The organism is Streptosporangium canum (assembly GCF_900113865.1).
Taxonomy (GTDB): Bacteria; Actinomycetota; Actinomycetes; order Streptosporangiales; family Streptosporangiaceae; genus Streptosporangium; species Streptosporangium canum.
Window position 1 is genome coordinate 180,477 of sequence record NZ_FOQY01000011.1, and the last position, 84,681, is coordinate 265,157.

The following is an 84,681-nucleotide window of genomic DNA, read 5'->3' on the forward strand; positions in this document are numbered from 1 at the left end:
AGATGAACGGCTCCGGCCGGATGGACCGGTCGATCTCCGCCGGGGGCCTGGCCTCCATCGTCGGCAGGGCCGAGGTCGCCCGATCGGTGCTGGGACCCGACCGCGACTTCGCGATCGACCTGCACGGCCGCGCCACCGCGGCCAACGCGCGGCGGATCGTCGCCGCGGTGGCCGGGTTGCACCCCCTGTTCGTCGAGGAGCCGCTGGCCCCGGAATACCTGCACCGGCTCGGCGAGCTGACCGGGGCCACCGAGGTGCCGATCGCGCTCGGCGAGCGGCTCTACTCCCGTTCCGACTTCCTGCCCGCGCTGACGTCCGGTCTCGCCGTCGCCCAGCCCGATCTCTCCCACGCGGGAGGCATCTCGGAGGTCAGGCGGATCGCCACGCTCGCCGAGACCTTCGACGTGCAGCTCGCGCCGCACTGCCCGCTCGGTCCGATCGCGCTGGCCGCCAGCCTCCAGATCGCCTTCGCCACCCCGAACTTCCTCATCCAGGAACAGAGCGCGGGCATCCACTACCACCGGGACGCGGGGCTGCTCGACTACGTCATCGATCCCGCGCCGTTCACCTTCGTCGAAGGGCACGCGCGCCGGACCGCACTCCCGGGCCTCGGGGTGACGGTCGACGAGCACGCGGTACGGCAGGCGGACAAGCGCCCCCACGGGTGGCGCAACCCGCTGTGGCGGCACGATGACGGATCGGTGGCGGAGTGGTGACGGAGGACATGCTGGACGCGGTCAGGCGCAGGCGGCTGCTGGCCATCATCCGCGGGCGGGATCCCGAGGCGGCGGTGCGCACCGCGTGCACGCTCGTCGAGGAGGGGATCGACGTCCTGGAGGTGTCGCTCACCGGCGCGGACGCCCTGGACGTCATCGCGCGGGTGCGCTCGATCCTGGGGTCCGGCGTCGTCCTCGGTGCGGGAACCGTGCTGAGCGAGGCCGACGCGGACGCCGCCGTGGCGGCGGGCGCGGGTTTCGTCGTGACTCCGGCGATGGGCACGGGAGCGGTGCGCGCCGTCGAACGCGGCGTCCCCACGCTGATCGGGGCCATGACGCCCACCGAGGTGTGGAACGCGGCGAGTGCCGGCGCCGCCGCGGTCAAGGTGTTTCCCGCGTCGCTGGGCGGTCCCGGCTATCTCGCGGCGCTGCGCGACCCCTTCCCCGCGGTGCCGCTGGTGCCGGTCGGCGGCGTCCAGGCGGACCAGGTGCGGGCCTTCCTGGAGGCCGGGGCGGTCGCCGTGGGCGTGGGCTCCCCCCTTGTGGGGGACGCACCGCACGGGGGCGACCTGGCCGCGCTCAGGGAACGCGCCCGGCGGTTCCGCGAGGCCGTGGCACCATGATCGACGTCCTGACCTTCGGCGAGGCGATGGCCTCGCTGCACGGCTCCGGGCCGCTCCGCCTGGGCGGCACCCTCGCGCTGTCGGTGGCCGGGGCGGAGACGAACGTCGCCATCGGGCTGGCCCGGCTCGGTCACATCGCCCGCTGGGCGGGCGTGGTCGGCGACGACGAGCTCGGCCGGCTGGTGGTGCGCACCCTGAGGGCCGAGGCGGTCGACGTCAGCGCGGTGCGCGTCGATCCGGGGCACCCCACGGGCCTGCTCATCCAGGAGAGCAGGATCTCCGACATCACCCGCGTCCACTACTACCGGTCGGGGTCGGCGGGGTCGCGGCTGGCTCCCGGCGACGTGACGGCCGCGCTCGCGGACGTGCCGAGGATGCTGCACGTCACCGGCATCACCCCGGCCCTCGGCCCCGGTCCCCGGACCGCCGTCGAGCACGCCGTACGGCGGGCGCGCGAGCTGGGGGTGCGGGTATGCCTGGACGTGAACCACCGCGCCCGGCTGTGGGACACGGCGGAGGCGTCGAACGTCCTCGCCGGGCTGCTGCCGTACGTGGACGTGCTGGTCGCCTCCCACGACGAGCTGCCGATCGTGGCGGCCGGCGGACCCGAGGAGGCACTCCGGGCAGGGGCCGGCGAGGTGGTCGTCAAGCACGGGGCGGAGGGGGCCGAGGCCTGGGCCGGGACCGAGCATGTCAGGGTGCCCGCGCGCCGGGTCCGGGTGGCGAGCACGGTCGGCGCGGGCGACGCGTTCGTGGCCGGTTACCTGTCCGGCCTCCTCGACGGCCTGCCACTCGGGGCGCGGCTCGAACGCGCCGTCACGCTGGGCGCGTTCGCGGTGGCCTCCCACGGCGACTGGCACGGGCTGCCGGCCCGCGACGAGCTCGGACTGCTCACGCTCACCGAGGGAGAGACCGTCCGCTGAGCCGGGACGCTCGCCAAGGCTGATCTCCGTACGGGGTCCCGCCGGCCCGGTGATCGTGCTCCCGCGCGGGACGGCCGGGGAGGACCCCCGGCTGTCGTCGCCGAGGTCTCCTAGCGGATCGTCCACCCGCCGGGGAGCATGAGCGGGCCGTAGGACGGCAGGCCCAGCTCGCCGGCCAGGTGGGCGAGCGGGCCCCAGGCCTCCAGCCGGACACGTGCCATGGCGGCGGTCCTGTCCTCGCTGGAGTCCGCCGGGCGCAGGCGCTCCAGCGGGCTCAGCCTGGGGTAGGCGCGCACCGGGGCGTCGGCGGACAGGCCGGCCTTCCCGCGGGCCAGGGCGAGGGCGTCCTGGAGTCCGCCGAGCTCGTCGACGAGCCCGTGGGCGTGGGCGTCGGCACCGGTCCAGACCCGGCCCTTGGCCAGCTCGTGGGCGCGCTCCCGGGACAGGCCGCGGCCCTCGGCCACCTTGTTCACGAAGTCCTCGTAGACCCGGTCGAGCCAGGCGTTGATCCGCGCCCACTGCGCCTCGGAGAAGGCGTTGGTGGAGGAGAACATCCCCGCGTTGGCGCCCTCGCCGACCGTCTCGGAGGAGACGCCGATCTTCTCCAGCAGCCCGCTGATGACCGCCTTTCCGCCGAACACGCCGATGGAACCGGTGAGCGTGCCAGGCTGGGCCACGATCGCGTCCGCGGCCATCGAGACCATGTAGCCGCCGGAGGCGGCCAGGTCGCCCATCGAGACCACGATCGGCTTGCCCGCCTTGCGGGTGAGCACGACCTCGCGCCAGATGGCGTCGGAGGCCACGTAGGAGCCGCCGGGGCTGTCCACCCGGAAGACGACGGCCTTCACGTGCTCGTCGCGGCGGGCCGCGCGCAGGGCGGCGCAGACGGTGTCGGAGCCCATCGCGCTGCCGCCGCCCAGCGGGCTCCGCCCGCTGCGGCCGAGCCGGATCGCGCCGTTGCCGTGAACCAGCGCGACGGTCTCCTCGCCGGGGCGCGGGAGCTTCTTCGCGATCGGGCCCTTGGCGTAACGGCCCACGTACAGCAGGAGCGCGTCGTCGCCGACGGCCTGCTTGACCTCGTCGTAGACCTCGTCGCGGTAGGCCATCCGGTCCACGAGGCCGGCCTCGACCGCCTCGGCGCCGATGAACGGGCCCTCGTCGATGAGCGCGCGGACCTTGGCGGGCTCCAGCCCGCGCCCCTCGGCGACGCCCGCGACGATCTGCTCGGTGACCGACTCGGTGATCCGGCCCGTCGACTCGCGGTGGGGGTCGGTCATGTGGTCCTGGGTGAAGGTGTTGGCCGCGGTCTTGTACTCGTGCCGCTGGCCCATCTGGTACTCGACGCCGAGCTTGCCGAGCGCCCCCCGCAGGAAGCGCTGCTCCATCGCGACGCCGGTCAGCCCGACGTCGCCCGACGGCTGCAGGTAGACCCGCTCGAAGGCGCTGCCGAGGTAGTAGGGCACCGTGCCGGCGCCGAACTCGCCGAAGGTCTCGGCGAACGCGACGGTCAGCTTGCCCGCCGCCCGGAACTCGGTCACGGCCTGGCGCAGATCCTGCACCATCGCCAGCCCCAGCGGCTGGGTGCCGATCTTGACGATCAGCGCCTTGACCCGGGAGTCCTTCCTGGCGCGCTTCAGCCCGGACAGCACGTCGGTCAGGCTCGTCTTGCGCATGGACAGCAGCGCGCTCAGCGGATCCGACGGCGGCCCGTCGGAGAGTCCCTCGGTGAGGTCGAGTTCAAGGACCAGCGGAGCGGTACGCCGCTGCCGGAACCGGTCGACTGTATCGATGATCACCTTGGTCGCTTCCATGGCTATCACCCTAAGCGACCCATCTCGGGCTTATGCGATACGGCGAGCGTTCACATGCTTTTTCAGTATTGAGGTGTATTCGGCGAGGGTCGCGCCCTTCAGCCGCTGCCTCTCCGCGGCGATGAGGGTGTCCCTGACCGTGGTCGACTTGCTGATCTTCGCGGTGAAGTTGACCCCGCCGTGCGCCCAGTTCAGCCAGGCGGCCAGCAACTCGCTCTCCATCTTGATCTTCTGGGTGAGCTTCGTCTTCCCGGCGGGCTTGAGCACCCGGTAGGCCGTACCCGGCGTGGAGGCGCGGGTGAGTTCGGGGAAGACGCCGCTGGCCTTCGCGACCAGGCGCAGGTAACAGCCGAGCGTCTCGTCCGGCAGCTCTCCCTTGCCCCGGGTCATCTCCGTGGCCCACCCGGCGGCGGTCAGGGTCTTGGTGGCCTTGCCCCGGCTGCACACCGTCGGCGCGGTGGCGGGCGTGGCGGTCACGGTCACCGTGACGGTCACCGTGGGCAGCGGGACCGGGCTGGGCGCGGGCGGGTCCACCGGCTCGGGGGCCGGGGACGGGCCGGAGCTCGGGTTGGGATCGGGGTCGTCGCCGGGGTCGTCCGGTGTGGAGCCGTCCCCGGGGGCGGGGTCCTGGGTGGCGGGGGGCGAGGGCGCGCGGCCGGTGAGCGCGCCGTACAGGTCGAGGCGGGGCGTGGTCACTTCGTCGTAGACGATGGGGCGGCCCGCCGCGGTGAGCTTGCCGACCAGCGCGTCCGGGGTGGCGTCCGCCGACTTCCCGGCCAGCGCCGCCAGCGCGCCCGTGACGTGCGGGGTCGACATCGAGGTCCCGCTGTAGACCGCGGTGCCGCCGTTCGGCACCGCGGAGTCGATCTCGACACCGGGGGCGAAGAGGTCGAGCACGGAGCCGTAGTTGGACCACTCGGGGACGCGGTCGTCGTCACCGGTCGCGCCCACGGTCACCGCGCCGGAGATGCATCCCGGAGCGCCGGCACCGGACATCCCCTCGTTCCCCGCGGCGGCGACGGTCACCACGCCCTTGGCGCGCAGGGTCTCGATCTTCTGCTTCATCGCCCCGATCTCGGGTTCGCCGTCGCACGCCCCCTCGTAGAGGCCGCCACCGAGGCTGAGGTTCACCGCGACGAGGCCGGGGTGGGAGTCCTTCAGCTTGGCGACGTGGTCGAGGGCGAGCAGGATCGTGGACTCGTAGGCGCTCAGGCAGGCCTCTCCGCCTTCGCAGTCGTCGATGCGGCTGAAGACCTGGATCGCCGCGATGTCCGCGCCGGGGGCGACGGCGTGGGCGATGCCCGCCACGTGGGTGCCGTGGTCGCACAGATTGACGGTGCCCTCCACGCACATGGGGGTCTTCGCGTCGGCGGCACCCTGACCGGTCTGCGTGCCGGCCCCGCCGGGGCACAGGGACTTCGCGCCGCCGTCCGTCGCGGAGAAGCAGGCCTCTTCCACCACCTTGCCCGCCAGCGCGGGATGGTCCCGGTCGATCCCGGTGTCGATGACCGCGATCATCTTGCCCTCGCCGGTGGCCCCCTCGGCCTGGGCCTGGTCCGCCCCGATCAGCTTCAGGCCCGAAGCCAGCGAGACGGGGGAGTAGGCGCGGTCCCGGCGGACCGACACCACCCGGGGGTCCTGGGCCAGCGCGGCCAGCGACTCGCTCGTGCCCTCGACCACGATGAACGAGGTGTCCGGCGGCTGGAGGACGACCTCGGCGCCGGGCAGGCTCCGGGCCTCGCCCGCGACCGGTACGGCCTCCGCCGGTGCGGTCACCTCGACGATGACCCGGGCCCCGTCGCCGTCGGCGGCCAGCCCGGGTTCCAGCTTGGGCGCCGGCGGCTGTTCCGCCGGAGCCGGTGTCTCCCCGGTGGGAGCCGGTGTCTCCGTTGCGGTCGCCGGAGGGGGTGGTGGTGGCTCCTCGGCGAGGGCGGGGACGCAAGGGGCGACGGTGAGCACGATCGCCATGGCCACGAGGGCTCGAAGTCGCACACGTCCTCCGGGGAGATCAAACGGGCGATTCGGAGTCTAAACAGCCTTTTGTTCCGAGTGAATACCTTGATCCTGATTCGAAGGATCTTTTCAGAAAACGACTCGACCCCCCGCGGCGTGACGCGCACGGAGGGCCGAGTGTTCGAAATGCTACTTGAGTCCGTTGGAGATCGCGCTGATGAGTTCGCCGTTGGCGGTGTCGCCGCTGGTCTCCCAGAAGAACGCGCCGCCCAGACCCTGGTTCTTGGCGTAGGTCATCTTGCCCGTGATGGTGGCCGGGGTGTCGTAGCCCCACCACTGGCCGTTGCAGAAGCCGTAGGCGGTGCCGCCGACGGTGCCGGTGGCCGGGCACTTGGTCTTGAGGACCTTGTAGTCCTCGTTGCCCTGCTCGTAGGTGCCGGGGGCGGGGCCGGTCGCGGTTCCGCCGGGAGCCGCCTGGGTCACGCCGGTCCAGCCGCGGCCGTAGAAGCCGATGCCGAGCAGGAGCTTGTTGGCCGGGACACCCTTGCTCTTCAGCTTCTGAATGGCGGCGTCGGAGTAGAAGTCGGGCTTGGGAATCGGGGTGTAGGAGGTGAGGGGGGAGTGGGGAGCCGTCGGGCCCTTCGCGTCCCATGCGCCGAAGAAGTCGTAGGTCATCGGCATGAGCCAGTTGAGCTGCGAGATCGCGCCGGCGTAGTCGGCGGCGTCGATCTTGCCGCCGGCGGAGGCGTCGGCGGTGATGGCCGCCGTGACCAGGTTGTTGGCGCCGAACTTGGCGCGCACCGCGGAGATGACGTTCTTGAACGCGTTCGGGCCGCTGGTGTCACAGGTCAGGCCGCAGGCGTTGGGGTACTCCCAGTCGATGTCGATGCCGTCGAAGACATCGGCCCAGCGCGGGTCCTCGACCAGGTTGTAGCAGGAGTCGGCGAACGCGGCCGGGTTGGCCGCGGCCTGGGTGAAGCCGCCGGACCAGGTCCAGCCGCCGAAGGAGAACAGCACCTTGAGGTGCGGGTAGGCCTTCTTCAGCTTGCGGAGCTGGTTGAAGTTGCCGCGCAGCGGCTGGTCCCAGGTGTCGGCCACGCCGTCGACGCTCTGGTCGGCGGTGTAGGCCTTGTCGTAGTCGGCGTAGGAGTCGCCGATCGAGCACCTGCCGCCGGTGGTGTTGCCGAAGGCGTACAGGATGTGCGTCAGCTTCGCCGCCGAACCACTCGTGACCAGGTTCTTCACATGGTAGTTGCGGCCGTAGACGCCCCACTGGGTGAAGTAGCCGACGACCTTCTTGCCCGAGGGGTCGGGGCCGACGGTGGGGGTGACCGTCGGGGTCGGCGTGGGGGTCGGGTCGACGGTGGGGGTGACCGTCGGGGTGGGGGTCGGGTCGGGGGTGCCGGTGCCGTCGCAGGCGGCGCCGTTCAGCTTGCAGTTGAGCACGCCGGACAGTCCGCCGGGCGCGCCGTTGAAACCGAAGCTCACGGACGCGCCGGCCGCCAGGGCGCCGTTCCACGCCTTGTTGACGAAGGTGTAGTGGTTGCCGCTCTTGGTGAGGTCGGCGTCCCACGCCGAGGCGATCGAGTTGCCGGCGGGGAGGTCGAACTCGACCTTCCAACTCGTCAGCGCGCTCGTACCCGCTTTCACCGTGACCTTGCCCTCGAAGCCCGAACCCCAGTCGGAGGCGGTCGAGTACGTGGCGGTGGCCGGAGTGGCGGCTGTGGCGGCGCTCATCCCCACGGGGACGAGCAGCGCCGCCGCTGCGATCAAGGAGCCGATGGTGATTCGTCGCAAGGGTCGCTCCAGGTCAGAGAGTGCCAAGCCCCCGAATTCATAGGAAAGTTTCCTATTAGTTTCCTGAGCGTAGATTCTCGTTCCCGGGCGGTCAATGCCTCACCGACCGATATAAGGCTGATTTAAGGTTCGTCCCACGCGGCCCCCGGACGCCCCCGGACGCCCGCCGGACGCCCCCGGACATGAAACGGGCCGGTCACGTCACGCGTGGCCGGCCCGGATCGGTCAGGAGTTCGGTCGGAAAACTTACTTCGCCTTGTTGACGTAGGCGCTCAGGTACTTGGCGGCGCCGGAGATCTGGGCGGCGGTCGCCCTGGTGTTGAGGCGGTGCTTCTCGGCGACGGCGACCGCGCTCTTGAGTGTGGTGGTGCCGTGGACCTTGGAGGAGCCGTTGTAGACGCCGTGGGCCCAGTTCAGCCAGGCGGCCAGCAGCTCACGGTCCAGGGCGGCCCTGGCGGACTTGCCCTTGAGCACCTTGTAGGCCTTGGCGAGCGAGTTGGAGTCGGTGGCCTCGGGGAAGACCTTGCTGCCGTTCTGGGACAGGCTCAGGTAGCAGATCAGGGTCTTGTCCGTGAACTTGCCGGGCTTCTTGTGGAACTCCGCGGCCCACTGGGCGGCGGTCAGAGCGGTCTTCCCCTTGCCCCGCCCGCACAGGTCCGGCACCGGGATCGGGTTCAGGTTGCTCGGGCTCTTGCCGGTGGCCGTCGGAGTGGGCGTCGGCTTGGGCGTCGCGGTCGGCGTCGGGGTGGCGGTCTGCGTCGGCTTCGTCGTCGGCGTGGCGGTCGGGGTCGAGGTCGGCTTCGTCGTCGGGGTGACCGTCGGGGTGGCGGTCGGGGTCACCGTGGGCGTGCCGCTGGGAGTGGCGCTCGGCGTCGTCGTCGGGGTCGGCGTCGGGGTGGTGGGCGCCGGGTTCAGCGCGGCCCAGAGGTCGATCCGCGGCGTGGTGACCTTGGTCGCGATCCGCTCGTCACCGATGGTCGCGAAGCTGTCATAGGTGATCGGCTTGCCGGTGTTCCGCAGCAGCGTGAGCAGCTCGTCCACCGAGGCGGTCGGCTTCTTCTCCCGGAGCAGGGCGAAGGCGCCCGCGACGTGGGGGGCGGCCATCGACGTGCCGCTGTAGGAGGCGTAGGTGTTGTTGCTCTTCCGCTTCCACCAGTCGCCGCTGGGGACCGAGGAGGTGACACCCACGCCCGGGGCGAACAGTTCGAGCTGCTTGCCCTGGTTGGAGAACGGCGCGACCGCGTCGTTGTCGTCGGTGGCGCCGACGGTGACGACGCTGGAGACGCAGGCGGGCCAGGAGACGGCGCCCGCGGTGTGCTCGTTGCCCGAGGAGACCACGGTCGCCACGCCCTTGGCGCGGAGCGAGGCCGCCTCGGGGAAGGTCTCCTGGCCGTTCGGCAGGCGGTCGCAGTCCGTGGCGGAGCTGCCACCGCCCAGGCTCAGGTTGGCTGCCGCGATCTTGTGTGCGGAGGTCAGCGTCTCGACGTGCGCGACGGCCTGACGGATGTTGGACTGGTAGGCCCCGATGCAGGGAATGTTGTCCCAGCCGCCGCAGGAGGCGGGGTCGTAGATCTTGCTGAACGCCTGGATCGCGATGATGTTCGCGCCCGGCGCGACCCCGTCCGCCGGGGCGCCCGAGGTGAGCTTGCCCGCCGCGATGCCGGCCACGTGGGTGCCGTGGGAGCAGAGGTTGCCGCGCTTCAGCAGGCTGTAGCAGTTGAGCGTCTCGGCGTCCGCCGAGCCCGCCCCGACCTGCTCGGCGCGGTGGTTGGGGCAGAGCGAGAACGCGATGTCGCGGATGTCGGCGGTGGAGAAGCACGCCTCGGCGACGATCCGGTCCTTGAGGAAGGGGTGGTCGAGGTCGATCCCGGTGTCGATGACCGCGACCGTCAGGCCGCTGCCGGTGACGCCTGCGGCGTGGACCTTGTCCGCGCCGATCACCTTGGTGCTCGTCAGCAGCGTGGGGAAGGTGAGGGTGTCGACCTTGACCGACTCGACCTCCGGCTCCTTCTTGAGCTGGGCGACGTCCGCCTTGTCGACGATCGCCACGAGGAAGGACTCCGCGGCCTCTTCCAGGACGACCCTGTCGCCGTCGGTCTTCAGGTCCTTGGCGACATCGTCGACCTGGGAGGCAGCCTTGGTGTCGATGATGACGCGGACCTTGTCCTCGAAGGCCTTGAGGGCCTTCTCGGTCTCGGCCCTGGTGGGCTCGTCGATCTCCGGCGGCGCTTGCAACGTTCCATAGAACGTTCCAGAGGCGGCCGAGGCGGTGCCCGGCGCGATGGCGAATGTGGCGGCGGTCACGGCCAGGACGGCCGTTCCCACCATGAGACGTCGAAGTCTCACTGGTCCTCCGGGGGAGAAAGGCCGCGCCGACGCCGGCGCGGCCATGGTGCGAGCTAGGCGGACCTGACCGGCTTCAGCCGGTCAGGTCTGGGTCGTCGTGGTCTCCGGGCACGACGAACGACGGCCGCGAGCTCTCCCCGACGAAGCTCATGCCGACCATCCCGCCCCCCACCCATCAACCACCCGACAAATGCACATAAGTCGTGACTTGATGTGCACAGTGATCCACCAGCTTAAGGGGAGCTTAAAGAAATTTGTGGGACTTTAGATGATTTGTGAGACAGGAGAGACGATGTTCCGGCGCTGGACATGGAACGGGCCGGTCACGTCACGCGTGACCGGCCCGGATCGGCTGGGAGCTCAGGCGGGCCGCCCTCCGGCTCCCTCCGCGATCTCCGTGACGGTGCCCGCCAGGGCGTTCCCGGCACCGGTCTCCGTGGCGGCGCCTGCCACGGCGCCACCGGCCACGGGCTCATCCAGGTTCTTCTCGCCCGCGGCCTCCTCCGCGATCTCCGTGACCGTCGCGGCCGGGGCGTCCCCGGCCACGGCCTCCACGCTCACGACCTCCGCGACGGGCTTCACCTCGGCGCTCACGCCGGGGTGGCGGAACCAGACGGCGCCCAGCGGCGGGACGCGCAGGCGGGCGGAGTACGGCAGGCCGTGCCGGGGCTCCTCCACCGCCTCCACCGCGCCGAGGTTGCCCACGCCGCTGCCCGCGTAGCTGTAGGAGTCGGTGTTGAGCGCCTCCTCCCACGCGCCGGCGTAGGGCAGGCCGAGGCGGTAGTCCTCGTGCGGCGCGCCGGAGAAGTTGACCACGCAGGCCACGGCCGAGCCGTCCGGGGCGCGGCGCAGGAACGAGAACACGTTGCCCATCGCGTCGTCGGCGTCGATCCAGCGGAAGCCGTCGGGGGAGGCGTCGAGGCTCCAGAGGGCCGGAGTCTCCCGGTAGATCCGGTTGAGGTCGCGGACCAGCCGCTGGACCCCCTTGTGCCCGTCGAAGTCGAGCACCCACCAGTCGAGCCCGCGCTCCTCGGACCACTCCGAGCCCTGGCCGAACTCCCCGCCCATGAACAGCAGTTGCTTGCCCGGGTGGGCCCACATGAACGCGAACAGCGCGCGCAGGTTCGCGAACCGCTGCCACTCGTCGCCGGGCATCTTGCCGAGCAGCGACCCCTTGCCGTGCACCACCTCGTCGTGCGACAGCGGCAGCACGAAGTTCTCCGAGTAGGCGTACATCAGGGAGAACGTCATCTGGTGGTGGTGGTACTGCCGGAAGATCGGCTCGTGCTTGAGGTAGGCGAGGGTGTCGTGCATCCAGCCCATGTTCCACTTGAACCCGAACCCGAGCCCGCCCAGGTGCACCGGCCGGGAGACCCCGGGCCAGGCGGTCGACTCCTCGGCGACGGTGATGATCCCCGGCTGGTCCCGGTAGGAGACCATGTTCATCTCCTTGAGGAACTCCACCGCGTCGAGGTTCTCCCGCCCGCCGTACTCGTTGGGCGTCCACTCGCCCTCGCGCCGCGAGTAGTCGAGGTAGAGCATCGAGGCGACCGCGTCCACCCGCAGCCCGTCGATGTGGAACTCGCGCAGCCAGTAGACCGCGTTGGCGACCAGGAAGTTGCGCACCTCCCGGCGGCCGAAGTCGAAGACGTAGGTCCCCCAGTCGGGGTGCTCGCCCCGCGCCGGGTCGGCGTGCTCGTACAGCGGGGTCCCGTCGAACCTGGCCAGCGCCCAGTCGTCCATCGGGAAGTGCGCGGGCACCCAGTCGACCACCACCCCGATCCCCGCCTCGTGCAGGCGGTCCACCAGATGGCGGAACTCGTCCGGGGTGCCGAACCGGGCGGTCGGCGCGTAGTAGGACGTCACCTGGTAGCCCCAGGAGCCGCCGAACGGGTGCTCGGCCACCGGCATGAACTCGACGTGTGTGAACCCCATGTCCACCACGTAGTCGACCAGCTCGGTGGCGAGCTGCCGGTAGGACAGCCCCGGCCGCCAGGAGCCGAGATGCACCTCGTAGGTGCTCATCGGCGCTTCCAGCGCGTTACGGCTCGCGCGCCGGCGCATCCATTCGTCGTCCTGCCAGCCGTACTCCGACCTGTCGATCACCGACGCGGTCGCGGGCGGGGTCTCGGTGCGCCGGGCCATCGGGTCGGCCTTGGCCCGCCAGACCCCGTCCGCGCCGAGGACCCCGAACTTGTAGCGGTCGCCCTCGCCCAGGCCGGGGATGAAGAGCTCCCAGACTCCGGACCTGCCGAGCGAGCGCATGGGATAGGCGGTGCCGTCCCAGTGGTTGAAGTCCCCGATCACCCGGATCCCGCGCGCGTTCGGCGCCCACACGGCGAAGGCGGTGCCCTCCACGTCCTCGTGCCGCATGACCCGCGCGCCGAGCACCTCCCACAGCCGCTCGTGACGCCCCTCACCGATCAGGTGCAGGTCCACCTCGCCCAGCGTGGGCCAGTGCCGGTAGGGGTCGGCCATCTCGTACGGCTCGGCACCGGTGTAGGTGACCCGGAAGCGGTAGTCGGGCACCTTGTCCAGGCCGGGGATCGTCACCGCGAACACCCCGTGGGCGACGTGCTCCATGTCGTGGAGCCGGCCGTCCACGACGACCTGGACCTTCTCGGCGAGCGGCCGCAGCACCCTGACGGTCACGCCCCCCGCCCCCGGGTGCGCCCCGAGGATCGAGTGCGGGTCGTGGTGTGCCCCACCCGCCAGGCGCTCCAGGTCCAAGTGCGCGTTCATGGATCACTCCCGTAGATCGGTATCCCCTAACCCTGCCCTATGCGGGTGCTTCATCCCATGCCCTTGTCCGCTATCACCATGCGTGTCGTGAAAACGTGCGAAGACGTAAGGAGGAAAAATCCTGATTGGCAGCCCATATCGCTTATAGGAATACTGGCCGTCGGTCTGACTGATCACGCAGAGGACAGTGATGCGTCTCCACCCCCCACCGCCCCGCCCCCTGCGGCCACTGCGGGAGTTCGCCGTCGTGGCGGTGACCGCGCTGGGAGCCGCCGCCCTCGCCGAGATCGTCTGGGTGCTCGCCGGGCCGGGCCTCACCTCGGTGCTGGACAGGATGTCGGAGGGGCCGTCCCTGCGGAGCGTCGAGGACCTGCTCCCGGCCGTGACATTCCTCGTCCGCACCCTCGGGACGAGCGTCGCCGTGGTCTGGCTCTTCCTGATCCGCGCCGTCGCGGCGATCGCCTTCCTGGTCTGGCTCTTCCGGGCCCGCGTGAACGCCGAGTCGCTGACCCCGGTCCCGCACCGCTGGTTCCGGATCCTCATCGTGCTCGGCTGGATCCTGCCGGTGGTCAACTGGTGGATCCCCAAGCAGATCGTGGACGACGTCTGGGCGTCCTCCCGGCCCGGTGGCGTGCGCGGCGAGCACATCGGCAGGGAGGCGCACTCGGAGCTGATCTGGTCCTGGTGGGTCTTGTGGCTCCTCGGGACCTGGGTGCTGCCGCTCGTCGGTGCGCTGCTCCTCGCGGCGGTCGGCCGGAACTCTTCGGACGGCGTGTTCTGGCTCGACGTCTTCACCCTGGTCCCCAGCCTGGCCGCGGCGGTCCTGGAGGGCAAGGTGATCCTGCGGATCACGGAAGCCCAGGAGGGCCGACGCGCCTGGGCCGCCGGGATCTCTCCGCCGTGACGTGTCAACGCGGTCTCCGGTGACGTCTCAGTGGGGGTTCTTGGCCGTGACGTCGCGGGGGGTGATGCGGAAGCCCTGCCAGTGGGTCGGCATGGGGTCGGCGTCCTCGTCGCGAGGGACGTGGTGGTAGCCGACGTTGACCCAGAGCACGGGGTCGGTGAGCCTCTCCCCGTTCACGTAGCGGTCGACGGACCCGGCGCACCTGGGCGCCGGGTTGACGGTCGCCAGGCGCTCGCAGGAGCGGTAGTCGGTGACGTAGACGTCGGCGCGGGTGAAGGCCTCGCCGGCTGGGCCGCGATACTGCGAGCTGTCGGAGTTGTTGAGCTCCCAGGAGACGGGGTGCCCGTCGGCGTTGCGGACCCCGCGGTCGACCACGCGCCACCAGCGCGTCCGGCGGTTGAGGGCCTTGGCCTCCTTGGTGAAGGTCGTGCGCTTGAGCTTGCGCTTGGCCGTACGGGTCCCGGAGAAGTCGTACTGCTCGACGACGTCGCCGGCCTTGCCCTGGATGTCGAAGTCGAGGCGCCAGAAGACGTTGTGGCTGTGGCTCTCCTCGAAGTCCCTGCTGCCCACGCCGATCGGCCAGCCGTGCCCGGCGGTGGTGGTGGACCCGGCCAGCGAGCCGGTCGCGCCCACCCGGGGGGTGATCGCCCCGTCGTCGGAGAAGGCCCATTCGACCAGATAGGTGTACCAGCCCACCTGGAAGGCGGCGAACACCACCAGGTCGTGCCCCTGAGCCGAGGTGCTCGGTTCCTCGTAGCCGGACTTCAGGTAGGCGTGGCCGCGCGGCCGGGTCGTCACGCAGACGGACTGCTCGCGGCGCTCGCCACCGGGGCAGTCGGCGGCCAGCAGGGGGATGGCGCTCTGGCCCAGGGCCCCGATGTCGTGGTAGCGGGGGGTGCCGCTGTCGTAGGGCACGTGGATCTGGGCCAGCGCGGTGCTGCGCAGCACGCTGACCGGGCGGTTGCCCTTCGGGGTGTAGACGACCTTGTTGAGGGTCAGCCCCTCGATGGTGCGCATCTCCCAGCAGAGCTGCCAGCGCGCGCCGTTCGGCAGGGTCCTGTCGATCCGGTACGGCGCGCTGCACGGGGCCGCCGGAGCCCGTACGGCCGGCGCGACGGCCGTGCCCTGTGGCGCCTGGGCGGGCACGGCAGGGATCCGCGCGGCGGGCATGGCGAGCGGACCCTGGGCTGCGGACGCGGTCTGCGCCGGGCCGAGGACACCGGCGAGCATGGCGCAGGAGAGGATCAGGCGCAGGGACACGGTCACCACTCCAGGGTGTGGATCTTCTTGGCGGACAGGTCGACGACGATCCGGCTGGTGTCCAGCCAGGTGCCGCCGGGGAGCCGGACGAACAGCCGCACGCACCGGTGGGTCGCGCACCGGCGCGGCCCGTTCTCCTGGCCGGGAGTGAAGATCAGTCCCCGCAGCCCCAGGTCCGACGCGGAGCGCAACTGCCCGCCGCCCGCCCTGGTGTAGGCCTCGCGCACGCCCGTGCCGTACTGCGGGTCGGCCAGCAGCAGCTCGGCGGCCCTGACCTCCTCCGCCTTGGACGGCGGCGGCTGCACGCCCCGTGTCACGCTCTCCTTCACGACCGTGCCCCGGCCGAGGTCCACGGTCCGCACGATCAGCCTGTCGGTGGCGTAGTCGTAGAGGTAGGCCTCGGCCCGCCGCCGTTCCTCGGCGTCCTTGCCGTCGTCGCGCTCGACGTAGAGCAGGTTGACCCGTCCGGCGGCCATGTGCGCCCGCGAGGTCGCCGAGGCGATGTCGCCCGCCCGTGCGATCTCCGCACCGGTCAGCGGATCCCCCGGCACCGGCTCCCTCGGCGCGGCCTCCGCCGCCTGCGACCCCTGCCCGCCGGGCAGGAGGAGCGCCGCCCCGACCACGACCACCGCCCCCGCTCCCGCGAGCGCCATCACGATCCGCTGCCGCCCCACAAGCACCCTCTTTACCTATTGTTGACCTATGGTCGCGGAGTGTAGTCAAGCTGAAGAGGTCGGGTGGCTCAAAAGTCGTAATGCGGCAATAGTGAGGGGTCCGGTGGGGAGGCGCTCTCCTGGCCTGCCCGTGCGGGTGGCCGCCGCCCCGGGGCCGGGCCCTGGCGGGGCCCGGGACCCGAGGCCGTACGGAGGTCAGGGCGCGTCGGGCAGGAGGTCCCACTCCTCCCAGGAGATGTCCCTGCCGGGCCAGCGCACCGAGGCGTACGGCCACGCCTCGCGCATCCAGGCGCGGACCACCCGTTCCAGCTCCTCCTCCAGGCCCGTGCCCTCCTCATCGGTCCGCACCCAGAACGACACGTCGGCGTCGGCTCCCCGCTTCTCCGGAGGCTCGACGTAGACGCAGCCGAGCATGCGGGAGCCGTCGGGGCTCATCACCGCGTAGTTGAACGACCTGCGGAGCAGGGCCTCCTTCTGGTGCCACGCCAGATCGATCAGGTTGTCCTCCAGCGTCATGTCGTCGAGCGGCCATCCGCCGCTGTACGGGAAGCGCTCCCGCAGCCGGGAGGCACTGCTCATCACGGCGTCGAAGTCACGCACCGCGTCATGAATGGCGATGGGCCGGATGTGAAACCTCTCGTGCTCCACGCCTGCGGGAATCTCATGGGTTCTCGGTAGGAACGGCATGCGGACCAACCTGGTGCGCCTGTCTTGGCATCGGCTGAAGCCCCGCTTGCTTCGCGCCTCGGGGGCGAGCTGAGCCCTCGCTCGCCGTGCTCCGTGCCGGTACGGCCTTCGCGCGGTCTGCGGGTAGTGAAGACCGGGAGAGAGCCGGTTCGGTAATGGCTGTGGTGCGGGATCCGCGGCACCCCGGCGGGGTGGAATCTTGTACGTTGTCGACCTTCTCCTCGGAGAGATCAGATACACATACGGCTTTTCGGTCGACGATGCGCAGGTGACCGAAGAGTGGATATGCGGTTATCCGCAGAAGCGGAGGCGCACGATTTTCCATCGGCGTTTGGACGAATACTCGTACGGCGAGCATTCTCCGTAGTCGATGCGGCAGGTGCAGGAGATCACGGAGTCCAGCAAAGGGGATCATCTTTCCGTGGTGCGCGAAGCAGTCAGCCGGGTGTCGAATGAGTACGACGCCGTCTGGTGCGTCCTGGACACGGAGCTGGATGAGACGCTCACGGCCGCGATGTTGCGCGAGGCGCGGCGTGGCCCGGTCGAAATCGGCCTCTCCACGCCGTGCTTCGAATTCTGGTTGATCCTTCACCACGTCGACTGCGCGAGGCCGTTCCAGTCGGCCGAGGACGCCAAGCGAAAACTGAGAGAGATCGTCCCCTCCTGGAGCGAGAGCAATACCAGGTTCGCCGACTTCGCAGACGGAATCGACGCCGCGTGCCGCAGGGCGCAGAAACTCAGTCCTGACAGCGGGGAGCCGTTGAAGAATCCCTCGACCGGCGTCCGGCAGTTGGTCGCAAGGCTGCAGAGCGGGTCTGAAGCACGCTAGGGCTGTGACCAGAAAGGTTCATCGGCTTCGCCGTCCCCACTCTCCACCTGGTGCCCCGCGCCTTCCAGGACGATCACGGCCTGATGTTTTCTCTGCTGGGGAACCAGAACCAGGTCGGCATGGGAAGTCGAGGCGACGAACACCGGGATCGCGGCTTCTGCCAGCGGCTTGACGAGCGCCGACAGCATCCCGGGAACGTCCAGGTCGTGGGCTGTGGCGCCACCGTAGAAGCCGATCCACCGTTCCCCTGAGTCCAGAGGCCGGACCGTACGGACAACGGTCAACCCTTCAGGCGCGCGGACAAGCACGATCCAGTCGTCCTCGGGCGATGCCGCATGAGATAGGTGCTCGATAATGAACACCGGAGACACGATGCGCAGATGTTGGGGCGTTTGCGGGTTCACGGAGGAGTTTCTACCAGAGACTCTGCGAGCCATGCCCACCTGGTCGGTCGCATCCGGCGAACGTTTCCGGTCACAGCATCAGGCCGGCCCGCCGGCACCGGTGCCCGAACGCCTCGAAAATCATGGGCGGTCATCGTCGGCGCATCCGGACATCCGAGCTCACAGAGCCGACCGGGCACTGCGTGCTCGGATGTCCCAGCGGGCCCAGACGGTCTTGCCAGGGCGGTCGGGGAGCGGGATGACGCCGGAGTCGTCGGCGAGAGCCTCGACGATGGTCAGGCCCCTGCCGTGGACGGCTTCGACGCCGAGGTCGAGATGGCGGGGCTGTTCGGGCCCGTGGTCGGTGACCCGGACGCACAGCTCGTCGGCCCCGGCCCACAGGGAGAGTCTGACCAGGGGCTCGCCGTGGGTGATCGCGTTGGCCAGCAGTTCGCCGGCCACCAGGACCACGTCGTCGGCGAGGCTATGGAGCGCCCAGGCGGTGAGGGTCTCGTTCACCATTCCACGGGCTTTGCCGACGATCGACAGCTCGTGCGGCAGGGTCCAGCAGACGGTCCGCGGATCGTCCGGCGTTGCGGGCATCAGGGCTCCTGGGGGTGACGTCGGGAGATGCGGGGGCGGAGGAGGTGTCCGGTCGGGCCTCGGCGCCACGCGGGTTCACGCCGCCCCCTTCCGGTACGGCTCGCGCCCGCTCCGGAAGGGGGCGCCGCCGTCCCGGTACGGCTCGCGCCCGTTCCGGTGAGGCGCGCTGCCGTTCCGGTGAGGCTCGTGTCCCCCGGACGGGATCCGCGTGCCCGGTGGCCGTCCGCACCAGCGGCAGCCGAGCGGCATCGGTGGCTGGTCAGCGGACCAACGGACCCGGATCGGCCGGGGGGTTCGGCTAGGGTTCTGCATCGGATCGGACCTCCAGTGTCCGGTCAAGGGGCTCGTCCCGGCGTTCCCTGCCGTGGCGGGCCCCGCTCTCGTTTCCGGTGTCTCCGGATCGGGCCCCTGGGTCAGGGACGGCGCGGCCCGGTGTGTCCGGCCGTCGCGTGCAGCGCCTCCCCGCTCGTCCCGGGAGGACTTGCCGAGCGGTGACAGGTCTGTATCCGGCGAATGCGCGAAGTGCCGGCCGGGGTCACGCGTTTCCGATAGCTCGGCGGTCATTTTTCACCTCTTTATCCGGACATAATTGGCGATTTTGGCGAGAGGAGTGGGAGGCTCTTCTCTATATGCATGAGAGGAGCCCTCCGGCGCCGACCTGGACCCTCAAAGCTCTTTCACAGATTGCCCTCGACCGGCTAAGTTGTGCACTGGAAGTCTTGGCACATCACTGCGACAGTTTGTGTCAAAACTGTGTCGCAAGTGTGTCGGAGGAGCATCCCCTCGTCGGACGGAGTAGAAATGTCCGCACCTCTCGGGTTTGACCCGAACGTGAAGCCCCTGGTCTTCTTCGGCACCGAGCTGAGCAATCGCCGAAGAAGAGCTCACCTGTCCCAGGAGCGCCTGGCGGAAATAACTCAGTTCAGCAGAAGCCTGCTGAGCTTCATCGAGAGAGGCGAGCGCACACCCAGCCGCAACTTCGCGCAGCGCTGTGACGACGCCCTGGAGGCGGGCGGAGAGCTCGTCCGCCTGTGGGAACACATCACCCGCGACGCGAGCCCCCAATGGTTCCGGGGCTGGCTGGACGTCGAGCAGAAAGCGCACACCCTGCACACCTGGCAACCGCTTGTCGTGCCAGGTCTCCTCCAGACCGAGGAGTACGCACGGGCGGTCATTCGCGGTGAGCCCGGCATAACCGAGGAGCAGGTGGAGAGGGCCGTCGCCGCCCGTATGGAGCGGCAGGAGATCTTCACCCGCGCCGCGCCGCCACTGCTCCGCGCGATAGTGGACGAAGGCGTTCTGCATCGTCCGATCGGCGGTGGAGAGGTTATGCGTCGTCAGGTCGAACGCCTCGTGGAGGCGATAGAGTCCCCGCGAATCGGCGTCCAGGTTGTCCCTCTGGCGCTGGGAGTGACGACCGGAATTCTCGGCGGTTTCGTGATCGCACAGCTTCCAGGAAGCACGGATACGGTTTACATCGATTCTGCGACTGACGGCCACGTGACAAATCGCCCGGAAGATGTCGAAGCTATACACAGCAGATACGACACCCTGCGAGCCGAGGCGCAACCTCAACCTGCGTCCATCACGTTGATCAGAGAGGCGGAGAAGCTGTGGACCTGAACGACGAGTTGAAGACCGCGGCCTGGCGCAAGGCCACCAAGAGCGGGTCCAACCAAGGAGACTGCCTGGAGGTGGCTCCGCTGTCCGGTGGCCGGGTGGGCCTGCGTGACACCGAGGCCCCCGAGCGGGCGCCCTTCGTGGTGAGCGCGAGCGTCTGGGACGCCTTCATCAACGGCGCCAAGAAGGGCGAGTTCGACTTCTAGCTCCCTCGGGAGTGTAGAGAGCCCCTGGCCATGGCCAGGGGCTCTGCTATCACGCGGGTGATCGTCCTGTCTGCGATCCAGTGCCGTCGGTTGGTCCAACCCGTCAGGCGAGATGTCACGCCGAGGCGCTATTGCATGCGGATCCTGATCCGCATGTCACTCAGTCTGGTCTCGTTGACGGCCATGAACCAGGGGCCGGGTCCCCGCTCCTTGATCTCCCGCTCGATGTCGTCCCATCGACGCGTCAGTAGGCACATGGTGTCCCAGTTGGACAGGTCTTTCTTGCCGGCGATCCAGAACACACGCAACCCGTTCTGGGCGTAGAGCATCGCCTTGGCATGCTTGGTACGGATGCGCTTGTCCCGTGTGATCACTACCAGTTCCCTGGCCGCCACCTTGGGAATCCAGTCGTCGTCCAACGTGCCGAGAGGCACCTCGGGGATGAGCCGATGGTGGGTGTGAATGACGTCCCGGCGGAGGAGGGCCAACGCCCGGCCAACGCCGAGAGAGGTCTCGTCGACGAAAAAGCGCAGGCTCTGCGGGTCTGTGGGGGGCATGACTTTCCAGAGGGTCAGGCGCAGCGGCGCTTCTCGAACAAGACTGCGGCGTGCACCTGTTCAAGTGGCAGCTCGTACAGCTCAGAGATCATCTCTTCGGAATCGCCCGCCCTGATCTGCTCAGCGATCACTTCGGTAGGGACGGACCGGATCGCCGGCTCACCGAATGCCCGTAACGGATCGATTTTGACATCGGGAAGCTCCGGATCGGGGAGCATGCGCACGGCGGTTCCGTTGTCGAACTCCACGGCGTTGACGAAGATCTCGACGGGATCGGCCATGAAGAGCTGGCCGCTGCGGACCACCACGAGCAGAAGCTCCTCTTGCAGGCAGACCTGCTCCTGAACCCACTGGACGAGCTCTTTGCCGTGCGGGGTCACGAAGTTCGCTGACTGAGCGAGGGGATATGGCGATCGGGTCTCGGCCCGTAACTTCGCGATGGCTGGTCGCATGTTGATGATGGGGATGCCCGCGTTGCGATACTCCGCCAGGAGGCGGGTCTCGACGAACTCGCCCCATGTCGCCATTTCCTCACCGGTGTGACACTGCCGGACGACCGGATCATAGGTGCGGCCACTACGGACGTATCCGTCGATCCAGCGTCGCGCGGTGCCCGAACGCAGACCGAGTAGACGATCGACCTGGGGCATCGTATATGTCGGTCGTCCGAGGAGATCAACGACACCGTTCATGTCTCGCATCATCCCATCGATATGCCTTTTGGCAACTCCCACAACTGAAGAACGGGTGAATCAGATCATGAATTTACGCTTCGCGAGGGTGTTCTGTGAATATTCCAGCGGATCAGGGTTTATCGATTGATGCGGCATTGTCCGTTGATATCAAATTTTGACATAAGGATCATATGTGGGAGATAGGCGAAAAATGCGGATCTCATATGAGCTGGCCCGCTCCAGGATTCTTGCAGGTACGGGCGGCCTTCGGTGGGCGCCGGGCCGTCGGCGTTCACCCGGGGTTGGACGGCAGGCGGGTTCCGGTGGCCAGTCGGTGGGCGGTGATCTCGTCGGCCAGGTGCGCGGGCGCGGTCATCGCGTGATCGCTCGGTTCCGGGGAAAATGCCCTTGAGTCTCCAGCGGCTGGAAGGTCGAAGCTGGTCTTGTGAACGACCACACGGAGCTGTTCACCATCGGACAGCTCGCCAGCCGTACCGGAGTGTCGGTGCGTACCGTCCGCTTCTGGTCCGACATGGGGATCGTCGCGCCGACACGTCGCTCGGCCGGTGGCTACCGGCTCTACGACCTGGCGGCGCTGGCGCGCCTGGACCTGGTGCGGACGCTCCGCGAGCTGGGCCTGGACCTGGAGGCGGTCCAGCGGGTCCTGGACCGGCAGGACACCGTCGCCGAGATCGCCGGGGCGCACGCCGATGCCCTGGACGCGGAGATCCGCCTCCTCCGGCTGCGGCGCGCGGTGCTGCGGTCGATCGCCCGACGAGGAAGCACCACCGAGGAGATGAGACTCATGCACAGATTGGCCAGACTGTCCGCGCAGGAGCGGCAGCGCGTCATCGACGACTTCGTCGACCAGGCCTTCGCCGGCCTCGACCCCGACACGCCGGGGGCCCAGATCGCGCAGCGGATGCGCCAGATGCCGGCGGAGCTGCCGGACGATCCCACCGCGGAGCAGGTGGACGCCTGGGTGGAGCTCGCCGAGCTCGTCGGCGACGAGGCGTTCCAGCGGCGGGTGCGCCAGATGGCGGTGGCGGGCGCGGAGCCCGGTGAGCAGCCGCAGCAGTACGACCACGAGTCGGTCCTTGAGCACGGCGGCGGCGCGCTGGCCGCGGGGATCGCCCCGGAATCCGCCGAGGGCGGGGCCGCTCTGCACCGGATCATCGGCGCGGACACCCCCGCCGAGGAGCGCGTCCGGCTGGCCGACGAGCTGGAGAGGTTCACCGACCGGCGGGTGGAGCGGTACTGGCAGCTGATCGGGGCCGTCAACGGCCGGCCGCCGTTCCCGCCCAGCGCCGCGGCGTTCGAGTGGTTCATCGCGGCGCTCCGCGCGCACCGCTGAGCCGACCGGGTGAGGACCTCTCCCCACCGGACGGGAGAGCGGGCCGTCCGCGTCGCCGTGGCTAGGGTGCCGTGCGGGTGAGTACGTCCAGCGGGTTGGCCAGCAGTTCGGAGAAGCCGAGTTCGGCGGCGCCGACCAGGGTGGCGTCGTCCCCCAGCGCCGAGGTGCGCAGCCGTACCCGCTCCCGGGCGACGGGCAGCACGTTGCTGGCTATCCGGGCGCGTACCTGGGGCGCCGCGCCCGGATACATCTCGCGCAGCATTCCACCGAAGATCACTATGCCGGGGTTGAAGAGGTTGATGAGGTTCGCCACCCCGATGCCGAGCCAGTCGCCGACGTGGCGCAGCGCGTCCTGGGCCACGGGATCGCCGCGTTCGGCGTCGTCCACCACGGCCCGTACGGCGTCGCGGCCGGACAGCTCGGCGGGCCGGCGGGCGGCGTCGAGCAGGGCCCGCTCGCCGACCTCCGCCTCCAGGCAGCCGTGTGAGCCGCACCCGCAGGGGCGTCCGTTGTACGGGTTCACCACCATGTGCCCCAGCTCGCACCCGTAGCCGCCATCGCCATCCAGCAGCTTGCCGCCGACGATGATGCCGCCGCCCACGCCGACGTCCCCGTGCAGGTAGATCAGGTTCTGGAAGCCGACGCCCGCTCCGCGCTGCTGTTCGGCCAGCGCGCCGAGGTGTGCCTCGTTGCCCACGGACACCGGCAGGCCGAGCCCCAGCCGGCGGCCGAGTTCGCTGCCGAACGCCTGGTCCACCCAGCCCATGTCGGGCCCGAAGCGCACCATGCCGTCGCCGGGCCGGATCATTCCGCAGTACGACGCGCCGACGCCGACGCACACGGAAGCGGGAGGCGCCGCCCGGTGCAGCCGGCGACCGAACCGGGCGAGCACCTCGACCACGCGGTCGAGGTCGGCCCCGGCGCGCGGCCGGACCGCCTCCCTGCGGTCCAGCGTGATCCCGCCCAGCGTGACCCGGGCGGCGACCAGCCGGTCCACGGCGACATCGAAGGCGAGCACGTACACCCGGTCGGACTCGGGCCGGACCACCAGCGACGGCCGTCCGGCCCGGCCGGTGTCCGCGGGAAGCTCCTCGCGGACCAGGCCCGCCGCGGTGAGCTCGGCTGTCAGGGCCATGATGGTGCTGCGGTTCAGCCTCATCCGCTCGGCCAGCGCCGCGCGGGAGACCGAGCCGCCCAGGTGCACGTGCCGGAGCAGGGTGCCGACATTGAGCCGGCGGATCTCCTCCTGGACCAACCTGACCTCCGGAATCGTCTGGGTTCTCGGCATCGCGGAGACTTCGGGGTGGAGCGTGTCTGAACCGGACGATACTCCGGCAGGCGACGACCGGGTTCCCGGCGGTGCCGAGTCCGGCTCGATCACCGGGGTCCTCGCGCGGAGAAACGACGGAGAAGTGACGGAGAGGCGGCGGATTCGCCGGTCAGCCGCCGAAGGCGGGGTAGCCCGGCAGCGGGGGCGCGTCCCAGGCTCCGGCCACCTCCCGCAGCATCAGCCGCATGGTCTCCGCGAACGCCGGGAACTCCTCCAGCGTGCTCGCCATCTCCCAGCGGTGCCGCAGCAGTTGGCGCCTCGTCGGCACCGGCCGCCGGGTCCGGTGCGCGGGCCCGTCCTCCACCGTGCGCGGCAGTATCCACACCGTCATGTTCACCGTCCAGGCGGCGATCGCCCGGCGGACGCCGGCCTGCCACACCGCGTCGTCGGTCAGCGCCGGATACGCCACGGCGACCTCCGCGCGGTAGGCCCGCTCGATCTCCTCCGCGAGCCCGGCCGGCAGGTCGAAGACGCACCAGCAGGTGGCGAAGGGCATCCGGCAGTACGCGGCCGTCAGGAAGACCGACTGGTAGCACGCGGACTCGAAGTCGAGCAGCCGCAGGCCGTCCGGGGTGAGCAGATTGTTGTCGGGGCAGGTGTCACCCGGGGTGAAGGCCGGGTAGTCGTCCTCACTTATCGCCCCGATCCGGGCCAGCTCCCCGGCCAGCCCCGGCGGCGCCTCGATCCCGGCTCCGGAGAGCAGCCCGAGCAGGTCGGCCATGTTCCGTTCGAGCCACGGATCCTCCTCCCAGGTCGGCGTGCCCCCGCCGTAGGTGGTCCACAGCCGCGCGAGGTCGGCGCGCCGGTGCACCGACTCGGCGGCCAGCCGCCCGAGCCCGCGAGCCCAGGTCAGCAAGCCCTCCGTGGCGGCCTCCGGGTCCTGCCCGAGGAGCACGTCCGCCAGCGTCGGCGCGTTCCCGAGGTCGGTCATCACCAGCAGCGGGACCGAGTCGTCCACGCCCAGCAGTTCCGGACCGGCCAGCCGCAGCGAGAGCCCGGCGGCCTCCGCGGTGAAGCCGCGCAGCGCCTCCGGCTCGGCGCCGTACGCCTTGACGATCACGCTGCCGCCCTCGGCGGTACGGCAGCGCAGAACGGTGCTGCGCAAGCTGCCGCCCAGGTCGGCGGGGTCGGAGAGCTCGACGCCCAGCGCCTTGCTCGCGGCGCGCAGGATCGCTTCGGTGGACATCTCGTCGGGGCGCGGGTCATCGGCGGACAACGAACATCTCCTCGGCGGGGGACCGGATCCGGTGGGGCGTCGGCCTCTCATCTCACCGGCCGGAGCGCCGCCTGTCCACTCGTTTAGGGGCGATTACCCGTCCGGCCGTCACCGGTCCGGAAGATCAGAGGCCAGGCGTCGCGGCGCTCTCCACGGCGGTCGCCTGCGGATAGTCCTTCACCGTGATCTCGTCGTGCAGTCGCGGGCCCCCGCCGCCGAGGCCGGTCAGGGCGCGGGCGATCGGCGTGGGGACATGGTTGATCAGCCGCACTCCCTGGATCAGGCCCCATAGACCCAGACGGGTGTCGGGGATGAGCCGCTTGGCGGCGCCGACGGCGAAGGTGCGGCTGCGCCGTACGTAGTCGCCGATCTCCCGCTCGTAGGCCGGGAACGCCCGCGTGTGGTCGCCGTGGGCCTCGGCCAGCTCGCCGGCCAGGACATAGGCGCCCACGACGGCCAGGCTGGTGCTGCCGCCGACCGCCGGGCCGGGGCAGTAGCCGGCGTCGCCGACCAGGCTCACCCGTCCCCGGGACCAGGTGTCCATGCGCAGCTGGGTGATCGAGTCGAAATAGAACGTCGAGGCGCGGTCCAGCTCCTCGCCCAGCAGCCGGGGCACCTCCCAGCCCAGCCCGGCGAACTGCCGGCGCAGCAGTTCCTTCTGCCGGTCGACGTCCCGGTGGTGGTAGTCGAGCTCGGCGGCGGGGCGGAACAGGAAGACCGCGCGGGCGCCGGACGTTGGAGTGCAGCCCGTCGGCCCCGATCACCAGGTCGAACCTGCGGGCGGGCCCCTGCTCGAAAGTGACGTCGATGCCGTCGGCGTTCTCGTCCATGGCGGCGATGGAGTCGCCGAAGAGGTACTCCACGTCGCGCCGGGTGGCTTCGTAGAGGATCTCGCCGAGATCGTCCCGCATGATCTCGACGTGCCGGTCGGACACGACGCTCATCAGCCTGCCGACCGCCAGTTCGTGGACGCGGGCGCTGTTCCCCGCGCGGAACGACAGCCACTCGGTGCCGGCTCACGCCCTCCCGCGGATCATCGGGAGTGAGGCGTCAGCCGTCGCCCGCTGCCGTGGGCGACGGCTGAGGCCGGTCACTCCCGGCCGGGGAGTCAGTCCTGCGTGCTCCCCTTCCCGAGGTTGCGGAGACCGATGACGATCATCTCGGTGGCGTCCGTCTTGCCGGGGACGCGACCGGTGCTGTCCGGGAAGTTGTTGTCCTGCATGATGAGGATCCGGTTGCCCGGCAAGGGAAGCAGTGCCTCCACGGACTGCAGGGGGAACTTGAAGGGGTTGCCGAGGCCGTAGCCCCCGGCCGGGTCGTGCGAGCCGATGAGGGCGGGGTTGCGCAGGTCCAGCAGGTCGGCGATCTCGGTCTTGACGAGGAAACCGTCGGCGTCGACGTGGCGCCGGTCGATGAGGTAGACGCGCTTGAAGGTGGCGGCCGGGCCCTCGTCGTCCTCCCGCTCGATCAGGACGGCCCGGTTGGCGTCGAGGGACTGCATGTCGGCGATGCGGTGGTCCTCGCCGTCCGTCCGGTACTGCCAGGTACGGCCGGTGTAGCGGTTCGCGCGGGTGTCGAACTCGTGGATCTGGCGCCGGAAGCGGTTGTCGTCGCCCGGCAGGCCTCCCTCCACGGCGGGATAGAGGTAGCGACCGTCGGGGGAGGAGGCGAGGGCCTCGTAGCCGCGGCTGCCCTGCACCGTCGGCGTCTCGCCGTTCGCCAGGTTCGGGCTCTGCGGGGCCTTGAGCGTGGGGTGGGCGACCGGCGCCTGGAGCAGCTTGCCGGTGCGGTCGAAGTGCAGGAGGAACGGGCCGAACTCGTCGCCGATCCACATCGACCCGTCGGGCACCCGGGTCACCGCTTCGACGTCGAAGTCGCCGCCGGTGAGCAGCCGGTCCGCGGTGTTCTCGTTGACGATCGGGAAGGGGATCCTGTGGTCCGGGTCGCGCAGCGAGAGGAAACGGCCCACGTCGATGGTCCCGGCGCCGCCGCGTGCCGTCTCCCAGTGCGGGGTGAAGTGATACAGCCGCAGCAGGAAGTCGACCGAGTTGCCCTTCGTGCCGAACCCGTTGTCCGGCATCGCCCAGTAGGAGCCGTTGCCGGCGGGGAGCACGGAGGAGATGCCCAGGACGACCTGGCTGGGATAGGGCGGGACCATGCCGTTGTTGGGGTCGCTGAAGGCTCCGGTGGCGGGGCCGGGGGCCGGCGTGTAGGCGGGGAGCGTGGCGCGGGCCAGCAGGGTCGCGTCGGCGGGGTCGCCGGCGGGGGACTGGGCCTGAACCGCGGCGAGCGCGGGCGAGCCGGCCAGCGCGATCGCCGCGGCGGCCAGGAGAGCGAGTGGGCGATATCGCATATTTCCACCAAAGGGCTGAATCGGCATCAATGAGAGGTGTGTCGGCTGGATCAAATCGGCCGATCGTTAACTGCCGTCGCGGGCCGGATGGCGGGCAGGCGTAGCGTGGGCGAAATGCCGACGCCGCCCGGGGAGCGGCGCGAGTGGGAGTTGGAGGACCTGATCGAGTGCTGGACGCTGGATGAGGAGGAGTTCGCCCTGCCGGCGAACAAAACCGGGGCCACCCGACTCGGCTTCGCTTTGATGCTCAAGTTCTTCGAGCTGGAAGCACGCTTCCCCCGGCGCGAGGACGTTCCGCGGGCTGCGGTGGACTTCATGGCCGGGCAGGTCAAGGTGGAGGCGGCGCTGATCGAGGACGAGGCTCTGGCTTGGGCTTACGCAACGGGATAACGGCCAAACTCGAGCAGGGAATCAACCTAACCTTCAACAGACCCGCGGACGAGCTGCGCCCGGCTCGGGCGCATCAGCCACACGGCAGCGGCGAGCGTGAGCACCCAGCCGATCACTTCGATGAGCAGGTGATCCGTCGCGTTGGGGACGGATTGCAGCAGGTACACCCGGACGCTGTTGATCGCTCCGTGCGTCAGAACCGCGGGCCAGACACTCCCCGACTGCCAGCGAAGTGCGAGCAACAGCGGCGCCCATGGCAGCATGCCCGCGAAGTAGACAACGATGTCCCAGGGTGGTCGATCACCGATGACGGCGAGGACCGGCAGGTGCCAGACGATCCAGACCAGAGCGCTGACAAGGGCCAGCGGCCAGAATCCCCATGACGCGGCGCGCGTCGCCAGCCAGCCGCGCCAGCCGAACTCTTCGCCGATGGCGAAGACCGACTGCATGAGGAAGACCGGAACGATCCACATGGTCGCCGCGAAGATCTGGTCAAGCGGGTTGAGCTGCCAGATCCCCAATGCCAGTGCGATGGCGGTTTGGATCGCGGCGATCGCGGCGATGAGGCCGATGCCGATGCCGGCCCACTTGGGTGTGCCGCGCCACCTGGTGGCGAACGTCTCTCGGAACGTTCCGGGTCGTCGGGCAAGCCACATGATGATCGCCGCGAGCAGCGGGGTCAGTTGCAGGATCGGAGTGATCAGGTTGTAGAAGTCCGTCGGGACCAGCCGGAAGACCATCGGAACGGACAGCGCGAAACACAGCAGGACGGCGATCGCGAAGAACCACGTGACATCGATAACAGTTGATCTGGCAGAACTGGAGCGCGTGGGGGACGCGGTCATGATGACCTCGTTTCGTGCGGGCGCGAGGATCTAGCTCGATGAGTGATCTTGGTGTGGCGCGGATCGGCCATCTTGAACTCGGGGAGAACCTTGACGACCGGGTCGTCCACGGAGAATCGGTCCGTCAGCAGCATGATCGCCGTCGCCGTCATCGACTTGCTCAAGGACGCGATACGGAACGGCGCCCGGGGCGTCACCGCGTTGTCGTCCCCATCCCGGACGCGGACGATCGTCTCGACGGACGACCCGTCGATCACGGCAGCTGCGACGCCCGGCGTGCCGTAGACGGAGCGGTAGTCGTCGATCAGCTCCTGGTCACCGGCATAGGCCGGGGCTGTCCAGCCGACGAGCATGACGACGCTGAGAGGTGTGAGACGTAGGAAACGCACGATCTCGAAGCTAGGCCGGGCGGAATCGGTCCGGCCTCACCCGAAGGGGTGAACCTGGTATCGCCCGTCAGGATGGAATTCGTGGCGAGCGACGAGCCCGTTCTCGTAGGCGTAGATCACCACGTGCACGCGGTCACGCAGGTCCAGCTTCTGCAGGATGGCCCGGACGTGCGACTTCACCGTGTTCTCGCTCAGCACCAGTGCCGCGAACTTGCCGAACGCCGCGAAGAAGTGGTCGTGGCCCGACTCGGCGCCCGGGGTGAATCCCCGCATCGACCACGCGCGCACGATCTCGTCGGCGAAGTGCGTGTCGGTGGTCGCGTCACGGGCCGAGGCGCCTACCCGCGTATCCCGAACAGGGACCGGGTCACCCGGGTGCGCCGTACCAACAGGTCGTACGCCGCCACGGTCAGGGTGAGCGAGACCGCGACGATCACGAGGTACTTGACCGGGATCGGCGCGTGCCAGCCGACCACGCCGTACGCGACCGCGACGACGATCGGCTGGTGCAGGACGTACAGCGGCAGCGCGGCGGCGGCCAGATAGCCGTACAGCCGGCGCCCCCGGCCCTGTTTCCGGCCCTGGCCGTCCGGCGGGCGCCGCTCGGTGCCCGGTGCCGGGCGGCGGCGGTCGAGAAGCCCCAGGATCGCGACGAGCCAGCACCACCCCGTCGCGCCGTACAGCGTGCGGGCGCCGATCGCGAGCGGGGTCATGTCCGTGAAGGGGTCGCCGCCGAAGACGTTGCCCACGACCAGGAATCCCGGCATGCCGACCAGGAAGAGGACGGTGCCGAGCACGGCGGCCGGTACCGCGTCGCGGCGCATCGCGGTCCGGAACCGCTCGTCCGCCGCGAGCATGAAGCCGTACAGGAAGAAGAGCAGGTACGCCCAGCGGCTCCAGGCGGCGAACCCCTCCTCCAGGCCCGCCAGCGCGCTGACCGCCGCGACCGGGACGGCCGGCAGCAGTATCGCGCCGCGCCGCTCCGCCGTCGTGGCCAGCCGGTCGCGGATCCGGCGGCCGAGGTCGCGGGGGAGCCAGTGGACCAGCGGCGCCAGCAGGAGGGAGAACGCGAGCAGCAGCACCACGAACCACAGGTGCCCGGTCTCGAAATACCTGCCCTGCAGGATGAAGGGGAAGTCGGGCAGGTCCAGGCGCACGTCGAAGAAGCGGGGCAGGAACCGCAGATACGACTCGTGATAACCGGGGTCGGCCCGCAGACGCAGCCACTGCGGCACCGGGATGATCGTGAGGATCGCGAACACCAGCGGCACACCGAGCCGCAGCAGCCGCTCCACCGCGAACCTGGCGGGGCCGCGCCTGCGCAGCGAATGCCACGAGCCCAGGCCGGCGATGAGGAAGAGCATCGGCATCGCCCACACCACGCCGAGGCCGGCGAGGACCGTGGTCACCTCGGTGGTCTCGGCGTTCTTGACGTAGTAGTCGTCGCGCGTGTCGAACACCAGAGCCGAGTGGAAGAACACCAGCCCGACCACCACAAGGGTGCGGATCGCGTCCAGCTCCGGTCGTCGCACCGTCGGGGGTGGTCCGGTGGGCTCGGTCGTCATCGAATCTCCTTGAGCGTGGAGACCCCGGGCTTCAGCCCTGGGGAGGAAGTCGACCCGCCTCCGCTGTCTCGGTCCGACTCCGGTGCCGTCGTGCGCATCGGGACCAGTGTCGGGCCTGTCCGGTACCGGGCGCTACGGAGAAATCATCGAACGGTAAAACTCCGCGATGATGAATTTGAGTCTCCACACCATCGCAGGACGTCAGCGGCCCATCTGGAAGGCGGCCTCCTGCCTCCATCCGGCTCTGGCCTTCGCGCTCGCCCTCAGGAGCGCGCCCGGGTTGCGGGTGGCAAGGGCCGGGCGAGAGGGTTGGCTCGGCAACGGCGGCGGTGCGAGCTTCAAGGGGCAGGTGACGTGATCCGGGTACTGCTGGCGGAGGACATGCACCTCATCAGGGGGGCTCTCGTCGCGCTTCTGGGCCTGGAGCCCGACATGGAGGTGGTCTCCGAGGTCTCCTCGGGTGACGCGGCCGTCTCCGAGGCGCTCCGGCACCGGCCGGACGTCGCCGTGCTCGACATCAACATGCCCGGCGACATCGACGGGCTGGCGGCGGCGGCGGTGCTCGCCGAGCGGCTCCCGGACTGCCGCGTGCTGATCCTGACCTCGCTGGGCCGCCCCGAGATGCTGCGCAGGGCCCTGTCCGCCGAGGTGCGGGGGTTCATGCTCAAGGACGCCCCGCCCGCCGAGCTGGCCGGGGCGATCCGCCGGGTGGCCGGCGGGGAACGGGTGATGGATCCGCAGCTGGCCGCCGCGGCCATCACCGGCAGGCGGAACCCGCTGAGCCCGCGGGAGGTCGAGGTGCTGCGGGTGGCCGCGGAGGGGGCCGAGCCGGCGGAGATCGCGTCCAGGCTCCACCTGACCAAGGGGACCGTCCGCAATTACCTGGGGACGATCGTCACCAAGCTAGACGCCCGCAACCGCCTCGACGCCGTCCGTATCGCCACCGAGGCCGACTGGCTGTAGCACCGACAGCTCGTACCCGCCGCCGGTCGGCGCCGCCTCCAACCGGCCTCCCACGGCCGCCACCCGCTCGGCGAGATTGGTGATCCCCTGGCCGCCTGCCCGTTCCCCGGGCGCCCCCGCCGCTCCGTCGGCCGGTGCGCCGTCATTGCGCACGCGCAGCCGTACCAGGCCGTCGCCGCACGCGACCTCGATGCGGCAGTGGTCCGCCCGGCTGTGCCGCAGGACGTTGGTGACGGCCTCGCGGAGCACGGTGGCCAGCAGCGCGTCGACAGGGCTCGGAACGGGCGCCCGGCGCGAGGCGTCGACGTGGACGGTCACGCCCGCGGCGGTGAGGATCTCGCGGGCCGAGGCGAGTTCGGCGTCCAGGGACAGGCCGGGGTCGTCGTCGCGCGGGATGGCGCGCAGGTCGGCCAGCGCGCGGCGGGCGATCCGCGCGATGTCGGCGAGCTCCCGCTCGGCCCGCTCGGGAGTCCGTACGGCCAGCTCTCCTTTGACCACGATGGCCGACAGGCTGGAGCCGAGGAGGTCGTGCACGTCGCGGGAGATGCGGCGGCGTTCCTTGACGACCGCGATCTCGGCCAGAGCCAGCCGTGCCTCCCGCACCTGGAAGACCAGGCCGGTGTGGAGCGCCAGCCCGTAGAGCATCGCCGCGACCGCCGCCGCGTTGAACGTCCAGTAGAGGTTCTCCACGGGAGCGACACCCCGTAGCAGCAGCGTCGCGCAGACGCCCAGGATGATCGCACCGGACATCGGCCACGCGGCCCATGCCGCGTTTCCGCACATGACGATCAGGACGGACGCGGCGGCGAAGCCGGCCAGCTGTGGATAGGGCCGGTCGGGTGACAGGAGCGGCAGGCAGGCGAGCGCCAGCTGCACCGGCAGCGTCCAGGCGGCGTGCCGGGGCCGTACGCCGGGAGGGCGCGGCAGGGAGTGGTAGAGCTGCAGCCCGACCACCCCGGCGACGGCGAGCAGGGCTCCGGCCAGCACCCAGGCCGGTGGACGCATCTGCCACAGGTAGATCACCGAGACGATCAGGAATCCGGCGTGCGCAGCGACGTGGATGGGCAGCGCGAGCCGTGGCGTCAGATCGCCGCGCGGCAGCTCCACCGCCGCGCCGGGCGTCTCCCGGGCCCGCGCGGCGGCCTCCCGGCCCAGCACGACGATCTCCTCGGTCCTCCCTTTCGCCGCGAGGCCGATGACGGCCGACAGGCTGGAGCCGAGGACGGCGTCCAGATCGCGGGACGCCCGCTCGCGCTCTCCCGCCACGGATTCGGCGGCCGGCTCACCACGGGCGGCGTGCAGCTCGGCGCGCAGGTCGCTGAGCCTGGTCACCCCGAAGACGATCAATCCCTGGGCCAGCGCGTTGCCCATGGCGTTGGCGCAGCTGTAGGCGTCCGAGAGGTTGAGCAGCCCGGCGGCGGCCACGACTCCGGCGAACATCACCCAGCGGATCGGCCCGCCCGCGATCAGGAGCACCGAGGCCGCCAGCAGGCCGGGCGCCCCCGGACCGGCCCAGGGGAAGAGCAGGGCTTGGGCGGCGAGGCTCCACGGGCCGCGCAGCCACTTCAGCCGCGGCAGGCTGTGCACGACCTGCAGGCCGAGCATCGCGACCGCCGCCATGCTCGGCAGCGGATGCGAGGGGTCGAAGGCCACACTCAGCAGGACCACGAGAATGACCGCCACGGCGGGGCATTCTATCGATTTTGTCCGAATTATGTGTTCTGCATATCCCGTTGGTGTGCGTGACACTGGCGACGCGTACGCGCAGGTCGGCACCGTTGTCGTCATGAAGACGAGCATCAGGAAGATCTTCGCCGCGGTGCTCGCCGCGGGTGCGGTGGCCGGATTCCAGGTGCCGGCGGGAGCCGAGCCGATGCCTCGGCCGCGGATCGAGCCGCACGACGTCGAGGCGCTGGTCGACCGGATCGTGCCCGCGCAGCTCGCCAGGGACAGGATCCCCGGCGCGGCGGTGGCCGTGGTCGCCGGCGGGCGGACGGTTCTCGCGAAGGGGTACGGCGTCGCCGACGTCACGACCGGCAGGCCGGTGGACGCGAGCCGTACGGGCTTCTTCACCGGGTCGATGAGCAAGCTGCTCACCACCACCGCCGTTCTGCAACTGGTGGAGCAGGGCAGGCTCGATCTGCGTGCCGACGTCAACCGCTACCTCACCGCCTTCAAGATCAAGGACACCTATCCCGGACGGCCCGTCACCCTTGAGCATCTGCTGACCTACACGGCGGGCTTCGACGACGACATCGTCGGGCTCGCCACGACCGATCCCGGGGGCGTCGCCCCCCTCGGCCGCAGCGTGGCCGAGCGGCAACCGAGACGGGTGCGCCCGCCGGGCACGCGTGTGGCCTACAACAACTACGGTCTGGCGCTGGCCGGCCATCTCGTCGAGATCGCCTCCGGGCAGCCGTTCGCGCACTACGTCGACCAGCGCGTCCTCAAGCCGCTGGGCATGGTCTCCACCACCGTGGCGGTGCCGCATCCGGCCGCGATCGCCGCCGCCCTCGCCCGCGGCCACCGTCCCGCCGGGGACGGTCAGACCGCTGAGGAGGCCCTGTACAGCCCGTGGACCCCCACCGGGACCGGCCCCGCCACCACCGTCGCCGACATGGCCCGGTTCATGCTCGCCCAGCTGCGGGACGACCCCCGGCTCGGCCGGAACGTGGCCCGCCTGATGCAGCGGCAGCACCACACCCAGGACACCCGCATGCCCGGCATGGGCTACACCTTCGAGCAGCGCCCCCGCAACGGCCGGCGGCTGGTCTACAAGGACGGCGACGTGCCCGGCTTCCACAACGTCATGGCGCTGCTGCCCGACGAGGGCGTCGGGATCTACGTCGTCTACAACGGCGACGGGGTGGACACCGTGGCCCCCTGGGACGGCGCCGCCCTCGTCAACCAGATCGTCGACCGCTATCTCCCCGACACGGGGCACCGCACGGACGGCGGTGGTGGTGGTGGTGGTGGCGAGGCGTCCCGGCCCGGCCGCACGGACGGCGGCGGTGGCGGCGGTGGCGAGGAGTCCGGGTTCGCCGGAACGTATCGGTCGGCCCGGACCAGCCAGACCAGTCTCATGAAGGTCGCCGCGCTGTTCGCGGCACCGACCGTGTCGGTCAACGCCGACGGCACCCTGACGACCACCGGGCTGTCGCCGGACCCCGCCCGGCGGACCCAGCACTGGATCCGGATCCAGGCCGGCCTCTTCGCGGAACGCGACGGCCAGGACCGGATCGCCTTCGACGGCAAGGGGGTGCTGAGCACCTCGGCGAACCCGTCGGAGACCCTTGAGAAGCTCGCCTGGTACGACTCCCCGGCACCGCACCTCGGCCTGCTCGGCTCCGGGGCACTGGTGCTGGTGCTCGCCTTCCTCGGGTTCCCGCTCCTGGCGTCCATGCGGGTCCTCAGACGACGCCCCCGGCATGCGCCCGGTGCCCGCGCGGCCCGGTTGCTGGCCTGGATCACCGGGGCGCTCGTCACCGTCTTCCTGACCGGGTTCGCCGCCGTCATGTCCGACCCCGCTGTCGTGCTGCTCGACTCGCCGTGGCCGGCCGCCCTGCGGATCACCGCGACCGTGGCCCTGGTGTCCGCGGTCCTCGTGTCGGCGGCCACCGTCGCCGCCTGGTGGAAGGGCTGGTGGGGGTGGGCCGGACGGCTGTCCTACACGCTGGTCGCGCTGGGCGGGGTGGGGTTCTTCACCGTCGCCGTGTCCTACAACCTCGTCGCCCTGCCGTTCTCCGCCGGCTGACCAGGCGACGGGCTCCCGGCCCGCCCTCGGCCGGTCGCGGGTCCCTTCGCTACCGCTCGACCTGGAAGGCGGCCAGCGGGATGGGGAGCCAGGAGGGGCGGTTGCGGGCCTCGTAGCCGACCTCGTAGACGGCCTTGACCAGCTCCAGGGCGCGCAGCAGGACGGCGTCCTCGGCGTGCAGGCGGCCGCCGCCGGCGGAGTAGCCGGCCAGGAAGGACGAGCGGTTGAGCTCGGCCCATTCGACGGCCCGGGGGCGCAGTTCGTCGGCCTCGGGGTGGTCGGCCAGCAGGTGGCGGGCGGCGTAGTCGAACGAGCGGAGCATGCCGGCCACGTCCCGCAGCGGGGAGGAGAGCGCGCGGCGCTCGGCGAGGGGCTGGCCGGGCTCGCCTTCGAAGTCGAGGACGACCCAGTCGGTGGTCGTGCGCATCACCTGGCCGAGGTGGTAGTCGCCGTGGACCCGCTGCACGGGGATCTCGGAGACCACGTCGGCGACCCGCTGGTAGGCCTCCTCGGCCACCCGCGCGTACCGGCCGAGCTGCGGCACCTCCTCGATCACCCCGGCCAGGCGGCGGCGATGGTCCTCGACCATCTGCTTGACCTCCTGCGACTCCATCACGTCGGTGGGGAACGCGGCGGCCAGCTCGCGGTGGACCTCGGCGGTGGCCACGCCGAGCCGGTAGGCCTCGGAGCTGAAGTCGCCGCCCGCGTCGGAGGCCGAGGCGTCCAGGCAGGCGTACAGGTCGCGGACGCTGGCCAGGGCCAGGGCCCAGCCGTCGTTGGCGGTGGCGAGGAACTCCTGGGTCATCGCCAGGGTGGTGGGCTCGCCGTCGAGGTCGGTCTCGATCCAGCCGTACGGCTGCGCGATGTGGCCGGCGCCGTGCCGGGCCAGGGCGGTGACGATCTCCAGCTCGGGGTTGACCCCGGGGATCAGGCGGCGGAACAGCTTGCAGATGTAGGTCTCGCCGTACACCAGGGAGGTGTTGGACTGCTCCGCGCCGAGCACGAGGCTCCGCAGGGAGGTGTCGATCTCCACCCCCTCCAGGTGGCGGAAGCGGAGCGGGCCGAGGTCGCGGCCCCCGGCCATCCCCGCGAGCAGGGTGCCGGTGAGGTCGGGGTCGTAGACGGCGTCGTAGTAGCCGTCGCCGATCCGGGCGTGGCTGTAGCGCCCGGAGGTGTCCCCGTCGGTGCCGAGCAGGAGCTGGTAGCGGTCGCGCGCTTCGCCCTGGCGCACCGAGATGATCAGATGGTGCAGGCCGGGGGAGAGCTCGACGTCGGAATCGACGCCGAGCTCGTCTATCGGCCGCCCCTTACCGGCGAACCATCGTTGATGGGTTATCCAGCCGGTAAGGAGCTCCGTCAACACGGCTTTACGCCTCCTGGGTTACGGGTGGCAGGGTGAACCAGTAGAACCCATGCCCAGGAAGCGTCAAAAGATACGGAAGTTCGCCAATCGGTGGGAACGGCACCCCACCCATGGTCTCGACGGGCACCGATCCCTCGAACCGGCGCAGGTCCAGCTCCACCGGCTGCGGGAACCGCGACAGGTTGTTGACGCACAGGATGCGGTCGTCGCCGTACTCGCGCACGTAGGCGAGGACGCTCGGGTTGGAGGAGTTCAGCTCGGTGAACGCCCCCAGGCCGAAGACCGGGTGACGCTTGCGGATGTCGATCATCCGCTTGGTCCAGTGCAGCAGCGAGCCGGAGCTCTTCTGCTGCGCCTCGACGTTGATCGCCTGATAGCCGTAGATCGGGTCCATGATGACCGGCAGGTAGAGCCGGGCGGGGTCGCAGTCGGAGAACCCGGCGTTGCGGTCCGGGCTCCACTGCATCGGGGTGCGGACGCCGTCGCGGTCGCCCAGCCAGATGTTGTCGCCCATCCCGATCTCGTCGCCGTAGTAGAGCACCGGGGACCCGGGCAGCGACAGCAGCAGCGCGGTGAACAGCTCGATCTGGTTGCGGTCGTTCTCCAGCAGCGGGGCCAGCCGCCGCCGGATGCCGACGTTGGCCCGCATCCGGGGGTCCTTGGCGTACTCCGAGTACATGTAGTCGCGCTCGTCGTCGGTCACCATCTCAAGCGTGAGCTCGTCGTGGTTGCGCAGGAAGATGCCCCACTGGCAGTTCTCGGGGATCTTCGGCGTCTGGGCCATGATCTCCGAGATCGGGTAGCGGGACTCCCGCCTGACGGCCATGAAGATGCGCGGCATCAGCGGGAAGTGGAAGGCCATGTGGCACTCGTCGCCGCCGGTCGCCGGGTCGCCGAAGTACTCCACCACGTCCGCCGGCCACTGGTTGGCCTCGGCCAGCAGCACCCGGTCGGGGTAGAGGCGGTCGACCTCGGCCCTGACCCGCTTGAGGTATTCGTGGGTCCGGGGCAGGTTCTCGCAGTTCGTGCCGTCCTGCTCGAACAGGTAGGGGATGGCGTCCATCCGGAACCCGTCGATGCCCAGGTCCAGCCAGAACCGCAGCACCTCCAGCATCGCGTCCTGCACGTCCGGGTTCTCGTAGTTGAGATCCGGCTGGTGGGAGAAGAACCTGTGCCAGTAGTACTGACCCCGCACCGGGTCGTGGGACCAGTTGGACGTCTCGGTGTCGATGAAGATGACCCGGGCGTCCTTGTAGAGCTCGTCGGAGTCGCTCCAGACGTAGAAGTCGCCGAACGGGCCCTCGGGGTCGTGGCGGGAGGCCTGGAACCAGGGGTGCTGGTCGCTGGTGTGGTTCATCACCAGGTCGGCGATGACGCGCATGCCCCGCTTGTGGGCTTCGTCCACCAACTTGATGAAATCTCCGAGATCACCGAATTCGGGGAGGATCTTCATGAAGTCCGCGATGTCGTAGCCGCCATCGCGGAGCGGCGATTCGTACAGGGGCAGCAGCCAGAGACAGTCCACGCCGAGCCACTGGAGATAGTCCAGTTTGTCGATGAGGCCGCGGATGTCTCCGGTGCCGTCCCCGTTGGAATCGGCGAATCCCCGGATGAGCACCTCGTAGAAGACGGCGCGCTTGAACCAGTACGGATCGCGCGGCTTCTCCTCGTCGAAGGTGTTCGGGATGGGCTCAGGTAGCTGACTCACCAGTGGACTCCCCGCTGTTCTGCCGGTATCGCGTACCCGGCCGGCTCACCGCTGGTTCGCCGTCGCGGCACGCAAAGTGAAGATGTGTGCTGGGTGGATATGGGGATCGAGGCGCACGTAGTTGTTCTGTCGCCAGCGATACGACTCGCCTGACAGCTCGTCGTCGACGAAGAACTCGGCATGCCAGTCGAGACCCAGAGACGGCATGTCCAGGGAGACCGTCGCCTCATGGGTGTTGTGTGGATCGAGATTCACGACCGTCAGCACCACATCGCCCAGGCCGTGCCGTCGTGTGGCCGTGTCGTAGGCGCCGGGCAGCCGCTTGGAGAAGCAGACCACGTCCGGATGGTCGACGCTATGGAACCGTAGGTTACGCAGTTCCTGGAGCGCCGGGTGTGCTCTTCGGAACAAATTAAGTTGCGTGATGAAGGGCGCGAGGCTACGGCCTTCCCGCTCAGCCTCTACCCAATCACGCGGTTTATACTGATATTTCTCACTATCTAGGTATTCTTCGCTACCCGGTCGAACCGGGACATTCTCCGCAAGTTCATATCCGGCGTATACCCCCCAGGTTGGCATCGCCGTCGCCGCGAGGATGGCTCTGATATAAAATGCCGGGACTCCCCCTTGTTGGAGATATTCGTGGAGAATGTCCGGGGTATTGACGAATACGTTCGGCCGCAGGAAGTGTGACGTCTCGTGGGAGAGCTCGCTCAGGTAGGCCTCGACTTCCGGCCGGGAGTTCTTCCACGTGAAGTAGGTGTAGGACTGGTGGAAGCCGACCTTGGCCAGCGCCTGCATCATCGCCGGGCGGGTGAACGCCTCCGCCAGGAACAGCACGTCCGGGTCGGTGGAGTTGATGTCGGCCAGCAGCCGCTCCCAGAACGCCACCGGCTTGGTGTGCGGGTTGTCCACCCGGAAGATCCGCACGCCGTGGTCCATCCAGAGCCGTACCACCCGCTTGACCTCGGCGTAGATGCCCTCGGGATCCTTGTCGAAGTTCAGCGGATAGATGTCCTGGTACTTCTTCGGCGGGTTCTCCGCGTAGGCGATCGAGCCGTCCGCGCGGATGTTGAACCACTCCGGGTGCTCCTTGACCCACGGGTGGTCGGGCGCGCACTGCAGGGCCAGGTCGAGGGCGACCTCCATGCCGAGCTCGCGGGTCTTGGCCACGAAGGCGTCGAAGTCCTCGAAGGTGCCGAGGTCGGGGTGGATGGCGTCGTGGCCGCCCTCCTCGGAGCCGATGGCCCAGGGAGAGCCGGGGTCGTACGGCTCGGGCGTCAGGGTGTTGTTGCGGCCCTTGCGGAAGCTGTGCCCGATCGGGTGGATCGGCGGCAGGTAGACGACGTCGAAGCCCATCTTCGCGACGGCGGGCAGCCGCTTCGCGGAGGTCGTGAAATTTCCGGACTTGGGGGCAGCGTCCCGTTCGACGATCGCCCCCTCGGAGCGGGGGAAGAACTCATACCAGGAGCCGAACAGCGCCCTGCGCCGGTCGACCCTGACCACGCGCCTGGGCGACCTGGTCACCAGATCCCGGAGCGGGTGCGCGCGCAGCAGCTCCGCCGTCTCCGGCAGCTGGGCCAGGGAGAACCGGGCGCGCGGGTCGAGATCCTCGTCGCGCAGCTTGGCCGCCACCGACAGGAGCGCGGCCCGGTGCCCGCACACGTGGGCCTCCGCGACGGCCTCCCGCTCCGCGGAACCGGCGGGGGCCGTACCGGCGGCCTTGCCCGCCGCCTTGCCGCCCGCCGCCTTGCCTCCCGGCGCCTTCACGGCCGCGGGCCCGCGGCTCAGGCCGCCGCAGTCCGCGGGCCGTACGGCCCTGGCGGCGCGTTCGAAGAGCCGGGCGCCCTCCTCGCACATGAGCTCGGCGTCCATGTCGCGCGGGATCTTGATGCCCGCGTCATGGAGCCAGGTGGCCATGGGATCACTCCACGCCTCGACGCGGAAATGCCAGTCGCCCTCGGTGGGCAGCGTCACCTCGACGCCCCAGCGGTCGGTGCCCGGAGCCAGCTCTCTCATGCGCAGCAGCGGGCCGCGCACGCCGTCCGGGCCGGTGAGCACGGCTCCGGCGGCCACCGCGTCGTGTCCCTCCCGGAACACGGTGGCGGCGATCTCGAAGGTCTCGCCCGCAGCGGCCTTGGCGGGGTAGCGCCCGCAGTCGACCGTGGGGTGGATGTCCTGGATTGGGATTCGTCCGATCATCGCGTCTCAAGGTAGCGACGGCACGCCCGGTACCGCCGGAAAAAAGTCGGCAAAAAAAGATCTTCGTTTTTTCAAACGTCCCCGTGACCGGCCTTGGGGCAGGACTACGTCCCGCCTCCGCGTGGACGGCCGGTTCCGGGAGGCAGAGCATTGCGGCCCATAGATGCGTTGCCCCAATAGTCCATCTTCATGCGTGTCGGCGGAAGACTGCGGGATCTCTTGCTCCCCGGGCGCGTTGCCCGAAGGTGTGATCAACCCGGCTTTGATGTGTTTGGGGTTGATTGATAGCGGTGAGGGGGAGACGCGTGAGTGTTGAGGTCGCCCTCGTGGCGCTGAGTAACTAGGGTCTGGCACCGTGAGAGCAATCCGCAGGTTCACCGTCCGCACCGTCCTTCCTCCGGAGCTGGCCTCCCTCGGCGAGCTTGTCCACAATCTGCGCTGGTCGTGGCATCCCGAGACACTCGACCTCTTCGCCGAGGTCGATCCGGTCGTCTGGGAACGGGTAGGCCACGACCCGGTCGCGCTGCTCGGCGCGGTCGACGCAGGTCGCCTCCGTGAGCTGGCCGCCGACCGCCGCTTCCTCAGAAGGGTCGCCGACGCGGCGGACGACCTCCGTGAATACATGACCGCGCCGAGGTGGTACCAGACCATCCCCGACGCTCCCCGGGCCGTCGCCTACTTCTCGCCCGAGTACGGCATCGCCGCCGCCCTGCCGCAGTACTCCGGCGGCCTGGGCATCCTCGCCGGCGACCATCTCAAGACGGCCAGCGACCTCGGCGTGCCGATCCTGGCGGTCGGCCTGCTTTACCGGCACGGCTACTTCACCCAGTCCCTCTCGCCCGAGGGGTGGCAGCTGGAGCACTACCCGTCCCTCGACCCCGGCGGCCTGCCCCTGGCCCTCCTCAAGGAGGAGGACGGCACGCCGGTGCGGGTCGCGATCAGCCTGCCCGAGCAGCGCGCGCTGCACGCCCAGATCTGGGTGGCCCAGGTGGGCCGGGTCCCGCTGCTGCTGCTCGACTCCGACGTGGCCGAGAACGACACCGCCGCCCGCGACGTCACCGACCGCCTGTACGGCGGAGGCACCGATCACCGGCTGATGCAGGAGCTGCTGCTCGGCGTCGGCGGCGTCCGGGCCATCCGGGCCTACTCCCGGGTCAGCGGCCATCCCGAGCCCGAGGTGTTCCACACCAACGAGGGGCACGCGGGCTTCCTGGGCCTGGAACGCATCCGCGAGCTCACCGAGACCAGGCTCTCCTTCGACGAGGCACTGGAGGCGGTCCGCGCCGGGACGGTCTTCACCACCCACACCCCCGTTCCCGCCGGGATCGACCGCTTCCCGGCCGAGATGATCGCCCGCCAGTTCGGCGGCGACAACGCGTGGCCCACGGTCCCGGTCGACCGCATCCTGGCGCTCGGCGCGGAGGAGGAGCCCGGCAAGTTCAACATGGCCGCGATGGGCATGCGGCTGGCCCAGCGGGTCAACGGCGTCTCGGAGCTGCACGGGGCGGTCAGCCGGGAGATGTTCCAGGGCCTGTGGCCGGGGTTCGACGCCGACGAGGTCCCGATCGGCTCGATCACCAACGGCGTGCACGCGCCCACCTGGGTCGGCCGCGAGATCATGGAGCTGGCGGGCAGGGAGCTGCCCACGCTGGTCGAGCGGGCCCAGGGCTGGGAGGGCGTCAACAAGATCTCCGACGCCGACATCTGGGGGATCCGCGGGCAGCTGCGCGCGCGGCTGGTGGAGGCCGCCCGCGCCCGGCTGCGCCGGTCCTGGCTCGACCGGGGCGCCTCCCGCGCCGAGCTCGGCTGGATCGACGACGCCCTCGACCCCGACGTGCTGACCATCGGGTTCGCCCGCCGGGTCCCCTCCTACAAGCGGCTGACCCTGATGCTGAGCGATCAGGACCGGCTCCGCGAGCTGCTCCTCGACCCGGACAAGCCGGTCCAGATCGTGATCGCGGGCAAGGCGCACCCGGCCGACGAGGGCGGCAAGAAGCTCATCCAGCAGATCGTGAAGTTCGCCGACCGGGAGGACGTGCGGCACCGCATCGTCTTCCTGCCCGACTACGACATGGCCCTGGGCCAGCTCCTCGTGCAGGGCTCCGACGTGTGGATGAACAACCCGATCCGGCCGCTGGAGGCGAGCGGGACCTCGGGCATGAAGGCCGCGCTGAACGGCGGCCTCAACCTGTCCATCCGCGACGGCTGGTGGGACGAGTGGTACGACGGCACCAACGGCTGGGCCATTCCCACCGCCGACGGCGTCACCGACCCCGACCGCCGCGACGAGCTGGAGGCCGGCGCGCTCTACGACCTGATCGAGCACGAGGTGGCCGACAGGTTCTACGACCGCGCCTCCGACGGCCTGCCGCTGCGCTGGCTGGAGATGGTCCGCCACACCCTGACCTCCCTCGGGCCCAAGGTCCTCGCCGGGCGGATGCTCCGCGACTACGTCGTCGACCTCTACACCCCGGCGGCCAGGTCCGCGCGTGCCCTGCTGGCGGACGGATACGAGCCGGCCAAGAGCTTCGCCGCGTGGAAGCTGCGGGTCGGCCAGGCGTGGCCGGGGGTCCGGGTCGAGCACGTGGAGGCATCGAACCTGGGAGACACCCCCGAGGTCGGGGCGGCCCTGGAGCTGCGGGCGACCATCGCCCTGGGCGAGCTGGAGCCCGGAGACATCCGGGTCCAGGCCGCCTACGGACTGGTGGGGATCCACGACGAGCTGGTCGGCCCCGCCTACGCGGACCTGACCCTTGAGGCGGACGGCGACGACGGCAAGGCGGTCTTCAGCGGCAGCATCCCGCTGGACCGCACCGGCTCCTTCGGCTACACCGTCCGGGTCGTCCCCGACCATCCCCTCGTGGCGTCCCCCTCCGAGCTCGGCCTCGTCGCCGTCCCGGAGGAGCCCGCGGGAATGACCAACGGCACTTTGCGCTGAGGTCGCCGGGAACCGGACGACCGCTCGGGCTGGGAGGCCGGTCGGGTGGAGAGCCGGGCTGGGAAGTCGGTCGGATGACCGCTCGGGCTGGGAGGCCGGCCGGACGACCGCTCGGACGACCGTTCGGGCTGGGAGGCCGGCCGGCCCGGGAACCGGCCGGGGGAGTCCGGGGCTTGCGCCCCGGCTCCCCCGGCCTGCTCACGTCCTTGCCCGCGGTCGCCTCAGGCGAGGGAGACCACGACGTCGTCGGCCTTGACGAACATCACGCGGTGGCCGAACTGGATCTGGTAGTACTTCAGCTTCCCTCGTACCACCACGTGCTGGGACGCGTCGAAGGTCACGGCCCTGTAGTACTCGCCCTGGGCGGCGAGGCCGAGGGTGTAGCGCTGGCCCGCGGCGAAGGTGTACTGCAGCGGAGTGATCGCCTGGACCGGCACGTTCGCCGGGTAGGCCTCCGGCTCGGGGTAGGCCCTGCCGTACACCGGCACGGTCGCGAGGCCCGGCTTGGGCGTCACCACCAGGCCGCGGGAGGGGACGGCGGTGGGCTGGGCGGCGGGGTTGTGGAACCAGGCCTTCTGACCGAGGTACCAGATCGCCGTCCAGTCGCCCTGGCGCTCGGCCACGGCGTAGCGCTGGCCGGTGTTGGCGCGGGCGCTGTGGTCGTAGACGCTGTAGAGCGAGTCGCCGGTGGGGTGCTTGCCGATGTCCTTGACCAGCGGGGCGTCCTCACGCGGCTCGGTGCGCAGCCAGACCGACGACGAGCCGTGCGGCGCGCAGTCGGCCGTCGGGTTCTTGCGGTCGCAGCCGTAGTAGTAGGGCTGGTTCTTGGCGTAGTCGGGCAGGATCATCACCGACTGCGCCTTCGGGCCGCCGGAGGCGTGCAGGGGCTTGCCGAGCAGCTCGAAGTAGTGCGCCCAGTCCCAGAAGGGGCCCGGGTCCTCGTGCATCTGCCTGACGGTGGTCGGCAGCGTGCCGGGCACGTTGTCGTGGCCGATGATGTGCGCGCGGTCCAGCGGGACCCCGTGCCGCAGGGCCAGGTAGCGCACCAGCTTGGCCGAGGTGCGGTACATCGCCTCGGTGTACCAGGAGCCGCCCTCGCCGAGGAAGCCCTCGTGCTCCAGCCCGATCGACTTGGCGTTGACGTACCAGTTGCCCGCCTGCCAGCCGACGTCCTTGGTCTTGAGGTGCTGGGCGATGTGGCCGTCGCTGGAACGGAGCGAGTAGTGCCAGCTCGCGGGACGCGCGGGGTCCTGCACCAGGTTCACCGAGGGGCCGAAGTAGCCCTCCATGTCGTGGATGACGATGTAGTCGACCTTCTGGTTCCACGGCCGGTTCGACAGGTCGTGGTTGCCGTAGTCGTCGTCGGGCAGGGCCTGGTAGGGCGCCGGGATCCACTCGCACGAGATCGTGGGCGGACACTCGACGCCGTCGCGGCCGGGCCGGCGCAGGCCGAGCCTCTCCAGCCACTTCTCGAACTTCTGCAGGCCGGGCACCGCCTTCAGCCCGACCTTCTGCCCGTCGTCGGTGACCCGCTCGGCGCCGGCCTGGATCGTGGCGTACACCTCGTCGGCGAAGAACTTCGCGGCCTCCGCCTCGGACGCGCCCGAGTAGCGGGCGACCGCGCCGTACCACTCGGCGGGGTCGGCGCTGAGCGGCGCGCCGAGCTGCTTCTGGTAGTCGGCGAGCAGGGCCGCGCCGCCGCGGATGTTCACGGCCGGGTCGGCGCGCAGGTCGTCGCGGCTCGCGCCGGTGAGCTCGGCGGCCTTCTCCAGCGTTCTGAGCGAGGCGGGGATCTCGGCGGGCGCCGCCGGCCGGGCGGTGACCGCGAGAGGGCGGCCGTCGTCGCCGCGGGGGTCCTCCTCGCCCTGACCGTGGTGGTCGGTGGCGGGCAGGTCGGTCAGCGCGGCGGCGTCGGTGAGGTGCATGGGGCCGAACCCGGCGGAGTTGCTCGGCCGGCCCGCGTTGGCGTCCCACCGTGACTCCAGGTAGGACACGCCGAGCAGGACGCTCTCCGGCACGTCGTAGGCCTCGGCGGCCTCGGCGAAGGCCGCCTGCCGGTCGCCGGGGGCCGCCTGCGCGGCCGACGCCGGCTGTATGAGGGCGAGACCGCCGACGGCGATGACGGCCGCGGCCGTCATGCGGAGCGGCGTGAGTCGTTGCATGGGGGTTGCTCCTCGGCTGGGGGATCCGATGCAGTCAGACTGCGAAGTTAAGATCGCGATGTCAATAAGTTTCTTCATATTTGTGACACTTGGAGAAGAATTTCTTCACCATGCGGCCTCGGTAAGGTTGACCCGTTATGGGGATGAACGCGGACCTCGTCGTGATGGGCGCCGGACCGTCGGGGCTGGCAGCCGCCTGGCGGGCGGCCCGGCGCGGGCTGTCGGTGACGGTGCTGGAGCGGGCCGACCACGTCGGCGGGCTGTCGGCGAGCTTCGAGGTCTCCGGCATCCGGGTGGACCACGGCAGCCACCGCCTGCACCCCGCCACCCCGCCGCACCTCCTGGCAGACCTGCGCGGGCTCCTCGGCGACGACCTCCAGCGACGACCCCGCAACGGACGACTGAGGATCGCAGACCGCTACGTGGGTTTTCCGCTGAAACCCGCGGAACTGGCCAAACGATTGCCTCCGGGGCTGCTGGCGGGGGTGGCCCGCGACGCGGTGACGGCACCCCTGAGAGGGGCGGGCCGCGGCGGCACCTACGCCGGGACGCTCCGGGCGAGCCTGGGCCCCGCCCTCTACGAGGCGCTCTACGCGCCGTACGCGCTCAAGCTGTGGGGGCTGCCCGGCGAGGAGATCGACGGGGACCAGGCGCGCAAGCGGGTCACCGCCGACAGCCCGTGGAAGATCGCGCGCCGGATCCTCCGGGGACGGTCCGACGGGCAGGGAAAGATCTTCTACTACCCCCGCCGAGGCTTCGGCCAGATCGTCGACGCCCTCGCCGACGCGGCCACCGCCGCCGGAGCGGACATCCGCCTCGGTACGGCCTGCACGCGGATCGAGCCCGCGGCCGGAGCCGTCGTCCTGCACACCTCCCCGGGACCGGGACCGGGACCGGGACCGGGGGCGGGAGCAGGACCGGGAGCAGGAGCAGGACCGGGACCGGGAGCAGGAGCAGGAGCAGGAGCAGGACCGGGACCGGGACCGGGGTCGGGGGCCGTATCCGGGGATCCCGTGCCGGATGCGGGTTCCCCGGCGGGGACCCGGCTGACCGCCGGGCGCGTGTTCTCCACCATCCCGATGCCCGCCCTGGCGCGGCTGGTGGAGCCCGGCCCCGCGCCGGAGGTCGCCGAGGCGGCCGGGCGGTTGCGGTTCCGGGCGATGGTGCTGGTCTACGCGGTGCACGAGGGCGGGCGGTGGACGCCGTTCGACGCGCACTACCTGCCGGGCCCCGAGACGCCGGTGACGCGGATCTCCGAGCCCGCCAACTACCGCGTCAGCGCCGGCGATCCCGGCGACCGCACCGTGCTCTGCTTCGAGATCCCCTGTGCGGTGGGCGACGAGATCTGGACCGCGGGCGACTTCTCCGGCGTCGTCCGCGAGACCCTGGCCCACTCCGGGCTCCCGCCGGTCAACCTGACCGAGGTGGTCGTACGGCGGGTGCCGCACGTCTATCCGGTCTACGAGACCGGCTACGCCGCGCACCTGTCCGGCCTGGACGCCTGGGCCGGGACGATCCCGGACGTGACCACCTTCGGCCGCCTCGGCCTGTTCGCCCACGACAACACCCACCACGCCATGGCCATGGGCTACGACGCCGTCGACTCCCTCACCGAGAAGGGCTGGGACGGCTCCGCCTGGCGGGCCGCCCGCAGGCGCTTCGCCGAACACGTCGTCGAGGATTGACCTCGCGAGGCGCACGAGGTCCGTGGAGCCGTACAACGGTGAAGTCGTGAAGGGCGGCAAAAGTCCATGAGCCTCGGAGGTCCCCGGTCCGGGGTCGCCGGCGGCGGGACGGGTCTCGCGGGGAGCGGCTCCGGATCATCCGCCCGCAGGCGGTGTTTCCTTCAGCACGAGGTCGAGCAGGCCGGGGAACGCCTCGTCGAACTCCGGCCGGCGTAGCCGGTTGACCCGGCGTGGACCGGCGTCGCGCTGCTCGATGAGACCCGCCCGGCGCAGCACCGCGAAGTGGTGGCTCCGGGTCGCCTTGCCGACCGGCAGGTCGAAGGTGCCGCAGGCGCGTGTCCAGTCGGGTTCCCCGGCGAGCTCGCACAGGATCGCCCGGCGCACCGGATCGGCGACCGCGTCCAGGGCGGCCTGCAGGGGGACGTCCGCCGGATGGACGTGGGTCAGGTTCCGGGCCCGTGCCGAACCTGCCGGGCCGCCCGCGTCCGCCGGGCTGTCCGATCTCGATCGTATGCTCATGTGGTCGACCTCCATCGAACAGTTTAGGTCGCCCATGATGACCTGACGGGTCGGACCGGGTCACGCCCGGGGACGGGGATGCGGTGTACCGGTTCCCGCCGTTCTGCTGCTCTATGGCGAGTTGAGCTCGCGGTGGACGGCGGGGACGACCTTGCGGAGGTAGGGGACCAGCTTGACGAAGGACTCGCCGGTGGCGCGGAAGGCGTAGCGGATCGGGACCTCGTGGTAGCGGTAGCCCTTGGCCAGCAGGTCCAGGGTGAGGACCTGGGCGTAGTTGTAGTCGTGGATCACTTCGGCGGCGCGGGCCGCCGAGGGGGAGAAGGCGCGGTAGCCGCTCTGCCCGTCGGTGACGCGGTGCCTGGTCATCCAGCGGACCCAGACGGTCAGCACGCGGTTGCCGAACCGGCGGTGCGCCAGCATCCGCTCGATGCTCCCGGCGAACCTGGAGCCCACCACGTAGTCGGCCTCGCCGGTCAGGACCGGGCCCGCGACCAGCTCCATGTCCTCGGGGAAGTACTCCAGGTCGGCGTCCAGGTAGACGACCGCCGCCGGGTCCCGCCGCACCGCCTCCGCCAGCCCCCGCCGCACCGCGGCTCCCAGCCCGAGGTTCCCCGGCTGGGACACGACCGTCGCCCCCGCCTCCCGCGCGAGCGGGGCCGAGGCGTCCGTGGAGCCGTCGTCCACCACGATCGTGACCACCCGCCGCCCGGCGACCGAGGCCGGAAGACGCCTGACCACCTCCCCGACGGTCGCCTCCTCGTTGTGGACCGGGATGAACACGACGACCGGCGCGTCCGGGGAGACGGGCAGGGGGGCCGGCCGCGCGGGAAGCACCCGGGGCAGCCTGAGCCTGGTGGGAGTCACGAGAGCGAGGCCTCCGACGACGAGGGAGTAGGCGGTCTTCAGCGCGTGGGTGAGCAGGGCGACCGCGAACGCGGGCCCGGAGGCGACGCCGAGGGCGGTCAGCGCCGCCGTGGCCGCCGCCTCGTAGGAGCCGAACCCGCCGGGGGTCACGGCCACGGCCTGGGCGGCGATCGTCACGGCCGTCACCGCCACCGCCTCGGCGGGCGACAGCGCCACCCCCGCCAGCCGGGCCACCTCGTAGACCACCGCGGACTCCAGTATCCAGGCGGCCACCGCCGCGGCGAAGACCGGGGGAAGCGCGGTCATCGCCCGCCGCCGCCCGGCCCGGCCGTCACCGCCGGAGGCGAGCCGGAACGTCCCCCACCCGGCCCGGCCGTCACCGCCGGAGGCGAGCCAGAACATCCCCCCGAGCATCGTCGCGGCGAGCACGCCGACCACCGGCCAGATCCAGCCGCCGGCGAGCGTCCCGACCAGGCCGGGGGCGGCGGCCAGCGCGAGCAGCGCCACGGCGACGAGATCGGCCGAGCGCAGGGCCACGGTGGAGGCCACCACCGCGGGCGCGGGGAGGCCGGTCCTGCGCAGGACCGTGGTCACCCGGAGCGCCTCGCCGAGCCGGAACGGCAGGACGTGGTTGCCGAGCAGGGACACGTGCAGCGCGGCCCAGGAGTGGCCGAGGGACAGCTCCGGCAGCACCCGCCGCCACGACCAGGCCCGCAGGGCGAACGCGCAGCCGTACAGCAGCAGGGCCGCCAGCACTCCCGGCGGATCGCGGAGCAGCGCGCGGAACGCCGCCGCGAGGTCCGGGCCCGACACCACGCGTGCGAGGTAGGTCACAGCGACCGCCAGAACCAGCAGCCCGAGACCTCGGCGGACCGTCCTGGCCAGGGAGGAAGCGGGCATAGGGGGTCCTCACCGGAAGCTTTGTTCTTTCGATTAGTGAGGTTAGGCTACCTTTAGTGAGTTTGAGGAAAGGGTAGGGGTGTCGTCCATCGTGACCGGGGCCTCCGGGTTCATCGGCCGGATGCTGACCCGGATGCTTGTCGATTCGGGGGAGAAGGTCGTCGGCATCGACCGCGTTCCCCAGCCTCCGCGGCCAGGGCTGACCGTGCTGACCGCCGACCTCCTCGACGACGACGGGCTCGTGCGCGCCGCCCTAGCCGACGCCGACGCCGTCTACCATCTGGCCGGCTGCCCCGGCGTGCGCGACCACGGCGACGGCATCGCCTGGCGCCGCCACCGCGACAACGTCCTGGCCGGCGCGCGGGTGCTGAACGCCGTCCCCAAGCACGTGCCGCTGCTGGTGGCGTCCTCCAGCTCGGTGTACGGCGGGGCGCGGGCGGGCCGGCCCAGCCACGAGGCCGACCCCGTCCGGCCCGCCGGAGGCTACGCCGAGAGCAAGGTGCTGCTGGAGCGCCTGTGCGCCGAACGGCTCGAACGCGGCGGCAGGACCACGGTGCTTCGGCCGTTCACCGTGGCGGGTGAGGGCCAGCGGCCCGACATGGCCCTGTCCCTGTGGCTGGCCGCCGCGCGCGAGGGGCGCCCGCTGCGGGTCCTCGGCTCGCTGGACCGCACCCGCGACGTCACCGACGTGCGCCAGGCCGCCCAGGCGATGATCGACCTCGCGGCCTCCGGCGCCCAGGGCGTCGTCAACGTCGGCACCGGCCGTGGCCAGACCCTCCGCGCCCTCGCCGCCGCCGTCGCCGAGGTCCTGGACACCGAGGTCGCCTTCGCCGTCGAGCCCGCCCCCCGCATCGAGCCGGGCGCCTCCCTCGCCGACACCCGCCGCCTCCGCTCCCTGATCGGCTGGTCTCCCCGGACCGACCTCCACGACGTCGTCCGCCGCCAGGCGGCCGCCGCCCGCCCCCTCCTGGAGGTGGCGTGACGGACAGCCCGCCCGCCGGGCTGACGGCGAGGACGGCCCTGGTGGCGGTCGTCGGTACGGTGGCCGCCCTCCTCGGCATCGGGGTGCGGGCACGGTTCGGCGCGCATGTGGCGGTGGACGAGCCGCAGTACCTGCTGACCGCGTTGTCGATCTTCGAGGACTTCGACCTCGACATCACCGACGAGCTGGACGACGGCCGCTGGATGCCGTGGGCGGGGACCGAAGCCCTGCCGGTGCAGACCGAGGTGCTGCCCGGCGGCACGCAGATCAGTCCGCACGATCCGCTGCTGCCGATCCTGCTGGCCGTCCCGATGGGTCTCGGGGGCTGGATCGCGGCCAAGGCCGTCATGGCGCTCATGGCCGGGGCGCTCGCCGCGCTGACCCTGTGGACGGCGGTGCGCCGGTTCGCCGTCCCCGCGGGACTCGCCACGGTGGGGGTGATCCTCGCCTCGGCCGCCGCCCCCCTCGCGGTCTACGGCCAGCAGGTCTACCCGGAGCTCCCGGCCGCGCTGGCCACCCTCGCGGCGGTGGCCGTCCTGACCGGGCCCGCCTTCGCCGGGACGGCCCCGCCAGCCGGCCGGCCGGGGCCGCGGGCCGTCGCGCTGTTCGGCCTGATGGTCACCGCGCTGCCGTGGCTGTCGGTCAAATACGCCCCGGTGGCCGCCGCGCTCGCGCTCCTCGGCCTGTGGCGGCTGAGGGCCGCCCGCCGCCCGCTCCTGGGCCTCGCCGCCGGGTTCGCCGTCATGGGCACCGTCTACCTGGGGATCCACCGCCTCGTCTGGGGCGGCTGGACCGTCTACGCCAGCGGCGACCACTTCCAGGAGTCCGGCGAGTTCGGCGTGATGGGCTTCGACCCCGACTACGCGGGCCGGGCCGTACGGCTGGTCGGGCTGATGGTCGACAGGGGATACGGCCTGGCGGCCTGGCAGCCCGCGTGGCTGCTGCTCCTGCCCGCCGCCGGCTTCGCGCTCCGGCGCCTGCGCCCGCGCCCGCGCGGCGCGGTGCTGCTGCTCCCGCTGGCCGCCGGGTGGCTGACCGCGACCTTCGTCGCGCTGACCATGCACGGCTACTGGTGGCCCGGCCGCCAGACCGTCGTGGTGCTGCCGCTGGCCGTGCTGCTCGTCCTGGTCCTGCTGGCCGGCAGGCCGGGGTGGCTCCGCTGGACCGGGCTCGGGCTCGGCGTGGCCGGGGTGGTCGACTACGCGTGGCTGCTGGCCGACGGGTACGCCCGGCGGATCACCTGGGTGAGCGGCTTCGACCAGGTCGGCTCCCCGCTCCACCGGCTCCTGGGAAACCTCCTGCCCGACTACCGGCTCGGCTGGAACGGCTTCTGGCCGCTCCACCTGGCCTGGACGCTCGCGTCCGTCCTGTTGATCGCGTACGGCACGCCGTACCTCTTGAAGGGAGGCTCGGTTGAGGACGATCCCGTCTCGGGCCGTGGTGACGGCGACGGCGGCCACCCGGCCCTTCTCAGATGACCTTCCGGACACCGAAGTACCGGATACCGAACTAAGGAAGAACTCCCATGTCGCTGCGTAGGCTGGTCGCCGCCGCTCTCGTCCCACTGGCGCTGCTCGCGTCCGCCTGCGGCGGCGGTGGTGGCGGTGGCGGTGAGGGCCAGAGCTTCGACGACAACTCCCTGGTGATCTACTCGGGACGTAACAAGAACCTCGTCGGCCCGCTGATCGACAAGCTGAGGACCGCCACCGGCCTGGACGTCCAGGTCCGCTACGGCGACAGCGCGGAGCTGGCCGCGCAGATCCTCGAAGAGGGCGCGGACACCCGGGCGGACGTGTTCTTCTCCCAGGACGCGGGGGCGCTCGGGGCGCTGAGCAAGCACCAGATGCTCGCGCCGGTGCCCCAGGAGCTGCTGGACCGGGTCGCGGCCAGGTATCGCAGCTCGGAGGGGACGTGGGTGGGGGTCTCCGGCCGGTCCCGCGTCATCGTCTACGACCCCCGCACGGTCGCCGCCCCGCCCAAGAGCGTCTTCGAGCTGACCGACCCCAAGTGGAAGGACAAGGTCGGCTGGTCCCCGACCAACGCGTCGTTCCAGTCCTTCGTCACCGCGCTGCGGGTGGTCGCCGGGGAGGACAAGGCCAGGCAGTGGCTTGAGGCGATGAAGGCCAACGGCGCCAAGTCCTACCCGAACAACGTGGAGATCCTCAACGCCGTGGACGACGGCAAGCTCCAGCTCGGCCTGATCAACCACTACTACTGGTACGAGAAGGTGGCCGAGAACGGGCCGAACGGAGTGCCGTCCAGGCTCGCCTACCTGCCGGGCGGCGACCCGGGGGCACTGGTCAACGTGGCGGGCGTGGGCATGCTGAAGGGCACCGGGCACGGCGAGGCCGCCAAGAAGGCGATGGACTACCTCCTCGGCGCCGACGCCCAGAAGTACTTCGCCGACACCACCAAGGAGTATCCGCTCGTCGCCGGCGTGCCGACCGCCCCCGGGCTGCCCCCGTTCGACTCGCTCAAGGGCCCCGAGGTGGACCTGTCCAAGCTCGACTCGCTGGAGCAGACCATCACCATGCTGCAAGACGTGGGTCTGGTCTAGATGTCGGTACGCCGGATCCCCGCGGGGCTGCTGACGCCCGCCGCCGTCACGGCGGCGCTGGCGCTGCTGCCGGTGGGCTACCTGGTGGTGCGCTCGGCCGAGGGCGGCCTCGACGGCGTGGCCAGGACGCTGCTGCGGGCCAGGACCCTGGAGCTGGCCCTGCGCAGCCTGGGACTGGCGGCCGTGGTGACCGCGCTGTGCGTGGCCATCGGGATCTCGCTGGCCTGGCTGGTGATCAGGAGCGACCTGCCGGGCCGCCGCCTCTTCGGCATCCTGGCCGCGCTGCCGCTCGCCGTGCCGTCCTACGTCGCCGCCTACACGTGGGTGGCCGCGGTCGATCTGGAGGGTTTCACCGGGTCGGTGCTGGTGCTCACGCTCTGCAGCTACCCCTACGTCTACCTTCCGGTGGCCGCCGCGCTCAGCAGGATGGATCCGGCGACGGAGGAGGTCGCGCTCTCCCTGGGGCGCGGCCGGTCCGGCGTCGTCCTGCGCCGGCTACGGCCCTCGGCCGCGGCGGGGGCGCTCCTGGTCGCGATGTACGTGCTCGCCGAGTTCGGCGCGGTGGCGATCATGCGCTTCGACGTGTTCACCACGCAGATCTACACCTCCTACCGGGCGGGCTTCAACCGCACCCCGGCGGCGGTGCTCGGACTGCTGCTGGTGCTGATCACACTCCTGATCGTGGTGGCGGAGTCCCGCAGCCGGGGCAGGGCCTCCTACGCCATGCGGGGCAACCCGGCGCGCAGGCCCCCGATCATCCGGCTGCGCGCCGGGACCAGGGCGCTCGCGCTGGCCTGGTCCACCGCGCTCGCCGGGCTCGCGGTCGGCTTCCCCCTGGCCGGCATCGGCTACTGGCTGCTCAACGGCTCCTCGGCCCGGGTCGACCTGGGGGAGCTGTCCGGGGCGGTGGGCGCCACGCTGGGCGTCGCGGCGGCGGGCGCGCTGCTCACCACGGCGCTGGCCGTACCGGTCGGGATCATCGCGGCGCGTTACCGCGGCCGTACGGCGACCTTCCTGGAGCAGTCCACCTATGTGGGGCATTCGCTGCCCGGCATCGTCATGGCGCTGTCGTTCGTGTTCTTCGCCGTGCGCTACGTCCCGGCCGTCTACCAGCGTTCCCCGCTGCTGGTGGTCGCCTACGCCGTGCTGTTCATGCCCGCCGCGGTCGGCGCGGTGCGGGCCTCGGTCCTCCAGTCGCCGCCGGTGCTGGAGGAGGTCGCCCGGTCGCTGGGCCGTACCCCGCTGCAGACCGTCCGCGCCGTCACCCTCCCGCTCGCCCTGCCCGGCGTGCTCGCGGGGGCCGCGCTGGTGTTCCTCACCGCGATGAAGGAACTGCCCGCCACCCTGCTGCTCCGGCCGACAGGCATGGAGACCCTCGCCACCCAGCTATGGGCGGAGACCGGCTCGGGCGCCTATGCTGCCGCCGCGCCGTACGCCGCCCTGCTCATGCTTCTGGCGGCCGTCCCCGGTTTCCTCCTGGGCCGCCGATCCCTCAAGGAGACGACTTGAGACTGACCGTCACGGACGTGACCAAGGCCTTCGGCGGCACGCGGGTGCTGCGCGGCGCGTCGCTGACCGTGGAGGAGGGCGACCTCGCCGCGGTGCTCGGCCCGTCCGGCTGCGGCAAGACCACGCTGCTGCGCATCGTCGCGGGTTTCGAGAGCCTCGACTCGGGGTCGGTGGCGATCGGTGAGCGCGAGGTGGCCGGGCTGCCGCCCGAGCGGCGCAAGGTCGGGATCGTGCCGCAGGAGGCGGCGCTCTTCCCGCACCTGTCGGTGGCGCGCAACGTCGGCTTCGGGCTGCCGCGCGGATCCTCCGAACGCGTCGAGGAGTGCCTGGAGCTGGTCGGCCTGGCCGGGTTCGGCGACCGCATGCCGCACCAGATCTCCGGCGGCCAGCAGCAGCGGGTGGCCCTCGCCCGCGCCCTCGCCCCGCACCCGGGGGTGGTCCTGCTGGACGAGCCGTTCAATGCCCTGGACCGCTCGCTCAGGGTGAGCGTCCGCGACGAGGTGCGGGCGGCGCTGAAACGGGCCGGGGCGACCGCGGTGCTCGTCACGCACGACCAGGAGGAGGCGCTGTCCATGGCCGACACCGTCGCGGTCATGCGCGAGGGCCGGATCGTCCAGGAGGGCACCCCCGCCTCGGTCTACGCGGCCCCGTGCGATCTGGGCGTGGCCACGTTCGTGGGGGAGGCGGTGGTGCTCGCCGCCACCTCCGACCACGGCGTCGCCTCCTGCGTGCTCGGCGACCTGCCGCAGCGGGCCAACGGGGTCGCCGGGAAGGGCCGGGTCGCGCTCCGGCCCGAGCAGTTCGTGCTCCGCGAGCCGGGGGAGGGCGTGGGCGGCCTGGTCGAGCGGGTGGAGTTCTTCGGGCACGACGCCGCGATCACGGTCGCGCTGGAGCCGGGGACCGTGATCCGGGCCCGTACGCGCGGCGACGTGCCGCACCGCCCCGGCGACCGCGTGGGCGTCACGGTCGAGGGCCCGGTGCTGTTCTTCGCCGAGTGAGACCCCTGCCGCCGCCGCGAGGCTGTGACCAGCGGCTTTGTCGATTTATATGGACATTCCGCCCACCCTGAGGTGTTCTTCTCCCCGCTGAGATGGGAATGGCTACAGAGCCGAGACCCGACCGACAGCCCGGAGACGACAGTGAACGGATGGACGTTCGAAGGCCAGCCCGGCGCCCTGGGCGACACCACGGTGACCCTGGTGGAAGGCGGGTCCTTCTGCGTGTGCGCGCGCGGCGGCGACATCGTGCCCGGAGGGGCGCAGGGCGTCTACCACGCCGACACCCGGCTGCTGTCACGCTGGGAGCTGAGGGTGGACGACGCGCCGGTGGAGGCTCTCCGGGTGCTCACGGGCGAGCCGTACCACGCGACGTTCGTCGGCCGGGCGGGGCCGCGGCCGGGGCGGGCGGAGAGCAGCCTGCTGGTGATCAGGGACCGCTACGTCGGGGGCGGTCTCCGCGAGGACCTGACCCTGCGCAACCTGTCCGACGAACCGGCCGGATGCGTGGTCGACATCCACGTCAGCTCGGACGTGGCCGACCTGTTCGAGGTGAAGGCCGGCCGGGTCCGGTACGTGCCCGACGTGGAGATGACCCCCGACAGGTCGGGGCTGCTGGTCTTCTCCGCCAGCCGCTCGCGCGGCGCCCGGGTGTTGGGCGAGCCCGCGCCGTTCGCCGTCCCGGGCATGCTCATCTTCCGGGTCGTCGTGCCCGCGCGCGGCGAATGGACCGTCAGCCTGCAGGTCAACCCGATCCTGGAGGGGGAGGAGTCGCCCGCCTGGTTCTCCACCCACCGCCCGGTGGAGCACGCCGAACCCGCCAGACGCCGCGCCGACTGGGCGCGCCTCAGCCCCAGCCTCAGCACCCCCGACCGCCCCCTCTCCCAGGTCCTGCACCGCTCCAGGGAGGACCTGGGGGCGCTGCGGCTGTTCGAGCCCGACCGGCCCGACGAACCACCCAGCATCGCCGCGGGCGCGCCGTGGTTCATGACCCTGTTCGGCCGCGACTCGCTGCTGACCTCGTGGATGGCGCTGCCGCTGGACCAGTCCCTGGCGCTCGGCACCGTCCGCCGCCTGGCCCGGCTGCAGGGCAGGATCGACGACCCGCTCACCGAGGAGGAGCCCGGGAAGATCCTGCACGAGCTCCGCTTCGGCGTGCAGACCGGCGCCCCGCCGCACGGCGGCCGCGCCTACTACGGCTCGGTCGATTCCACCCCGCTGTTCGTGATGCTCCTGGGCGAGCTGCGCCGGTGGGGCGTGCACGGGGAGGCGGTCGAGGAGCTGATGCCGAACGTCGACGACGCCCTCGACTGGATAACCAGGTCAGCCGACCCGTTCCTGTTCTACCGCCGCAAGACCGACCACGGCCTGCTCAACCAGGGCTGGAAGGACTCCTTCGACGGCGTCAACTTCGCCGACGGCACGCTGGCCCGGCCGCCCATCGCGCTGGCCGAGGTCCAGGGATACGTCTACGCCGCCTACACCGCGCGCGCCCACTTCGCCCACGAGGCCGGCGACCAGGGGCTGGAGACGCACTGGACCGACCAGGCGACGCGGATCCGGGAGGCGTTCAACGAGCGCTTCTGGCTGCCCGAACGGGGCTACTACGCCATCGGCCTCGACGCCGGGGGACGTCCCATCGACAGCCTCGCCTCCAACATGGGGCACTGCCTGTGGACCGGCATCGTCGACGAGGACAAGGCCGACGCCGTCGCCGCGCACCTGCTCTCACCGGAGATGTTCACCGGGTACGGCGTGCGCACCCTGTCCTCCGGCATGGGCGCCTACAACCCGATGAGCTACCACAACGGCTCGGTCTGGCCGCACGACAACGCCATCATCGCCGCCGGTCTGATGCGCTACGGCTTCACGGAGGAGGCGCAGCGGATCGCGTTCGGCCTGCTGGAGGCGGCCGAGATCTTCGGCTGGCGGCTGCCGGAGCTGTTCTGCGGGTTCGGCCGGGACGAGTTCGCCTGGCCGGTGCCCTATCCCACCTCCTGCTCCCCGCAGGCCTGGGCCGCCGCGACCCCCATCCAGCTCGTCCGCTCCCTGCTCCGCTTCGACCCGTGGGTCCCGCGCGGCCAGATCTGGGTGGCTCCCGTCGGGCTGGACAACCTGCGGATCACCGGGGTCCCGCTCGCCGGGGCCCGGATCGACCTGGAGGTCGCCGACGGCGACGTCTCCGTCACCGGGGTGCCCGCGGGGATCACCGTGCACTCCGAACCACGTCATCCCATGAGGGCGGCCCTCCACCAGGTCTCCTGAAGCCCACGTCTGCTGAAGCCCGGGTCTCCTTGAGCCCCGCGTCTCCCCGAGCCCACGTCCCTTCAAGCCCATGTCCCTTCAAGAAGCCCACGTCCCTTCAAGAAGCCCACGTCCCTTCAAGCCCACGTCTCCTTGAGCTCCGGGTCTCCGGACAACCGGGTCTCCTGACACCACGGCCTCTCCCGGCCGTCGCATCCCCTGCCCCCTTGATCGGTTAGCTCGGACGTTCCAGGCAGGCCGCACGGCCGTAGGTGAGGTTGACATGATTGCTGAAGCAGGCGTTTCCGGATGGCGCGACGGGATGCGCATCGTGATGATCGCTCCCCCCTGGTACGACGTACCGCCCCACGGGTACGGGGGCATCGAGTCGATGATGGCCGAGCTCGTCGCCGGCCTGTCCCGGCGCGGGCACGACGTCACCCTCATCGGGGCGGGCCGGGCCGGGACGTCCGCGCGGTTCCTGCCCACCTACGTCCCGGCGCCCTCCGCGCGGATCGGCGAGTCGATGCCCGAGGTGCTGCACGCGGCCCTGGCGCATGACATCGTCTCCGGCCTCGACGCCGACATCGTCCACGACCACTCGCTGGCCGGGCCGCTGACCGCGGCCTCGCGGAGCGTGCCGACCCTTGTCACCTGTCACGGGGAGGTGGACGGCGAGCTCGGCGAGTACTACCGGGTGCTCTACGACACCGTGTCGATGGTCGGCATCTCCGAGGCGCAGCGGCGGATCGCCCCGGACCTGAACTGGGCCGGAGTGGTCTACAACGCCGTCGAGACGGACTCCTTCCCCTTTCGGGAGGACAAGGAGGACTGGGTGCTGTGGCTGGGCAGGTTCAACGAGGACAAGGGCGCCCATCTGGCCATCGACGCCGCTCGGGCGGCGGGGCGGCGGATCCTGCTCGCGGGCAAGCTCACCGAGCAGATGGAGCACGACTACTTCGAGGAGCACGTCAGGCCCCGGCTCGGCCCCGACGCCGAGTATGTCGGCGAGGCCGACGCCTCCCGCAAGCGCGAGCTGCTGTCGGCGGCCCGCTGCCTGGTCTTCCCGATCACCTGGGAGGAGCCGTTCGGCATGGTCATGATCGAGGCCATGGCGTGCGGCACCCCCGTGGTCGCCCTCAACCGGGGGGCCGTGCCCGAGGTGGTCGTGGACGGGGTCACCGGGTTCGTCCGGAGCCATGTCGAGGAGCTGCCCGAGGCCGTCGAGGCGGCCGGCACGCTCGACCCGCGTGCCTGCCGGTCGCATGTCCGGAGCCGTTTCGACGCCGAGGTGATGACCGAGGAGTACGAGAAGATCTACCGCCGGGTGATCAGCGGTCTCGCCGACCCCACCGAGGGAGGCATGAGCCTGGCACTGCCCGCCAACTGATGGCCCGTCACCGAAGCTCGGACGGGTGATCGATCTCCTGGGGTCACCCGTCGGGCCGGCTGCTTCCGCATGGTCGCGCGGCGCAGCGGGCTTGGCACCGCCGCCAATCTGCGCACGCTCATGCGTCGCGCGACCGGCATCACTCCGTCGGCCTACAGGCGCCGGTTCGGGCCTGAGGTGAGTTGACGGCGGGGCGTCCTCTTCCGGCAGACGACCGGAAAAGGACGCCCCAGCGTCGGCTGTCACCAGGGGGAGGCGGTTGTGGCCCGGGGACGGCCGCGGTCTCCTCCCCGGAGGTCCTGGATCAGACTCCGAACGCGGCCGGGTAGCGGATGGTGCCGGACGGCACGGGCACGGCGGGGTCGAGGACGAGCGCCATCATGTACTTGTCCTCGACGTCGAAGGGGGGACGGATGGAATGGCCGGAGGCCGGGGTGAAGCCGAAACGCGGGTAGTAGTCGGCGTGGCCGAGCACGAGCACGAGGTTCTCGCCCTGCTCACGGGCGGCGTCGAGGGCGGCGCGGATGGCGGCGGAACCGGCGCCGCGCCGCTGGTGCTCGGGCCGTACCGCGCACGGGCCCAGGGTGAGCGCCGCAGAGCCGTCGACGTGGCAGCGGGTGAGCAGCGCGAATCCGGCGATGGAACCGTCGGGCGCCTCGGTGACCCAGGACAGGCTGGGGATCCACGCCTGCCGGTCGGCGCGCAGGGCCTCGACCAGGTCGGCCTCGTGCGAGGTGGGGAAGGCCGCGAGGTTGGCCTCGCGGATCTGGGCGAGGTCGGCGGCGGTCTCAGGGCGGGTGATCCAGGAAGTGGCCATGGGGGTATTCGAGTCCGTTTCTGTGCTTGCCTGGGGGCGCGGGATGTGGCCGGTCATGACTGCTGGTCCCTGAACTTGTAGGTCGCGCGCAGATGGCTGGTGATGGCCTTCTGCTGGTTGGTGCGTTCGCCGCGCAGCCGGGCATCGGTGCGCGAGGCCGCCCACGCGTTCTCGCGTTGCAGCTTGCGGTAGCTGTTCAGGCGGCGCTCGGTCAGCTTGCCCGCCTGGATGGCGGCCTGGACGGCGCAACCTGGTTCGGTGTCGTGGGCGCAGTCGCCGAAGCGGCAGTCCCGGGCGAGGCGTTCGATCTCGGCGAAGACCTGTTCCAGGCCGTCGGCGGCGTCGTACAGGCTGATCCCGCGCAGGCCGGGCGTGTCGATGAGGACACCGCCACCGGGAAGGGGAACCAGTTCGCGGCGGACGGTGGTGTGGCGACCCTTGCCGTCCTGCGCCCGTACCTCGCCGATGGCCAGAAGCTCGTCGCCGAGCAGCGCGTTGCCGAGGCTGGACTTGCCCGCGCCCGAGGATCCGAGCAGGACCGTGGTTCCGCTCAGCAACGCGGTCAGTACATCGATGTTCTGGCCGGTGGTCACGCTGGTGACCAGGATGTCCACACCTGGCGCCAGCTCGCTCGCTTCGGCGTGCACGGCGTCGGCGTCGGCGGCCAGATCCGCCTTGGTCAAGACGATCAGCGGCCTGGCGCCGCTCTCCCACGCCAGGGCCAGCAGCCGCTCCAGCCGGGCCGCGTCCAGCGCGGTGGCCAGTGAGACGGCGAGGACGACGGTGTCGATGTTGGCGGCCAGCACCTGCCCGTGGGAGGTGCGTGACGCCGACGAGCGCACGATCGCGCTATGACGCGGCAGCAGGGCCACCAGTTCCGGCTCCCGGCCCCGGCGCAGCGCGGCCCAGTCACCGGTGCAGGGCGCCAGGAGCGGGTCCGGCGAGTACAGCGCCGTGAGGGCGGCCCGGACCGGGCCGGACCCGGTGACCGCGTCACACAGGCCGCGATCCACCCGTGCGATCCGGGCCGGTACCAGGCCGGCCTCGCGGTGTTCGGCGAAGGAGTTGTCGAGTGTTTCCGTCCATCCGTACCGGGACAGGCCGGCGTCGGATGGATCGGTGAAGAGGTTTGGCAACGTGAGACACCTTGCGGGAAGGGGCCCCGACGAGACGCAGACATCACCCCCGCCTCGTAAGCCGGACGGCTACGGCGAGGGGAAGAAGTGGGTCAGACCGGGGCCCGGGACGTGAGGAATGTCCGGGCGCTGCACACGGCAGCGGTCTTCACCGCGGTCATCAAACCTCACCTCCCTCTCATCCGGAAATCCAACACCTAAACGATCAGCACTCTAGCACTCCCCGCGGGATGCCTGTCACGGATTCCTGCGCCGGAGGGTCGGGAACTTCGCGTCCAGGCACCCTATGTTGGGGTGACGATATTTTCGGCGGAGGGACGGCCATGGGTGAGTTCGTGCGGGTGGAGACGGCCGAGGGGATCGCGACGATCAGGCTGGACCGGCCGAAGATGAACGCGCTCAACCGGCAGGTGCAGGAGGAGATCGCGGCCTGTGCCCGGCAGGTGGACGCCGACCCCGGTGTCCACGCCGTGGTCCTCTACGGCGGGGAGCGGGTCTTCGCCGCCGGCGCCGACATCAAGGAGATGGCCGACATGTCCTATGCGGACATGGCGGCGCACTCCGCGGTGCTGCAGGACTGCTTCACCGCCGTCGCGGAGATCGGCAAGCCGGTCATCGCCGCGGTGACCGGCTACGCCCTGGGCGGCGGCTGCGAGCTCGCCCTGTGCGCCGACATCCGCATCGCGGGTGAGTCGGCCAAGCTCGGCCAGCCGGAGATCCTGCTCGGCATCATCCCCGGGGCGGGCGGCACCCAGCGCCTGCCCCGGCTGGTCGGCCCCGCCAGGGCCAAGGACCTCATCTTCACCGGCCGTCACGTGCCGGCCGCCGAGGCGCTGCAGATCGGGCTGGTCGACCGGGTCGTCCCCGACGCCGACGTCTACACCGAGGCGCTCGCCTACGCCGCCACGTTCGCCGGCGGCCCGGCCCTGGCGCTGCGCGCCGCCAAGCAGGCCGTCGACCGCGGCCTGGAGGTGGACCTGAACAGCGGCCTGGAGATCGAGCGCCTGCAGTTCTCGGCCCTGTTCGCCACCGAGGACGCCAAGATCGGCATGCGCGCCTTCGCGGAGAAGTCCCAGGCGAAGTTCACCGGCCGCTGACGCGCGTCCCGGAAGGCGGATGACAGCGCCGGTCCGGGCCCGCGACGTGGTGACACCGGCATCGGTCCGGGCCCGCGACGTGGTGACACCGGCATCGGTCCGGGCCCGCGACGTGGTGACACCCGGATCGGTCCGGGCCCGCGACCCGGTGACATCCGCATCGGCCTGAATCGGGGATCCGGATGTCGGTGGGACCGTCCTGGTAGATCAAGCTTTGCCGGTATCGTGCCAGACTATGGTTCGGTTGGTGAAGCGTGCTCTGATGCCCGCCCCGCTCCGGCGGGCGGTGCGCGGGTGGTTCGACTCCCGATACGTCTCCCTGGCCGATCACCGTCAGGACATCAAGGACACGCTCCGGGAGGTCCAGACGCTGGGCCGGGAGGTCACCGCGCTGCGGGCCGAGATCGACAGGCTCCGGGAGCGGGTGGCCAAGGCCGGCGTGGACCAGGCCCAGGCCAGGCGCTGGGACGACGCCCATCGCCTGGCCCAGGAGACCGCGGTCGCGATGGACGGGGTGCTCCAGAACGAGGTGCTGCTCTGGCAGGCCGTGGACCGCCTGCCCGCTCCGGGCCCGGACCGCTCCCCAGGGCAGGCCATAGACCGCCTGCCCGGCGGCACGCCCGCCCCGGGCCCGGAGCGCTCCTCCGGGGGGCCCGCGTGAGGGTCACCTGGGCGGCCGACGGCGGCGTCTGGCGTCTCACCTTCCGGCTGGACCCCGAGGACGAGATCACCGGGTTCTGCGCCGACGGCCAGCCCCTGCGCCTGGCCACGAACTCCTTCCGGGTCGAGCTGCCGCGCGCGCCGTACGACATCCACCCCGACCTGCGGGCCCTCGCCGCGTGGACCGTCGTCGCGCCGTGGACGCGGCGCGCGATCGTCTTCGACCGGCCGGTCTCGCCGGAGTTCGCCGCGGCGATCCAGTCGGGCTGGGGGATCGAGGCGGGGCCCGTCGGCGGGACGCCGCGGTCCGGCGGCAGGCTGGCGATCTCCTACAGCGGCGGCGCCGACTCCGCGGCGGTGGCCGCGATGCTGCCCGACGCGCCGTTCGTCCACTTCCAGCGGGTCTCCCACCCGCGCGTGCCCAACCGCTGGACCCACTACCGCGCCGACGTGCTGGCCTCGCTGGCCGCGGCGACCGGCCGCGAGCTCACCGTCGTCCGCTCCGATCTGGAGTTCACGCTCGCCGAGCCCCGGCCCGGCTACCCCGAGCACCACGCGGTGGCGGCCGGGGCGCTGCTGCTGGCCGACGAGCTCGACCTGGGCGGCCTGGCCTTCGGCTACGAGCTGGGTTCGCGCTGGCTGGGCGGGGACCGCTACCTGCTCCGCTACACCCCCGACAACCTGATGTGGTCCCCGCACGGCGCCTGGGGCCGGGCCTTCGCCGCGGCGGGCCTGCACATCGTGCTCCCGGTCGGCGGGGTGAGCGAGGCCGTCACCATGCGCCTGGCCCTGGAGTCGGACCTGCGCGAGCAGGTCCGCTGGTGCCTGCGCGGGGTGAACGGTCCCTGCGGCACCTGCGGCAAGTGCCTCTACAAGGAGCTCATCCAGGCCGCCGTCGAACGCCGCCCGCTGCGCACCACGGTCGCTCCGGGCCGTCCGGTCGCGCGCAAGTGGCAGGAGCCCCCGCCGTACGGCGGGCAGGAGATGATCGAGTACGGCTGCGCGCGGGTGCCCGGCATCGAGGACACGCTTTTCGGCAGGGCGGCGGGCTTCCTGGGCGCGACCGAGGAGTCGACGGCCTGGTTGGACCGCTGCTACCCGCCCGCGATCGAGGAGATCCCCGAGCCGTGGCGCGAGCAGGTCCGCGACTTCGTCGCGGGAGAGGTCGGGTTCATGAGCGACGACGAGGCACGCCGCGTCGAGACCTGGGGGATGTCGTGAAGGTATATGTCTCGGTGGACATGGAAGGCGTGACGGGGCTGACCGACCCCGAGGAGATGCACGCCGGGGGCCGGGGGTACGAACGCGGCTGCGAGCTGATGACCGGTGACGCCAACGCGGTCATCCAGGGCGCCTTCGACGCCGGAGCCGAGGCCGTGCGCGTCAACGACGCGCACGGGTCGGTCAAGAACCTCAGGATCGACCTGCTCGACGAGCGGGCCACGCTGATCCGGGGGCCGGGCAAGCCGCTGCGGATGGGGCAGGGACTCGACCGGAGCTACCGGGCGGCCTGCTTCGCCGGCTACCACGCGCGGGCCGGGGTCCAGCACGGGGTCCTCAACCACACCTGGATGGGCAAGGAGATCCAGAACGTCTACCTCAACGGCGAGGTCTGCGGCGAGACCCGCCTGGTGGCGTCGTTCGCCGGGTCGCTCGGCGTGCCGGTGGCCCTGGTGACCGGCGACGAGGCCGTCTGCGAGGAGGCCCGCGAGCTGCTCGGCGACGTCGAGACGGTCGCGGTCAAGAAGGGGGTCGACAGGTTCTCCGCCGAGCTCCTGCCGCCCGCCGTCGCCCAGGCCCGGATCCGGGAGGCCGCCGCCCGCGCGCTCAACCGGGTCGCGGACTTCCGCCCGTGCGCCCCCGAGCCCCCGTTCACCCTCGGCGTCGAGTGGAACTCCACCGCGATCGCCGCCGGATGCGCGCTCATCCCCGGCGTCAGGTCGGCGGGCCCCCGCCACACCGAGTTCGTCACCGACGACTTCTCCCAGATCATGGCGCTGATGGGCATCTTCTCCATGGTCGGCGGCCAGATCGCCTGCGGCAGCGGCGTGTACGGCTGACGCGCATGAGTGAGTCCAAAGTGATGACGCGCAGGGCGCTGCTGGTCGGCGTGGGCGCGGCCGGCGGCGCCGGAGCCATGTTCGCGGCCATGGGGGCGCTGGGCCTGGCCCCGGACGCCCAGGAGAAGGACTTCGTCCCCCCGCAGCCCTCCGACTTCTCGCTGCGCGGCCGGGCCGCGGCGAAGGTGGTGGTCCTCGGAGCCGGGGTCGCCGGGCTGACCTGCGCCTACGAGCTGGGCAAGGCCGGATACGACTGCACGGTCCTGGAGGCCGCCGACCGGGTGGGGGGCAGGAACCTCACGCTGCGCCGCGGGGACCGGCTGCCCGAGACGGGCGGGGAGACCCAGACGGCGGAGTTCGAGGAGGGGACCTACTTCAACGCCGGGCCGGGCCGGATCGCGCAGTGGATGGTCGCCATGGACTACTGCCGCGAGCTGGGCGTGCCCATCGAGACGTTCGTCAACAACAACGCGTCGGCGTACGTCTACACGGGGGGCATGAAGGCTCCGGCGCGGGCGCGCACGGCACGGGCGGACCTCTACGGCTACGTCGCCGAGCTGCTGGCCAAGGCCACCCACGCCGGTGCGCTGAACCGCCGGCTGACCAAGGACGACCGCGAGCGGCTGGCGGAGTTCCTGCGGCGCTTCGGCGACCTCGGCCCCGACCTGACCTACGGGGGTTCCACCCGCCGCGGTTTCGAGACCTACCCCGGCGTCACCGGCGGCGTCCCCGCCGGCACGCCGCCCTCCCTGAGCGACGTGCTCTCGGCCGGCACGGGCCGGGCGCTCACGATGGACTTCGGCTACGAGCAGGCCATGCCGATGTTCCAGCCGGTGGGGGGCATGGACGCGATCGTGACCGCGCTCGCCGGGGCGGTCGGCCGCGACCGGATCAGAACGGGTGCCCGGGTCACCGGTGTGAAGAACCTGCCCGACGGCGTCGAGGTCGCCTACCAGGGCGGCACGCTCCGCGCCGACTACTGCGTCGCCACCCTGCCGCCCCACCTGCTCGCCCGTCTCCCGCACAACCTGGGCGCCCCGATCACCGCCGCGCTCCGCACCCCCGTCCCGGTCGCCGCGGGCAAGATCGGCCTGGAGTACGGCAGGCGCTGGTGGGAGATCGACGACCGCATCTACGGCGGGATCACCGAGACCGACCTGGACATCACCCACATCTGGTACCCCTCCCACGGCTACCACTCCAGGAGCGGCCTGGTCGTCGGCTACTACAACACCGAGGCCAACGCCGAGCTGTACGGCGGGCTGCCGCACCGGGACCGCCGGAACCGCGCGCTCACCCAGGGCAAGAAGATCCACGGCGACAAATACCGCGCCGAGCTCCGTTCCAGCGTTTCGATCGCCTGGCAGCGCCAGCCGCACATCGAGGGCGCCTGGGTCTACTGGCCCTCCCACCAGGGCGCCTTCGCCCTCCTGCAGCGTCCGGCCGGCCGGGTCTACTTCGCGGGCGACTGGCTCACCCACCTGATCGCCTGGCAGGCCGGGGCCATGGAGTCGGCCAGGAAGGCCGTCACCGAGCTGCACAGGCGGGTTCTGCAGACGACGTCCTGAGCCCGCCGCGCGGCCGTAAAGTCTCAGGGGCGAGTGATACGGAGGAGACGACGATGGCGATCGGGACATTGGGCGGGATCACCCCGCTGGGGCTGCCCGAGGAATGGCCGGTGCTGGTGGACGAGGCCGTGGCGGCCCATCCGGGCGTCGTGATCGGCAGTGGCGTCCGGCACTCCAAGCTGGCGCTGCCGGGCGCGGTGCTCGCGGACCTGAAAACCGCGGAGGTCCTCCGCCTGGCGAACTGACGCCGAAAAGAGATTGAGTGTTACCGGGGTTTGGGAAACCGTTGAAGCCTGGCAGACGTTGTTCAAACGGAGAATATGGCCTGATGGTTCATCTCATGGGCGGTGTTTAAGCCGGTATGGTTCTTCATGCCATGAATCAGGACGACCGACTGGGCCCCTACCGACTGCTCCGGCGGCTCGGTGAGGGCGGCATGGGCGTGGTCCACCTCGCCGTCGACCCTCAGGGGCGGCAGGTGGCGGTGAAGGTCCTGCGAGCGGAGGTGGCGGGCGACGACGTCGCGCGGCGCCGGCTCTCGCGGGAGGTGGAGACCATGCGGCGGGTGCGCAGCGAGCACATCGCCGAGGTCCTCGACGCCGACGTGACCGGCCACCGGCCCTACATCGTGACCCGATACGTCCCCGGCCAGCCGCTGGACGAGCTCATCAAGCAGGACGGTCCGATGGGGCTGCCCGCGCTGCTCAAGGTCGCGCACGGGGTGGCCGCGGCGCTGGCCGCCGTGCACTCCGTCGGCGTCATCCACCGCGACCTCAAGCCGGGCAACGTCCTCATCCTGGACGGCCAGCCCGTCCTCATCGACTTCGGCATCGCGCAGGCCGTGGACGCCACCAGGCTCACCCAGACCGGCATGTTCATCGGCACGCCCGGCTACCTCGCCCCCGAGATCATCGAGGGTCACGAGGCGGGTCCCGAGGTGGACGTGCACGCCTGGGCGGGCACGCTGGTCTTCGCGGCCACCGGCCAGCCGCCCTTCGGCAAGGGCACGCTGGAGATGATCTTCTACAACATCACCGCGGGCAAGGCGGACGTGGACGCCGTCCCGGCGCCGCTCCAGCCGGTGCTGCGGGCCGCGCTCCAGCGTGACCCGGCCAGGCGGCCCAGGGCCACCGAGCTGGCCGCGCAGGTGGAGCGCCTGCTGCCCAGGGCGGGCCGGTCCCGGGTGCCCGACGAGATCACCACGGTCTCGCACTTCGACGACCCCGGCCACGGCGGGCCGGGGGGCCAGGGCTTTCCCGGCGTCCCGGCCGGTCAGGGGTTCCTCGGCGGTGACGGCTCGCCCTCCAGGCCGGGCGTCCAGGGCTTCTCCACGGGGTCCGGCGTGCCGGGCCGCGCGGGTGACCCCGGCGACGTGCCGACCCCGGTTGCCTCCCGTCCGGGCCTCTCCTCGCAGTCCACGCCATGGCCCCCGGCCCCGGCGGCGCAGCCGCGCGAATACGTCTCGCTGCTGGGCGAGCAGCCGCCCGACCCGTCGCCCACCCGCCGGGTGACGGCCGAGGAGCTGCGTCAGGCGGCGGCGGCCCAGCAGGCCTCCTACGACCTGCCCACCGGCATGCTCAGCCCCGAGGACATCCCCACCCGGAACCGTTTCCCCGCCGGTGACCAGCCCGGGACCGACCGATCCGGGGCCGACCGGTCCGGGGCCGACGCCGGCCGGCTGGCGGCCACGGCACCCGTGGCCGACGGTGACATCCCGACCCAGCGGGTCCGCCCCCAGGACCTGGCGGAATACATCCGCGGCCAGGCCCCGCAGCCGGGCCGCCCCGCGCAGCCGGGTCACGTCCCGCAGCCGTACCCGCAGCAGCAGGCCGCGTTCGAGCAGACGCCGCACGTCCGGCAGCCCGCGCCGCCGCCCTACTCCTACCCGCCGCAACCCCAGGCGCCCGTTTCGCCGCACCCCGGCCAGCGGCCGGGCCACATGTTGCAGCGTTCCAAGGCGTACGGCGTGGCGAGCGGGATGATCATGATCGTCGTGGCGGTCGCGGCGGTCCTCGCGCCGATCGTCGTCGCCGCCGTGGTGATCCCGGCCGCCATCCTGCTCCGGGCCGCCGACATCGCCCAGCCCAGGCTCAACACCCGCCGTGCGGCGGGTGAGGCCGCCGCCGACGTCTTCCGGGTGTTCGGCCAGCCGGCCGCGCTCCTGAAGTCGGTGGGCATCACCGCCGCGCTGGTGCCGTACGCGCTGATCCTCGGCCTGCCGGTGACGCTGCTGCTCACCGTGGTCGCCACGAAGATGTCCCCGGCCAACGCGCTGAGCTGGGGCGCGGGGGTCGCGCTCTGGACGGTCTGCGCGGGCCCCGGGGTGGAGGGCCCCGGACGCCAGATGCGACGTACCCTGGCATCAATGCTGCCTTCGCGCAGCGCGGCCATGATCGTGGCCTCGATGCTCGGCGCGTTGGCCGCCCTCATGATTCTTATCGCGATCGGCACCGTGGGGGACGGGGCACGACAGGCGCGGTGGGCGCCGGTCGATGTCGGGACGGTGGTGACGGAACTGACGGATCTACGAAAGGCGGCGCGATGACGGGGGACACGCAGGCGCCTGAGCGACTGGGACCGTACCGTCTGCTCAGAAAGATCGGCGAAGGCGGCATGGGGGTCGTCCACCTGGGGCTCGACGAGGACGGGCGGGAGGTGGCCGTCAAGGTCCTGCACCCGCACGTCGCCGCCGACCTCAAGGCCCGCGACCGGCTCACCCGCGAGGTGGAGACCATGCGGCGGGTGCGCAGCCCGCAGGTCGCGGAGGTCCTCGACGCCGAGCTGACCGGCAGGCAGCCCTACATCGTGACCCGCTTCGCCCCGGGCCGCACGCTGGAGGAGACCGTCCTGGCCGACGGGCCGCTCGCGCCCGCCGAGGTGGTCAGGCTCGCCCAGGGCATGTGCGCGGCGCTCGTGGCGATCCACGCCGCCGACGTCATCCATCGCGACTTCAAGCCGTCCAACGTGATGATCGTCAACGGCGAGCCGCTGGTCATCGACTTCGGCATCGCGCACCTGGTCAACGCCACCCGGCTGACCCAGACCGGCATGTTCGTCGGCACGCCCGGCTACCTCGCCCCGGAGATCATCCGGGACACCGAGATCACCCAGGCGGCCGACGTGCACGCGCTGGCCTCGACGGTCTTCTTCGGGGCGACCGGCAAGCCGCCGTTCGGCACGGGCAGCTTCGAGATCGTCTGTTTCAACATCATGGAGGGCCGGGCCAACATCGACCTGGCCCCGGTCTGGCTGCGCGGCTGGCTCCGCCAGGCCCTGGCGGTGGACCCCTCCGTCCGGCCGAGCGCGCAGGCGCTCCACCGGATGGCGCGGGCCCTCGACCCCTCGGTGACGGTCTTCGAGGAGACGCCGCCCGCCACCGCCGTCATCGACGGCGGCACCAGGGTGCTCAACTCCGACGGCACGAAGGTGCTCAATACCGACGGCACCCGGGTCCTGGACGGCCAGACCCAGCCTCCGTCCTCCACCACGCAGTCCCCGCCGAACGGCACCCGGGCGCTGCCGCAGGACGGGAGCTACTCCGACCTGCTGACGCCGGTGGAGTACGCCAAGCCGGAGCGGCGCGAGCGCAGGCCGCGCGGCGAGCCGACCCGCCCGTCGGGGACGGCTCCGCCCCCGTACGTCCCGGCGACCCCGCCGCCCTACGTGCCGGCTCCGTCCCCGGAGCAGCGGCCGAGGTCGGCCCCGCCGCCCTACGCCGACCAGCGGGTCGCCGGCTACCCGGCGCCGCCGCCGACCGGTCCGGCGCAGCCGTACGCCCCGCCGGCCGTCCAGCCCCGGCCGCACACCCCGCCGCAGGACCGTCCGCGCTACCGCACCGGTCACCCGCTGGCCGCGGTGCTGCTGCTGACGATCCTCGTCGCGCTGGCCTGCGTGCTGCCGGTCATGGTGAGCGCGTTCGCGCTGGTCGCGGTGCTCTGCCTGCGGGTCGGCGAGTATCTCTTCGGGGACCTCGCCGAGCGCCGCTCGGTCCGGGGCAACAGCGCCACCGACCCGCTGCTCGCCGTGCTCGGCACCCCCTGGGCGTTGATCAAGGCGGTGCTCGCGACGGTGGTCACGGCCCCGCTGGCCGCCATGTTCGGCATGTGCGTGTGGGGCGTGCTGGTCTACATCGGGCAGATGAAGACCGATCCGGCCGCCGCCTACGCGGCGGGCGCGTTCGTGGCCGGGCTGTTCGTGCTGCCTGGCGGAGGCAAGCCGCGCAAGGCCGTCTCCCGCGCGCTGACCGGCGTGATCCGCAGCCCCGGGGCGGCCATGGTGACCACCATCGTCCTGGGCACGCTGGCGTTCTTCTCGGTGATGGCGGCGCTGGGGATGGCCCCGTCGTTCGCGCCGTGGGACCAGCCCACCGATGTGATGGATGCGCTGAAGAGGGAGTGGCAGACCCAGGTGGAGAACGGCAAGATGGGCGTGCTCGACCTCATCGGCGGTCTGGTCAAGGATCTGATGAAGAGCCTGGGGCTGGGGTTCCTCACCTTCGGAAAATGATCCCGTGCGCGATCGGCCCCTCTGGTGCACGATGAAGGGGACACGCCGGAGGGAGTCGCATGGGAGCGCCGGACGGTGAGCGCCTGGGCCCGTACCACCTGTTGTCGACGCTCGGTGCGGGAGGTTTCGGCGAGGTCCATCTCGCGCTGGATCCCGAGGGGCGCACGGTGGCCGTCAAGATCCTGCACCCGCACGTCGCGGCCGACCGCACCGCCCTCGCCCGGCTGGCCCGCGAGGTGGAGACCATGCGGCGGGTCCAGGGGCCGTACGTCGCCGAGGTCCTGGACGCCTCGCTGGAGGGCGCCCGCCCCTACCTGGTCACCCGTTACGTGCAGGGCCGCCCGCTCAGCGCGGTGGTCGCCGGCGACGGGCCGGTCGGGGGCGACGATCTCGTACGGCTGGCGCGCGGCCTGGCCGAGGCCCTGGCCGCCGTCCACGCCGCCGGGGTCGTCCACCGCGACCTGAAGCCCGCCAACGTGATACTGACCGACGGCGAGCCGGTCGTGATCGACTTCGGCATCGCCTGCGCGCTCGACTCCGCCTCGGTCACCGTGTCCGGCGCGGTCCTCGGCACCCCCGGCTACCTGGCGCCCGAGGTGCTGGAGGGCGCGGGCTCGGGCGCGGAGGCCGACATGTTCTCCCTCGGCGCCACGCTCGCCTACGCGGCCACCGGGCGGCATCCGTACGGCACGGGCCCGCCCTCGGCGGTCGGCTACCGTGTGGTCCACCACGCCCCCGACCTGGAGGGCGTGCCCGGCTGGCTGGAGCCGCTGCTCCAGGAGTGCCTGCGGCGGGATCCGGCCGCCCGGCCGTCCGCCGCCGAGCTCCTGGACCGGCTGGGCGCCGCCGGTCCGGCCGTCCACGCGGCGTTCCCGAGGGCGCGCCCCGCCGCCGCCGTCGGTGGGCGGAGGGCCGTCCGGGACCAGGAGGCCACCCACCTGCAGGACGCCGTCCGGGACCAGGAGGCCACCCATCTGCAGGACGCCGTCCCGCGCGAGGCGGGGGCGGCGGGGAGCTCCGTGCAGGAGCTCACCACCCGGCAGTGGCGTCCGGGACGCCGCCCGCCGCCCGGCAGGCTCTCGGCGGAGGAGGCCCGCGAGCGCCGCCGGACGGTCCTGCACCGCCGCTGGATCGTCGGCACCGGCCTGCTCGTGTCCCTGGCGGCGGCGACGGCCAGGGAGCCGCTCCCCGAGGTGTCGCTGCTCCTTCTCACCTCCTACGGCCTGGTGATGCTCGTCGACGGGGGGATCGCCCTGTTCGGCCGCCGGGACCGCGCGCGCATGGTCGTCGATCTGGCCGGCGCCGCCGGCGCCATCGCGCTGTGGGCCGTCCTCGGCACGTTCTTCAGCACGCTCACCCTCGCGCTGGCCCTGGGGACCGTCGTCTTCGTCCTGGTCGCGATCCTGATGGCCAGCTGAGGCGTCCGGGGCTCCGGCGGCCCGGGGTCCCGCGCGCAAATTCTGGAACATAGTTCGGTATGGTGGAGGGGTGACCGATCGGGCGGGCGGGCGGTTGTCCGGCGCGAGCTGTGCAACCTGGTGGTTTGCACCTAAGCTACCGATGGGTAACATGATGTCGGAGGGCCAGGGCGGGCACGTCCCGACCGGGCCACCCGCTGTCACACCGCCCTCGGGCACCTGGCAGTCTTGGCATCACGCGCACGTGCCCCGCGTGCGCGTACCGAGCATCCGGCGCCAACCGCAGCGACGCGGTGGCGCACGCGAACACGGGAGGTCGGCCACCGGCCATGAACATCGTCGTCTGCGTGAAGCAGGTCCCCGACACGGCGACCGAGCGCAAGCTGAGGTCCGATGACAAGACGCTCGACCGTGATGCCGCCGACGGCGTCATCAACGAACTGTGTGAATACGCGGTCGAAGAGGCGCTGCTCCTGAAGGAGGCCCACGGCGGTGAGGTGACCGTCCTCACCATGGGCCCCGACAAGGCCGGCGACACCATCCGCAAGGCCCTGGCGATGGGCGCAGACAAGGCGGTCCACCTGGTGGACGACGCGCTGCACGGCTCGGACGCGCTGGGCACCTCCTACGCCCTGGCGCAGACGCTCAGGAAGATCGGCTTCGATCTGGTCGTGCTCGGCTCCGAGTCGACCGACGCCCGCACCGGCGTGCTCGCCGCGATGCTGGCCGAGCGCCTGGACGTGCCGCAGCTCACCTTCGCCAAGAAGGTCGAGGTGAACGGCGGGTCCATCGCGATCGAGCGCGTCACCGACTACGGATACGACAGGGTCGAGGCCTCGCTGCCCGCCGTCATCTCCGTGGTCGAGAAGATCAACGAGCCGCGCTACCCGTCCTTCAAGGGCATCATGGCCGCCAAGAAGAAGCCGGTCGAGAAGCTCGGCGTCGCCGACGCCGAGATCGACGCCTCCCAGGTCGGCCTGGCCAACTCCTGGAGCGAGGTCGCCGACTTCGCCGCCGCCCCGCCGCGCGCGGCCGGCACGGTCGTCAAGGACGAGGGCGACGGCGGCGTGAAGACCGCCGACTTCCTCGCGTCGAAGAAGTTCGTCTGAGAACGGGGGTTAGCTGATATGTCTGAGATTCTCGTTCTGGTCGAGCACGTCGAAGGTCAGGTCAAGAAGGTCACGCTGGAGCTGCTGACGCTCGCCCGGAAGCTGGGCACGCCGTCGGCGGTGTGGGCGGGCCCCGGATACTCCCCCGACGCCAAGGCCAGGCTGGCCGAGTACGGCGCGGAGAAGATCTACCTGGCCGACTCCGCCGACATCAGCGACTACGTCGTCGCCCCCAAGGCGGAGCTGCTGGCCCAGCTCGTCTCCGAGAAGTCCCCCGCCGCGGTGCTCGTCGCCGCGACGGCCGAGGCGAAGGAGATCGCCGGCCGGCTGGCCATCAAGATCGATTCGGGTGTGCTCACCGACGTCGTGGGCCTCCAGGACGGCCTGGTGGCCGACCAGTCGATCTTCGGTGGCGGTGTCAACGTCCAGTCGCGCGTGACCAAGGGCACCCCGATCGTCGCGGTCCGCCCCAACTCGACGCCGGTCGAGGCGGCCGCGGGCGCCGGTGCCGAGGAGCAGGTCTCCGTGACCGTCTCCGCCGCCGCCAAGGGCGCCAGGGTCGTCGACCGCGTCAAGGAGGAGAAGGGCGCCCGTCCCGAGCTCACCGAGGCCGCCATCGTGGTCTCCGGTGGCCGCGGCGTGGGCTCGGCGGAGAACTTCTCCATCATCGAGAAGCTGGCCGACTCGCTCGGCGCGGCCGTCGGCGCCTCCCGCGCCGCCACCGACGCCGGCTGGTACCCGCACCAGTTCCAGGTCGGCCAGACCGGCAAGACCGTCTCGCCGCAGCTCTACATCGCGGCGGGCATCTCCGGCGCCATCCAGCACCGGGCCGGCATGCAGACCGCCAAGACGATCATCGCGATCAACAAGGACCCCGAGGCGCCGATCTTCGAGCTCGCCGACTTCGGTGTCGTGGGCGACCTGCACCAGGTCGTCCCGCAGCTGACCGACGAGGTCGTCAAGCGCAAGTAACCGCACAGCGAGAACGGCGCCGCACACATCGTGTGCGGCGCCGTTCTTCTTGCCGTCCCGTGTGCCGCCGGGCGGGTCAGGCGGCCACCGGGACACATCGTGTGCGGCGCCGTTCTCCGTCCCGTCCCGTGTGCCGCCGGGCGGGTCAGGCGGCCATCGAGAACTCGCGCTCGGGGGTCTCGGCCGGGGCGGAGTCCCTGAGGCCGCGGGGCAGGAACCGGGCGACCAGGGCGATCACGACGCCGAGCACCACGGCGATGCCGAGTGCGGTCCCGAGCGTGGCCACGTCCGAGAGGAAACCGATGATCACCGGGCCGAGCAGCAGCCCCGCGTAGCCCATCGCGCCGGTCTGGGCGATGGCCGGGCCCGGGTTGCCGACCGCGCCGCCCGCCAGGGACATGGCCATCGGGGAGACCGTCGCCACCGCGATGCCCACGAAGAACATGGCGGAGAGGGCGACCAGGAACGTCGAGGCCGTGATGACCACGGTGAAGGTGGCGGCGGTGGCCAGCCCGGAAGCGATGATCATGCCGCGCGCGCCGAAGCGGGCCCGGACGCGGTCGCCGGTGAGCCGGCCGAGCAGCATGCCCGCCTCGAAGATCGGGTACCCCAGCGCGGCCAGCGCCTCGGGGGCGCCGAGGACGTCGCGCAGGTAGAGACCGTTCCAGTCGGCGACCGTACCCTCGACCATGAACGCGCAGAACGCGATCACGCCGAGGAGGTAGACCACCGGGGGCATCCGGTGGCGGGCTCGCGCCTCGCCGCCGGTGGCGACGGCGGGGTCCGGCAGGTAGGTGCGGCTGATGAGGACCAGCAGGGGCAGCGCGAGCAGGGCGATCAGGGCCAGGTGGGCCGTGAACGACAGTCCCGCCGCGATGGCCGCGGTGCCGAGCAGACCGGCGGAGATCGCGCCCACGCACCAGCCCGCGTGCATGCCGTTCATCAGCGGGCGACCGTAGGCGCGCTCGACCGCCGAGCCCTGCGCGTTCATCGCGATGTCCACCGCGCCGAACGCCATGCCGAAGAGTCCGGCGGCGACCAGCAGCAACGGGAACGTCGGCGCGAACGCCAGCAGCGCGAGGGTGGCCGCGCAGAGGGGGGCGCCGACCCGCAGGATGCTCCGGCTGCCGAAGCGCGTCATCACAGCGCGCATCGACTGCATGGTGACCAGCGCTCCCAGCCCCCACACGAGGAGGGTGACGCCGATCGACCCCTCGGACAGGCCGAGTTTGTCGGACAGCGCTGGAATACGCACGGTCATCGATCCACACATGAGGCCGGCAAGCACGAATGTGAGAACCGCCCCGGTTCGAGCGGTCCTCAGGTCGCGGGTCATGACGCAATCCCTTCAATGATGTTTCGGGTGCCGAAAATCGGGCACACATAAACCGGTCGCTTCCGTTGAACGGAAGCGACCACCAATATGTACGGAGAGTGATCCCGGCTACGCGGGCAACAGGTCCAGCAGACGCCGTTTCAACTCGGCGTAGTGGTCGTCGTCGTAGAGATCGGGATCATGGGTGGCCACGTCCCACAGCCCCTCGCAGGCGAGGCGGACGATCTGCGCGGCCGCGGGGTCGGTCTCGGAGCCGAGTCCCTCACGGTGCCACCGGGCCATCGCCACGCGCAGCGGGGCGAGCAGGTAGAGGTTGCCGGAGGCGCCCGTCACCACCGCCCAGCGTCGCAGTGTGCCGCTCTGCACGGCGGCGAACGTGGCGGCCAGATAGTTCTTGGTATAGGTGTCGTGGCCCTGGGCGGCGATGAGCTGGTCGAAATCTTCGATCAGCCGTTCGACCATGCCTTTGATCAGGGCTTCTTTGGAGGAGAAGTGGTAGAGCAGGCCGCCCTTGCTGCATCCGGCGCGCTCGGCGACGGCTGCCAGGGTGAGCGCCTGAGAGCCCTGGTCGCAGAGCAGATCCTCTGCCGCGTCCAACAGCTCTTCCCGCCTCATGCGCCTTACTGTACCGTCTGGACGGTTTAGTGGTCAAACCCGGGATGTCGCCCCCTGAGCGCACGGATACGCTTGAAGGCAAAAGTGCGATGGGGAGGGGAGTGCGGCCGTGGAGTCCGCTTATCTCGATCACGCGGCGACCACGCCGATGCTTCCCGAGGCGATCGAGGCGATGACAGCCCAACTCGGTCGGGTCGGTAACGCGTCGTCGCTGCACGCGGCCGGCCGGCGCACCCGCCGGGTCGTGGAGGAGTCGCGCGAGACCATCGCGTACGCCCTCGGCGCCCGGCCCAGCGAGGTGGTCTTCACCTCCGGCGGCACCGAGGCCGACAACCTGGCGATCAAGGGCCTCTACTGGGCCCGCCGCGCCGGCGGCGCGAGCCGGATCCTGATCAGCGCGGTGGAGCACCACGGCGCGCTGGACCCCGCCCACTGGCTGGGCGACCGCCAGGGCGCGACCGTCGAACTGCTCGACGTGGACGAGTACGGCAGGGTGCACCCGCAGACCCTCCGCGCCGCCATCGAGCGCGACCCGGAGAGCGTCGCCCTGGTCAGCGTGATGTGGGCCAACAACGAGGTCGGAACCGTCCAGCCGGTCCGGGTGCTCGCCGGGATCGCCCACGATCACGGCATCCCCTTCCACACCGACGCGGTCCAGGCCGTGGGCCAGCTCCCCGTGGTGTTCACCGGCTCCGGCGTCGACGCGCTGACGCTCTCCGGTCACAAGGTCGGCGGCCCGATGGGGGTCGGCGCGCTGCTGCTCGCCCGGGGCGTGGACCCCGTGCCGGTGCTGCACGGCGGCGGCCAGGAGCGCGACGTGCGTTCGGGCACCCTCGACGCCCCGTCGGTTGCCGGGTTCGCCGCGGCGGTGAAGACCGCGGTGGCCCGCCAGGCCGAGACGTCGGCGCGCCTGATCGGTCTCCGCGACGACCTGATCCGCAGGGTCCGCCAGGCCGTGCCCGATGTGATCCTCAACGGCGACCCGGTCAACCGGCTCCCCGGCAACGCGCACTTCTCCTTCCCCGGCTGCGAGGGCGACGCGCTGCTCATGCTCCTGGACGCCAAGGGGGTGGAGTGCTCCACCGGCTCGGCGTGCTCGGCCGGGGTGGCCCAGCCCTCCCACGTCCTGCTCGCCATGGGCGCCGACGCGGTCCGGGCCCGGGGTTCGCTCCGCTTCTCCCTCGGCCACACCTCGACCGAGGCCGACGTGGACCGGTTGATCGCCGTCCTCGGCCTGGTCGTCGAGCGCGCCCGCCGTGCGGGCCTCAGCTAGCGGTCTGACGGAGTTACCGCCATGGGGTCCCCGTAGTACTCGAGAAAATCGGGCGGATATGGCGTGCGCATCTAGCTGATCCTTGACGTGGCTTGACAAGCACCGAACTCGATAGGCAGAGGGTGCCTGGCGATCTCGCGGCGTGACCCCATTTGACCTTGACACGGTGCCAAGGTCTTCACTGTCGCCAGGGAGGTGGTCCCGATGACCATGATCTACAAGTCCGAGGCCGGCGGACGCGAGCTCCTCGACCACTACCGGCAGGTGCTGGACGCCTGGCCGGTTCCCGCCGAGCACGTACGGGTGCCGACTCGCGAGGGCGAGACCTTCGTCCTCGCCTCCGGCCCGCAGGATGCGCCACCCCTGGTGCTGCTGCACGGCTCGGGCGCGAACACCTCGATGTGGAGAGAAGATATCGCCGCCTGGTCTCAGCACTTCCGCACGTACGCCGTCGACCTCGTCGGCGAGCCGGGCCTGAGCGCGCCCTCGCGCCCCGCCCTGGACTCCGACGCCGTAGCACTCTGGCTGGACGACGTATTGGAAGGGCTCGGGATCACCAACGCCGCGTTCGTCGGCATGTCCCTCGGGGGCTGGACGGCCCTGGACTACGCCATCCGCCGTCCGGAACGAGTGACCCGCCTGGCCCTGATGTGCCCCGGCGGCGTGGGACGGCAGAAGGTCGGCTGGATCTTCAAGGCCCTCCTGACCCGTCCGTTCCGACGCGGCGGACTGCGCGAGTCGGCGATGGCTGTCGCGGGACTGGACGGGGAGAAGGACCGGCAGGCGCTCGATGCCGTCGTCCTGACGTTCACGCACTTCAACCCACGCAGGGAGAAGCTCCCGGTGTTTCCCGACGACGCGTTGCGCGGCCTCGCTATGCCCGTGCTCGTCATCGTCGGTGACCGTGACGCCATGTTCGACTCCCACCAGACCGCGCGGCGCGTCCGTGAGTGCATCTCGCACTCGACCGTGAACCTGCTCCCCGAGGTCGGTCACGCCGTCTTCGGCCAGGCCGAGCCGATCGCCGAGTTCCTCCGGGCCTGAGGTGAAAGTTGCTCAACTCTGACCCCCGAACCCACACCCTGTCCCGACCGCATGGGATGACTCGTTTTCACGAGCTGGTGGCCGCGTTCCTGCCCGAAGCCGCCGATCCGGCCCAGGTGTTGGTGTGTATCGACACTGATCGGCGGTGTTGTGTACGGCGGGCTGCGGCGTGAGATCTCACCGCTGGTGTTCGTGGCGCCGCACGTGGTGTGCGCCATCCCGGTGGGCCTGGTGAGCGGCGACCGGCGCCTGGTGGTTCTGGCCGTCCTGCCCGCCGGGTTCATCGCCGGCGCCCTGGCGATGGCTATCCGCTGCTGCCGGCCGCCGGATCCCGAAGATTCCCCGCACGGTGATCTGCGGGGCAGCCGTGCAGGGAGGATCATCGGCTTCATGGCTGGGGTAGGGGCGAAGGGGCGGCGCATGGCCGGGTCACGGTGGTGGCGTCGTGCCATCCCGTGCCTGACCGGAGCCGGCCGGTACGAGTGGCAGGAGGATCTCATAGAGGTCGCGGAGCTGGTCAGCGTCGACCGGGGGAAAGACGACAGTTGCTCCAACCGCAAGCAGGTAGGGCAACAGGGCCGCCGTCCGGGCCTCCTCGTCGCTGGCGACGGCTGATCGCCACACCCGCTGGAGTGCGGACAGTCTGGCCTCGTCAAGGCGAGTCTGCACGGCACGCACATCCGCATCCCATGTCGCCCATGCCCTCAGTGCGACATCGATTTCTGGGCGATAGAGTCCTGTGCCGCTAGGGCGGACGAGTTCCGTCAGCCGTGCGAGGATCACACTGGCTCCGGCCGATTCCCCGACGTCGGCAATTGCATTCTCAAGCGTTTCAATCGATAGGTGCTCGAAATGGGTGAGAAGCGCTTTCTTGTATCCCTCGGCGCCGTCGAAGTGATGGTGGAACGACCCTTTCGACAGGTTGAGCCGAGCGGCGATCCGGTCGATTCGAATCCCCGCCGCACCTTCTTCTGCGAGGACCTTCAAGCCTTCGTTCAGCCACCGCTCGCGTGCCGTGCTCATCCGGCAAACGTACCACCGGGTATGGAGCGGCCCGCGCTCGCCGAGGTGTGTGCGAGCTTCATGCCATGAAGCTGTAGAAGCCGACTGCGACGCAGATCAGCAGCATGGCGGCGGCGTTGAGGAAGAGGTTGCGGCCGAAGTCTCGGGCCGCGATGTGCATCGCGATGGCGACCATGAAGTAGAGGACGAGCGCGGCACAGGTCGCGGCGCCGAGATACGGAAGCCAGATGCCCAGGATCAGACCGGCCGCGGCGGCGAACTTCAGCGGTGGCATGATCCACCAGTAACGTCGCGGCCAGTTCACGTTCTCGAAGCACTGAGCGATGAACGGAACGGGCTTGATGCACATGACGGCGTCACCGGCCTGGATGATCGCCAGGACGACGACCGGCCAGACCGGATCGGGCAATGCTGACATGTCTCTCCTTGGGTGATGAGTTGATCACGGTGCGCCAGTGCCGTACTATACCGTATGGTACGGTCGTTTGACGGGAACCGGCCTTACCGAGCCGACGTAGGCGATCTTGTCCTCAGCGGCTGACCGGGCAACGGATGGGCAGGGTTGAAACAGACCCCCAGCTCATGGAAGAGGCAGGGGGAGAGAAGCTCACCGCAGATGCGCCATGATCCGCCGGACACGGCCCAGGTCAGGAAAACGGCCTAGGTCAGGAAAGGCGAGATCGCGCTCCAGCCGGGGTCGCCGACCACGTCGACCCGGGGCCGGCCCTCCTCCCAGCTCACGATCAGCTCCTTGGCGTGGATGGCCGCGTCGCCCACGGGGTCGGCGTAGACGTGCAGCACCCGCTGGCCCTCCGCGCTCATGTGCGCGGCGAACACGGCGCTGCCGTTCAGCCTGCTGATCCGCCCGGCGAGGCGCTCCTCGAAGTCGCGCAGCGCCTCCAGGGACCGCCCGACGGGCAGCCCGTCCGCGTCGCCGTGCAGGTAGGGCAGGGTGATCGCGATGTGCTGGTCGAACAGGGGATGGTCGACCGGCCGGAGCGGGTAGCGGGCGGTGGCGATCAGGCGGGCTCCGGTGGCGGTCTCGCCCTCCAGCAGCGCCCACTGCTCGTCCCGGTAGCCGGAGGCCAGGTCGGCGACCACGCTGGGCAGGTGTACGGCGGGCACCGCGTCGATCGGCTCGAACCCGGCCGCGGAGATGTCGCCGACCCAGCGGGCCACGTCGTCCTCGCCGAGCAGCCAGTCGAGGGCGAGCAGGGTGGCCTCGATCCTGGTGTCGTCGTCCAGGATGGTGAAGATCGGGTGGTAGGCGACCACGTCGACGCGCGGGTTGCCCAGGGGCGCGCGCAGGCCGAGCACGAGCTTGTCGAGCGCGAACTCGTAGCCGCCCACGTCGAGGGTGAGCTCCATGGCGTGCGGGTTGGCCCGCCGGGACGGATGAAACTCCCACAGGGCGTCGGCGGCGGGCGCGGCGGCCGCCCAGCGGTGCGCGGTGGGGCGCAGCTCCGGATCACCGGCGGAGGTGACCACGAGTGCCTGGTCGGAACCGAGCCCGGGGGCGATCTCCCACACCAGGGACGGGTGGACGACCTGAACCGCCGGCCCGATCCACTCGGCCAGCCGGTCGGCCTCGCCCGCGGCGACCATCGCGTCGAGCTCCGGCCTCGCCTCGGCCCACCATGTCCAGAACTCGCCGATGCCGTCAGCCGGCCCGGCGGTGAATTCGTCCTTGCGCCCGAACAGTCGCATGACCCCGGATTCTCCCAGTACGACGCGGCGCACGCCAACGCGGGTACGCTCAGGGTGTTATGAGACTTCGCGTGCTTGCCGCCATGTCCGGCGGCGTCGACTCCGCCGTGGCGGCCGCCCGTATCGCCGAGGCAGGCCATGACGTCACCGGCGTGCATCTGGCGCTCTCGGCCAACCCTCAGTCGTACCGGACCGGCGCCCGCGGGTGCTGCACGATCGAGGACTCGCGAGACGCCCGCAGGGCCGCCGACGTGATCGGCATCCCCTTCTACATCTGGGACATGGCCGAGCGGTTCCACCGCGACGTGGTCGAGGACTTCGTCAGCGAGTACGCCGCGGGCCGCACGCCCAACCCCTGCCTGCGCTGCAACGAGAAGATCAAGTTCGAGGCGGTCCTCGACCGGGCCCTCGCGCTGGGCTTCGACGCGGTGGCCACCGGGCACCACGCGCGGATCGCCGACGGCGTGCTGAGCCGCAGCCCCGACGAGGGCAAGGACCAGTCCTACGTGCTCGGCGTGCTCACCAGGGAGCAGCTCAAGCACGCGATCTTCCCGCTGGGCGACTCCACCAAGGCGCAGGTCCGCGAGGAGGCCGCGCGGCGCGGGCTCATGGTGGCCGACAAGCCCGACAGCCACGACATCTGCTTCATCGCCGACGGCGACACCCGGGGTTTCCTCGCCGACCGCCTCGGCGCGGCGCAGGGCCCGATCGTGGACGAGGCCGGCGCGGTCGTCGGCAGGCACGAGGGCGCGTACGGCTTCACCGTCGGCCAGCGCAAGGGGCTGCACATCGACCGCCCGGCCCCCGACGGCCGCCCGCGCTACGTGCTGTCCATCGAGCCCGTCTCCAACACGGTCACCGTCGGACCCCGCTCGGCCCTGGAGGTCACGGGCATCGTGGCCACCCGGCCGGTCTGGAACGGCCCGGCGGACGTGCCGCACGAGCCGCTGGCCTGCACCGTCCAGCTCCGCGCCCACGGCGAGGTGTACGGCTGCCGCGTCCAGCTCTCCGGCGACGAGGTCCACATCGCGCTGGACACCCCGGCCACCGGGGTCGCCGCCGGCCAGGCGGCCGTGCTCTACCTGGGCGACACCGTGATCGGATCGGCCACGATCGCCACGGCGGCGTGACCGGTGCCAGGGGGCGTGACCGGTGCTGGCGCCAGGACCGTGGCCGACGCCAGGAGGCGTGACCGGCGCTAGGGCAGGGTGACCGACTCGCCCGGCTTCAGGCGGCGCATCTCGGCCTTCTGCCTGTCCGACTCCAGGCCCAGCCACGAGTCGACGAGGCCGAGGCCGACGTCGTTGAGCAGGCCGTCGTGGGTGGAGAAGGCCCTGGCCGGGCGGACCTGGCGCAGGTATTCCACCATCTCCGACGCCTTCATCCACGGCGCGTTGGTCGGGACCAGGAGCGTGGGGACCTCGACGCCGGGCGGGGTGAAGGCGTCACCCGGGTAGAAGACCTCCTCCTCCACCAGGAAGCCGACATTGCGCACGACCGGCATGTCCGGGTGGTTGGGGGCGTGCCACTCGCCGACGACCCGCACCCCGAAACCCGCCGTGTCGAACGTGTCGCCGTGCCGTACGACCTGGATCTTCGCCGGGACGCCGGTCAGCGTGGCGGCCACGCCCTCGTTGGTCCAGATCTCCAGTGACGGGTTGGCCTCGGCGGCCCGGCGCAGCCGGTCGGCCTCCACGTGGTCGAAGTGCTCGTGGGTGATGAGGACGGTCTGGGCCCCGTCCAGCGCGGACTCCTCGCTGAAGGAGCCCGGGTCGATCACCAGGACCGAGCCGTTCTTCTCCAGGCGGACGCACGCGTGGCCGAACTTCGTGAGCTTCATCAGGAACTCCCCGGCAATCCCCCGGCCTCAGCCGTGGGGAGGATGTCAACGGTTCAGCCTAACGGGGGCGGGGCGGCCGGGGCCGCCCGGCCTCAGTAGGGCTTGTAGCCGCCGGGGTTGGGGCGTCCCTGGGCGTCGACGCGCTCCAGGGATGCGATGCCGGGGTGCTCGGCGAGGGAGCCGTAGGTGCCGTAGGTGTACAGGACGCCGGCGATGATGTTGTGGACAGGGTCCTTGATCACCTTGTGGTCCTTGGGGCTCCATTCGTCGAACGTGGTCGGGATCGTCTGCATCAGGCCCTGGGACGGGACGCCGTTCCTCGCGTTGACGTCCCAGTTGTTCTGCGCGTTGGGGTTGCCGCCGGACTCGTGGAAGATGATCGTCCAGATCCGCTCGATGTCCTTCGGGTCGTTGGGATCCAGGTCCTTGACCTTCTGCAGGATTCCCTTCTTGGCCAGGAAGTCGTCGATCCTCCCCGACTTGATGATCGTGAGCGCCTCCTTGATCCACCCCACGACCTTCTCCTTCGGCTGGGGGACGGTCCCACCCGACGAGGTGCCGCCGGAGCCGATCACGCCGGACGCGTCGCCGCCGGAGCCGCTCCCGCCGGAGCCGTATCCGCCGGAGCCGTATCCGCTGGAGGGGCCCGTGCCGTTGCCGCCGTTCGTGCCGGCGAGGGTCGTCTGTCCTGGACCGGCCGGAGGGGTCTTCTGCCAGTCGAAGGGGCGACCGGACTCCGGCAGGAACTTATATTCGTCGGTCTTCAGGTCGGTGACCGCCAGAATCTCCTTGAACGTGATCGACCGCTCGTCCATGTATTTCTTCAGGTCGGCCGCGGCCTTGGTGACGGCCTTGTCGGCGTCGTCGAGCTGGAGGCGGGCGTCGGAGACGGCGGCGTCGACCGAGGGTTTGATCCCCGCCGCGAGCTCCGCCTCCGTCCTGGTGGAGCCGTCGGCGTTTTTGACGTTGTTGGCGCGGTAGGTGTTCCACTGGGTGACGAGGTTCTCGGTGAGGG

At 71.0% G+C, this 84,681-nt stretch carries 70 protein-coding genes (1 of these 70 cut by a window edge); 34 read left to right on the forward strand and 36 right to left on the reverse strand.

The features are described 5' to 3' along the window. The 3 genes in view from dgoD to BM085_RS18600 are tightly spaced (each overlapping or abutting the next) and all read left to right on the forward strand, a layout consistent with a single transcriptional unit that may run on beyond the window. A protein-coding gene (gene dgoD / locus BM085_RS18590; protein ID WP_093888215.1) for a galactonate dehydratase crosses the window boundary here: on the forward strand, positions 1-716 show its 3' portion. Its footprint begins 430 nt before the window's first position; only the last 716 of its 1,146 coding nucleotides appear in the window; its start codon lies beyond the left edge, outside the window; it ends in the stop codon at positions 714-716. Beyond that, positions 713-1,339 (forward strand): bifunctional 4-hydroxy-2-oxoglutarate aldolase/2-dehydro-3-deoxy-phosphogluconate aldolase, encoded by a 627-nt coding sequence (locus tag BM085_RS18595; RefSeq protein WP_218158751.1) that lies wholly within the window; start codon positions 713-715, stop codon positions 1,337-1,339. Before dgoD ends, BM085_RS18595 begins: the two co-directional genes overlap by 4 nt. Further along, a complete protein-coding gene (locus tag BM085_RS18600; RefSeq protein WP_093888216.1) occupies positions 1,336-2,262 on the forward strand; it encodes a sugar kinase in 927 nt (308 codons plus the stop codon). The genes BM085_RS18595 and BM085_RS18600 overlap by 4 nt, the downstream gene beginning before the upstream one ends. A gap of 110 nt (positions 2,263-2,372) precedes the next feature. Here the strand turns inward: BM085_RS18600 and sppA are convergent, their stop codons facing one another. The 5 genes from sppA to glgB all read right to left on the reverse strand — a co-directional run bounded on the left by sppA (position 2,373) and on the right by glgB (position 12,911). Next, positions 2,373-4,073: a signal peptide peptidase SppA gene (gene sppA, locus BM085_RS18605; RefSeq protein WP_093888217.1), complete on the reverse strand. Its 1,701-nt coding sequence runs from the start codon at positions 4,071-4,073 to the stop codon at positions 2,373-2,375. 30 nt (positions 4,074-4,103) lie between these two features. Beyond that, entirely contained in the window at positions 4,104-6,065 is a 1,962-nt protein-coding gene (locus tag BM085_RS18610; RefSeq protein ID WP_143120977.1) for a S8 family peptidase, read from the reverse strand. Between the two features lie 150 nt (positions 6,066-6,215). Continuing rightward, positions 6,216-7,823, reverse strand: a complete 1,608-nt coding sequence (locus BM085_RS18615) for a glycosyl hydrolase family 18 protein (protein ID WP_245789399.1) — start codon at positions 7,821-7,823, stop codon at positions 6,216-6,218. 246 nt (positions 7,824-8,069) lie between these two features. After that, positions 8,070-10,169 carry a S8 family peptidase gene (locus tag BM085_RS18620; protein ID WP_143120978.1) on the reverse strand — a complete coding sequence of 700 codons (2,100 nt, stop codon included), beginning with the start codon at positions 10,167-10,169 and terminating at the stop codon, positions 8,070-8,072. A gap of 360 nt (positions 10,170-10,529) precedes the next feature. Next, positions 10,530-12,911, reverse strand: coding sequence for a 1,4-alpha-glucan branching protein GlgB (gene glgB / locus BM085_RS18625; RefSeq protein WP_245789401.1), 2,382 nt, complete (start codon positions 12,909-12,911; stop codon positions 10,530-10,532). 190 nt (positions 12,912-13,101) lie between these two features. Between glgB and BM085_RS18630 the strand changes: the two genes are divergently transcribed. Beyond that, on the forward strand, positions 13,102-13,815 hold the full coding sequence (locus BM085_RS18630; protein ID WP_093888220.1) for a DUF4328 domain-containing protein: 714 nt from the start codon (positions 13,102-13,104) through the stop codon (positions 13,813-13,815). Positions 13,816-13,842: 27 nt separating this feature from the next. Here BM085_RS18630 and BM085_RS18635 read toward each other — a convergent pair whose 3' ends face one another. The 3 genes from BM085_RS18635 to BM085_RS18645 form a co-directional block, all read right to left on the reverse strand. Further along, positions 13,843-15,081 carry a copper amine oxidase gene (locus BM085_RS18635; RefSeq protein WP_245789403.1) on the reverse strand — a complete coding sequence of 413 codons (1,239 nt, stop codon included), beginning with the start codon at positions 15,079-15,081 and terminating at the stop codon, positions 13,843-13,845. Then, positions 15,078-15,749 (reverse strand): hypothetical protein, encoded by a 672-nt coding sequence (locus tag BM085_RS43140; protein WP_177245157.1) that lies wholly within the window; start codon positions 15,747-15,749, stop codon positions 15,078-15,080. Before BM085_RS43140 ends, BM085_RS18635 begins: the two co-directional genes overlap by 4 nt. A 195-nt stretch (positions 15,750-15,944) precedes the next feature. After that, the gene (locus tag BM085_RS18645; RefSeq protein WP_093888223.1) at positions 15,945-16,436 is read right to left on the reverse strand and encodes a GNAT family N-acetyltransferase; all 492 of its coding nucleotides are present in this window, start codon (positions 16,434-16,436) and stop codon (positions 15,945-15,947) included. Positions 16,437-16,806: 370 nt separating this feature from the next. On the opposite strand from BM085_RS18645, the gene BM085_RS18650 reads away from it, so the two are divergent. Further along, complete coding sequence (locus BM085_RS18650) at positions 16,807-17,265, forward strand: RloB family protein (protein ID WP_093888224.1); 459 nt, start codon at positions 16,807-16,809, stop codon at positions 17,263-17,265. Here the strand turns inward: BM085_RS18650 and BM085_RS18655 are convergent. Both BM085_RS18655 and BM085_RS18660 read right to left on the reverse strand, forming a co-directional pair. After that, entirely contained in the window at positions 17,262-17,627 is a 366-nt protein-coding gene (locus tag BM085_RS18655) for an ACT domain-containing protein (protein WP_245789407.1), read from the reverse strand. The two genes, BM085_RS18650 and BM085_RS18655, sit on opposite strands and share 4 nt — an antisense overlap. A 201-nt stretch (positions 17,628-17,828) precedes the next feature. Continuing rightward, the gene (locus tag BM085_RS18660) at positions 17,829-18,251 is read right to left on the reverse strand and encodes an ATP-binding protein (protein WP_093888226.1); all 423 of its coding nucleotides are present in this window, start codon (positions 18,249-18,251) and stop codon (positions 17,829-17,831) included. A gap of 801 nt (positions 18,252-19,052) precedes the next feature. Here BM085_RS18660 and BM085_RS18665 point away from each other — a divergent pair. Next, the gene (locus BM085_RS18665) at positions 19,053-19,874 is read left to right on the forward strand and encodes a helix-turn-helix domain-containing protein (protein WP_093888227.1); all 822 of its coding nucleotides are present in this window, start codon (positions 19,053-19,055) and stop codon (positions 19,872-19,874) included. Beyond that, positions 19,865-20,077, forward strand: a complete 213-nt coding sequence (locus BM085_RS18670; protein WP_093888228.1) for a DUF397 domain-containing protein — start codon at positions 19,865-19,867, stop codon at positions 20,075-20,077. Before BM085_RS18665 ends, BM085_RS18670 begins: the two co-directional genes overlap by 10 nt. Before the next feature lie 128 nt (positions 20,078-20,205). Here BM085_RS18670 and BM085_RS18675 read toward each other — a convergent pair whose 3' ends face one another. Then, positions 20,206-20,634, reverse strand: a complete 429-nt coding sequence (locus tag BM085_RS18675; RefSeq protein WP_093888229.1) for a PIN-like domain-containing protein — start codon at positions 20,632-20,634, stop codon at positions 20,206-20,208. Positions 20,635-20,648: 14 nt separating this feature from the next. Beyond that, entirely contained in the window at positions 20,649-21,326 is a 678-nt protein-coding gene (locus BM085_RS18680; protein ID WP_177245159.1) for a DUF433 domain-containing protein, read from the reverse strand. 427 nt (positions 21,327-21,753) lie between these two features. On the opposite strand from BM085_RS18680, the gene BM085_RS18685 reads away from it, so the two are divergent. Beyond that, positions 21,754-22,662 (forward strand): helix-turn-helix domain-containing protein, encoded by a 909-nt coding sequence (locus tag BM085_RS18685; protein WP_093888231.1) that lies wholly within the window; start codon positions 21,754-21,756, stop codon positions 22,660-22,662. Positions 22,663-22,723: 61 nt separating this feature from the next. On the opposite strand, the gene BM085_RS18690 is transcribed toward BM085_RS18685, so the two are convergent. The 4 genes from BM085_RS18690 to BM085_RS18705 form a co-directional block, all read right to left on the reverse strand. Continuing rightward, positions 22,724-23,950, reverse strand: a complete 1,227-nt coding sequence (locus tag BM085_RS18690) for an ROK family transcriptional regulator (protein ID WP_093888232.1) — start codon at positions 23,948-23,950, stop codon at positions 22,724-22,726. A gap of 151 nt (positions 23,951-24,101) precedes the next feature. Continuing rightward, entirely contained in the window at positions 24,102-25,208 is a 1,107-nt protein-coding gene (locus BM085_RS18695; protein WP_218158752.1) for a hypothetical protein, read from the reverse strand. 124 nt (positions 25,209-25,332) lie between these two features. Beyond that, complete coding sequence (locus BM085_RS44490) at positions 25,333-25,824, reverse strand: Rossmann-fold NAD(P)-binding domain-containing protein (RefSeq protein ID WP_177245160.1); 492 nt, start codon at positions 25,822-25,824, stop codon at positions 25,333-25,335. A 492-nt stretch (positions 25,825-26,316) separates the two neighbouring features. Beyond that, positions 26,317-27,561, reverse strand: coding sequence for an esterase-like activity of phytase family protein (locus BM085_RS18705; protein ID WP_093888233.1), 1,245 nt, complete (start codon positions 27,559-27,561; stop codon positions 26,317-26,319). Between the two features lie 114 nt (positions 27,562-27,675). Here BM085_RS18705 and BM085_RS18710 point away from each other — a divergent pair, with 114 nt between their 5' ends. Further along, the gene (locus tag BM085_RS18710; RefSeq protein WP_177245161.1) at positions 27,676-27,951 is read left to right on the forward strand and encodes a DUF4158 domain-containing protein; all 276 of its coding nucleotides are present in this window, start codon (positions 27,676-27,678) and stop codon (positions 27,949-27,951) included. A 26-nt stretch (positions 27,952-27,977) separates the two neighbouring features. Here BM085_RS18710 and BM085_RS18715 read toward each other — a convergent pair whose 3' ends face one another. From BM085_RS18715 to BM085_RS18730, 4 genes are read right to left on the reverse strand one after another with little or no spacing between them, the layout of a single operon-like run. Next, positions 27,978-28,796: a CPBP family intramembrane glutamic endopeptidase gene (locus BM085_RS18715; RefSeq protein ID WP_093888235.1), complete on the reverse strand. Its 819-nt coding sequence runs from the start codon at positions 28,794-28,796 to the stop codon at positions 27,978-27,980. Further along, on the reverse strand, positions 28,793-29,185 hold the full coding sequence (locus BM085_RS18720) for a serine hydrolase (protein WP_245789409.1): 393 nt from the start codon (positions 29,183-29,185) through the stop codon (positions 28,793-28,795). Before BM085_RS18720 ends, BM085_RS18715 begins: the two co-directional genes overlap by 4 nt. A gap of 36 nt (positions 29,186-29,221) precedes the next feature. Beyond that, positions 29,222-29,473 (reverse strand): response regulator transcription factor, encoded by a 252-nt coding sequence (locus BM085_RS18725; RefSeq protein WP_425443267.1) that lies wholly within the window; start codon positions 29,471-29,473, stop codon positions 29,222-29,224. Positions 29,474-29,523: 50 nt separating this feature from the next. Further along, positions 29,524-30,750: an acyltransferase family protein gene (locus BM085_RS18730; protein ID WP_093888237.1), complete on the reverse strand. Its 1,227-nt coding sequence runs from the start codon at positions 30,748-30,750 to the stop codon at positions 29,524-29,526. Between the two features lie 354 nt (positions 30,751-31,104). Here BM085_RS18730 and BM085_RS18740 point away from each other — a divergent pair, with 354 nt between their 5' ends. Beyond that, positions 31,105-31,713, forward strand: a complete 609-nt coding sequence (locus tag BM085_RS18740) for a response regulator transcription factor (protein ID WP_093888239.1) — start codon at positions 31,105-31,107, stop codon at positions 31,711-31,713. Here BM085_RS18740 and BM085_RS18745 read toward each other — a convergent pair. Further along, positions 31,654-33,396, reverse strand: a complete 1,743-nt coding sequence (locus BM085_RS18745; RefSeq protein WP_177245162.1) for a sensor histidine kinase — start codon at positions 33,394-33,396, stop codon at positions 31,654-31,656. The two genes, BM085_RS18740 and BM085_RS18745, sit on opposite strands and share 60 nt — an antisense overlap. Before the next feature lie 103 nt (positions 33,397-33,499). Between BM085_RS18745 and BM085_RS18750 the strand changes: the two genes are divergently transcribed. Then, on the forward strand, positions 33,500-35,467 hold the full coding sequence (locus tag BM085_RS18750; RefSeq protein ID WP_245789410.1) for a serine hydrolase domain-containing protein: 1,968 nt from the start codon (positions 33,500-33,502) through the stop codon (positions 35,465-35,467). A 49-nt stretch (positions 35,468-35,516) separates the two neighbouring features. Here BM085_RS18750 and BM085_RS18755 read toward each other — a convergent pair whose 3' ends face one another. Genes BM085_RS18755 through BM085_RS18765 form a run of 3 tightly spaced genes read right to left on the reverse strand, consistent with a single transcriptional unit; the run spans position 35,517 to position 40,740 of the window. After that, positions 35,517-36,830: a maltokinase N-terminal cap-like domain-containing protein gene (locus BM085_RS18755; protein ID WP_093888241.1), complete on the reverse strand. Its 1,314-nt coding sequence runs from the start codon at positions 36,828-36,830 to the stop codon at positions 35,517-35,519. Between the two features lie 4 nt (positions 36,831-36,834). Then, on the reverse strand, positions 36,835-38,538 hold the full coding sequence (gene treS, locus BM085_RS18760; RefSeq protein ID WP_031160496.1) for a maltose alpha-D-glucosyltransferase: 1,704 nt from the start codon (positions 38,536-38,538) through the stop codon (positions 36,835-36,837). Positions 38,539-38,583: 45 nt separating this feature from the next. After that, on the reverse strand, positions 38,584-40,740 hold the full coding sequence (locus BM085_RS18765; RefSeq protein WP_093888242.1) for an alpha-1,4-glucan--maltose-1-phosphate maltosyltransferase: 2,157 nt from the start codon (positions 40,738-40,740) through the stop codon (positions 38,584-38,586). Between the two features lie 355 nt (positions 40,741-41,095). On the opposite strand from BM085_RS18765, the gene glgP reads away from it, so the two are divergent. Continuing rightward, entirely contained in the window at positions 41,096-43,678 is a 2,583-nt protein-coding gene (gene glgP, locus BM085_RS18770; protein ID WP_093888243.1) for an alpha-glucan family phosphorylase, read from the forward strand. A 221-nt stretch (positions 43,679-43,899) separates the two neighbouring features. Here glgP and BM085_RS18775 read toward each other — a convergent pair whose 3' ends face one another. After that, positions 43,900-45,840 (reverse strand): N-acetylmuramoyl-L-alanine amidase, encoded by a 1,941-nt coding sequence (locus tag BM085_RS18775; RefSeq protein WP_177245163.1) that lies wholly within the window; start codon positions 45,838-45,840, stop codon positions 43,900-43,902. A 137-nt stretch (positions 45,841-45,977) separates the two neighbouring features. Here BM085_RS18775 and BM085_RS18780 point away from each other — a divergent pair, with 137 nt between their 5' ends. Then, a complete protein-coding gene (locus BM085_RS18780) occupies positions 45,978-47,525 on the forward strand; it encodes a protoporphyrinogen/coproporphyrinogen oxidase (protein WP_093888245.1) in 1,548 nt (515 codons plus the stop codon). 135 nt (positions 47,526-47,660) lie between these two features. Here BM085_RS18780 and BM085_RS18785 read toward each other — a convergent pair whose 3' ends face one another. Both BM085_RS18785 and BM085_RS18790 read right to left on the reverse strand, forming a co-directional pair. Further along, positions 47,661-48,044 carry an ArsR/SmtB family transcription factor gene (locus BM085_RS18785; RefSeq protein WP_093888246.1) on the reverse strand — a complete coding sequence of 128 codons (384 nt, stop codon included), beginning with the start codon at positions 48,042-48,044 and terminating at the stop codon, positions 47,661-47,663. Positions 48,045-48,155: 111 nt separating this feature from the next. Then, positions 48,156-49,808 (reverse strand): lysylphosphatidylglycerol synthase domain-containing protein, encoded by a 1,653-nt coding sequence (locus BM085_RS18790; protein ID WP_093888247.1) that lies wholly within the window; start codon positions 49,806-49,808, stop codon positions 48,156-48,158. A 79-nt stretch (positions 49,809-49,887) separates the two neighbouring features. Between BM085_RS18790 and BM085_RS18795 the strand changes: the two genes are divergently transcribed. The 7 genes from BM085_RS18795 to BM085_RS18825 all read left to right on the forward strand — a co-directional run bounded on the left by BM085_RS18795 (position 49,888) and on the right by BM085_RS18825 (position 59,485). Beyond that, positions 49,888-50,790 carry an NAD-dependent epimerase/dehydratase family protein gene (locus BM085_RS18795; RefSeq protein ID WP_093888248.1) on the forward strand — a complete coding sequence of 301 codons (903 nt, stop codon included), beginning with the start codon at positions 49,888-49,890 and terminating at the stop codon, positions 50,788-50,790. Beyond that, positions 50,787-52,268 (forward strand): hypothetical protein, encoded by a 1,482-nt coding sequence (locus BM085_RS18800; RefSeq protein ID WP_093888249.1) that lies wholly within the window; start codon positions 50,787-50,789, stop codon positions 52,266-52,268. The genes BM085_RS18795 and BM085_RS18800 overlap by 4 nt, the downstream gene beginning before the upstream one ends. Before the next feature lie 47 nt (positions 52,269-52,315). Beyond that, the gene (locus tag BM085_RS18805) at positions 52,316-53,347 is read left to right on the forward strand and encodes an iron ABC transporter substrate-binding protein (RefSeq protein ID WP_093888250.1); all 1,032 of its coding nucleotides are present in this window, start codon (positions 52,316-52,318) and stop codon (positions 53,345-53,347) included. Beyond that, the gene (locus tag BM085_RS18810) at positions 53,348-54,856 is read left to right on the forward strand and encodes an ABC transporter permease (RefSeq protein ID WP_093888251.1); all 1,509 of its coding nucleotides are present in this window, start codon (positions 53,348-53,350) and stop codon (positions 54,854-54,856) included. Then, positions 54,853-55,854, forward strand: a complete 1,002-nt coding sequence (locus tag BM085_RS18815; protein WP_093888252.1) for an ABC transporter ATP-binding protein — start codon at positions 54,853-54,855, stop codon at positions 55,852-55,854. The genes BM085_RS18810 and BM085_RS18815 overlap by 4 nt, the downstream gene beginning before the upstream one ends. A gap of 141 nt (positions 55,855-55,995) precedes the next feature. Further along, entirely contained in the window at positions 55,996-58,116 is a 2,121-nt protein-coding gene (locus tag BM085_RS18820) for an amylo-alpha-1,6-glucosidase (RefSeq protein ID WP_093888253.1), read from the forward strand. A 262-nt stretch (positions 58,117-58,378) separates the two neighbouring features. Continuing rightward, positions 58,379-59,485, forward strand: coding sequence for a glycosyltransferase family 4 protein (locus BM085_RS18825; protein ID WP_093888254.1), 1,107 nt, complete (start codon positions 58,379-58,381; stop codon positions 59,483-59,485). Between the two features lie 304 nt (positions 59,486-59,789). Here the strand turns inward: BM085_RS18825 and BM085_RS18830 are convergent, their stop codons facing one another. Together BM085_RS18830 and rsgA are read right to left on the reverse strand one after the other, a co-directional pair. Continuing rightward, positions 59,790-60,302, reverse strand: coding sequence for a GNAT family N-acetyltransferase (locus BM085_RS18830; protein ID WP_218158753.1), 513 nt, complete (start codon positions 60,300-60,302; stop codon positions 59,790-59,792). Between the two features lie 53 nt (positions 60,303-60,355). Beyond that, entirely contained in the window at positions 60,356-61,438 is a 1,083-nt protein-coding gene (gene rsgA / locus BM085_RS18835) for a ribosome small subunit-dependent GTPase A (protein WP_093888256.1), read from the reverse strand. A gap of 323 nt (positions 61,439-61,761) precedes the next feature. Here rsgA and BM085_RS18840 point away from each other — a divergent pair, with 323 nt between their 5' ends. The 11 genes from BM085_RS18840 (at position 61,762) to BM085_RS18890 (ending at position 74,828) form a co-directional block, all read left to right on the forward strand. Next, positions 61,762-62,535, forward strand: a complete 774-nt coding sequence (locus BM085_RS18840) for an enoyl-CoA hydratase/isomerase family protein (protein ID WP_031160468.1) — start codon at positions 61,762-61,764, stop codon at positions 62,533-62,535. A 247-nt stretch (positions 62,536-62,782) separates the two neighbouring features. Beyond that, a complete protein-coding gene (locus tag BM085_RS18845) occupies positions 62,783-63,196 on the forward strand; it encodes a hypothetical protein (protein ID WP_245789412.1) in 414 nt (137 codons plus the stop codon). After that, positions 63,193-64,416, forward strand: a complete 1,224-nt coding sequence (locus BM085_RS18850) for a DUF6395 domain-containing protein (protein WP_093888258.1) — start codon at positions 63,193-63,195, stop codon at positions 64,414-64,416. The genes BM085_RS18845 and BM085_RS18850 overlap by 4 nt, the downstream gene beginning before the upstream one ends. Then, entirely contained in the window at positions 64,413-65,255 is an 843-nt protein-coding gene (locus BM085_RS18855) for a M55 family metallopeptidase (RefSeq protein WP_093888259.1), read from the forward strand. Before BM085_RS18850 ends, BM085_RS18855 begins: the two co-directional genes overlap by 4 nt. 5 nt (positions 65,256-65,260) lie before the next feature. Next, positions 65,261-66,823 carry a flavin monoamine oxidase family protein gene (locus BM085_RS18860; protein ID WP_093888260.1) on the forward strand — a complete coding sequence of 521 codons (1,563 nt, stop codon included), beginning with the start codon at positions 65,261-65,263 and terminating at the stop codon, positions 66,821-66,823. Between the two features lie 53 nt (positions 66,824-66,876). Continuing rightward, positions 66,877-67,068, forward strand: a complete 192-nt coding sequence (locus BM085_RS18865) for a YbaK/EbsC family protein (protein ID WP_177245149.1) — start codon at positions 66,877-66,879, stop codon at positions 67,066-67,068. 131 nt (positions 67,069-67,199) lie between these two features. After that, positions 67,200-69,368 carry a serine/threonine-protein kinase gene (locus tag BM085_RS45265; RefSeq protein WP_093888261.1) on the forward strand — a complete coding sequence of 723 codons (2,169 nt, stop codon included), beginning with the start codon at positions 67,200-67,202 and terminating at the stop codon, positions 69,366-69,368. Continuing rightward, entirely contained in the window at positions 69,365-71,329 is a 1,965-nt protein-coding gene (locus BM085_RS18875; RefSeq protein ID WP_093888262.1) for a serine/threonine-protein kinase, read from the forward strand. Before BM085_RS45265 ends, BM085_RS18875 begins: the two co-directional genes overlap by 4 nt. Before the next feature lie 59 nt (positions 71,330-71,388). Beyond that, complete coding sequence (locus BM085_RS18880; protein ID WP_093888263.1) at positions 71,389-72,747, forward strand: serine/threonine-protein kinase; 1,359 nt, start codon at positions 71,389-71,391, stop codon at positions 72,745-72,747. Between the two features lie 329 nt (positions 72,748-73,076). After that, on the forward strand, positions 73,077-73,856 hold the full coding sequence (locus BM085_RS18885; RefSeq protein ID WP_093888264.1) for an electron transfer flavoprotein subunit beta/FixA family protein: 780 nt from the start codon (positions 73,077-73,079) through the stop codon (positions 73,854-73,856). Between the two features lie 18 nt (positions 73,857-73,874). Further along, positions 73,875-74,828, forward strand: a complete 954-nt coding sequence (locus BM085_RS18890; RefSeq protein ID WP_031160451.1) for an electron transfer flavoprotein subunit alpha/FixB family protein — start codon at positions 73,875-73,877, stop codon at positions 74,826-74,828. A 145-nt stretch (positions 74,829-74,973) separates the two neighbouring features. Here BM085_RS18890 and BM085_RS18895 read toward each other — a convergent pair whose 3' ends face one another. Then, on the reverse strand, positions 74,974-76,164 hold the full coding sequence (locus tag BM085_RS18895; protein ID WP_093888265.1) for an MFS transporter: 1,191 nt from the start codon (positions 76,162-76,164) through the stop codon (positions 74,974-74,976). A gap of 108 nt (positions 76,165-76,272) precedes the next feature. Further along, entirely contained in the window at positions 76,273-76,779 is a 507-nt protein-coding gene (locus BM085_RS18900) for a TetR/AcrR family transcriptional regulator (protein ID WP_093888266.1), read from the reverse strand. A 109-nt stretch (positions 76,780-76,888) separates the two neighbouring features. Here BM085_RS18900 and BM085_RS18905 point away from each other — a divergent pair, with 109 nt between their 5' ends. Both BM085_RS18905 and BM085_RS18910 read left to right on the forward strand, forming a co-directional pair. Continuing rightward, positions 76,889-78,052 carry a cysteine desulfurase family protein gene (locus tag BM085_RS18905; protein ID WP_093888267.1) on the forward strand — a complete coding sequence of 388 codons (1,164 nt, stop codon included), beginning with the start codon at positions 76,889-76,891 and terminating at the stop codon, positions 78,050-78,052. 204 nt (positions 78,053-78,256) lie between these two features. Continuing rightward, positions 78,257-79,096, forward strand: a complete 840-nt coding sequence (locus BM085_RS18910; protein ID WP_093888268.1) for an alpha/beta fold hydrolase — start codon at positions 78,257-78,259, stop codon at positions 79,094-79,096. Between the two features lie 429 nt (positions 79,097-79,525). On the opposite strand, the gene BM085_RS18915 is transcribed toward BM085_RS18910, so the two are convergent. The 3 genes from BM085_RS18915 to BM085_RS18925 all read right to left on the reverse strand — a co-directional run bounded on the left by BM085_RS18915 (position 79,526) and on the right by BM085_RS18925 (position 81,826). Continuing rightward, a complete protein-coding gene (locus BM085_RS18915) occupies positions 79,526-80,119 on the reverse strand; it encodes a TetR family transcriptional regulator (RefSeq protein ID WP_093888269.1) in 594 nt (197 codons plus the stop codon). A gap of 58 nt (positions 80,120-80,177) precedes the next feature. Continuing rightward, entirely contained in the window at positions 80,178-80,537 is a 360-nt protein-coding gene (locus BM085_RS18920; protein ID WP_093888270.1) for a DoxX family protein, read from the reverse strand. Between the two features lie 242 nt (positions 80,538-80,779). Beyond that, a complete protein-coding gene (locus BM085_RS18925; RefSeq protein ID WP_093888271.1) occupies positions 80,780-81,826 on the reverse strand; it encodes a DUF695 domain-containing protein in 1,047 nt (348 codons plus the stop codon). A 59-nt stretch (positions 81,827-81,885) separates the two neighbouring features. Between BM085_RS18925 and mnmA the strand changes: the two genes are divergently transcribed. After that, a complete protein-coding gene (gene mnmA / locus BM085_RS18930) occupies positions 81,886-82,956 on the forward strand; it encodes a tRNA 2-thiouridine(34) synthase MnmA (protein ID WP_093888272.1) in 1,071 nt (356 codons plus the stop codon). A gap of 68 nt (positions 82,957-83,024) precedes the next feature. Here the strand turns inward: mnmA and BM085_RS18935 are convergent, their stop codons facing one another. Together BM085_RS18935 and BM085_RS47190 are read right to left on the reverse strand one after the other, a co-directional pair. Beyond that, entirely contained in the window at positions 83,025-83,666 is a 642-nt protein-coding gene (locus tag BM085_RS18935; protein WP_093888273.1) for an MBL fold metallo-hydrolase, read from the reverse strand. Between the two features lie 92 nt (positions 83,667-83,758). Further along, the coding region (locus BM085_RS47190; RefSeq protein ID WP_177245164.1) for a transglycosylase SLT domain-containing protein at positions 83,759-84,681 on the reverse strand (923 nt) is incomplete at its 5' end.

Bases quoted from the DNA above. Each gene is read 5' to 3' on its own strand.
- BM085_RS18600 (WP_093888216.1), top strand. From the start codon at position 1,336: ATGATCGACGTCCTGACCTTCGGCGAGGCGATGGCCTCGCTGCACGGC.
- sppA (WP_093888217.1), bottom strand. From the start codon at position 4,073: ATGGAAGCGACCAAGGTGATCATCGATACAGTCGACCGGTTCCGGCAG.
- glgB (WP_245789401.1), bottom strand. From the start codon at position 12,911: ATGAACGCGCACTTGGACCTGGAGCGCCTGGCGGGTGGGGCACACCAC.
- BM085_RS18630 (WP_093888220.1), top strand. From the start codon at position 13,102: ATGCGTCTCCACCCCCCACCGCCCCGCCCCCTGCGGCCACTGCGGGAG.
- BM085_RS18645 (WP_093888223.1), bottom strand. From the start codon at position 16,436: ATGCCGTTCCTACCGAGAACCCATGAGATTCCCGCAGGCGTGGAGCAC.
- BM085_RS18650 (WP_093888224.1), top strand. From the start codon at position 16,807: ATGCGGCAGGTGCAGGAGATCACGGAGTCCAGCAAAGGGGATCATCTT.
- BM085_RS18660 (WP_093888226.1), bottom strand. From the start codon at position 18,251: ATGCCCGCAACGCCGGACGATCCGCGGACCGTCTGCTGGACCCTGCCG.
- BM085_RS18665 (WP_093888227.1), top strand. From the start codon at position 19,053: ATGTCCGCACCTCTCGGGTTTGACCCGAACGTGAAGCCCCTGGTCTTC.
- BM085_RS18675 (WP_093888229.1), bottom strand. From the start codon at position 20,634: ATGCCCCCCACAGACCCGCAGAGCCTGCGCTTTTTCGTCGACGAGACC.
- BM085_RS18680 (WP_177245159.1), bottom strand. From the start codon at position 21,326: ATGAACGGTGTCGTTGATCTCCTCGGACGACCGACATATACGATGCCC.
- BM085_RS18690 (WP_093888232.1), bottom strand. From the start codon at position 23,950: ATGCCGAGAACCCAGACGATTCCGGAGGTCAGGTTGGTCCAGGAGGAG.
- BM085_RS18705 (WP_093888233.1), bottom strand. From the start codon at position 27,561: ATGCGATATCGCCCACTCGCTCTCCTGGCCGCCGCGGCGATCGCGCTG.
- BM085_RS18710 (WP_177245161.1), top strand. From the start codon at position 27,676: ATGCCGACGCCGCCCGGGGAGCGGCGCGAGTGGGAGTTGGAGGACCTG.
- BM085_RS18715 (WP_093888235.1), bottom strand. From the start codon at position 28,796: ATGACCGCGTCCCCCACGCGCTCCAGTTCTGCCAGATCAACTGTTATC.
- BM085_RS18730 (WP_093888237.1), bottom strand. From the start codon at position 30,750: ATGACGACCGAGCCCACCGGACCACCCCCGACGGTGCGACGACCGGAG.
- BM085_RS18750 (WP_245789410.1), top strand. From the start codon at position 33,500: ATGAAGACGAGCATCAGGAAGATCTTCGCCGCGGTGCTCGCCGCGGGT.
- BM085_RS18765 (WP_093888242.1), bottom strand. From the start codon at position 40,740: ATGATCGGACGAATCCCAATCCAGGACATCCACCCCACGGTCGACTGC.
- BM085_RS18775 (WP_177245163.1), bottom strand. From the start codon at position 45,840: ATGCAACGACTCACGCCGCTCCGCATGACGGCCGCGGCCGTCATCGCC.
- BM085_RS18780 (WP_093888245.1), top strand. From the start codon at position 45,978: ATGGGGATGAACGCGGACCTCGTCGTGATGGGCGCCGGACCGTCGGGG.
- BM085_RS18785 (WP_093888246.1), bottom strand. From the start codon at position 48,044: ATGAGCATACGATCGAGATCGGACAGCCCGGCGGACGCGGGCGGCCCG.
- BM085_RS18790 (WP_093888247.1), bottom strand. From the start codon at position 49,808: ATGCCCGCTTCCTCCCTGGCCAGGACGGTCCGCCGAGGTCTCGGGCTG.
- BM085_RS18805 (WP_093888250.1), top strand. From the start codon at position 52,316: ATGTCGCTGCGTAGGCTGGTCGCCGCCGCTCTCGTCCCACTGGCGCTG.
- BM085_RS18810 (WP_093888251.1), top strand. From the start codon at position 53,348: ATGTCGGTACGCCGGATCCCCGCGGGGCTGCTGACGCCCGCCGCCGTC.
- BM085_RS18825 (WP_093888254.1), top strand. From the start codon at position 58,379: ATGATTGCTGAAGCAGGCGTTTCCGGATGGCGCGACGGGATGCGCATC.
- BM085_RS18830 (WP_218158753.1), bottom strand. From the start codon at position 60,302: ATGGCCACTTCCTGGATCACCCGCCCTGAGACCGCCGCCGACCTCGCC.
- BM085_RS18840 (WP_031160468.1), top strand. From the start codon at position 61,762: ATGGGTGAGTTCGTGCGGGTGGAGACGGCCGAGGGGATCGCGACGATC.
- BM085_RS18860 (WP_093888260.1), top strand. From the start codon at position 65,261: ATGAGTGAGTCCAAAGTGATGACGCGCAGGGCGCTGCTGGTCGGCGTG.
- BM085_RS18865 (WP_177245149.1), top strand. From the start codon at position 66,877: ATGGCGATCGGGACATTGGGCGGGATCACCCCGCTGGGGCTGCCCGAG.
- BM085_RS45265 (WP_093888261.1), top strand. From the start codon at position 67,200: ATGAATCAGGACGACCGACTGGGCCCCTACCGACTGCTCCGGCGGCTC.
- BM085_RS18875 (WP_093888262.1), top strand. From the start codon at position 69,365: ATGACGGGGGACACGCAGGCGCCTGAGCGACTGGGACCGTACCGTCTG.
- BM085_RS18880 (WP_093888263.1), top strand. From the start codon at position 71,389: ATGGGAGCGCCGGACGGTGAGCGCCTGGGCCCGTACCACCTGTTGTCG.
- BM085_RS18885 (WP_093888264.1), top strand. From the start codon at position 73,077: ATGAACATCGTCGTCTGCGTGAAGCAGGTCCCCGACACGGCGACCGAG.
- BM085_RS18890 (WP_031160451.1), top strand. From the start codon at position 73,875: ATGTCTGAGATTCTCGTTCTGGTCGAGCACGTCGAAGGTCAGGTCAAG.
- BM085_RS18895 (WP_093888265.1), bottom strand. From the start codon at position 76,164: ATGACCCGCGACCTGAGGACCGCTCGAACCGGGGCGGTTCTCACATTC.
- BM085_RS18900 (WP_093888266.1), bottom strand. From the start codon at position 76,779: ATGAGGCGGGAAGAGCTGTTGGACGCGGCAGAGGATCTGCTCTGCGAC.
- BM085_RS18910 (WP_093888268.1), top strand. From the start codon at position 78,257: ATGACCATGATCTACAAGTCCGAGGCCGGCGGACGCGAGCTCCTCGAC.
- BM085_RS18915 (WP_093888269.1), bottom strand. From the start codon at position 80,119: ATGAGCACGGCACGCGAGCGGTGGCTGAACGAAGGCTTGAAGGTCCTC.
- BM085_RS18920 (WP_093888270.1), bottom strand. From the start codon at position 80,537: ATGTCAGCATTGCCCGATCCGGTCTGGCCGGTCGTCGTCCTGGCGATC.
- BM085_RS18925 (WP_093888271.1), bottom strand. From the start codon at position 81,826: ATGCGACTGTTCGGGCGCAAGGACGAATTCACCGCCGGGCCGGCTGAC.
- mnmA (WP_093888272.1), top strand. From the start codon at position 81,886: ATGAGACTTCGCGTGCTTGCCGCCATGTCCGGCGGCGTCGACTCCGCC.
- BM085_RS18935 (WP_093888273.1), bottom strand. From the start codon at position 83,666: ATGAAGCTCACGAAGTTCGGCCACGCGTGCGTCCGCCTGGAGAAGAAC.